110 protein-coding genes, 5 tRNA genes and 1 other RNA gene (1 of these 116 only partly in view) are annotated in these 112,353 nt (G+C 70.9%); 45 read left to right on the top strand and 71 right to left on the bottom strand.

The features are described 5' to 3' along the window. Positions 1-172: 172 nt before the first annotated feature. The 6 genes from AB1K56_RS14400 to leuC form a co-directional block, all read right to left on the bottom strand. Positions 173-1,258: a D-alanine--D-alanine ligase family protein gene (locus tag AB1K56_RS14400; protein ID WP_371206202.1), complete on the bottom strand. Its 1,086-nt coding sequence runs from the start codon at positions 1,256-1,258 to the stop codon at positions 173-175. After that, on the bottom strand, positions 1,158-2,300 hold the full coding sequence (locus AB1K56_RS14405) for an NAD(P)H-dependent glycerol-3-phosphate dehydrogenase (protein WP_371206203.1): 1,143 nt from the start codon (positions 2,298-2,300) through the stop codon (positions 1,158-1,160). Before AB1K56_RS14405 ends, AB1K56_RS14400 begins: the two co-directional genes overlap by 101 nt. Beyond that, a complete protein-coding gene (locus tag AB1K56_RS14410) occupies positions 2,290-3,036 on the bottom strand; it encodes a lysophospholipid acyltransferase family protein (protein WP_371206204.1) in 747 nt (248 codons plus the stop codon). Before AB1K56_RS14410 ends, AB1K56_RS14405 begins: the two co-directional genes overlap by 11 nt. A gap of 4 nt (positions 3,037-3,040) precedes the next feature. Continuing rightward, on the bottom strand, positions 3,041-4,414 hold the full coding sequence (murA, locus tag AB1K56_RS14415) for a UDP-N-acetylglucosamine 1-carboxyvinyltransferase (protein ID WP_136585426.1): 1,374 nt from the start codon (positions 4,412-4,414) through the stop codon (positions 3,041-3,043). A gap of 63 nt (positions 4,415-4,477) precedes the next feature. Beyond that, positions 4,478-5,074 (bottom strand): 3-isopropylmalate dehydratase small subunit, encoded by a 597-nt coding sequence (gene leuD / locus AB1K56_RS14420; RefSeq protein WP_371206205.1) that lies wholly within the window; start codon positions 5,072-5,074, stop codon positions 4,478-4,480. Position 5,075: 1 nt separating this feature from the next. Continuing rightward, positions 5,076-6,569, bottom strand: coding sequence for a 3-isopropylmalate dehydratase large subunit (leuC, locus tag AB1K56_RS14425; RefSeq protein ID WP_371206206.1), 1,494 nt, complete (start codon positions 6,567-6,569; stop codon positions 5,076-5,078). Positions 6,570-6,836: 267 nt separating this feature from the next. On the opposite strand from leuC, the gene AB1K56_RS14430 reads away from it, so the two are divergent. Continuing rightward, positions 6,837-8,147, top strand: a complete 1,311-nt coding sequence (locus AB1K56_RS14430) for an O-acetylhomoserine aminocarboxypropyltransferase/cysteine synthase family protein (protein ID WP_371206207.1) — start codon at positions 6,837-6,839, stop codon at positions 8,145-8,147. After that, positions 8,144-9,457, top strand: coding sequence for an LLM class flavin-dependent oxidoreductase (locus tag AB1K56_RS14435; protein ID WP_371206208.1), 1,314 nt, complete (start codon positions 8,144-8,146; stop codon positions 9,455-9,457). Before AB1K56_RS14430 ends, AB1K56_RS14435 begins: the two co-directional genes overlap by 4 nt. Before the next feature lie 297 nt (positions 9,458-9,754). On the opposite strand, the gene AB1K56_RS14440 is transcribed toward AB1K56_RS14435, so the two are convergent. Then, on the bottom strand, positions 9,755-10,813 hold the full coding sequence (locus AB1K56_RS14440; RefSeq protein WP_371206385.1) for a TerC family protein: 1,059 nt from the start codon (positions 10,811-10,813) through the stop codon (positions 9,755-9,757). A 176-nt stretch (positions 10,814-10,989) separates the two neighbouring features. Between AB1K56_RS14440 and AB1K56_RS14445 the strand changes: the two genes are divergently transcribed. Further along, a complete protein-coding gene (locus AB1K56_RS14445; RefSeq protein WP_371206209.1) occupies positions 10,990-11,544 on the top strand; it encodes an RNA polymerase sigma factor in 555 nt (184 codons plus the stop codon). Further along, on the top strand, positions 11,541-12,614 hold the full coding sequence (locus AB1K56_RS14450) for a DUF4349 domain-containing protein (RefSeq protein ID WP_371206210.1): 1,074 nt from the start codon (positions 11,541-11,543) through the stop codon (positions 12,612-12,614). Before AB1K56_RS14445 ends, AB1K56_RS14450 begins: the two co-directional genes overlap by 4 nt. Positions 12,615-12,950: 336 nt before the next feature. Here AB1K56_RS14450 and AB1K56_RS14455 read toward each other — a convergent pair. Next, positions 12,951-13,026, bottom strand: a tRNA-Glu gene (locus AB1K56_RS14455). A gap of 186 nt (positions 13,027-13,212) precedes the next feature. Here AB1K56_RS14455 and AB1K56_RS14460 point away from each other — a divergent pair. Further along, positions 13,213-13,851, top strand: coding sequence for an MBL fold metallo-hydrolase (locus AB1K56_RS14460; RefSeq protein WP_371206211.1), 639 nt, complete (start codon positions 13,213-13,215; stop codon positions 13,849-13,851). 60 nt (positions 13,852-13,911) lie between these two features. Continuing rightward, positions 13,912-14,850 carry a hypothetical protein gene (locus AB1K56_RS14465; RefSeq protein WP_371206212.1) on the top strand — a complete coding sequence of 313 codons (939 nt, stop codon included), beginning with the start codon at positions 13,912-13,914 and terminating at the stop codon, positions 14,848-14,850. 78 nt (positions 14,851-14,928) lie between these two features. Here AB1K56_RS14465 and AB1K56_RS14470 read toward each other — a convergent pair whose 3' ends face one another. The 10 genes from AB1K56_RS14470 to AB1K56_RS14515 form a co-directional block, all read right to left on the bottom strand. Continuing rightward, positions 14,929-15,198 carry an HPr family phosphocarrier protein gene (locus AB1K56_RS14470; protein ID WP_058623374.1) on the bottom strand — a complete coding sequence of 90 codons (270 nt, stop codon included), beginning with the start codon at positions 15,196-15,198 and terminating at the stop codon, positions 14,929-14,931. Between the two features lie 29 nt (positions 15,199-15,227). Continuing rightward, entirely contained in the window at positions 15,228-17,294 is a 2,067-nt protein-coding gene (locus AB1K56_RS14475) for a fructose-specific PTS transporter subunit EIIC (protein ID WP_371206213.1), read from the bottom strand. Between the two features lie 19 nt (positions 17,295-17,313). Further along, complete coding sequence (locus AB1K56_RS14480) at positions 17,314-18,279, bottom strand: 1-phosphofructokinase family hexose kinase (RefSeq protein WP_371206214.1); 966 nt, start codon at positions 18,277-18,279, stop codon at positions 17,314-17,316. Beyond that, positions 18,276-19,061 carry a DeoR/GlpR family DNA-binding transcription regulator gene (locus tag AB1K56_RS14485; RefSeq protein WP_264630993.1) on the bottom strand — a complete coding sequence of 262 codons (786 nt, stop codon included), beginning with the start codon at positions 19,059-19,061 and terminating at the stop codon, positions 18,276-18,278. The genes AB1K56_RS14480 and AB1K56_RS14485 overlap by 4 nt, the downstream gene beginning before the upstream one ends. Before the next feature lie 129 nt (positions 19,062-19,190). Beyond that, a complete protein-coding gene (locus tag AB1K56_RS14490; protein ID WP_371206215.1) occupies positions 19,191-19,610 on the bottom strand; it encodes a hypothetical protein in 420 nt (139 codons plus the stop codon). 65 nt (positions 19,611-19,675) lie between these two features. Beyond that, complete coding sequence (locus tag AB1K56_RS14495; RefSeq protein WP_371206216.1) at positions 19,676-19,885, bottom strand: hypothetical protein; 210 nt, start codon at positions 19,883-19,885, stop codon at positions 19,676-19,678. Between the two features lie 76 nt (positions 19,886-19,961). Further along, the gene (locus AB1K56_RS14500) at positions 19,962-20,960 is read right to left on the bottom strand and encodes a PHB depolymerase family esterase (RefSeq protein ID WP_371206217.1); all 999 of its coding nucleotides are present in this window, start codon (positions 20,958-20,960) and stop codon (positions 19,962-19,964) included. Between the two features lie 207 nt (positions 20,961-21,167). Beyond that, positions 21,168-21,239, bottom strand: a tRNA-Gln gene (locus AB1K56_RS14505). 216 nt (positions 21,240-21,455) lie between these two features. Beyond that, the gene (gene gltX, locus AB1K56_RS14510) at positions 21,456-22,964 is read right to left on the bottom strand and encodes a glutamate--tRNA ligase (RefSeq protein ID WP_371206218.1); all 1,509 of its coding nucleotides are present in this window, start codon (positions 22,962-22,964) and stop codon (positions 21,456-21,458) included. Between the two features lie 10 nt (positions 22,965-22,974). Beyond that, positions 22,975-23,925, bottom strand: coding sequence for a LysR family transcriptional regulator (locus tag AB1K56_RS14515; protein WP_371206219.1), 951 nt, complete (start codon positions 23,923-23,925; stop codon positions 22,975-22,977). Between the two features lie 80 nt (positions 23,926-24,005). On the opposite strand from AB1K56_RS14515, the gene AB1K56_RS14520 reads away from it, so the two are divergent. Beyond that, positions 24,006-25,094, top strand: a complete 1,089-nt coding sequence (locus AB1K56_RS14520; protein ID WP_371206220.1) for an aminotransferase class V-fold PLP-dependent enzyme — start codon at positions 24,006-24,008, stop codon at positions 25,092-25,094. Between the two features lie 109 nt (positions 25,095-25,203). Here AB1K56_RS14520 and AB1K56_RS14525 read toward each other — a convergent pair whose 3' ends face one another. From AB1K56_RS14525 to AB1K56_RS14545, 5 genes are all read right to left on the bottom strand, one after another. Beyond that, the gene (locus tag AB1K56_RS14525) at positions 25,204-26,460 is read right to left on the bottom strand and encodes an MFS transporter (protein ID WP_371206221.1); all 1,257 of its coding nucleotides are present in this window, start codon (positions 26,458-26,460) and stop codon (positions 25,204-25,206) included. Continuing rightward, the gene (locus AB1K56_RS14530) at positions 26,453-27,220 is read right to left on the bottom strand and encodes a fumarylacetoacetate hydrolase family protein (RefSeq protein ID WP_371206222.1); all 768 of its coding nucleotides are present in this window, start codon (positions 27,218-27,220) and stop codon (positions 26,453-26,455) included. The genes AB1K56_RS14525 and AB1K56_RS14530 overlap by 8 nt, the downstream gene beginning before the upstream one ends. Positions 27,221-27,448: 228 nt before the next feature. Next, complete coding sequence (locus tag AB1K56_RS14535) at positions 27,449-28,555, bottom strand: branched-chain amino acid aminotransferase (RefSeq protein WP_371206223.1); 1,107 nt, start codon at positions 28,553-28,555, stop codon at positions 27,449-27,451. Positions 28,556-28,609: 54 nt separating this feature from the next. Continuing rightward, positions 28,610-29,659, bottom strand: a complete 1,050-nt coding sequence (locus tag AB1K56_RS14540; RefSeq protein WP_136585407.1) for a 3-isopropylmalate dehydrogenase — start codon at positions 29,657-29,659, stop codon at positions 28,610-28,612. Positions 29,660-29,684: 25 nt separating this feature from the next. Beyond that, positions 29,685-31,208: an MFS transporter gene (locus AB1K56_RS14545; protein ID WP_371206224.1), complete on the bottom strand. Its 1,524-nt coding sequence runs from the start codon at positions 31,206-31,208 to the stop codon at positions 29,685-29,687. 95 nt (positions 31,209-31,303) lie between these two features. On the opposite strand from AB1K56_RS14545, the gene AB1K56_RS14550 reads away from it, so the two are divergent. After that, positions 31,304-31,846, top strand: coding sequence for a TetR/AcrR family transcriptional regulator (locus AB1K56_RS14550; RefSeq protein WP_136585405.1), 543 nt, complete (start codon positions 31,304-31,306; stop codon positions 31,844-31,846). Here AB1K56_RS14550 and AB1K56_RS14555 read toward each other — a convergent pair. The 10 genes from AB1K56_RS14555 to otsA all read right to left on the bottom strand — a co-directional run bounded on the left by AB1K56_RS14555 (position 31,815) and on the right by otsA (position 42,887). After that, on the bottom strand, positions 31,815-32,018 hold the full coding sequence (locus AB1K56_RS14555; protein ID WP_371206225.1) for a hypothetical protein: 204 nt from the start codon (positions 32,016-32,018) through the stop codon (positions 31,815-31,817). The two genes, AB1K56_RS14550 and AB1K56_RS14555, sit on opposite strands and share 32 nt — an antisense overlap. Before the next feature lie 169 nt (positions 32,019-32,187). Next, entirely contained in the window at positions 32,188-33,792 is a 1,605-nt protein-coding gene (gene serA / locus AB1K56_RS14560; protein WP_371206226.1) for a phosphoglycerate dehydrogenase, read from the bottom strand. 322 nt (positions 33,793-34,114) lie between these two features. Next, positions 34,115-34,453 (bottom strand): bacitracin resistance protein, encoded by a 339-nt coding sequence (locus AB1K56_RS14565; protein WP_371206227.1) that lies wholly within the window; start codon positions 34,451-34,453, stop codon positions 34,115-34,117. After that, on the bottom strand, positions 34,450-35,022 hold the full coding sequence (locus AB1K56_RS14570; RefSeq protein ID WP_371206228.1) for a DNA polymerase III subunit gamma/tau: 573 nt from the start codon (positions 35,020-35,022) through the stop codon (positions 34,450-34,452). The genes AB1K56_RS14565 and AB1K56_RS14570 overlap by 4 nt, the downstream gene beginning before the upstream one ends. Positions 35,023-35,170: 148 nt before the next feature. Further along, positions 35,171-36,196: a ketol-acid reductoisomerase gene (gene ilvC / locus AB1K56_RS14575; protein ID WP_371206229.1), complete on the bottom strand. Its 1,026-nt coding sequence runs from the start codon at positions 36,194-36,196 to the stop codon at positions 35,171-35,173. A gap of 112 nt (positions 36,197-36,308) precedes the next feature. Next, positions 36,309-36,818 (bottom strand): acetolactate synthase small subunit, encoded by a 510-nt coding sequence (gene ilvN / locus AB1K56_RS14580; RefSeq protein ID WP_371206230.1) that lies wholly within the window; start codon positions 36,816-36,818, stop codon positions 36,309-36,311. Position 36,819: 1 nt separating this feature from the next. Next, entirely contained in the window at positions 36,820-38,628 is a 1,809-nt protein-coding gene (locus AB1K56_RS14585; RefSeq protein ID WP_371206231.1) for an acetolactate synthase large subunit, read from the bottom strand. Positions 38,629-38,672: 44 nt separating this feature from the next. Further along, entirely contained in the window at positions 38,673-40,391 is a 1,719-nt protein-coding gene (ilvD, locus tag AB1K56_RS14590) for a dihydroxy-acid dehydratase (protein WP_136585398.1), read from the bottom strand. A gap of 180 nt (positions 40,392-40,571) precedes the next feature. Continuing rightward, complete coding sequence (otsB, locus tag AB1K56_RS14595) at positions 40,572-41,351, bottom strand: trehalose-phosphatase (protein WP_371206232.1); 780 nt, start codon at positions 41,349-41,351, stop codon at positions 40,572-40,574. 48 nt (positions 41,352-41,399) lie between these two features. Continuing rightward, the gene (gene otsA, locus AB1K56_RS14600; protein WP_371206233.1) at positions 41,400-42,887 is read right to left on the bottom strand and encodes an alpha,alpha-trehalose-phosphate synthase (UDP-forming); all 1,488 of its coding nucleotides are present in this window, start codon (positions 42,885-42,887) and stop codon (positions 41,400-41,402) included. A 212-nt stretch (positions 42,888-43,099) separates the two neighbouring features. On the opposite strand from otsA, the gene AB1K56_RS14605 reads away from it, so the two are divergent. Continuing rightward, positions 43,100-43,354, top strand: a complete 255-nt coding sequence (locus tag AB1K56_RS14605; protein WP_136585396.1) for a protein BatD — start codon at positions 43,100-43,102, stop codon at positions 43,352-43,354. A gap of 335 nt (positions 43,355-43,689) precedes the next feature. Here the strand turns inward: AB1K56_RS14605 and AB1K56_RS14610 are convergent, their stop codons facing one another. From AB1K56_RS14610 to AB1K56_RS14620, 3 genes are read right to left on the bottom strand one after another with little or no spacing between them, the layout of a single operon-like run. After that, entirely contained in the window at positions 43,690-44,877 is a 1,188-nt protein-coding gene (locus AB1K56_RS14610) for an acetyl-CoA C-acetyltransferase (RefSeq protein WP_371206234.1), read from the bottom strand. Beyond that, on the bottom strand, positions 44,874-45,527 hold the full coding sequence (locus tag AB1K56_RS14615) for a CoA transferase subunit B (RefSeq protein WP_371206235.1): 654 nt from the start codon (positions 45,525-45,527) through the stop codon (positions 44,874-44,876). Before AB1K56_RS14615 ends, AB1K56_RS14610 begins: the two co-directional genes overlap by 4 nt. Before the next feature lies 1 nt (position 45,528). Then, entirely contained in the window at positions 45,529-46,362 is an 834-nt protein-coding gene (locus AB1K56_RS14620; protein WP_371206236.1) for a CoA transferase subunit A, read from the bottom strand. 100 nt (positions 46,363-46,462) lie between these two features. Here AB1K56_RS14620 and AB1K56_RS14625 point away from each other — a divergent pair, with 100 nt between their 5' ends. The 3 genes from AB1K56_RS14625 (at position 46,463) to AB1K56_RS14635 (ending at position 49,234) form a co-directional block, all read left to right on the top strand. After that, positions 46,463-47,296, top strand: a complete 834-nt coding sequence (locus tag AB1K56_RS14625; RefSeq protein ID WP_371206237.1) for an IclR family transcriptional regulator — start codon at positions 46,463-46,465, stop codon at positions 47,294-47,296. 142 nt (positions 47,297-47,438) lie between these two features. Continuing rightward, the gene (locus AB1K56_RS14630; RefSeq protein ID WP_371206238.1) at positions 47,439-48,005 is read left to right on the top strand and encodes a MarR family winged helix-turn-helix transcriptional regulator; all 567 of its coding nucleotides are present in this window, start codon (positions 47,439-47,441) and stop codon (positions 48,003-48,005) included. Continuing rightward, positions 48,002-49,234, top strand: a complete 1,233-nt coding sequence (locus AB1K56_RS14635; protein ID WP_371206239.1) for an MFS transporter — start codon at positions 48,002-48,004, stop codon at positions 49,232-49,234. Before AB1K56_RS14630 ends, AB1K56_RS14635 begins: the two co-directional genes overlap by 4 nt. A 59-nt stretch (positions 49,235-49,293) precedes the next feature. Here the strand turns inward: AB1K56_RS14635 and AB1K56_RS14640 are convergent, their stop codons facing one another. Next, positions 49,294-50,337, bottom strand: a complete 1,044-nt coding sequence (locus AB1K56_RS14640; protein ID WP_371206240.1) for an alpha/beta fold hydrolase — start codon at positions 50,335-50,337, stop codon at positions 49,294-49,296. A 193-nt stretch (positions 50,338-50,530) separates the two neighbouring features. Between AB1K56_RS14640 and AB1K56_RS14645 the strand changes: the two genes are divergently transcribed. Then, a complete protein-coding gene (locus tag AB1K56_RS14645) occupies positions 50,531-52,120 on the top strand; it encodes a DUF222 domain-containing protein (protein ID WP_371206241.1) in 1,590 nt (529 codons plus the stop codon). Positions 52,121-52,288: 168 nt separating this feature from the next. On the opposite strand, the gene AB1K56_RS14650 is transcribed toward AB1K56_RS14645, so the two are convergent. From AB1K56_RS14650 to AB1K56_RS14660, 3 genes are all read right to left on the bottom strand, one after another. Further along, positions 52,289-52,822, bottom strand: coding sequence for an NUDIX domain-containing protein (locus tag AB1K56_RS14650; protein WP_371206242.1), 534 nt, complete (start codon positions 52,820-52,822; stop codon positions 52,289-52,291). 125 nt (positions 52,823-52,947) lie between these two features. Next, positions 52,948-53,112 (bottom strand): hypothetical protein, encoded by a 165-nt coding sequence (locus AB1K56_RS14655; protein WP_371206243.1) that lies wholly within the window; start codon positions 53,110-53,112, stop codon positions 52,948-52,950. A 79-nt stretch (positions 53,113-53,191) separates the two neighbouring features. Continuing rightward, complete coding sequence (locus tag AB1K56_RS14660) at positions 53,192-53,446, bottom strand: hypothetical protein (protein ID WP_371206244.1); 255 nt, start codon at positions 53,444-53,446, stop codon at positions 53,192-53,194. 316 nt (positions 53,447-53,762) lie between these two features. Here AB1K56_RS14660 and AB1K56_RS14665 point away from each other — a divergent pair, with 316 nt between their 5' ends. Further along, positions 53,763-54,107 (top strand): HIT family protein, encoded by a 345-nt coding sequence (locus AB1K56_RS14665; RefSeq protein WP_371206245.1) that lies wholly within the window; start codon positions 53,763-53,765, stop codon positions 54,105-54,107. Here the strand turns inward: AB1K56_RS14665 and AB1K56_RS14670 are convergent. The 3 genes from AB1K56_RS14670 to AB1K56_RS14680 form a co-directional block, all read right to left on the bottom strand. Next, the gene (locus AB1K56_RS14670; RefSeq protein WP_371206246.1) at positions 54,077-54,589 is read right to left on the bottom strand and encodes a hypothetical protein; all 513 of its coding nucleotides are present in this window, start codon (positions 54,587-54,589) and stop codon (positions 54,077-54,079) included. The genes AB1K56_RS14665 and AB1K56_RS14670 overlap by 31 nt on opposite strands. An 87-nt stretch (positions 54,590-54,676) precedes the next feature. Continuing rightward, a complete protein-coding gene (locus AB1K56_RS14675) occupies positions 54,677-55,594 on the bottom strand; it encodes a DUF5067 domain-containing protein (protein WP_371206247.1) in 918 nt (305 codons plus the stop codon). Positions 55,595-55,697: 103 nt separating this feature from the next. After that, complete coding sequence (locus tag AB1K56_RS14680; protein ID WP_371206248.1) at positions 55,698-56,375, bottom strand: hypothetical protein; 678 nt, start codon at positions 56,373-56,375, stop codon at positions 55,698-55,700. Positions 56,376-56,884: 509 nt separating this feature from the next. Here AB1K56_RS14680 and AB1K56_RS14685 point away from each other — a divergent pair. Both AB1K56_RS14685 and AB1K56_RS14690 read left to right on the top strand, forming a co-directional pair. Beyond that, entirely contained in the window at positions 56,885-57,163 is a 279-nt protein-coding gene (locus AB1K56_RS14685) for a hypothetical protein (RefSeq protein WP_371206249.1), read from the top strand. A 54-nt stretch (positions 57,164-57,217) separates the two neighbouring features. Further along, complete coding sequence (locus AB1K56_RS14690) at positions 57,218-57,448, top strand: hypothetical protein (RefSeq protein ID WP_371206250.1); 231 nt, start codon at positions 57,218-57,220, stop codon at positions 57,446-57,448. Between the two features lie 782 nt (positions 57,449-58,230). Here AB1K56_RS14690 and AB1K56_RS14695 read toward each other — a convergent pair. From AB1K56_RS14695 to AB1K56_RS14705, 3 genes are all read right to left on the bottom strand, one after another. Further along, positions 58,231-58,644: a hypothetical protein gene (locus AB1K56_RS14695; RefSeq protein ID WP_371206251.1), complete on the bottom strand. Its 414-nt coding sequence runs from the start codon at positions 58,642-58,644 to the stop codon at positions 58,231-58,233. A 441-nt stretch (positions 58,645-59,085) separates the two neighbouring features. Next, positions 59,086-59,289: a helix-turn-helix transcriptional regulator gene (locus AB1K56_RS14700; protein WP_371206252.1), complete on the bottom strand. Its 204-nt coding sequence runs from the start codon at positions 59,287-59,289 to the stop codon at positions 59,086-59,088. A gap of 185 nt (positions 59,290-59,474) precedes the next feature. Next, a tRNA-Lys gene (locus tag AB1K56_RS14705) sits at positions 59,475-59,547 on the bottom strand. Between the two features lie 103 nt (positions 59,548-59,650). On the opposite strand from AB1K56_RS14705, the gene AB1K56_RS14710 reads away from it, so the two are divergent. Together AB1K56_RS14710 and AB1K56_RS14715 are read left to right on the top strand one after the other, a co-directional pair. After that, positions 59,651-60,475 (top strand): inositol monophosphatase family protein, encoded by an 825-nt coding sequence (locus AB1K56_RS14710; protein WP_295779103.1) that lies wholly within the window; start codon positions 59,651-59,653, stop codon positions 60,473-60,475. After that, positions 60,472-61,077, top strand: a complete 606-nt coding sequence (locus AB1K56_RS14715; RefSeq protein ID WP_371206253.1) for a hypothetical protein — start codon at positions 60,472-60,474, stop codon at positions 61,075-61,077. The genes AB1K56_RS14710 and AB1K56_RS14715 overlap by 4 nt, the downstream gene beginning before the upstream one ends. Before the next feature lie 99 nt (positions 61,078-61,176). Here AB1K56_RS14715 and AB1K56_RS14720 read toward each other — a convergent pair whose 3' ends face one another. Then, complete coding sequence (locus AB1K56_RS14720; protein ID WP_371206254.1) at positions 61,177-61,590, bottom strand: hypothetical protein; 414 nt, start codon at positions 61,588-61,590, stop codon at positions 61,177-61,179. A gap of 139 nt (positions 61,591-61,729) precedes the next feature. On the opposite strand from AB1K56_RS14720, the gene AB1K56_RS14725 reads away from it, so the two are divergent. Continuing rightward, entirely contained in the window at positions 61,730-62,269 is a 540-nt protein-coding gene (locus AB1K56_RS14725) for a YaeQ family protein (protein ID WP_371206255.1), read from the top strand. 228 nt (positions 62,270-62,497) lie between these two features. Here AB1K56_RS14725 and ssrA read toward each other — a convergent pair. After that, positions 62,498-62,867, bottom strand: a transfer-messenger RNA (tmRNA) gene (ssrA, locus tag AB1K56_RS14730). 336 nt (positions 62,868-63,203) lie between these two features. Between ssrA and AB1K56_RS14735 the strand changes: the two genes are divergently transcribed. Further along, the gene (locus AB1K56_RS14735; protein WP_371206256.1) at positions 63,204-63,863 is read left to right on the top strand and encodes an SIMPL domain-containing protein; all 660 of its coding nucleotides are present in this window, start codon (positions 63,204-63,206) and stop codon (positions 63,861-63,863) included. 204 nt (positions 63,864-64,067) lie between these two features. Here AB1K56_RS14735 and smpB read toward each other — a convergent pair whose 3' ends face one another. The 4 genes from smpB to prfB form a co-directional block, all read right to left on the bottom strand. Beyond that, positions 64,068-64,544, bottom strand: a complete 477-nt coding sequence (gene smpB / locus AB1K56_RS14740) for an SsrA-binding protein SmpB (protein ID WP_076676126.1) — start codon at positions 64,542-64,544, stop codon at positions 64,068-64,070. A 76-nt stretch (positions 64,545-64,620) separates the two neighbouring features. Further along, positions 64,621-65,538 carry a permease-like cell division protein FtsX gene (ftsX, locus tag AB1K56_RS14745; protein ID WP_371206257.1) on the bottom strand — a complete coding sequence of 306 codons (918 nt, stop codon included), beginning with the start codon at positions 65,536-65,538 and terminating at the stop codon, positions 64,621-64,623. Continuing rightward, positions 65,535-66,560: a cell division ATP-binding protein FtsE gene (gene ftsE, locus AB1K56_RS14750; protein WP_371206258.1), complete on the bottom strand. Its 1,026-nt coding sequence runs from the start codon at positions 66,558-66,560 to the stop codon at positions 65,535-65,537. The genes ftsX and ftsE overlap by 4 nt, the downstream gene beginning before the upstream one ends. 182 nt (positions 66,561-66,742) lie before the next feature. Then, on the bottom strand, positions 66,743-67,855 hold the full coding sequence (prfB, locus tag AB1K56_RS14755; protein WP_136585382.1) for a peptide chain release factor 2: 1,113 nt from the start codon (positions 67,853-67,855) through the stop codon (positions 66,743-66,745). A 71-nt stretch (positions 67,856-67,926) separates the two neighbouring features. Here prfB and AB1K56_RS14760 point away from each other — a divergent pair, with 71 nt between their 5' ends. Next, positions 67,927-69,159: an MFS transporter gene (locus AB1K56_RS14760; protein WP_371206386.1), complete on the top strand. Its 1,233-nt coding sequence runs from the start codon at positions 67,927-67,929 to the stop codon at positions 69,157-69,159. 210 nt (positions 69,160-69,369) lie between these two features. After that, positions 69,370-71,169 (top strand): M20/M25/M40 family metallo-hydrolase, encoded by a 1,800-nt coding sequence (locus AB1K56_RS14765; RefSeq protein ID WP_371206259.1) that lies wholly within the window; start codon positions 69,370-69,372, stop codon positions 71,167-71,169. 74 nt (positions 71,170-71,243) lie between these two features. Here the strand turns inward: AB1K56_RS14765 and AB1K56_RS14770 are convergent, their stop codons facing one another. After that, entirely contained in the window at positions 71,244-72,269 is a 1,026-nt protein-coding gene (locus tag AB1K56_RS14770; RefSeq protein ID WP_371206260.1) for an NADPH:quinone reductase, read from the bottom strand. A 137-nt stretch (positions 72,270-72,406) separates the two neighbouring features. Between AB1K56_RS14770 and AB1K56_RS14775 the strand changes: the two genes are divergently transcribed. Continuing rightward, a tRNA-Leu gene (locus AB1K56_RS14775) sits at positions 72,407-72,488 on the top strand. 48 nt (positions 72,489-72,536) lie between these two features. Then, positions 72,537-73,286 carry a DedA family protein gene (locus tag AB1K56_RS14780; RefSeq protein WP_371206261.1) on the top strand — a complete coding sequence of 250 codons (750 nt, stop codon included), beginning with the start codon at positions 72,537-72,539 and terminating at the stop codon, positions 73,284-73,286. A gap of 33 nt (positions 73,287-73,319) precedes the next feature. Here AB1K56_RS14780 and AB1K56_RS14785 read toward each other — a convergent pair whose 3' ends face one another. Continuing rightward, complete coding sequence (locus tag AB1K56_RS14785; protein WP_371206262.1) at positions 73,320-74,171, bottom strand: Ku protein; 852 nt, start codon at positions 74,169-74,171, stop codon at positions 73,320-73,322. A 322-nt stretch (positions 74,172-74,493) separates the two neighbouring features. Between AB1K56_RS14785 and AB1K56_RS14790 the strand changes: the two genes are divergently transcribed. Further along, complete coding sequence (locus AB1K56_RS14790; protein ID WP_371206263.1) at positions 74,494-76,923, top strand: ATP-dependent DNA ligase; 2,430 nt, start codon at positions 74,494-74,496, stop codon at positions 76,921-76,923. A 143-nt stretch (positions 76,924-77,066) separates the two neighbouring features. Here the strand turns inward: AB1K56_RS14790 and AB1K56_RS14795 are convergent, their stop codons facing one another. The 4 genes from AB1K56_RS14795 to murI all read right to left on the bottom strand — a co-directional run bounded on the left by AB1K56_RS14795 (position 77,067) and on the right by murI (position 80,247). Then, entirely contained in the window at positions 77,067-77,984 is a 918-nt protein-coding gene (locus AB1K56_RS14795; RefSeq protein ID WP_371206264.1) for a cation diffusion facilitator family transporter, read from the bottom strand. A gap of 82 nt (positions 77,985-78,066) precedes the next feature. Next, positions 78,067-78,663, bottom strand: a complete 597-nt coding sequence (gene rdgB / locus AB1K56_RS14800; RefSeq protein WP_371206265.1) for an RdgB/HAM1 family non-canonical purine NTP pyrophosphatase — start codon at positions 78,661-78,663, stop codon at positions 78,067-78,069. Positions 78,664-78,665: 2 nt separating this feature from the next. Next, a complete protein-coding gene (rph, locus tag AB1K56_RS14805) occupies positions 78,666-79,391 on the bottom strand; it encodes a ribonuclease PH (protein WP_136585373.1) in 726 nt (241 codons plus the stop codon). 37 nt (positions 79,392-79,428) lie between these two features. Beyond that, positions 79,429-80,247, bottom strand: a complete 819-nt coding sequence (gene murI, locus AB1K56_RS14810) for a glutamate racemase (protein ID WP_136585372.1) — start codon at positions 80,245-80,247, stop codon at positions 79,429-79,431. 234 nt (positions 80,248-80,481) lie between these two features. Between murI and AB1K56_RS14815 the strand changes: the two genes are divergently transcribed. Then, positions 80,482-81,807, top strand: a complete 1,326-nt coding sequence (locus tag AB1K56_RS14815; RefSeq protein ID WP_371206266.1) for a nicotinate phosphoribosyltransferase — start codon at positions 80,482-80,484, stop codon at positions 81,805-81,807. 125 nt (positions 81,808-81,932) lie between these two features. Here AB1K56_RS14815 and AB1K56_RS14820 read toward each other — a convergent pair whose 3' ends face one another. From AB1K56_RS14820 to AB1K56_RS14830, 3 genes are read right to left on the bottom strand one after another with little or no spacing between them, the layout of a single operon-like run. Then, positions 81,933-82,199 carry a DUF3039 domain-containing protein gene (locus AB1K56_RS14820; RefSeq protein WP_136585370.1) on the bottom strand — a complete coding sequence of 89 codons (267 nt, stop codon included), beginning with the start codon at positions 82,197-82,199 and terminating at the stop codon, positions 81,933-81,935. A 51-nt stretch (positions 82,200-82,250) separates the two neighbouring features. Continuing rightward, the gene (locus AB1K56_RS14825) at positions 82,251-83,777 is read right to left on the bottom strand and encodes a hypothetical protein (RefSeq protein WP_371206267.1); all 1,527 of its coding nucleotides are present in this window, start codon (positions 83,775-83,777) and stop codon (positions 82,251-82,253) included. An 11-nt stretch (positions 83,778-83,788) separates the two neighbouring features. Continuing rightward, positions 83,789-86,149 (bottom strand): ATP-binding cassette domain-containing protein, encoded by a 2,361-nt coding sequence (locus tag AB1K56_RS14830; RefSeq protein WP_371206268.1) that lies wholly within the window; start codon positions 86,147-86,149, stop codon positions 83,789-83,791. Between the two features lie 197 nt (positions 86,150-86,346). Here AB1K56_RS14830 and AB1K56_RS14835 point away from each other — a divergent pair, with 197 nt between their 5' ends. From AB1K56_RS14835 to AB1K56_RS14845, 3 genes are all read left to right on the top strand, one after another. Further along, the gene (locus tag AB1K56_RS14835) at positions 86,347-87,039 is read left to right on the top strand and encodes an NTP transferase domain-containing protein (protein WP_371206269.1); all 693 of its coding nucleotides are present in this window, start codon (positions 86,347-86,349) and stop codon (positions 87,037-87,039) included. Positions 87,040-87,264: 225 nt separating this feature from the next. Further along, a complete protein-coding gene (locus AB1K56_RS14840; protein ID WP_371206270.1) occupies positions 87,265-88,128 on the top strand; it encodes a hypothetical protein in 864 nt (287 codons plus the stop codon). 76 nt (positions 88,129-88,204) lie between these two features. Further along, positions 88,205-89,548, top strand: coding sequence for an aminoglycoside phosphotransferase (locus tag AB1K56_RS14845; protein ID WP_371206271.1), 1,344 nt, complete (start codon positions 88,205-88,207; stop codon positions 89,546-89,548). Between the two features lie 49 nt (positions 89,549-89,597). On the opposite strand, the gene AB1K56_RS14850 is transcribed toward AB1K56_RS14845, so the two are convergent. Further along, on the bottom strand, positions 89,598-90,848 hold the full coding sequence (locus AB1K56_RS14850) for a CDP-glycerol glycerophosphotransferase family protein (protein ID WP_371206272.1): 1,251 nt from the start codon (positions 90,846-90,848) through the stop codon (positions 89,598-89,600). A 42-nt stretch (positions 90,849-90,890) separates the two neighbouring features. Here AB1K56_RS14850 and AB1K56_RS14855 point away from each other — a divergent pair, with 42 nt between their 5' ends. Further along, positions 90,891-91,973 carry a glycosyltransferase family 2 protein gene (locus AB1K56_RS14855; RefSeq protein WP_371206273.1) on the top strand — a complete coding sequence of 361 codons (1,083 nt, stop codon included), beginning with the start codon at positions 90,891-90,893 and terminating at the stop codon, positions 91,971-91,973. 19 nt (positions 91,974-91,992) lie between these two features. Here AB1K56_RS14855 and AB1K56_RS14860 read toward each other — a convergent pair whose 3' ends face one another. Next, a complete protein-coding gene (locus AB1K56_RS14860) occupies positions 91,993-92,475 on the bottom strand; it encodes a MarR family winged helix-turn-helix transcriptional regulator (protein ID WP_371206274.1) in 483 nt (160 codons plus the stop codon). Positions 92,476-92,651: 176 nt separating this feature from the next. On the opposite strand from AB1K56_RS14860, the gene AB1K56_RS14865 reads away from it, so the two are divergent. Beyond that, entirely contained in the window at positions 92,652-92,816 is a 165-nt protein-coding gene (locus AB1K56_RS14865) for a hypothetical protein (RefSeq protein WP_371206275.1), read from the top strand. 31 nt (positions 92,817-92,847) lie between these two features. After that, on the top strand, positions 92,848-93,189 hold the full coding sequence (locus AB1K56_RS14870) for a hypothetical protein (RefSeq protein ID WP_371206276.1): 342 nt from the start codon (positions 92,848-92,850) through the stop codon (positions 93,187-93,189). Between the two features lie 43 nt (positions 93,190-93,232). Here the strand turns inward: AB1K56_RS14870 and AB1K56_RS14875 are convergent, their stop codons facing one another. Genes AB1K56_RS14875 through AB1K56_RS14885 form a run of 3 tightly spaced genes read right to left on the bottom strand, consistent with a single transcriptional unit; the run spans position 93,233 to position 97,557 of the window. Continuing rightward, positions 93,233-94,693 carry a CDP-glycerol glycerophosphotransferase family protein gene (locus tag AB1K56_RS14875; RefSeq protein ID WP_371206277.1) on the bottom strand — a complete coding sequence of 487 codons (1,461 nt, stop codon included), beginning with the start codon at positions 94,691-94,693 and terminating at the stop codon, positions 93,233-93,235. Then, positions 94,690-95,943: a CDP-glycerol glycerophosphotransferase family protein gene (locus AB1K56_RS14880; protein WP_371206278.1), complete on the bottom strand. Its 1,254-nt coding sequence runs from the start codon at positions 95,941-95,943 to the stop codon at positions 94,690-94,692. The genes AB1K56_RS14875 and AB1K56_RS14880 overlap by 4 nt, the downstream gene beginning before the upstream one ends. A 39-nt stretch (positions 95,944-95,982) precedes the next feature. Then, complete coding sequence (locus tag AB1K56_RS14885) at positions 95,983-97,557, bottom strand: trypsin-like peptidase domain-containing protein (RefSeq protein ID WP_371206279.1); 1,575 nt, start codon at positions 97,555-97,557, stop codon at positions 95,983-95,985. A 201-nt stretch (positions 97,558-97,758) separates the two neighbouring features. On the opposite strand from AB1K56_RS14885, the gene AB1K56_RS14890 reads away from it, so the two are divergent. After that, positions 97,759-98,964, top strand: coding sequence for an aminotransferase class I/II-fold pyridoxal phosphate-dependent enzyme (locus AB1K56_RS14890; RefSeq protein ID WP_371206280.1), 1,206 nt, complete (start codon positions 97,759-97,761; stop codon positions 98,962-98,964). Positions 98,965-98,968: 4 nt separating this feature from the next. On the opposite strand, the gene AB1K56_RS14895 is transcribed toward AB1K56_RS14890, so the two are convergent. From AB1K56_RS14895 to AB1K56_RS14905, 3 genes are all read right to left on the bottom strand, one after another. Beyond that, on the bottom strand, positions 98,969-99,391 hold the full coding sequence (locus AB1K56_RS14895; protein WP_371206281.1) for a nuclear transport factor 2 family protein: 423 nt from the start codon (positions 99,389-99,391) through the stop codon (positions 98,969-98,971). Positions 99,392-99,462: 71 nt separating this feature from the next. Then, on the bottom strand, positions 99,463-100,269 hold the full coding sequence (locus tag AB1K56_RS14900) for a carbon-nitrogen hydrolase family protein (RefSeq protein ID WP_371206282.1): 807 nt from the start codon (positions 100,267-100,269) through the stop codon (positions 99,463-99,465). Further along, complete coding sequence (locus AB1K56_RS14905; protein WP_371206283.1) at positions 100,266-100,763, bottom strand: DUF6328 family protein; 498 nt, start codon at positions 100,761-100,763, stop codon at positions 100,266-100,268. The genes AB1K56_RS14900 and AB1K56_RS14905 overlap by 4 nt, the downstream gene beginning before the upstream one ends. An 83-nt stretch (positions 100,764-100,846) precedes the next feature. On the opposite strand from AB1K56_RS14905, the gene AB1K56_RS14910 reads away from it, so the two are divergent. From AB1K56_RS14910 to AB1K56_RS14930, 5 genes are all read left to right on the top strand, one after another. Next, positions 100,847-100,920 (top strand) — tRNA-Met (locus AB1K56_RS14910). 219 nt (positions 100,921-101,139) lie between these two features. Beyond that, the gene (locus AB1K56_RS14915; protein ID WP_371206284.1) at positions 101,140-101,481 is read left to right on the top strand and encodes a hypothetical protein; all 342 of its coding nucleotides are present in this window, start codon (positions 101,140-101,142) and stop codon (positions 101,479-101,481) included. Positions 101,482-101,545: 64 nt separating this feature from the next. Then, positions 101,546-102,034, top strand: coding sequence for a hypothetical protein (locus AB1K56_RS14920; RefSeq protein WP_371206285.1), 489 nt, complete (start codon positions 101,546-101,548; stop codon positions 102,032-102,034). A 49-nt stretch (positions 102,035-102,083) separates the two neighbouring features. Beyond that, on the top strand, positions 102,084-103,004 hold the full coding sequence (locus AB1K56_RS14925; protein ID WP_371206286.1) for an SMP-30/gluconolactonase/LRE family protein: 921 nt from the start codon (positions 102,084-102,086) through the stop codon (positions 103,002-103,004). Continuing rightward, positions 103,001-103,642, top strand: coding sequence for a formylglycine-generating enzyme family protein (locus AB1K56_RS14930; protein WP_371206287.1), 642 nt, complete (start codon positions 103,001-103,003; stop codon positions 103,640-103,642). Before AB1K56_RS14925 ends, AB1K56_RS14930 begins: the two co-directional genes overlap by 4 nt. A 17-nt stretch (positions 103,643-103,659) precedes the next feature. Here AB1K56_RS14930 and AB1K56_RS14935 read toward each other — a convergent pair whose 3' ends face one another. Further along, complete coding sequence (locus AB1K56_RS14935) at positions 103,660-104,139, bottom strand: MarR family winged helix-turn-helix transcriptional regulator (protein ID WP_371206288.1); 480 nt, start codon at positions 104,137-104,139, stop codon at positions 103,660-103,662. A 63-nt stretch (positions 104,140-104,202) separates the two neighbouring features. Between AB1K56_RS14935 and idi the strand changes: the two genes are divergently transcribed. From idi to AB1K56_RS14970, 7 genes are read left to right on the top strand one after another with little or no spacing between them, the layout of a single operon-like run. Next, positions 104,203-104,754 (top strand): isopentenyl-diphosphate Delta-isomerase, encoded by a 552-nt coding sequence (gene idi, locus AB1K56_RS14940; RefSeq protein WP_371206289.1) that lies wholly within the window; start codon positions 104,203-104,205, stop codon positions 104,752-104,754. Continuing rightward, complete coding sequence (locus AB1K56_RS14945; RefSeq protein WP_371206290.1) at positions 104,751-105,818, top strand: polyprenyl synthetase family protein; 1,068 nt, start codon at positions 104,751-104,753, stop codon at positions 105,816-105,818. The genes idi and AB1K56_RS14945 overlap by 4 nt, the downstream gene beginning before the upstream one ends. After that, positions 105,815-106,684 carry a phytoene/squalene synthase family protein gene (locus AB1K56_RS14950; protein ID WP_371206291.1) on the top strand — a complete coding sequence of 290 codons (870 nt, stop codon included), beginning with the start codon at positions 105,815-105,817 and terminating at the stop codon, positions 106,682-106,684. Before AB1K56_RS14945 ends, AB1K56_RS14950 begins: the two co-directional genes overlap by 4 nt. Continuing rightward, positions 106,681-108,237, top strand: a complete 1,557-nt coding sequence (gene crtI, locus AB1K56_RS14955) for a phytoene desaturase family protein (RefSeq protein ID WP_264631058.1) — start codon at positions 106,681-106,683, stop codon at positions 108,235-108,237. Before AB1K56_RS14950 ends, crtI begins: the two co-directional genes overlap by 4 nt. Position 108,238: 1 nt before the next feature. Then, the gene (locus AB1K56_RS14960) at positions 108,239-108,574 is read left to right on the top strand and encodes a lycopene cyclase domain-containing protein (RefSeq protein WP_264631059.1); all 336 of its coding nucleotides are present in this window, start codon (positions 108,239-108,241) and stop codon (positions 108,572-108,574) included. Next, on the top strand, positions 108,571-108,942 hold the full coding sequence (locus AB1K56_RS14965) for a lycopene cyclase domain-containing protein (RefSeq protein ID WP_371206292.1): 372 nt from the start codon (positions 108,571-108,573) through the stop codon (positions 108,940-108,942). Before AB1K56_RS14960 ends, AB1K56_RS14965 begins: the two co-directional genes overlap by 4 nt. Then, positions 108,939-109,829 (top strand): prenyltransferase, encoded by an 891-nt coding sequence (locus AB1K56_RS14970; RefSeq protein ID WP_371206293.1) that lies wholly within the window; start codon positions 108,939-108,941, stop codon positions 109,827-109,829. Before AB1K56_RS14965 ends, AB1K56_RS14970 begins: the two co-directional genes overlap by 4 nt. A 359-nt stretch (positions 109,830-110,188) precedes the next feature. Here the strand turns inward: AB1K56_RS14970 and AB1K56_RS14975 are convergent, their stop codons facing one another. Beyond that, on the bottom strand, positions 110,189-112,353 hold the 3' portion of the coding sequence (locus AB1K56_RS14975) for a UPF0182 family protein (protein WP_136585325.1). It continues 787 nt past the right edge of the window; the window shows 2,165 of its 2,952 coding nt (coding positions 788-2,952); its start codon lies beyond the right edge, outside the window; its stop codon occupies positions 110,189-110,191.

Consider the following 112,353-nt stretch of genomic DNA (forward strand, 5'->3'; position numbering starts at 1 on the left):
ATGAGGGCCTCCTGGTTCGTGAAGCGGTTGAACTCAACAGCTCCACTTCACAACCGGAGGCCCTCGCTTTTTAGCTCCTCATAGCCGTGTCGCCGAAACAACGTCCCTGGACATCACACCTAGACGGGCCAGGGACTCATCGCACGGAGTAGGCGGGCGGCGCCCCGCCGGCTCAGGCCTTCTCGAGCGCGGCGTCCAGCAGATCGCTGATCAGGTCGGGGTACGACAGCCCCGAGGCGATCCAGCAGGTCGGGAACATCGAGATCGGCGTGAACCCGGGCATGGTGTTGACCTCGTTCACATAGAACTCGGTCCCCGTGTAGAAGAAGTCGACGCGCGCGAGGCCCTGTCCGCCGATCGCCTCGAACGCCTGCGCGGCGATCCTCTGCATCTCGGCGAGCTCGCCGTCGGCGAGGTCGGCGGGGCACACCAGCTCGACGCCGGGCGCATCGAGGTACTTCGCCTCGAAGTCGTAGAACTCGCGACCGGTGACGACGATCTCTCCCGCGACGCTCACGCGCACGGGCCCGCCGTCGCGGCCGGGCAGCACGCCGCACTCCACCTCGCGGCCGACGATGGCCTTCTCGACCAGCACGAGGCCGTCCTCGGCGAAGGCGATGTCGAGCGCGGCATCCAGATCCTCCCAGCGCGACACCTTGGTGACGCCGACGCTGGAACCCGCCTCGTTCGGCTTGACGAACACCGGCAGGTCGAGCGCACGCATGCGGCGCTCCCAGAGACCGCGGTCGCGGGCGAGGTCGGCGCGCGTGACGGCCACCCAGGGCACCACCGGCACGTTCGCGGCGCGGAGCACCTGCTTCGTCACGTGCTTGTTCATGCCGATCGCCGACATCAGCACGCCCCCACCGGCGTACGGGATGCCGAGCAGCTCGAGCAGACCCTGCACCGTGCCGTCCTCGCCGAAGCGGCCGTGCAGGATCGGCAGCACGACGTCGACCTCGCCGAGCGAGCGCGTGCCCTCGGCATCCGTCACCGTCCACTCGCGCGAGAGCGTCGAGTCGGGCAACCGCACGCGGGTGCCGTTGTCGCGCACCTCGGGCAGGGCGGCGGGGATCAGCGCGAACTTGTCGGGGTCGTCGTCCTCGAGGATGAAGGCGCCGTCGCGGGTGATGCCGACGGGGATGACCCGGAAACGGTCACGGTCGATCGCCCGCAGCACCCCTCCCGCCGTGGCGGAACTGATCGAATGCTCGCTGGAGCGCCCGCCGAAGAGCACCACCACCACCGGTCTGGTCATTCTGCGTCCTCTCGCCCTGCGGCTGGTCGTCGTCTGTCGTCAGGTGCGGCGCGATGTCACGGGGATCCATCGTCCCGTCGAGCACCATCTTCACCTGCTGCACGATGGGCATGTCGACACCGACCTGCTTCGCGAGCTGGAGCACGGGGGCAACGGATGCCAGCCCCTCGGCGGTCTGCTGCATCTGGGTGACGACCTCTTTGTAGCCGTACCCCTGCCCGAGCAGTCGCCCCGCCGTGTTGTTGCGGCTGAGCGGCGACTGGCACGTCGCGATGAGGTCTCCCAGTCCCGCGAGGCCCTGCAGCGTCTCGGGCTGCGCGCCCTGCGCCACGGCGAAGTCGGTCATCTCGACGAGGCCGCGCGTGATGATCGACGCCTTGGTGTTCTCGCCGTACCCGACCCCGTCGACGATCCCGATCGCCACGGCGATGAGGTTCTTCAGCACGCCGCCGAACTCGGTGCCGATGACGTCGGTGTTCACGAAGGAGCGGAAATACCGGTTGCGCGCCCGCCGGGCGACGGCCTCCGCCGTCTCGGGGCTGAGCGAGCTGATGACGGCGGCCGTCGGCTGTTCGCGCGCGATCTCGAGGGCGAGGTTGGGACCGGATGCCACCGCGATGCGCGCCGGATCGCACTCCAGCACCTGCTCGATGACCTGGCTCATGCGCAGGCCCGACGACTTCTCGACGCCCTTCATGAGCGACACCAGCGGCACGTCGGTGTTTTCGACGAAGGGCCGGATCGCGGCGAGGTTCTCGCGCAGCGACTGGCTCGGCACCGACAGGTAGATCTGCTCGGCCCCGCGCAGCGCCTCGACGAGGTCGGTCGTCGCCGTCATCGTCCGCGGGAGGTTGATCCCCGGGAGGTAGCGGCTGTTGCGCTTGGACTCGGTGATCTCGGCGGCCAGCTCGGGTCGCCGCGCCCACATGACCACGGACGCTCCGCCGTCGGCGAGGATCTTGCCGAACGTCGTTCCCCAGCTGCCCGCTCCGACGACGGCGACCTTCGGCCCCGCGATCGGCGTCTGACTCTTACGCGTCAAGGCGGCCCGTTTCGTTCTGTCCGTGCTGCGACGGGTTCCAGCGTTCGGTGGGCGCGGGCAGTCCGCGGATGCCCGAGAGCATCTCGGTGATGCGGTTCATCATCGCGTCGGTCGCGCGGGTCAACGTCGCGGGCTGGGTGGGCGCGGCGGCGTACTCCGACATGTCCATCGCCGGCCCGAACTCGACGATCACTCGCGATCGGCGCGGGAAGCGCAGCTTGCCGTAGCGCGGCAGGATCTGCTGCACGCCCCACTGCGCCATCGGGATCAGCGGCAGATCGCCGGCGAGGGCCAGGCGCACGGCGCCGGTCTTGCCGCGCATCGGCCACAGGTCGGGGTCGCGGGTGAGAGTGCCCTCGGCGTAGACGATGACCCCGCGGCCGTCGCGGGCGATCTGCTCGGCCGCCTTCATCGACTGGTTGGCGCTCGTGGAGGTGCGCGGGACGGGCACCATGCCCGTCGCCTTCAGCGCCGCACCCAGCACGGGCACCCGGAACAGGCTCTCCTTCGCCATGAATCGCGGCGCCCGGCCGAGGCGCCACACGGCGACCGCGACGATCACCGGGTCGAACTCCGAGTTGTGGTTCGGGGCGAGCACGTACGCCCCGTCTTTCGGGAGGTTCTCGGCACCGCGGATCTCGATGCGCGCGAACAGTCCGGTCACGGGCACGATGATCGCGGCGAGCGGCCAGAAGGCGCTCGGGCGGCTCTTCTCAGGCGAGGAGGAGGTCGCCACGGTGTCAGCCCACGACGTCGAAGTCGGCGTGCAGGGCCGTGAGCTTCTCGAGGAACTTCTCGTAGCCGCGCCGGATGATGCCGATGTTGCGGACGGTCGACTCGCCCTCGGCCGCGAGGGCCGCGATGACGTAGCTGTACCCGCCGCGCAGGTCGGGAACCTCGACGTCGGCGGCGTGCAGGGGGGTCGGGCCGTTGATGACGGCGGCCTGCTCGAGGTCGCGACGCGGGACGCGGCGATCGGGGCTGTCGATGCCCTTCGGGTGCACGACGATGTCGGCGCCCATCTTGTTCAGTGCCGCGGTGAACCCGAGCCGGTTCTCGTAGACCGTCTCGTGCACGGTCGAGGTGCCGGTGGCCTGCGTGAGCGCGACGATGAGCGGCTGCTGCCAGTCGGTCATGAAGCCGGGGTGCACGTCGGTCTCGACCATCACGGGCTTCAGGGCCTCGCCGCGACGGAACAGGATGCCGTCCTCGCGCACGTCGAACCAGCCGCCGGCCTTGCGGAAGACGTTGAGGAACGTGAGCATGTCCTGCTGACGCGCGCCCTTGGCGAAGATCTCGCCGTCGGTCGCGAGCGCCGCGCAGGCCCAGGAGGCGGCCTCGTTGCGGTCGAAGATCGCGCGGTGGTCGTAGCCGACGAGGCTGTCGACGCCCTCGATGAAGATCACGCGGTTGGGCTCGTAGGAGATGATCGCGCCCATCTTCTGCAGCACGGCGATCAGGTCCATGATCTCGGGCTCGATCGCCGCGTTGCGCAGCTCCGTGACGCCCTTGGCGCGCACAGCGGTCAGCAGCACCTGCTCGGTGGCGCCCACGCTGGGGTACGGCAGCGTGATGTTCGCCCCGTGCAGGCCGTTGGGGGCCGTGATGCGGATGCCCTCGTAGCTCTTGTCGACGACCGCACCGAAGGCGCGCAGCGCGTCCATGTGGAAGTTGATGGGGCGGTCGCCGATGCGGCATCCGCCCAGGTCGGGGATGAGCGCCTCGCCGAGCAGGTGCAGCAGGGGGCCGCAGAACAGGATCGGGATGCGGGACGCCCCGGCGTGCGCGTCGATCTCCTCGAAGTGCGCGGCGACGGCGCCCGAGGGGTCGAGGTGCAGGGTGCCCTCTTCCTCGCCCTCGGTGACCGTGACGCCGTGCACCTCGAGGAGCGAACGGACGACCTTGACGTCGCTGATCATCGGGACGTCGCGCAGGGTGCTCGTGGTCTCGCCCAGGAGGGCCGCCACCATCGCCTTGGTCACGAGGTTCTTCGCGCCCTTGACCTCGACCGTTCCGCGCAGCGGACGACCGCCGCGGATGGCCAGGGTCTCGGCCGATTCCCAGTCCGGCTGTCCGGGGGTGCGGTCTCCGGAATCGGTGACGAGTGTGCTCATAGGGGGGTGGACCTCACTTCGTGGACGAGGGGCGGCAGATCGACCCGATCGGGTCGATCGGGCTCAGCGGACCGGAAGGGTCCGCGGCCGCCATGCCTCGCGGCGCGCCTCGAACTGCGTGATCTTGTCTTCGTCACGCAGCGTGAGCCCGATGTCGTCGAGCCCTTCGAGAAGCCGCCACCTAGTGTAATCGTCGATGTCGAACGAGACCTGGAGGTCGCCGACCGTGGCGGTCTTCGCGGTGAGGTCGACCATCATCCCGATCCCCGGCTGCGCCTCGATCACGGCCCAGATGCGCTCGAGGTCGTCCTCCGAGATCACGCCCGTGACCAGGCCCTGCTTGCCGGCGTTGCCGCGGAAGATGTCGGCGAACTTCGGGCTCAGCACGACGCGGAAACCGTAGTCGCGCAGGGCCCACACGGCGTGTTCGCGGCTGGATCCGGTGCCGAAGTCGGGACCGGCGACGAGGACGGATGCCGAGCGGTAGGCGTCCTGATTGAGCACGAACCCGGGGTCCTGCCGCCAGTTCGAGAAGAGCGCGTCCTCGAATCCGGTCTTGGTGACGCGCTTGAGGAACACCGCGGGGATGATCTGGTCGGTGTCGACCGCGGAACGCTTCAGCGGGGCGGCGACACCGGTGTGCGTGGTGAACTTCTCCATGTCAGGCCTCCGCCCCGGTCGAAACGGTCGCGGGCGCGTTCTGCCCGGGCAGGGGGTCGAGGTCGGCGGGGCTCGACAGCGTCCCGCGCACGGCCGTGGCCGCGGCGACGAGCGGCGACACGAGGTGCGTGCGGCCCCCCTTGCCCTGACGGCCCTCGAAGTTGCGATTCGACGTCGACGCGCACCGCTCCCCCGGAGCCAGTTGGTCGGGGTTCATGCCCAGGCACATCGAGCATCCGGCGAAACGCCATTCGGCGCCGAAGTCGGTGAAGACCTTGTCGAGCCCCTCGGCCTCCGCCTCGAGACGCACGCGGGCCGATCCCGGCACGACCATGACGCGGACGTTCTCGGCCTTCGTGCGGCCCTCGATGACGGAGGCGAAGGCGCGGAGGTCTTCGATGCGACTGTTGGTGCACGAGCCCATGAACACGGCATCCACCGGGATGTCCTTCATGGGCGTGCCGGCCTCGAGGTCCATGTACTCCAGCGCCCGCTCGGCGGCTGCGCGCTCGTTCGGGTCGGCGATGTCGGCCGGGGTCGGCACGACGTCGCTCAGCGACACGCCCTGGCCGGGGTTCGTGCCCCAGGTGACGAAGGGCTCGAGCTCGTTCGCGTCGAGGAAGACCTCCGCGTCGTAGACGGCGCCCTCGTCGCTCGGCAGGGTGCGCCAGTACGCGACCGCGTCGTCCCAATCCGTGCCCTGCGGGGCGTGCGGCTTGTCTTTGACGTAGGCGAAGGTCGTCTCGTCGGGGGCGATCATGCCGGCGCGGGCACCCGCCTCGATCGACATGTTGCACATGGTCATGCGCCCCTCCATCGAGAGGGAGCGGATGGCGCTGCCGCGGAACTCGAGCACGTAGCCCTGACCGCCGTTCGCGCCGATCTTGGCGATGATCGCGAGGATGATGTCTTTCGCCGTCACGCCGGGCTTCAGCTCGCCCTCCACCGTGATGGCCATGGTCTTGAACGGCTTGAGCGGCAGCGTCTGCGTGGCCAGCACGTGCTCGACCTCGCTCGTGCCGATCCCGAACGCCATCGCGCCGAAGGCGCCGTGCGTCGAGGTGTGCGAGTCGCCGCACACGACGGTGATGCCGGGCATGGTCAGACCGAGCTGCGGCCCGACGACGTGCACGATGCCCTGCTCCTTGTCGCCGAGCGAGTGGATGCGCACCCCGAACTCGTCGGCGTTGCGACGGAGGGTGTCGATCTGCGTGCGGCTCGTGAGGTCGGCGATCGGCTTGTCGATGTCGAGGGTCGGGGTGTTGTGGTCCTCGGTCGCGATCGTCAGGTCGAGACGACGCACGGGACGACCCTCGGCGCGCAGGCCGTCGAAGGCCTGGGGGCTGGTGACCTCGTGCACGAGGTGCAGGTCGATGTAGATGAGGTCGGGCTGTCCGTCCTCGCCCTTGACCACGAGGTGGTCGTCCCAGACCTTCTCGGCCAGGGTGCGGGGGCGGTCCGGAACGTGGATGCCGTCGATCGATGTGCTGCTCATGGTGGCGTTTCTCCTCGGAAGGGGTGTGAGGCCCGCGACGAACTCCGCGACGAGAGAGGCCTAGGACAAGGTCTCGTCGCGGCCGCTAAGGAGGAGGCGAGCGATCCGCACCCGGTCACGATACCACCGGCCGACACACCGCCTCCCGCGTAACACGGCGCCGCACGGTTGGCCCCTGCCCCGCCGCGCGTGCGAGCCTGGCCCGATCCCGAACACCTCGGGCGCGTCCCTCGGGGCGGCGCCCGGCCCGCAGGAAGGAGAGCGCCCATGGCCGCAGGCGCCGACACCGGATTCTCGACCCGACAGGTTCACGCGGGTTCCGCGACCGCTCCGGCCACGCCGCGCGCGACGCCGATCTACCTGACCGCGGGCTTCACCTTCAACGATCTCGACGAATCGGCCGCCCACTTCGGCACCGGGGCGGGTTTCGGGTACAGCCGCACCGGCAACCCGACCGTGCAGGCCGTCGAGGAGCGGCTCGCCGCACTCGAGGGCGGCGACCAGGCGGTCCTCGTCTCGAGCGGTCAGGCCGCCGTCACGGTGGCTCTTCTCGCCCTGGCCGGTGCGGGCGACCACGTCGTCGCCTCCGAGCACATCTACGAGGGGACGCGCGGGCTTCTTCTCGACAACCTCGCGCGCCTGGGGATCGACACGACGTTCGTCGACGTCTCCGACCTGGATGCCGTCCGCGCCGCCGTGACCCCGCGGACGAAGGCCCTCTTCGCCGAGACGCTCTCCAATGCGCGCAACGACGTCCTCGACGTCGCGGCCGTCGCCGCCGTGGGCGCCGAGTCCGGCATCCCGCTCGTGGTCGACAGCACCTTCACCACGCCCTACCTGCTGCGCCCGATCGAGCACGGGGCCGCGATCGTCGTGCACTCGGCGAGCAAGTTCCTGGCCGGTCACGGGGCGGTCCTCGGCGGCGTCATCGTCGACGACGGTCGCTTCGACGCCGCGGCATCCGGTCACCTCTTCCCCCACCTCGTGCAGACCGACCGTCTGGGCGGGGCGAGCTACGCCGAGAAGCACGGCCCCCGCGCGCGCGGTCAGTACATCCGCGAGAGCGTCGCGCCGCGGTTCGGGCCCTCGCCCTCGCCGCTCAACGCCTTCCTGATCGGTCAGGGGATCGAGACGCTGAGCCTGCGCGTGGAGCGGCAGTCCGCCAACGCCCTCGCCGTGGCGCAGTGGCTCGCGTCGCGCCCCGAGGTCGACCGCGTCGACTACGTCGGACTCGAGTCCCACCCGCACCACGCGCTCGGCAGGCGCTACCTGCGACGCGGCTCCGGCTCGGTCTTCACCGTGACGCTGAGCGGCGGGCTCGAGGCGGCCCGCCATCTCGTGCAGTCCGTGCGACTGATCACGCACATGACCCACCTGGGCGACGTGCGTTCGCTGATCCTTCACCCGCAGAGCACCTCGCACTCGGCCCGCACCGTCGAGGAGCGCGAGCGGGCGGGGGTGTTCCCCGGGACCGTCCGCCTGTCGATCGGCATCGAGGACGTCGACGACATCCTCGCCGACCTCGAGCAGGCGCTCGTCGGCGTGCCGGTGGCCGAGCGGGAGACGGTGGTCCTGTGAGCCGGCTCCAGCACTTCGGCTGGTTCCTCGCGCGTGGTTTCGGCCCGCACGGGTGGGGTCACCCGTATCTGCGGTGGAATCACCGCTGGACCGAGCCCGGCCTCTACCAGGACTCCGCGCGCACGCTCGAGCAGGCCGGCTTCGACCTGCTCATCATCGAGGACGCCCCCTCCCTCGGCAGTGCCGAGACCATCGACCTGCGCGTGCGCCACGCGTTCGGCGGCCCCAAGCACGACCCGCTGCTGCTCGCCCCTTACCTGTTCGCGGCGACGCAGCACCTCGGGGTCGTGCCCACGGTGAACCCCGCGGCGTACCTGCCCTACACCGCCGCCCGCCAGTTCGCGACGCTGCAGCACCTCAGCGGGCACCGCCTGGGGCTGAACGTCGTCACCGACACCGGCAGCGCGCGGCACTTCTCCACCGCTCCTCAGCTCGGACACGACGCGGCCTACGACCGCGCCGAGGACTGGCTCGACGGCATCCGTCGCCTGTGGCGGAGCTGGGGCCAGGGCGCCCTGGTCGTCGACGAGGAGTCGGGCGTGTACGCCGACGGATCGAAGCTGGATGCCGTCCGCCACCGCGGCGAGCATTTCGGCTTCGACGGTCCCCTGAACGCCGTGCCGTTCACCGACGGCGAGCCGGCGATCGTCTCCCCGGGCGGCTCGGGGCGCGGACTGTCGTTCGCCGGGCACAACTCCGACGTGCAGCTCGCGCTGGCACCCCTCGACGAGCAGAGCATCCGCGCGTACCGCGGACGCATCCACGCCGCAGCCGAAGCCGCGGGACGCACCGCGGCCGACATCAAGATCCTCTTCGCCATCCAGCCGGTGCTCGTGTCGTCGCCGGAGGAGGCCGACCGTCTGGTCGCGGCATCCGCGGATCCGTCCGACGAGGCCCTCGTCGCGATCGCGCGCAAGCAGTCGAGCGATCTCGAGACCGACCTGACCGGGCTCGACCTCGACGAGCCGCTCGACCGCTCGATCTTCGGCGAGCACGTGTCGGAGGGCAGCATCAAGCGGCTCGTCGGAAAGCACGACGACGATGCTCCCCTGCGCACGCTGCTGGCCGCGCACGCGCGCCTCGGACGACTGAACGACGGCTCGGGCTTCGTGGGCACGGCCGACGAGTTCGCCGACCGCATCGAGGAGCTCGGCACCTGGGGCAACGACGGCGTGCTGCTGTGGGGAGACCTGCATCCGGTCACCGTGCACCGCGTGCTCGACGACCTGGTGCCGATCCTGCGCCGGCGCGGCATCCTGCGCGAGGAGTACGTCGGCGGCGGCCTCCAGGCCAACCTCCGCGCGTTCTAGATTCCGGGGCGGCGGGAACCCCTCGTCCCACTTGTGGCCGGTGAGCGCGCGCTCGACCGGCCATAAGTGGGACACGCATTCCTAAAACTGGGACGAGAGGCCGGCACCGCCTCGTCCCCTCCCCGGCGGTCCCGCAGGCATTCTCGACGGCGGATGCCGCCCGCCCGGCCGAGCCCTCTCGTCCCCCCTATGGCCGGTCAGCGGGCGCACGACCGGCCATAAGTGGGACACGCACCGCCAGAAGTGGGACGAGCGGGCGACGCGGGCCGCGCACGACGCCGACGCCCCGCGCGCGGGTCAGTCGCGCTCGGGGCGCTCCACCGTCGAGGGGGTGCCCTTCTCGTCGGCGACGTCGGCGGCGGCATCCTGACGCCCCGCCGCCGGCTCGCGACGCGCGGCGATCAGGCTCGCGACGGTGGCCACGGCCATCGACACGATGATCACCGCGAGCGACACCCAGGTCGAGATCTCGGGCGCCCACTCGATCGGCTCCCCGCCGTTGAGGAACGGCAGCTCGTTGACGTGCATCGCGTGCAGGATGAGCTTGACGCCGATGAACGCGAGGATGAACGCAATGCCGTAGTGCAGGTACTTCAAGCGGTCGAGCAGGTCGCCGAGCAGGAAGTACAGCTGACGGAGCCCCATGAGGGCGAAGAGGTTCGCCGTGAAGACGATGAACGGGCTCTGCGTGATGCCGAAGATCGCGGGGATCGAGTCGATCGCGAAGAGCAGATCGGTCACGCCGATCGCCACGAACACGATGATCATCGGGGTGAACAGCTTCTTGCCGTTGACGCGGGTGATGACCTTCTTGCCGTCGTAGGAATCGCTCATCGGCAGCACGCGACGGAGCGTGCGCACGATGAGGTTCTCTTTCTGGGCGTCGTCCTCGTCGTCTCCGGGGAACGCCTGACGGATCGCGGTGTAGACGAGGAACAGACCGAAGAGGTAGAAGATCGGGCTGAAGTTCTCGATGATCGTCGCACCGACGAGGATGAACGCGCCGCGCAGGATCAGCGCGATGATGATGCCCACCATCAGCACCTCCTGCTGGTACCGGCGCGGCACCGCGAACTGGCCCATGATCAGCACGAAGACGAAGAGATTGTCGATCGAGAGGCTGTATTCGGTGAGCCAGCCGGCCACGAACTGCCCCGCGACCTCTCCCCCGGCGACGATCCAGAGCACGCCGGCGAAGATGAGGGCGAGAGTGACGTAGAAGACGACCCAGAGCGTCGACTCCTTGGGCGCGGGGATGTGCGGACGCTTGAGGATGATCAGCAGATCGGCGATCAGGATGACGACCAGCACCACCAACGTAATGGTCTGGAAGAGCGGGTCGAGCTGCAGCTCCATCACGGGGCCTTTCGTCCGGGGAAACGCTCGAGTCTATCGAGCGATCGCGGGAGAACCGGGGCTTGTGCGCGTACTGCGCATTGCGCGCGTACCCGGTTGAGACGATCCGCCCCGCGCGGACACCTCTCAGTGAGAGAGTGCTCGCAGAGCCTCGCCCGGACGAGAGATGGATGCCGATGACCGACGACGTGATCGACGACAGGGCGCTGGTCGCGCGCGCCGCCGCCGGATCCGATGAGGCGTTCCGCACCCTCTACCGTTCGTACGTGCGGCCGGTCTACTGGGTCGCGTTCGGACTGGTCGGGAATGCCGCCGACGCGGAGGATGTGACGCAGGAGACCTTCGTCACCGCGTGGCGGAAGATCCCCTCCCTGCGCCTCGAGGGGGTGTCGCTCCTCCCCTGGCTCGCGACAATCTGCCGCCTGCAGGCGCAGAACCGCTTGCGCGCGCGCCGCCGCCACGGGTCGCACGCGCAGCTGGATGCCGAGATCCCCTCCCTCGTCGACGTCGAGGCGCAGGTCGTCGAGGCCGAGACGGTCGCCGCGATCCTCGCCGCCGTCGACCGGTTGAGCGAGCTCGACCGGGAGATCTTCCGGCTGTGCGCGGCGGAGGGCTACGGCTACGAGGCCGCCGCGGCCTCGCTGGGCGTCACGCACGGCACGGTTCGCAACCGCCTCTCCCGCATCCGGTCCCGGATGCGCGCCACCGCGATGGAGACCGAGACCTCATGAACACCCCCGCCCTTCCCACCCTTCCCGCCGACCGAGCGGATGCCATCGAGACCGCCGTCTTCGCTCGGATCGCCGACGAGCGCGACCGCCGTCGTCGTCGCCGACACGGCGTCTGGACGGGCGTCGGCGCCGCCGCCGCCGTCGTCGTGGTGGCGGCGATCGTCGGACCCGCGCTGAGCACCACCTCCGGAGTCAGCGGGTCGTCGACCGTCGCCGGCGCAGCGGACAGTGCGCCGGAGGGCGCGACGACCGATCAGTCCGCGCAGGGCTTCGCCGGCTCGGAGGCGGGTTCCGTACCCGCGGCCCCCGACCAGAGCGGGGCAGGAGCCCGGTCCGATGCGTCCTCCTCGACCGCCGCCGCAGGGCGGGAGATCGTCGCCACGGGATCCAGCACGGTCGCCGTCGACGACATCGGCGATGCGGTGCGGGCGATCGGCGACGCCGCCACCGCGGCCGGCGGATACGTCGAGTCGTCGCAGCTCGGCGACGGCGGGGTCGCGATGCCCCTCGACGCGGCGACGAGCGGCGCGACGCCCTCCTCCGGTTGGATCACCGTCCGCGTCCCCGCGGATGCACTCGCCAGCGCGATGGACGGCCTCGGCGCCGTGGGCGAGGTCACTGCGACCAGCGTGACCCGGTCCGACGTCACCGATCAGGCGATCGACCTCCGCGCGCGGGTGGCCGCCGGCGAAGCCTCGGTCGCCCGCCTGACCGAACTGATGGCGCAGGCCGGTTCGGTCTCCGACCTCATCGCCGCTGAGTCGGCCCTCGCAGAGCGCCAGGCGCAGCTCGACAGTGATCGGCAGATCCTCCAGTCGCTGTCATCGCAGGTGGCGATGTCGACGCTGACGGTGCAGCTGACCGCGCGCGCGGCATCCGTCGCCGCCGACCCCGCGGGCTTCGGCGACGGCCTCGCGGCCGGATGGAACGGGCTCGTGGCGACGCTCAACGGGGTGGTCGTCGGGCTCGGGTTCCTGCTGCCCTGGATCGTCGTGGCGGGCATCGTGGCCGCTGTGGTGTGGGGCGTGCGTCGCGTCGTCCGTCGTCGCCGCGCGGCCCGCGCGGACTGACCACCCGGGCGCGCGGCGCCCTCCCTCCGCCCTCCACGCGTCGTTGCAGGACGCACGGCGCCTCGCCCCCGGGCGGTGGGGCCCAACCCGCACACGCGGCATCTCGTCCAGCCAGAGTCGCCGACAACGAGAAAGAGCCCCGACCATTCGGTCGAGGCTCTTTCTCGTGTTGGTGACCCCAGCGGGATTCTCCCTCCGCCCCCTCCACGCGTCGTTGCACGACGCGCGGAGCCTCCGGGCGGTGGGGCCCAACCCGCACACGCGGCATCTCGTCCGGCTAGAGTCGCCGACAACGAGAAAGAGCCCCGACCATTCGGTCGAGGCTCTTTCTCGTGTTGGTGACCCCAGCGGGATTCGAACCCGCGTTACCGCCGTGAGAGGGCGGCGTACTAGGCCGCTATACGATGGGGCCGCGTCGCAACGTGTTCAAGTATGCACCACGAATGACGCGCACGCAAAATCGAGGCCGAGCCACCGATATCCCGGGCGTGTCCGGCAACGGTACCGCGAACGCGCGGCCCTGGGAAGACCCGTTAGGCGATGTTCACCCCGGGCGCCAGCACTTGCCGCTCTCCCCGGCCGGGAGTTGACTCGGAGCATGCGCCTCACGAAGCACGAACACGCGTCCCTCGTCGTCGTCGAAGGCGGGCACACGCTCGTCATCGATCCGGGCAGCTTCACCTCGCCCCTCGAAGACCTCACCGGGCTGGTGGGGGTGGTCATCACTCACGAGCACGCCGACCACTGGACCCCCGAGCACCTCACGCGCCTGCAGAAGGCGCATCCCGACGTGCCGATCTACGGTCCGGAGGGCGTGCGCAACGCCGCCGCGGGATTCGACGTCACCGTGGTGCACCCGGGTGACAGCCTCGACCTCGGTCCGTTCCACCTCGAATTCTTCGGCGGCCGCCACGAGGTGATCCACGAGTCGATCCCCGTGGTCGACAACGTCGGCCTCCTCGTCAACGACGCCCTCTACTACCCCGGCGATTCCTACGCCGTGCCGAAGCACAAGAAGGTGGCCCTGCTCGCCGCCCCCGTCGGAGCGCCGTGGCTCAAGATCGGCGACGCGATCGACTACGTCCTCGCGGTGAAGCCCGAGCGCGTGTTCGCGACGCACGACATGACCCTGTCGGTGGCGGGCAAGCAGATGGGCGACGCCCGCCTGACGTGGGCCGTCGAGCAGAACGGCGGCTCCTTCGTCGACCTGAAGCCGGGCGACTCGGTCGAGGTCTGATCGGGTCGATACCGTGCCTCTTCACGTTGCCGGCGCCTGGCCGACGATCGCCGCGCTGTCATGAGCAACGCCGGTAGACGGATTGCGCCGCTGCTCCTCGTCGGCGTCGCCGTGCTCGGAGGGTGCGCGGCGCCTGCCGCGGAGAGCGGCGCCGACGGCGGGGCTCGCACCACCGTCGACACGTTCTTGCGTGCCGTCGCCGATGGGCGGTTCTCGGAAGCCCTCCCGCTGACGACGCTCGGCGCCGACGGATTGATCTGTCCCGCTCTCGCCCAGGATTCGAGCACCTCGAAGGCGATCGCCGCGCCGGAGGTGACGGAGCTTCAGGTAAACGGAGCCACGGCGACGGCGACAGTCGACTATCAAGCTCCCTCGGCGACGACGATCACCCTCGCGCTCACGCGCGAGTCGGACGCCTGGCGCATCGCCTTCCCCGACGAGTGGCTGCTCGCGGTCGGCTTCGACGGCCCGACGGTCGCCCGGGTGTCGATCGACGACGCCTGCGACCTCCCCGTGACGGACGGCCGCGTCGACGGCCCCGCCTGGCCGGGTCGGTATCAGGTGACGGTCTCCGACCCCACCGGAGTGCTCGAGCGGTCCGAATCGTTCCTCTACGACGTGCCGGACGGATCGACGACGGGCCTCGACGTCGACCCGCTCTCGCTCCCCGCGGTTCCCGAGGACGAGCTCGCCCTCGTGCAGTCGGAGGCCGCTCCCCTGCTCCGGGCGGCGTTCGAGAAATGCGCGGACGCCGCGTTCTCCGGATCCTCGTGCCCCCCGGCGCTCGAGGGCGTCACCGCCGCGGGGACGGACGCCCCGAGTGACGGGTACCTCGCCATCGACCGCCTCTTCACCGATGACGGGGAGTCCTGGCGGTTCGACTCGGGAACGGGCTCGCTCGCTGTGACGAAGGACGGAACCCCGACGACGATCGAGTTCCGCTACACCGGGACCGTTTCGCGCGGCGCGGACGGCGCCCTCTCGCTCGCGTTCGACTGACCGGTCACGTCTTCACCGAGAACACCGGATGCCACGAGCCCTGGGGCCCGTGGCATCCGGTGTTCTGAGAATCAGTGCTTACTGCGCGTCGAGGTCGGTCTCGAGCAGAGCGACGAGCTCGTCGAGCGCCTGCTCGGCACCCTCACCCTCGGCCTTGAGCGTCACGACGGTGCCGTGACCGGCACCGAGGCCCATGAGCGAGAGGATGCTGCCGGCGTTGAGGTCGGGGCCGCCCTGGGCCGCGATCGTGACGGGGACCTTCTTCTCCTGCACGGCCTGCACGAAGAGCTTCGCGGGGCGGGCGTGGAGGCCCGAGGCGCTGGCGATGGTGGCCTGACGTTCTGCCATGGTGAATCCTTCCGATTCGACGGGGGTGTTTACGCGGCGACCGTGGCCACGGGAGCGGCCTCGGTGACGGCGGCGTCCTTGGTGCTCCGGCCGATGCCCTTGAGGGCGACGACGATCAGCGCCGTCACGACCGTACCCACAATGATCGCGAGGGGGAAACCCCACACGGGGTTGATCGCGAACAGCACGAAGATGCCGCCGTGCGGAGCGTATGACTGCACGCCGATCAGCATGCTGAGTCCACCGGTGATCGCGCCGCCCACCATCGAGGCGGGGATGACGCGCAGCGGGTCGGCCGCGGCGAACGGGATCGCACCCTCGGAGATGAAGGAGGCGCCCAGCAGCCACGCGGCGGCACCGTTCTCGCGCTCGACCGGGGTGAACTTGCCGCGGGCGAGGATCGTCGAGGCGAGGGCCATCGCGAGCGGCGGGACCATACCGGCGGCCATGACCGCAGCCATGATCAGGTACGGAGCGGTGTTCGTCTGGCTCGCCGCGGCGAGGCCCGTCGTCGCGAAGACGTAGGCGACCTTGTTGACCGGGCCGCCGAGGTCGAAGCACATCATGAGACCGAGGATGACGCCGAGGACGATCGCGCCGGCACCGCTGGAGGCGAGGCCCGTGAGGCCGTCGGTGAGCGCCGCCATGAGCGCGGCGATCGGGCGACCGAGGAACAGGATCATCAACCCCGACGCGAAGATCGAGCCCAGGAAGGGAACGATGACGACGGGCATCAGTCCGCGCAGCCAGCGGGGGGCGTCGAAGCGACCGAGCCACCAGGCGATGAAACCGGCGAGCAGACCGCCGATGATGCCGCCGATGAAGCCGGCGTTCATGAGCACCGCGACGGCGCCGGCGACGAAGCCGGGCGCGATGCCGGGGCGGTCGGCGATCGCGTACGCGATGAAGCCCGCGAGCACGGCGACGATGAAGCCCATCGACGTCGCACCGATCATGAAGGCGACCGAGCCGAGGTACTGGCCGATCGGGCCGAGCGGCGAGGTCAGGTTCTCGGTGGGGAGGTCCCACAGCGAGTTCTGGATGATGATGTTCGCGGCATCCTTGGTGACCTGGTAGCCGCCGAGCAGGAAGCCGAGCGCGATCAGGAGACCGCCACCGGCGACGAACGGGATCATGTAGCTCACACCGGTGAGCAGCCAGCGCTGGATGCGACGGCCGACCGACTGCTGCACCACGGGGGCGTCCGACGCGGATGCCGCCGCGGCACCGCCCTGCACACGGGCGGCGTTCGGGTTCTCGCTGGCGGCGAGTGCCTCGGCGATGAGCTGCTTCGGCTGCTCGATGCCGCGCTTGACGCCCGCGCGGACGACGGGCTTGCCCGCGAAGCGCTGCGGCTCGCGCACGTCGACGTCGACCGCGAAGATCACGGCATCGGCGTCGTCGATCACGCTCTGCGGGAGGGCCTTGTAGCCGCTCGAGCCCTGCGGCTCGACGATGAGGTCGACGCCCTCGGTCTCGGCCCCGGCGGCGGTGAGCGCGTCGGCGGCCATGAAGGTGTGGGCGATGCCGGTCGCGCACGCGGTGACGGCGACGATCTTCTTCGTCTTCGTGGCGGTGGCGGTGCGCGCCTCGGCGCGGGTGGCGGCCGGGGCCTCGGCAGCGGCGGCAGGAGCGGGCTCGGGCGCCGGGGTGACGGCATCCGTGATGATGCGGACCGCCTCGGCGGGGGTCGAGGCCGCGCGCAGGCCCGACATGAACTGATCGTTCATCAGGCTACGGGCCAGCTGCGACAGCACCGCGAGATGGGCCTCGTCGGCACCCGCGGGGGCGGCGATGAGGAACACGATGTCGGCGGGACCGTCGGGAGCGCCGAAGTCGACGCCCGGGGTGAGGCGGGCGAAGGCGAGGGTCGGCTCGGTCACCGACGCGCTGCGCGCGTGCGGGATGCCGATGCCGCCGGGCAGGCCGGTCTCGTCCTTCTGTTCGCGGGCCCACGCGTCGTCGAAGAGTTCCTGGGCGCTCGTCGCGCGGCCCTGCGCGACGACGCGCTCGGCGAGGGCGCGGATCACCGACTGCTTGTCGGTGCCCAGGGGCGCGTCGAGGGTGACGAGCTCCGGAGTGATGATGTCGGACATTGTCAGTGACCTTTCGTGGTCAGGATGTTGCGAGTGGGGTGGCGAAGGCGGAAACGGCGATCGGACCCGGGGGCAGATCGGCCGGAGTGGGGGCTTGCGTCCCCGGCAGGGTCGCGGCGGCGGCGCCGTAGGCGATGCTGCGCGCGAGGCGGTCGGGGGCCGAGGCCCCGTCGAGATCGGCCAGCAGGTAGCCGGCGAGCGAGCTGTCGCCCGCCCCGACCGTGCTGGCGACCTGGATCTTGGGGGCGCGTCCGCGCCAGGCGCCCTCGGCCGTGAAGAGCAGCGCTCCGTCGGCACCAAGGGTCACGAGAGCGGATGCCACGCGCCCGGGCACGAGGGCCGTGGCTCGTCGCGTCGCCTCGGCGAGCACGTCCGCGTCGCCCGCGGCATCCTCGCCGACGAGCTCGGCGAGCTCTTCGTGGTTGGGCTTGATGAGGTCGGGACGCGCGGTCTCGACGACCGCCGCGAGGGCCTCGCCCGAGGCGTCGACCGCGACGAGCGGGGCCTTCGAGCCCCAGCGATCGCGGACGGCGTCGATGAGGTCGGCGTAGAACGTCGCCGGGACGCCGGGCGGGAGCGATCCGGCCAGGACCAGCCAGGTCGCGCCCTCGGCGGCCGCGACGACGCCCGCGGTGAGGGCGGCCGACTCGGCGGCGGCGAGCGTGGCGCCGGGGAGGTTGAGCTTTGTCGTCTCGCCGCTCGGGTCGGTGATGGTGAGGTTGGCGCGGGCGCGGCCCGCCACCTCGACGAGGTCGAGGGCGATTCCAGTGTCTTCCAGCAGCAGCCGGTACGGATCGTGGGCGTTCACGGGAACGACGGCGCGGGCGGGGGCCCCGGCCGCCGAGACGACGCGGGCGACGTTGACGCCCTTGCCTCCGGCGTCTTCTCGCGACGACAGCGCGCGCTGCACCTCGCCGGGCTGCAGGGCCTCGGAGAGCACCACCGCGCGATCGGCGGAGGGATTGGCGGTGAGGGTGACGATCATGCGACACGCACCTCGACATCGGCGTCGGCGAGGGCCTCGGCCAGGTCGGCGGGCGGAGCCGCATCGGTCACGAGAACATCGATCTCGTCGAGCTGGGCGAAGCGCACGAGCAGTTCCTCTCCGAACTTGGCCGCGTCCGCGACGAGGACGACGCGTCGGGCCGATTGGATGATGGCGGCCTTGACGGCTGCTTCGTCGGGATCGGGCGTGCTGAGGCCGAAACCGGCGCTGAGGCCGTTGGTGCCGACGAAGGCGAGGTCGGGACGCAGCTGACCGATGGTGCGCACGGTGTGCGCGCCGACGGCGGCGGCGGTGACGCCGCGGACGCGTCCGCCGATGGTGGTGAGCGACAGGCGATCGTCGGCGGAGAGCACGTGGGCGGCCTCGAGCGAGTGGGTGACGACCTCGACCCCGCCGATGCCCGCGCCCAGCGCCTCGGGCAGCAGGGCGGCCACCGCCGCCGGCGTCGTCCCCGCGTCGAGGAAGACCGATCCGCGGAAGTCGGGGCCGAGCAGGTCCACCGCGGCGGCGGCGATCGCGCGCTTCGCGTCGCCGTGTCGTTCGCGACGCTCCGTGAGGGGGGATTCCGCGGTGCTGGCGCGGCCGATGTCGACGGCGCCGCCGTGCACGCGGCGGAGGGAGCCCAGGCTCTCGAGGCGATCGAGGTCGCGACGAACCGTCTCGGTCGTCACGTCGAAGCGACGGGCGAGATCGACGACGCTGACACGTCCGACATCGCGCAGTTCGCGCTCGATGAGCTTCTGGCGCTCCATTGCGTACACGGGATCTCCTTCGAAGATTCCCACACAGTACAACATGAAGCCACATAGAGCAACAGAATGTGGGCACACGGCAAAAGACGGGGCCGCCGCGCCTCGCGCGCCGCGACCCCGCCTCCCGTCAGCGCTCCCCTAGGGCGCGACCACCGAGATCGTGAAGGCGACGTGCGTCCCGTCGGGGCCCGTCACCGTGGCCCCCGTCGTGCCGACGGCGCGCACCTGGAACCCGGGCCGGAACACGGCCCCCTCGGACGGGCCACCCGCCGAGAACTCGGCGATCGAGAGGTCGGACGTCGAGCCCGTCCACTCCGCCTCGGTCCCGTCGGGGACGTCGAGCACGAGTGCTCCCCCGATCGCGACGGTCACCTCGGTTCCGGCGAGGGTCGCGGGCGAGACGACGTCGGGGGCGAGCACCTGCTGGTCCGGGGTGCGGGACGGCGCCGCGGTGACGGGTGCCGGCAGCACGGGAGCGGGATCGGATGCCGCCGGCGCGCAGCCCGCGAGAGCGAGGGGCAGCGCGACCGCGGCGACGACGAGGGCGGAACGCTTCACGGTGACCTTCTTCACGCAAATGGGAACGGAGCGAGCGGGGCATCCGCCCCGCACGCGTCCGACGGTCAGTCGGACTCGGCGGTCGCGCTCGGCGAGGGGATCGGCACCTCGATCGAGGCGACGGAGCCGTCGACGAGTCCGAGCAGCGCGGAGGGCGAGGCGTCGGGCTGGTCGTCGTCGGGCAGCATCTCGGCCGCCGTGCGCGCGCGCACGGGTTCGCCGGGCAGGCCCGCCCACTCGCTCGGTTCCTCGGGTCGCTGAACGAAGAGTCCCATGGGCCCAGTGTCGCGTCCGCGCTTCGGCGTGGGCTGTGAAACCGTCGGACCTGGCTCCCCCGGCTCCCCGCCGCCTTCACGACAGGGGGTGCGCCGCGAAGAAGTCCTCGATGATCCGGGTGGCCGAGATCGTCTGCGTCGTGGCGCCCGGTCCGCTCGTCGCCGTGGCGCCCGGCCAGGTGTGCCCACCACCCTCGATGCGGTAGTGCATCAGAGCGCCGCGTCCCTGGCATCCGCACCACTGCTGTTGCGTGACGTCGGATCCGATCGCGGTCCGCGTCGGGGACGAGGCGCAGCCGCTTCGCTGCGCCTGCTCATCGAGCCACTGCGTGACGGGTTCGAGGGCGGCCGCGTGACTGGTGCCGCCGTCGTACGGGATGACGGGGTCGGCGGTGCCGTGGAATTCGACCACCGGCACGGCGGGGACGGTCGGGCAGGCGGGGTCGTCCGCGGGGTAGATCGCCCCCGACACGACCGCGAACGCCGCGATGCGCGCGGGCAGCCGGCACGACAGGAGCGAGACGAAACCGCCGCCGTTGGAGATTCCCGCGGCGAACACCCGGGCGGTGTCGACGCAGAGGTGGGCCTCGAGGTCGTCCAGTAACGCGCCGACGAAAGCGACGTCGTCCTGTCCCGACGCGTAGGGGGCGCCCTCCCACCCGTTCTGCGGGTCGCTCCCGGCGGGTTGCGGGTAGAGCACGAGCGCGTCGCCGTCGTCGAGCCCGCTGAAGCCCTCGAGCTTCTGCGTCGACATGCCGTGACCGACGAAGGCCAGGATGACGGGCGTCGGGGTCGAGCCGTCGTATCCGTTCGGCACGTGCAACTGCGCCGTGCGCGTGCCGCCCGCGACGCTCACCGACCGCGTCGAGCTCGACCCGGCGGGGGTGGCATCCGCTCCGCAGCCCGAGGTGCCCGTAGCGCCCGATGTGCCCGCCGTGCCCGACGCGCCCGCGGATCCCCCGTCGCGGGCGGCGGTCACGAGACCCCCGGCGCCGTCGGCGGAGGCGACCGGTCCGGCGCAACCCGAGAGGGCGAGGGAGACGACGAGAACGAGGAGGAGCGAACGGGCACGCACGCGCGAGACAGTACGCCGCCTACCCCAGACGACGCGCGCGAGGTCACCCTCGCCCTCGCCCGCTGCCCCCGCGGTCACCGCGGCAGGTCATCGAAACCGTCGAGCTCGCGCGCGGTCGTGCGTCACCGCCCCGCGCCGGCGCCGCCGCCGAGGCAAAGAAGAAGCCCCGGCTCTCGCGAATTCGCGATGACCGGGGCTTTCTTCGTGCTGGGGTACCTGGACTCGAACCAAGAACAACGGAACCAGAAACCGCCGTGTTGCCAATTACACCATACCCCAAGGCGGTGAGCCGTAACTCGTGCCGAGGATCAAGCTTACGTGACGAGCGCTCCAGTGCCAAACCGGCGCCCGTCGACGCGCGTCCCGGGCGTTTCTCCGAGCCTCCCGCTCTCCCGTGGAGGCAGGCCGTCCCGGTTCCGCGCAGATACGCGCGATCCTCGCCTCCTCCGACGGGGAGTGTGCGAGGATCGCGACGTTCGGCGAGGGACGGAGGGCTCAGCCCAGGTGCTGCACGAGCGCGTCCAGGCGGCGCAGCGTCTCGGTCTTGCCGAGCAGCTCCATCGACTCGAACAGCGGCGGAGACACGCGCCGCCCGGTCAGCGCGACACGCGGGGGACCGTAGGCCACGCGGGGCTTCAGGCCCAGCTCGTCGACCAGGGCGGTCGACAGCGCCTGCTGCACGCCCGCGGCGGTGAAGTCGTCGACGCCCTCGAGCGCCCGCGTCGACGCCGTGAGCACCTCGGCCGCGTTGGCGGGGAGCCCCTTGAGCGCGTCCTCGGCGTAGGTCACGTCGGAGACGAACAGGAAGCCCAGCATCCCCGGAACCTCGCCGAGCAGCTGCACGCGCTCCTGGACGAGCGGCGCGGCCTCGGCGATGATCGCGCGGTGCTCCGCCCTCGGCTCCTCGTCGATGAGCCCTGCACCGGCGAGGTACGGCACGATGCGCGCGGCGAAGTCATCGGCATCCAGCATCCGGATGTGGTCGCCGTTGATCGCCTCGGCCTTCTTCTGGTCGAAGCGCGCGGGGTTCGGGTTGACGTCGGCGATGTCGAACGCGGCGATCATCTCCTCGAGAGAGAAGACGTCGCGGTCGCTCGCGAGCGACCAGCCGAGGAGGGAGAGGTAGTTGAGCAGACCCTCGTGGATGAAGCCCTTCTCGCGCTGCAGGAAGAGGTCGGCCTGCGGGTCGCGCTTCGACAGCTTCTTGTTACCGGTCTCGCCCAGTACCAGCGGCATGTGACCGAAGCGCGGGATGAACGTCGTGACCCCGGCATCCACCAGCGCGGAGTACAGCGCGAGCTGGCGCGCCGTCGACGGCATGAGGTCCTCACCGCGGATGACGTGGGTGATGCCCATGAGGGCGTCGTCGACCGGGTTCACGAAGGGGTAGAGGGGCACTCCCCCGGCACGAACGAGCACGAAGTCGGGGAACGACCCGGCCGGGAAGGTGACCTCGCCGCGGATGAGGTCGACGTAGCTCAGATCGTGGTCGGGCACGCGCAGGCGCCATGCGGGCTGACGGCCCTCGGCGCGGAAGGCGGCCTTCTGCTCCTCGGTGAGGTCCCGGTCGAAGTTGTCGTAGCCGAGCTGCTTGGCGCGGCCGTTGGCCTCGTTGCGGGCGTCGATCTCTTCGGCGGTCGAGTAGCTCTCGTACACGGCGCCCGCGGCGACGAGCTTGTCGAGCACCTCGCGGTAGATCTCGTGCCGCTGCGACTGGCGGTAGGGAGCGTGCGGGCCGCCGACCTCGACACCCTCGTCCCAGTCGATGTTCATCCACCGCAGCGCGTCGAGGAGCTGCTGGTAGCTCTCCTCGCTGTCGCGCGCGGCGTCGGTGTCTTCGATGCGGAAGACGAGCTTTCCGCCGTTGTGCCGGGCGTAGGCCCAGTTGAACAGGACGGTGCGGATGAGACCCACGTGCGGCAGACCCGTCGGAGACGGGCAGAAGCGGACGCGAACGTCGGCGCCGGAGGCGGTCGTAGTGCGGGGATCGGGCGTGGCAGACATCCCCTCGATCCTACCGGCGGGCGCTGCCGGGCCGATGGTCGCCCACCACCTCCGCCACGACCTCGAGCGCCGCGCCGACAGCGGGGACGCTCTCCGCGCCGCGGGCTGTGACGACGTGCAGGGTACGCGCTTCGGCGGGCGGGAGGCGCGGCACGGCGATGCCGGCCGGGAGGGGCAGGGATGCCACGGCCATGCGCGGCAGGATCGCCATGCCCACGCCGAGCGCGACGAGGTTCTCGACCGCGATGTAGTTGTCGGTCTCGAAGGCGATGTCGGGGACGAAACCGGCGCGCCCGCACGCCTCGAGCAGGTGGCCGCGGCACTGCGGGCAGCCGGCGATCCACCGCTCCCCCGCGAGTTGGGACAGGTCGATCGGATCGTCGGATGCCGCCGGGTGCTCGGCCGGGACGACCACGACGGTGTCGTCGTCGGCGAGGTGCCGCACCGACAGACCGGCGGCCGCCGAGGTGAGCTGTTCGCGCCGGTCGCCCGGGTAGCTGTAGATGAGGGCGATGTCGGCGCGGTCCTCGCGCACGGCGGCGATCGCCTCGGGAGGTTCAGCCTCGACGAAGCTGATCGAGACACCGGGACGGCGCGCGGTGACGGCGGCGATGACGCGCGGGACCACGGTCGACGACGCCGAGGGGAACGCGGCGATGCGGACGCGTCCCGCGCGCAGTCCCCGCAGTTCGGCGAGGTCGCCCGCGGCGGCGTCGAGGGCGGTGGTCACGGTCGCCGCGTGACGGGCGAGCACCCGGCCCGCCTCGGTCAGGCGGATGCCGCGCCCGACGCGCTCGACGATCGGCAGTCCCGCGCGCTGCTCGAGGCGGCGCACCTGCTGACTGACGGCGGGCTGACTGTACCCGAGGGCGCGGGCCGCACCCGTGATCGACCCGGTGTCGGCGATGGCCTTGACCACGCGCAGTCCGTGGGCGTCGAGGCCGTCTTCTCCCTCGCTCATGCGGATACATAACCAGAGCGGATGCATTCCATGCAACACCTGCTCTAGTGCAATGAGCAACCTCGCGGGAGCCTGGATCCATGAGCAGCCTCGCTTCGCACTTCGCCGGCGGCCGTGACTACCTCGCCGCCTGCACCCTCGGTCTGCCGTCGCGCGACACGGTGCGCGCCGTCCGCGCCGACCTGGACGCCGCGGCATCCGGTCGTCCCGATGTCGTCGCGGCGTCGCAGGCCGTCGAGAAGGCCCGCGCCGCGTACGCGCGGCTAGTCAGCTCCCCGGTCGGCGACGTCGCGATCGGGTCGCAGACCTCGGTGCAGGTCGCGCTCATCGCCGCCTCGGTCCCCGACGGCGCGGAGGTGCTGTGCGCCGAGAGCGACTTCTCCTCCCTCGTCGCGCCCTTCGCGCGCGCGGGTCGCGGCATCCGCCTGCGTACCGCGCCCCTCGACGACCTCGCCGCCGCGATCACGCCCGGCACGTGGCTCGTCGCGTTCTCGCTCGTGCAGTCCGCGACCGGGGAGGTGGCGGATGCCGCGCGCATCGCCGCCGCCGCGGCGCGCGCGGGCACCCGCACGCTGTGCGACCTGACCCAGGCGGCGGGGTGGCTGCCGGTGGACGCGACGATGTTCGACGCGACCGTGTGCCACGCCTACAAGTGGCTGTGCTGCCCGCGCGGGGTGTCCTTCCTGACCCTCACCCCCGACTTCGCCGACGAGATCCGCCCCGTGCAGGCCGGCTGGTACAGCGGCGACGACCCGTGGTCATCGTGCTACGGCACCGGCGGCGACCTCGCCCCCGACGCGCGCCGCTTCGACGTCTCGCCCGCGTGGCAGGCCTTCGTCGGGGCGGCGCCCGCTCTCGAGATGTTCGCGCGGGCCGACATCACCTCGACCTACGTGCACGCGACGAGCCTCGCCGCGCGGTTCCGCGACGGACTCGGACTGCCCCATCCGTCTCGCCCCTCGGCGATCGTCACGTGGCCGGATGCCACGGGCGAAGCGCTCGCCCAGCTCACCGCGCACGGCATCACGGCGTCCGGGCGCGCGGGTCGGGCGCGCGTGGCGTTCCACGTCTTCAACGACGAACTCGACGTCGACCGGGCGCTGCACGCGCTCGGCGTGCGCGGGGGCGACGACCTGTCGGCCTTCGACGGACTGGTCTACGCGATCTGACTTTCCCGACTCCGCGTGAGAGCCGCTAGTCGCTGACGCCTGCCGTCTGCGCCCGCGCTCAGGGAGGCGATACGGCCCGCCGCGCGTGCGAGCGGGACCCTGCCGATCGCTACGGGAGAGCGGGAGCAACGGAGAAGCGCCGGGCGATGATCGCGGCCCCGCACACGGCGGCGACGGACACCAATGCCCACAGCGCCAGACCCGCATAGCCCGACATCCCGAGGATGATCCCGGCCAGCACCGACCCGACCGCCGCGCACGCGGTCATCAGGGTGTCGCTGCGTCCCTGCCGGCGCGGGCGCAGCGCGAGGGGTGTCGCCTCGGTGAGCAGGGCCGACCCGGCGACGGTCGCCGCGCTCCACCCGAGACCGAGCAGCACGAGCGCCACGAGGACGCCGATCTGCGCGTCGGCGAACACGGCGGCCGTGACGAGGGAGGCCGCCAGCAGCGCCTGGCCCAGCAGGATGACGGGGATGCGCCCCCAGCGATCGGCGAGCACGCCGAACAGCGGCGACAGCCCGTACATCCCGAACACGTGCAGCGCGATCGTGACCCCGACGGCCAGGGTCACGGCATCCGGAGCGACGATGTGCGACAGGTGCACCGGGGTCATCGCCATGACCGACGCCATGGTCACGTGGGAGGCGGCCACCGCGAGCATCGCGAATCGCGCGAGCGCGGGACGGTCGGGCTGCGGCGCGACGGGGGCGGATGCCGCGCTCTCGCGGTCGAGACGCTGGGCCAGCAGCAGCGGGTCGGGTCGCAGGACGAGCGCATAGAGCGCGAACGCCACGGCTTGAGCCGCGAAGGAGAACAGGTAGGCACCGGTCAGCCGCGGCATGCCGATGCTCGCTCCGAGCAGTTCTCCGGGGGCGAGCAGCAGGGGCCCGACCACCCCGCCGACCGTGGTCGCCCACACGACGGTCGCGAGGTCGCGTCCGCGCCGTGTCGCGTGGGCGAGGTCGGTCGCGGCGAAACGGGATTGAAGGGTTCCCGCGTTGCCGGCGCCGATGAGGGCGATCCCCACGAGTAGGAGCGGGAACGCGCGCGTCGCCGCGGCCGTGATGACGACCGCGATGCCGGCGAGGGCGGCGAGGTTGCCCGTCGTGAGGGCGAATCGCCGACCGCGGCGGCCGGCCAGTCGCGCGAGAGGGATCGCTGTCAGCGCCGCTCCGAGCGTGACCGACGCGGTGGCGAAGCCCGACAGCGCCTCCTGCCCCGAGAGGTCGGCCGCCAGCAGGGCGCCGAGCGACAGCGTCGCCCCGAACGCGACGCCGGAGAGCACCTGCCCCGCGGCGAGCACGCGCACGGTGCGCCGCTGCGTCGCGACGAGATCGACGCTCGCCGGCGCGGCGATCTCAGGCATCGCGCGCGGTGTTGCGCAGCACCCCGATGCCGTCGATCTCGACCTCGACCACATCGCCCGCGGAGAACGAGCCGATGCCCGCCGGCGTGCCGGTGAGGATCAGATCGCCGGGCAGCAGCGTGAAGACCGCGCTGGCGTAGGCGACGAGCGTGGGGATGTCGTGGATCATGTCCGACACCGGACCGTCCTGCCGGACCTCGCCGTTGACGCGGGTCACGATGCGGGCGGATGCCACGTCGAGGTCGGTCTCGATCACCGGCCCGACGGGGCAGAACGTGTCGAACCCCTTGGCGCGCGACCACTGTCCGTCGGTGCGCTGGAGGTCGCGCGCGGTGACGTCGTTCGCGACGGTGTACCCGAAGATGTATTCCCCCGCGCGCTCGGCGGGGACGTTCTTCGCGATGCGCCCGATCACCACGGCGAGCTCGCCCTCGTAGTCGGTCTGCGAGCTCAGACGCGTGGGGCGGACGATGACGTCGTTCGGACCGATGACCGAGGTGTTGGGCTTGAGGAACATCAGCGGCTCCTCGGGAGCCTCGCCGCCCATCTCGGCCGCGTGGTCGTGGTAGTTCTTGCCGATGCAGACGACCTTGGAGCGCGGGATGACCGGCGCGAGAAGGGCCGCGTCGGCGAGGGGGATGCGCTCACCGGTCGTGTCGAACCCGGCGAACATGGGGTCGCCCTCGAGAACGACGAGGTGGTCGTCGTCGACGATGCCGTAACGAAGGGCGTCCTGGTGGCTGAATCGAGCGATCTTCACCGGGCCAGCCTATCCGCGGGGTGCGACGCAGCGACGGCACCGCCCAGACCCCCGCCGATAAACGCCGTCCATGGTGAGAAACGCGGTCTCACGGCGTTTCTCACCCGGGACAGCGTTTATCGCCCCCTGCTGGCGGCACGCGCGGGAGGCGACCGTCGCCGCCACGACGCACCCGCGAACCACGAAGGGGCCCCCGGCATCCGGGAGCCCCTCCTGTCGCGACGCGGGTCAGGCGTCGAGGCGGTACAGCCAACCGTGCTTGTCTTCGGCGCGACCGTACTGGATGTTCGTGAGCTCCTCGCGCAGTTCGAGCGCGAGGGTGCCCGAGGGCTGCTCGTCGATGAAGTCGCGCCCCTTGAGCGTGCCGATCGGGGTGACGACGGCCGCCGTGCCGCACGCGAAGACCTCGACGATGTCTCCGGATGCCACTCCCTCGCGCCACTCGGTCAGCGAGACGTTGCGCCCCTCGACGTGGTGGCCGCGGTCACGGGCGAGCTGCAGCAGGGAGTCGCGCGTGATGCCCTCGAGGATGGAGTCGGACTGCGGGGTGACGATGGTGCCGTCCTTGTAGACGAACACGACGTTCATGCCGCCGAGTTCCTCGACGTTGCGGTCCTGGTCGAGGAACACGACCTGGTCGCACTCGTTCTCGTACGCCTCGGACTGGGGCAGCAGGCTTGCGGCGTAGTTGCCGCCGGTCTTCGCCGCACCCGTGCCGCCCTTGCCGGCGCGCGAGTAGTCCTCGCTGAGCCAGATCGAGACCGGCTGCACGCCGCCCTTGAAGTAGGCGCCGGCGGGGCTGGCGATGAGGTAGTAGGCGACCTTGTGGGCCGGGCGGACCCCGAGGAAGGCCTCTTTCGCGAACATGAAGGGACGCAGGTAGAGGCTCTGGTCTTCGCCCGAGGGCACCCAGGCGCCGTCGACGGCGATGAGTTCTTTCAGCGACTGCAGGAAGTAGGGAACCGGCAGTTCGGGCAGCGCGAGACGGCGGGCGGAGCGCTGCAGACGGCGGCCGTTCTGGTCGGGTCGGAAGGTGTGCACCGAACCGTCGGCGTGGCGGTAGGCCTTGATGCCCTCGAAGATCTCCTGCCCGTAGTGCAGGACGGCCGCGGCCGGGTCGAGCGAGATCGGGCCGTACGGCGAGACACGCGGACGGTGCCAGCCGCCGCGGACCGACCAGCAGATGTCGACCATGTGGTCGGTGAAGCTCTGCCCGAAGCCGGGGCTGGCGAGGACGGCGTCGCGCTCGGCGGCGCTCTTGGCCGCGAGGTTGCGGGTGACGGCGAACTCGAGTGGGTCGAGTCCGGTGTCGGGGTCGGTGTCGATCGTGGTCATCTGTGATCCAAAACTCTTCGTGTGCCGGGGGCGGTACGGGCCGATCGGTCCAGGTTACGCCTGGACCCGTGCGGCGATCGCGTCGCCGATCTGAGCGGTCGTGCGCGAGCCCTCACGCGTCGCGATGTCGTCTTCGACCGCGCGGGTGACGCGGGCGGATTCGTCGGCGAGCCCGAGGTGGTCGAGCAGGAGGGCGACGGAGAGGATCGCGGCCGTGGGGTCGGCCTTCTGGCTTCCCGCGATGTCGGGCGCCGAACCGTGCACGGGCTCGAACATCGAGGGGAACGCGCCGTCGGGGTTGATGTTGCCCGAAGCGGCGAGGCCGATGCCACCGGTGACGGCGCCGGCCAGGTCGGTCAGGATGTCGCCGAAGAGGTTGTCGGTGACGATCACGTCGAAGCGACCCGGGTTCGTGACCAGGAAGATGGTTGCCGCGTCGACGTGCAGATAGTCTACGGCGACGCCGGGGAACTCCCCCGCCACCGCGTCGACGATGCGCTTCCACATGCCGCCGGCGTGCACGAGCACGTTGGTCTTGTGCACGAGCGTGAGCTTCTGGCGGCGCCGCGCGGCCAGGGCGAAGGCGTAGCGCACGACGCGCTCGACGCCGTAGGCCGTGTTGACCGAGGTCTCGTTGGCGACCTCGTGCGCGGTGCCGCGGCGGATCGAGCCGCCGTTGCCGACGTAGGGGCCTTCGGTACCCTCGCGTACCACGACGAAGTCGATCTCGCCGGGGTCGGCCAGCGGTCCGGTCGATCCCGGGTACAGCTTCGACGGGCGCAGGTTGACGTAGTGGTCGAGCTCGAAGCGGAGCTTCAGGAGCAGCCCGCGCTCGATGTTCGCGTTCGCGAGCCGCGGGTCGCCGGGCACTCCCCCGACCGCTCCGAGCAGGATCGCGTCGTGGGAGGCGATCGCCGAGAGATCGTCGTCGGTGAGGGTGTCTCCGGTCTCGAGGTAGCGTCCCGCACCGAGTGAGAAGGGCGTCTTCTCGAACGTGACATCCGACGCGGCGGTGACGGCGTCGAGCACCTTCACGGCCTCGGTGACGACCTCGGGACCGATGCCGTCACCGGGGATGACGGCCAACTTCACGACACGCGACATCGCTCTCCTCAGAGCTCGGGGCGCGTCACTGCTTCGACGCGCCGCGGGATCCTCCCAGGGTAGTGGCAGCGATCACCGCGGCCACGACGATCAGGCCGGCACCGATGAGCGCCGTGATGACGACACCCGAGTCGAAGGCGTGCGCCGCGGCCGTGCGCAGCGCCTCGGCCAGCGCGGGATCGTCGAGCGTCTGCGACACCGCGACGGCGCCGGCGAGGGTTTCGCGCGCCCCCTGCGCCGCGGCATCCGGAAGTCCGGCCGGCAGCACCAGCTGCGCACGGTAGAACGCGGCCAGGATGCCACCCAGCACGGCCGTTCCGAGCACGGCTCCGACCTCGTACGCGGTCTCGGACACAGCGCTCGCGGCCCCCGCCTTGGCCGAGGGAGCGCTCGAGAGGATCAGCTCGTTCGACACCGTCTCGGCCGCGCCGATGCCGATGCCGAGCAGACCGAAGGCGACGATGAGCTGGACGAGGTCGGCGGTCGAGAACGCGACCATGACGTAGGCGACGACCGAGAACGTGAGGGCGATGGGCACGACGACGCGGGGAGCGAGGCGCTTCGCGACCGGAACGACCGCGAGTCCCGAGACGATCATGAGCACGAGCCCCGGCAGCAGGGCGAAGCCGGCCACCATCGGCGACAGACCCACCACGAGCTGGAGGTGCTGCGCGACGAAGTAGAGGAAGCCGACGAGTCCGACCACGCTGAGGAGGTTGACCAGGATCGCGCCCGAGAAGGTGCCCCTGCGGAACAGCGACATGTCGAGCATGGGGGTCGGCAGCGCCCGCTGCCGGCGGACGAAGAGCCAGCCGAAGACCACGCCGACGACGAACAGGACCGGCGCGAGCGACAGCGGGCCGTCGACGGCGAGCTTCTTGATGCCGTAGACGATCGGCACCATCGTCGCGAGCGACAGCAGCACGCTCACCGGGTCGAACCGGCCCGGGTGCGGGTCGCGACTCTCGGGGACGAAGAACGGCGCGAGGATCAGCAGGGGGACGAGCACGGGCACGGCCATGAGGAAGACGGAGCCCCACGTGAAGTGCTCGAGCAGGAAGCCCCCGACGATCGGACCGAGAGCGGCGCCAGCGGAGAAGCCCGACGCCCAGATGGCGATGGCGAATCGACGCTGGTCGCGGTCGCGGAAGATGCTGCGCAGCAGCGACAGCGTCGAGGGCATGAGCATCGCCCCGAACACACCCATGAGCGCGCGGCCCGCGATGAGCAGCGCCGCCGTGGGCGCGAACGCGGACAGCGCGGAGACGGCCGCGAAGCCGGTCGCGCCGATCAGCAGGAGGCGACGCCGACCGAAGCGGTCTCCCAGGGTGCCCATGGTCACCAGCAGACCCGCCAGGACGAGCGGGTAGACGTCGATGATCCAGAGCTGCTCGATGCTCGACGGCTGCAGGGACAGCGCGATCTCGGGCAGAGCGAAGCTCAGCACGGTGTTGTCGACCGAGACCAGCAGCACCGGCAGCATGAGCACCGCCAGCGCGAACCATCCGCGCCATCCGGCGCGGGTCACGGTGATCTCCGAGGTGGGCATCGACGAGGTGAGCATTCTTCTGAATCCGTTTCTAAACCGTCCAGCCGGTATAGTAACAGAGGTCGATCACCGCCCGCCAGTACGATCGAGGAGACATGAGCCGCCCGCCACTCGCCCGAGAAGCCGTCCTCGACGCGTTCACCCGCATCCTCGTCGACGAGGGGGAACGCGCCGCGACGATGGACGCGACGGCCCGCGGCGCCGGCGTGTCGAAGGGTGGCCTGCTCTATCACTTCAACTCGAAGAGCGCGCTCGAGGCCGCCCTCGTCGAGCGACTCGAACGCCTCGCGCAAGAAGACGTCGACGAGATCGAGAAATCCGCCGAGGGCGTCGTCGCGGCGCACCTGCGCTCGTCGCAGAACACCGGTTCACCCCTCGACGTGACCATCCTGGCGGTCTCCCGGCTCGCCCAGAACGGCAACGACGCGGCATCCGCGTCCCTCCGCCGCGTGCGGGAACTGTGGGAGGAGAGCCTGCGCGCGCACACGCGCGACGAGACGGCCCTGCAGATGGTGCTGCTCGTCAGCGACGGGCTCTACTTCAACGCCGTGCTCGATCTCAACGCGGTTCCGGGTCCCGCCATCGAGGGTCCCGCGCTCGACCGGCTCATCGACGCGGTCGTCGCCGCCACCACCTGAGGTCGCCGCGCGCCCCGCGGGCGCGGCGCGCGGACGACCTCGTCCCGGCCACCATCAGGGAGCCGCCCACGAGCTCGGCCGCACCCCATCCGTGGCCGCCGATCAGGTCGGCGAGACCGAGGACGGCGAAGCCCACGCCGAGCACGGCCAGGAAGACGTCGAGACGGCTCATTCCGCCAGGATCGTCCCGGCACGCACGTCCGGCCACGGTCCACCGCCGCGTCTCACCCCGGCACCGGGAACCTCTCACCCCCGCCGGCGATGCCTGCACCGGGCCCGCGGCGACGTGACGACGAAGGGGGCCGCCGCAGCGACCCCCTCCCCCGTGACGCGTCCGGGACTCAGCCCTCGACGATCTCGATCTGCCGGAACAGGTCGGCGCCGACGGCCTCGCGCATCGCGCCGAGGATCTCGTCGGGAACCGGCGAGTCGACCGTGAGCACCGAGAGGGCGCGGCCCGTGGCATCCTGGGCCGCCACCTGAAGACCGGCGATGTTGATGCCGGCCTCGCCGAGCTTCTGGCCGTAGATCGCGACGATGCCGGGGCGGTCGGCGTAGCGCATGACGATGTGGTGCTGCTCGATCGGCACCTCGATGTCGTACCCGTTGATCGCGACGACCTTGGGAACCATGCGGGTTCCGGCGAGCGTGCCCGCGACCGTCAGGGTGGAGCCGTCGGCGAGCGTTCCGCGCAGGATCGTGATGTTGCGGTACAGCGGGCTCTCGGCCTCGACGACGAGGCGCGCCTCGACCCCGCGCTGCTCGGCGAAGAGCGGGGCGTTGACGTACGAGACGCTCTCGCTGACGATGCGGCTGAAGTACCCCTTGAGCGCGGCGAGGCGGTAGACGCTCACGTCGTACTGCGCGAGCTCTCCGCGCACCTCGATGTCGAGGCTGGTGAGGGCGCTGTCGGCGAGACCGCTGAAGAACTGGCCGAGCATCTCGACGAGGGCGATACCGGGGCGCACGAACGGGTCGATCGCGCCGCCCGCGACGTTCACGGCATCCGGGACGAGGTCGCCCTCGAGAGCGAGCTTGACGCTGCGCGCGACCGAGACGCCGGCCTTCTCCTGCGCCTCTTCGGTGCTGGCCCCGAGGTGCGGGGTGACGACGACGTTCGGGAGGTCGAGGAGCTTGCGCGCGGGGCCGCCCTCGGCGGGCGGCTCGGTCGAGAACACGTCGAGACCGGCTCCGGCGATCTCGCCGGTCGTGAGGGCCTCGAAGAGCGCCTCCTCGTCGATGAGCCCACCGCGGGCCACGTTGACGACGTACGCGCTTTTCTTCATGCGGCGCAGCTGCTCGGCGCCGATCATGCCGGTCGTCTCGGGCGTCTTCGGCATGTGGATCGTGACGAAGTCGCTCTGCTCCAGCAGTTCGTCGAGCGAGACGAGCTGCACGCCGAGCTGCTGGGCGCGCGCGGCCGTGACGTAGGGGTCGTACGCGATGACGCGCATGTCGAAGCCCTGCAGGCGGGCGGCGATGAGTGCGCCGATGCGGCCGAGGCCGATGATGCCGATCGTCTTCTCGAACAGTTCGGTGCCGGTGAACGAGCTGCGCTTCCACAGGCCCTGCGCGAGCGAGGCGTGGGCGGCCGGGATGCGGCGCGCCAGGCTGAGCACGTGACCGACGGTGAGCTCGGCGGCCGAGATGATGTTGGAGGTCGGGGCGTTGACCACCATCACTCCGGCCGCGGTGGCCGACTTGATGTCGACGTTGTCGAGACCGACGCCCGCGCGGGCGACGACCTTCAGCGACGGGGCCGCGGCGAGGGCCTCGGCGTCGATCTGGGTGGCCGAGCGCACGAGCACCGCGTGCGCGTCGGCCAGGGCCGAGAGCAGCGCGGGGCGGTCGGTCCCGTCGACGTTGCGCACGTCGAAATCGGGGCCGAGCGCGTCGATCGTGGCGGGAGAGAGTTCTTCGGCGATGAGCACGACGGGCTTCGTCACGGATGCGTCCTTCGAAACGGTGCTGGGGACCGGCGCGCACCGCCGCGCACCGCCGGCGCGAACCGGGCGCGCGACCCGTGCGGGCCGTCTGCCAGCCTAGCGCGGCCCCGAATGCCCGCCCGACCGTGTGACGCACGGCGTTCCCCCTCGCCCGGCATGTCTCGTCGCCACGCGTCGCGAGACGGCATCCGCTCGACGACTCGGCAGCAGCGCGCAGCCGAGATGTCAGCCCGATGCAGTCTCGCGGCGACTCCCCCGCCCGCGGACGCCCGACGCCTCCCGGAACGACCCAATCCGGAGCGGGATGCCGAACCTCGAGCGTTCAGCCCCCGTACAGGCCGTACGAGGTCGTGCCGTAGCCGACGATCGCGAGCCAGAACGCGGCCGAGAGCGTGAGTCCCGCGAGCAGCACGATCGCGAGCTCCCCCACGCGGCGGCGCTGGCCGATCGCGAAGGCGATGCCGAAAGCGATGAGGGGGAACACGATCGGCAGGATGTACACGAACCATCCGAGCCCGTTGAGCCCCAGAGGGCCGCCGATCTGTTGGATGAGCAGCGCGACCGCGCTCCACACGACGTACGCGTAGAACAGGCCGAACAGGCCCGAGATCGTGACGAGGAGCCACGTGGGAAGGTGACGGGTACGGGCGGGAGTGCTCATGCGAAGGCTCCCAGTGAGAGGAACGGCCAGGGGACGAGCAGCACGATGCCCACGATGAGCAGCAGGAAACGCTGCCAGGTGCGCCAGCTGCGGGTCAGGGCGAGCACCGCCACGAACCAGACGAGGGGTGCCAGCGCCGCGCCGATCGTCAGGGCGATCACCGTGACCGACGGGATGGGCAGGCCCAGTCCGTTCAGGCGCAGCCCGGCGAGCAGCCACCCGATCGCGAAGAGCAGGAAGGTCGCCGCGACCATGCCGATCCCCACCAGGCCGACGTTGCCGAGGGGCGCCGCGGCCGCGGCATCCGCTTCCGCGTCGTCGACCGGTGCGTCGACGGTCGTTCCATCGACGGCCTTCGCATCGACGACCGGTTCAGCGACCGGGGTCTCCGGATGCCGCGTCACCGGCGCCGCCGCGGAGGGTTCCGGCTGCAGGGGCTCGAGGGGTTCGTCCTCGGCCGGCGTCTCGACACGCCCCGTGCGCCGCGGGGCGTGTGTGTCGCCGACATCGAGCGTGGGATCGTCGTCACCGTCCCAGGACAGGGCGTCGTCATCGCGCGGAGTGCTCACGGGTCCACGGTAGCGGCGCTCCCCCGCGGCCGGGTCGCGCCCCGCCGGTGCGGGGAGGTCATGCGCGTCAGGCCCGCGGCATCCGGATCATCCGCCCCGGAACGGCGAACGCCCCATGGCCGGAACCACGGGGCGTTCGCGGGAGAACTCAGCGCGCGGCCGAGCCCTCGACGTAGTCGCTGTCCTGCTGCTTCCAGGCGAAGAGACCGCGGAGCTCCTTGCCGGTCGCCTCGATGGGGTGACCCTGCTCCTTCTCGCGGAGCTCGAGGAACTCGGGGGCGCCCTTGTCCTGGTCGGCGATGAAGCGCTCGGCGAACGCGCCCGACTGGATGTCGGCGAGAACGGCCTTCATGTTCTCCTTGACGTCGGGCGAGATCACGCGGGGTCCGGAGACGTAGTCGCCGTACTCGGCGGTGTCGGAGATCGACCAGCGCTGCTTGGCGATGCCGCCCTCCCACATGAGGTCGACGATGAGCTTGAGCTCGTGCAGCACCTCGAAGTAAGCGATCTGCGGCTGGTAGCCCGCCTCGGTCAGCGTCTCGAAGCCGTACTGGACGAGGTGGCTCATGCCACCGCAGAGCACGGCCTGCTCGCCGAAGAGGTCGGTCTCGGTCTCTTCGGTGAAGGTCGTCTTGATGACGCCGGCGCGGGTGCCGCCGATGGCCTTGGCGTACGACAGGGCGGTGTCCCAGGCCGAGCCCGAGGCGTCGCGCTCGACGGCGATGATGTCGGGGATGCCGCGGCCGGCGACGTATTCGCGACGCACGGTGTGGCCGGGGGCCTTGGGGGCGACGAGGATGACATCGACGCCCTCGGGGGCGTCGATGTAGCCGAAGCGGATGTTGAAGCCGTGCGCGAAGGCGAGGGTCTTGCCCGCGGTGAGCTTGTCCTTGATCGAGTCGGCGAAGATCGAGCGCTGGTGCTGGTCGGGCGCCAGGATCATGATGACGTCGGCCCATTCAGCCGCGTCGGCGACGTTCTTGACCTCGAAGCCGTCCTCCTGGGCCTTCGCGGTCGACTTCGAGCCGTCCTTGAGGGCGATGACGACCTCGACACCCGAGTCGCGCAGGTTCTGCGCGTGGGCGTGACCCTGCGAGCCGTAGCCGACGATCGCGACCTTCTTGCCCTGGATGATCGAGAGGTCGGCGTCGTCGTCGTAGAAGATCTCTGCCATGAGGATGTTTCTCCTTGTGTGAGGTCCCTGAGCTTGTCGAAGGGACCGGGGGTTGTGGGACGTGTGAAGCGGGGGTGTCGGACCCTTCGACAGGCTCAGGGACCGACGGGTCTCAGCCGCGCAGGACGCGCTCGGTGATGCTCTTCCCACCGCGACCGACCGCGAGAAGGCCCGACTGCGCGAGCTCCTTCACGCCGAACGGCTCGATGGCCTTGAGGAACGCGCCGACCTTGCCGGAGTCGCCCGTGATCTCGATCACGATCGCGTCGGGGGCGTAGTCGACGACCGAGGCGCGGAAGAGGTTCACGACCTCGAGCACGTTGGAGCGGGTGGAGTTGTCGGCGCGCACCTTCACGAGGACGTGCTCGCGCTGGACGGATGCCGCGGGGTCGAGCTCGACGATCTTGATCACGTTGATCAGCTTGTTCAGCTGCTTCGTGACCTGCTCGAGCGGGAGGCCCTCGACGTCGACGACGACCGTGATGCGCGACAGACCCGGCACCTCGGTCACACCGACCGCGAGGGATTCGATGTTGAACCCGCGACGGGCGAAGAGACCGGCGACACGGGTCAGCAGACCCGGCTTGTCCTCGACGAGGAGGCTCAGAACGTGACGAGACATCTCAGTCCTCCTGCTCGGCGAAGGCGGGCGAGTGATCGCGCGCGTACTGGACGTAGCTGTTGCTGACGCCCTGCGGGACCATCGGCCACACCATGGCGTCGGCGCTCACGACGAAGTCGATCACGACGGGACGGTCGTTGGTGTCGAGCGCGAGCTGGATCGCGGCGTCGATCTCGTCTTCCTTCTCGACGCGGATCGCGAGGCATCCGTAGGCCTCGGCGAGCTTGACGAAGTCGGGGATGCGACGCGTGCCGTGTCCCGTGTTCAGGTCGGTGTTGGAATGGCGGCCGTCGAAGAACAGCGTCTGCCACTGGCGCACCATGCCCAGCGAGGAGTTGTTGATGATCGCGACCTTGATCGGGATGTCGTTGATGACGCAGGTCGCGAGCTCCTGGTTGGTCATCTGGAAGCAGCCGTCGCCGTCGATCGCCCACACCGCGCGCTCGGGCTGGGCGACCTTGGCGCCCATCGCCGCGGGCACGGCGTAGCCCATCGTGCCGGCGCCGCCGGAGTTGAGCCACGCGTTGGGGCGCTCGTACTTGATGAACTGCGCGGCCCACATCTGGTGCTGGCCGACGCCGGAGGCGTACACGCCCTCGGGACCGGTCAACTCGCCGATGCGCTGGATGACGTACTGGGGCGAGAGCAGACCGTCCGAGGTCGGGGTGTAGCCGAGCGGGAACTCCTCGCGGAGGCCGTTCAGGTACGTCCACCACTCGGCGTAGTCGTGCGGGTGCTCGGCATCGGCGGCGCGGAACGCGGCATCCAGGTCGACGAGGACCTCTTTCAGGTCGCCCACGATCGGCACGTCGGCCGTGCGGATCTTGGAGATCTCGGCGGGGTCGATGTCGACGTGCACCACCTGCGCGTTCGGGGCGAACAGCGAGGCCTTGCCCGTGACGCGGTCGTCGAAGCGCGCACCGAGAGAGACGATCAGGTCGCTCTCCTGCAGCGCGAGCACGGCGGGGACGGTGCCGTGCATGCCGGGCATGCCGAGGTGCTGCTCGTGCGAGTCGGGGAACGCGCCGCGCGCCATCAGCGTGGTCACCACGGGGGCGCCGGTCGCCTCGGCGAGCACCTTCAGCTCGGCCGACGCGTTGGCGCGGATCGCTCCGCCGCCCACGTACAGCACCGGCTTCTGCGCGGTGGCGAGCAGCTGGGCCGCGGCCTGGATCTGCTTGCCGTGCGCCTTGGTCACCGGGCGGTAGCCGGGGAGGTCGATCTTGGGGGGCCAGACGAAGGGCGCCTCGGCCTGCTGCGCGTCCTTCGTGATGTCGACCAGAACGGGACCCGGGCGACCGGTCGAGGCGATCTCGAAGGCCGCGGCGATCGCGCCGGGGATCTCCTCGGCCGTCTTGACCAGGAACGAGTGCTTGGTGATCGGCATCGTGATGCCGACGATGTCGGCCTCCTGGAAGGCGTCCGTGCCCATGAGGGTCGAGAACACCTGACCGGTGATGCACACCAGGGGCACCGAGTCCATGTAGGCGTCGGCGATCGCGGTGACGAGGTTGGTCGCTCCGGGACCCGAGGTCGCGATCGCGACGCCGACCTTGCCGGAGGCGGCCGCGTAGCCCTCGGCGGCGTGGCCGGCGCCCTGCTCGTGACGCACGAGGATGTGGCGGACGTGCTCGTCGTCCATGAGCGGGTCGTAGACGGGCATGATCGCCCCGCCCGGAAGACCGAACACGTCGGTGACGCCGAGCAGGTCGAGCGAGCGGACGACCGCCTGCGCCCCCGACATCACGGGCGCCGGAGCGGTGCGGGCAGGCGGCCGGGGCACGGCCGCCGTAGGGGAATCGATGGACATGGGAGTACCTCGAGAACCGGGAGAAGGTGAGAAGGGGATGGCCGTCAGCCCGTGACCGCGCCCTCCGCGGCGGAGTGCACGAGCTTGGAGTACTTGGCCAGAACGCCACGGGTATAGCGCGGGGGAAGCGGTTCCCAACCGTCACGGCGGGAACTCAGCTCGGCCTCATCGACGATCAAGTCGAGAGTGCGAGCGGCGATATCGACCCGTATCAGATCACCATCGCGCACGAAGGCGATGGGACCTGCGTCCACCGCTTCGGGAGCTATGTGGCCGATGCACAGGCCGGTTGTGCCGCCTGAGAATCGTCCGTCCGTCAACAGTAGTACATCTTTTCCGAGCCCCGCGCCCTTGATGGCCGCGGTGATCGCGAGCATCTCGCGCATGCCGGGGCCGCCCTTCGGGCCCTCGTAGCGGATGACGACGACGTCGCCGGCGGCGATTTCGCCCGCCTCGAGGGCGTCCATCGCGCCGCGCTCGCGCTCGAACACGCGGGCGGGACCCTCGAACACGTTGCCGTCGAAGCCGGCCGACTTCACGACGGCACCCTCGGGCGCCATCGAGCCGTGCAGGATCGTGATGCCGCCGGTCGCGTGGATCGGGTCGTCGAACGAGTGGATGACCTTACCGTCGACGGGGTCGGGGTTCAGGTCGGCCAGGTTCTCGGCGAGGGTCTTGCCCGTGACGGTCAGCGCGTCGCCGTGCAGGAGCCCCTCGTCGAGCATCGCCTTCATGATGACCGGGATGCCGCCGTGGCGGTCGACGTCGTTCATGACGTACTGCCCGAAAGGCTTCATGTCGGCCACGTGCGGCGTGCGGTCGCCGATGCGGTTGAAATCGTGCAGGTTCAGCTCGACCTCCGCTTCGTTCGCGATCGCGAGCAGGTGGAGCACGACGTTGGTCGAGCCGCCGAGCGCCATGGCGAGGGCGATGGCGTTCTCGAACGCCTCCTTGGTGAGGATGTCGCGCGTGGTGATGCCCTGACGCAGCAGGTTGACGACGGCCTCACCCGAACGGTGCGCGAAGTAGTCGCGGCGGCGGTCGGCGGACGGCGGGGCGGCGGAGCCGGGGAGGCTGAGCCCGAGGGCCTCGGCGACCGACGCCATCGTGTTGGCGGTGTACATGCCGCCGCACGCGCCCTCACCGGGTGCGATCGCGCACTCGATGCGCTTGAGGTCGGCCTCGCTCATCTTGCCCGCGAGGCACGCACCCACGGCCTCGAACGAGTCGATGATCGTGACGTCTTTCTCGGTGCCGTCGCTGAGCTTGACCCAGCCCGGGGCGATCGAGCCCGCGTACAAGAAGACGCTCGACAGGTCGAGACGAGCGGATGCCATGAGCATGCCCGGGATCGACTTGTCGCAGCCGGCGAGCAGCACGGAGCCATCGAGGCGCTCGGCCATCATGACCGTCTCGACGCTGTCGGCGATGACCTCGCGCGAGACGAGCGAGAAATGCATGCCCTCATGGCCCATCGAGATGCCGTCGGAGACGGAGATGGTGCCGAACTGCAGCGGGTATCCGCCGCCGGCGTGAACGCCCTCTTTCGCGCCCTGCGCGAGACGGTCGAGGCTGAGGTTGCAGGGGGTGATCTCGTTCCAGCTCGACGCGATGCCGATCTGGGGCTTGTCCCAGTCCTCGTCACCCATGCCGACCGCGCGGAGCATTCCGCGCGACGTGGTGGCTTCGATGCCATCGGTGACGACCCGACTGCGGGGCTTGATGTCGAATTCGCCGGTGTTCGGATTCTGCGGTGCGGGCATTCTCGAAGTCTATTGCGAGCCGCACGCGAGCGATGCCGAACGGGCGGCGAACGGAGGATTCATAGACGCACCGGACGGCCGTGTCCCCGCGCCCCGGCTACGCGCGCCGGCTACGCCCGCCGGACGGACCCCGCGCCCGCCGGACGAACCCACCCCGCGTGCGGGCGGCGCGACCTCGGCTCAGCGCGTGTGAGCGCGACGCAGCCGCGCGATCTGCTCCAACACCGCCACGAACGCGTCGATGTCGTCGACGCGCAGCGTCGCGGCCGTGTCGCCGCCGCCGACGCGCACGCCGAGATCGCCCGGCCGCAGCGACCGCAGGGCGTCCTCGTCGGTCACGTCGTCGCCGGCGAAGAGCACCGCGCTCGCCCCGAGACGCTCCCGCAGGTGCGCGACGGCGGAGTCCTTGCCCTCGTGACGGAACGAGAACTCGAGGATGTCGTGTCCGGTACGGCGTCGCCACGAGGGAGCCTCGGCGGCGAGGATCTCGTCGGTTGCCGCCCGCGCGGCGCGCGCGGTCTCGGCATCCGCCGTGCGCGTGTGCAGGCCGAGGCCGAACTGCTTCGGTTCGACGCGGACGCCCGGCAGGGCGGCGACGGCGTAGCGGATCTCGTTCGTCAAGCGATCGCGCAGGGCACGGTCGTCGGCGTCGTCGTCGGACTCCGCGGCGCCGGAACCCGGCTCCCACGACTCCGCGCCGTGCGAACCCATGAGCCACCACGGCGAGGCGTCGTCGTGCTCGGCGATGACGCGCAGGTCGGCGAGCGTGCGTCCCGACACCAGAGCGACCGTCGTCGCGGGGAAGGCAGCGAGCTCGTCGAGCGCGGCGCGCGCGCCGGGGGTCATGCGTGCCGACATCGGCTCGTCGACGAGCGGCGAGAGCGTGCCGTCGAAATCGAGCGCGATCAGCAGCGCCGCGGTGGTGGCGACGGCCTCGACGGCGGCGTCAGCGGCGGTCATGCGGCATCCTTCGTTCTGCGCCGGCGAGAACCGTCGCGAGGGCGTGGCTCATCCGGCATCCGTCTCGTCGATCGGCTCGCGCTCGGGGGTGGAGCCGTCGTCGTCGCGGGTCACCTCGGCGGCGGCCGCCGCGGTGGAGGCCTTCTCGTGGAACACCGACAGGGCCTCGAGGAAGTCCGCCGACCAGTCCTCGACGTCGTGGTCGCGCACGCGCTTGCGCAGCGCCCGCATGCGGCGACCCTGCTCGGCGGCGGGCATCTCGAGGGCGCGGACGATGGCATCCTTCATGCCGTCGATGTCGTGCGGGTTGATCAGCAGCGCACTGCCCATCTCGTCGGCGGCGCCGGCGAACTCGCTCAGCAGCAGCACTCCCCTGTTGTCGACGCGGCTGGCCACGTACTCCTTCGCGACGAGGTTCATCCCGTCGCGGAGCGCCGTGACGAGCATGATGTCGGCGGCGAGGAAGAGGGCCACCATCTCTTCGCGCGGGTACGACTGGTGCAGGTAGCGGATCGCGGTGTGGGTCGTGGTGTCGTGGTCGCCGTTGATGCGGCCGACGGTCATCTCGATCTCGTCGCGCAGCTGCACGTACGCCTCCACGCGTTCGCGGCTGGGGCTCGCGACCTGCACGAGGGTGGCGTCCTCGACCGTGGCACGGCCGTCTTCGAGCAGCTCACCCCAGGCCTTGAGGCGGTGACGGATGCCCTTGGTGTAGTCGAGCCGGTCGACGCCGAGCAGGATCTTGCGCGGATTGCCGAGGCCCTCGCGGATTTCTTTCGCGCGCTGCTGGATCTCGGGCTTCTGCGCGAGCTCGATGTAGGACTCCGCGTCGATCGAGATCGGGAACGCCTTGGCGAGGGCCACGCGCGTCGTCTCGCCCTCGGGGACCAGGATGCCGCTGGCTTTGGTCTCGTAGCGCAGCTGTCGGCGCACGGCGCGCGCGAAGTTGCCGGCGTCGGCGACGCGCTGGAACCCGATGACGTCGGCGCCGAGGAGTCCCTCGAGCACCTGCTTGCGCCACGGGAGCTGCGCGTAGAGCCCGTATGCGGGGAACGGGATGTGGTGGAAGTACCCGATCGTGAGGTCGGGGCGCAGCTCGCGCAGCATCTTCGGCACGAGCTGCAGCTGATAGTCCTGCACCCACACGATGCCGCCGTCGCCGGCGACCTCGGCCGCGGCCTCGGCGAAGCGCCGGTTGACCTTGACGTACGCGTCCCACCAGGCGCGCTTGTACGTCGGCGCGGCGATCACGTCGTGGTAGAGCGGCCAGATGGTGTCGTTCGAGAAGCCCTCGTAGTAGAGCTCCACGTCGGAGGCCGACAGCGTGACCGGGACGAGGTACGTGCCGTCGAACTCGAAGGGCTCGACGGTGGTGTCGGCCTGGCCGGCCCAGCCCACCCACGCACCCTCGGCGCGTCGCATCACGGGTTCGAGGGCGGTGACGAGACCGCCGGGCGAGCGTCGCCAGCCCTCACCGTCGGGGGTGCGGTCGACGGGCAGGCGGTTGGCGACGACGACGAAATCGGCCTGGGTCACAGGTCCTCCTCGGGGATCGTCCTCAGGCTAACAGCGGGCGATCCACCCGCACGGGGGATAGACGTCCCGCGCAGATCCACCCCTCGAGAAACGCCGCGCGTGCCGAGACACGGCGGCTCGCCGCGTGTCTCGGTCCGAACACCGTTTATCGGCGGGGTGAGCCGCGCTGTCAAGCAGCGGCATCCGCCCCCGCTCCTCGGTAGGTTGGGCGCATGCGGCAGTACATCTTCGGAACCGGTCTCCTCAGCGCCATCACCGGTGGCGTCACGCTCCTGCGCGGCCTCAAGAACGACGAGCCGTTCACGTGGCGCACGGCGCTCGCGTGGCTGAGCTGGGGCATCACGCTCGCTCTCGCTATCGGCGCCGTCGTCGACACCCGCCGCGCGCGCCGCGGCCGCGTCATCGCGGGCGACTCCCCCATCTCGAAGAAGCAGGAGAAGCTGTTCAAGAAGCGCCTCGCGCGCTGACCTGAAGATCTTGACGGATGCCACGGCCGGACGGTCGTGGCATCCGTCGTCTTCGCCGGGGGTGCCGGCACGTGTCGGCGAGTCGGGCTGTGCGGGGCGGGGCCGGCGCGCGTCGTCGGGTGCGGTGGTCGGGTGGGGGCCGGCGCGCGGCGTGCACAACTCAGGAACAACCGGCAGCACGACCTCGCCCAACCCCGGAGTTCCGCGGAAGCCGGGACGCGGCGAGACCGAATCTCCGGAGTTGTGCACCCCACCCCGCCCGCACCGGCCCGCTGCGCACCGGCATACCGACGCGCCGGCCAGCACGGGCCCGCCACCGCACCCGCCGGCGAGCGTCAGCGCGTGAGGATGAGCGCGTCGCCCTGACCGCCGCCGCCGCAGAGGGCGACCGCCGCCGTCCCGCCGCCGCGGCGGACGAGTTCGTGGACGGCGTGCACGACGAGGCGGTTGCCCGAGGCGCCGATGGGGTGTCCGATCGCGATGCCCCCGCCGTGCGGGTTGACGACCTCGTCGGAGAGGCCGAGTTCGGCCTGCGACCGGGCCACGACCGCTCCGAACGCCTCGTTGATCTCGACGAGATCGAGATCGGATGCCGCGATCCCCTGCTTCTGCAGGGCTTTCTCGATCGCCCGCGCGGGCTGCGCGTGCAGGGAGTTGTCGGGGCCGGCGACCTGGCCGGACGCCCCGACGACGGCGAGCACGTCCCAGCCGTTCTCGTCGGCGACCGAACGGGTCGTCACGACGACCGCGGAGGCTCCGTCGGAGATCTGCGAGGCGTTGCCCGCGGTGATCGACCCGCCCTCCGCGAAGGCGGGGCGCAGCTTTGCGAGGGTCTCGACCGTCGTGTCGGCGCGGATCCCCTCGTCGGCGCGGACGACGACGGGGTCGCCCTTGCGCTGCGGGATGGCAACCGGCACGATCTCGGCGTCGAACACCCCGGCGGCCTGCGCGGCGGCGGCGCGCTGGTGGGAGCGGGCCGAGACGGCATCCTGATCCTGGCGCGTGACCTCGTACCGGGCGTTCGCGCGTTCGGTCGAGGCACCCATGCTCTCGCGGTCGTACGCGTCGGTCAGGCCGTCGTAGGCCATGTGGTCGAGCACCTCGACCGAGCCGTAGGCGTAGCCCTCGCGCGAGTTCATCAGCAGGTGCGGGGCGCGGGTCATCGACTCCATGCCGGCCGCGACGACGACGGTGGCGTCGCCGGCGCGCAGCATGCGCGACGCGTCGATCACAGCGGTGAGCCCCGACAGGCACACCTTGTTGATGGTCGCGGCGTGCACGTCCCAGCCGATGCCGGCCTCGATCGCGGCCTGACGGGCGGCGTTCTGACCGACACCCGCCTGCAGCACCTGGCCGACGAGCACCGCGTCGACCCGGTCGGCGGGGATGCCGCCGCGCTCGAGCGCCCCGCGGATGGCCGCGGCGCCCAGCTGCACGGCGGTGAGCGGAGCGAGCTGCCCCTTGAGCCGGCCCTGCGGCGTGCGCGCGGCGGCGACGATGACGATGTCGTTCTCGGTGGTCATGCGTTCTGCTCCTCGGTGAGTCGGACCGTCAGCGGGGGCTCGGTGGCCTCTCGCACCTCGTCGACGCTCACCCCGGGGGCGGTCTCGACGAGCACCAGTCCATCCTCCGTCACATCGATGACGGCGAGGTCGGTGATGATGCGGTCGACGACCCCCTTCCCGGTGAGGGGGAGGGAGCAGGCGTCGACGATCTTCGGCGAGCCGTCCTTGGCGACGTGCTCCATGAGCACGATCACCCGCGCGGCTCCGTGCACGAGGTCCATCGCACCGCCGGGACCCTTGACCATCTTCCCGGGGATCATCCAGTTGGCCAGATCTCCGGATGCCGACACCTGCATGGCCCCGAGGATGGCCGCGTCGATCTTGCCGCTGCGGATCATGCCGAAGCTCAGGGCGGAGTCGAAGAACGCCGCCCCCGGCAGGGTCGTCACGGTCTCTTTGCCCGCGTTGATGAGGTCGGGGTCCACGGCGTCGTCGGTGGGGTAGGGACCGACGCCCAGGATGCCGTTCTCGGACTGCAGCACGACGGTGACGCCCTCGGGGACGTGGTTCGGCACGAGCGTGGGGAGGCCGATGCCGAGGTTCACGTAGGCGCCGTCGGTGAGTTCCTCAGCGGCGCGCGCCGCCATCTCGGTACGGGAGCGGGCCATGTCAGTTCTCCTTCACGGTCACGGCGGAGGTTCCTGAGCCTGTCGAAGGGACCGGCCCCGCGTCCGCGACAGACTCACGGACGGTGCGCTTCTCGATGCGCTTGGTGATGTCGGGGCCCACCTCGACGATGCGGTGGACGTACACGCCCGGGAGGTGAACGGCATCCGGGTCGATCTCCCCCGGCTCGACGAGGTGCTCGACCTGCACGATGCAGGTGCGACCGGCCATCGCGGCGAGCGGGTTGAAGCTGCGCGCCGCCTTGCGGAAGACGAGGTTGCCGTGCCGATCGCCCTTCCACGCGTGAACGAGCGAGAAGTCGGTGGTGATGGCCTCTTCGAGCACGAACTCGCGCGGCTGCCCGTGCACGTCGAAGGTGCGCACGTCCTTCACCGGAGAGGCCACGGCCACTCCCCCCGCGCCGTCGTACCGGCGGGGAAGTCCGCCCTCGGCGACCTGGGTGCCGACGCCCGTCTGCGTGTAGAAGGCGGCGATCCCCGATCCTCCGGCGCGGAGCTTCTCGGCGAGGGTCCCCTGCGGGGTGAGTTCCAGCTCGAGCTCGCCGGAGAGGAACTGCCGCTCGAACTCCTTGTTCTCGCCGACGTACGACGAGGTCATCTTGCGGATGCGGTGGGCTCCCAGCAGGATGCCGAGACCCCAGTCGTCGACTCCGCAGTTGTTCGAGACCACGGAGAGCTCGCTCGTCCCCTGCGCGAGCAGCGCCTCGATGAGGGCGATGGGGTTGCCGGAGAGGCCGAACCCGCCGACGGCGAGCGAGGCTCCGTCGGGGATGTCGGCGACGGCCTCGGCGGGCGAGGGCCAGGTCTTGTCGATCACGCGGACTCCTTCGTAACAGCGTCCTCCCACCGTGCGTCCCGGGTGCGTCCGGGCGCGAGCCGCGTCTTGTCATGTGGATGCCACCGGGCGTAGCGTCCACATGGTGGACACGCGCACGCCCCCTCCCGCCGCCTCCGACCCGCGACAGCCCTCAAACGCGGCATCCGGCGGCGTTCCGGGAGCGCAGGCCATCGCCCGCGCGGCACACCTGCTCCGCCTGGTCACCGCCGCGGGAGACGGGGGCGCCGCCGTCGGCGACCTCGCGCTCGACGCCCGCCTCACGCGCCCGACCGCGCACCGCCTGCTCAGCGCCCTGCGCGCCGAGGGGCTCGTCGACCGCGACGAAGCGACAGGACACTGGCTGCCGGGACCGGAGCTGTATCTGATGGGGAGCGTCGCGGCATCCCGATTCGACATCACCGCCACGGCGCGCGACATCGTGCGCTCGCTCGCCGTGCGGACGGAGGAGAGCGCGTTCCTCTCCGTGCGGCGCGGCGACGAGACGGTGTGCCTCGTGCGCGAGGACGGGAGCTTCCCGATCCGCTCGTTCGTGCTGTCGGAGGGCGTGCGCTTCCCGCTCGGGGTGGCCTCGGCGGGGCTCGCGATCCTCGCCTTCCTGCCGCCCCAGGATGTGGACGCCTATCTCGAGCGGCATCCGGAGCTCGTCGAGAAGTGGGGGTCGTCGCACTCCCCCGCGCGTCTGCGCGCGCGCATCGCCGACACCCAGGGTCGCGGGTACGCGGTCAATCCGGGGCTGATCGTCGAGGGCAGCTGGGGCGTAGGGGCCGCGGTGTTCACCCGCGCGGGCGACCCCCAGTGGGCGTTGAGTCTGACGGGCGTCGAGTTCCGCTTCGGCGGCGAGCGCCTCGCGGAGCTCGGACGCATCCTGCTCGCGCATGCGCACCAGCTGTCGACGCGGATCGCGGCGCGGTAGGGCATCCCGGTCCCACCGGGAGCGCCTCGCGGAGCTCGGGAGTCTCGCGGATCGCGGCGCGGTAGAGCATCCCGATCGCTCAACAGAGCACTTCCCCGCCCGATAGATACCCTATATATATAACAGGGGTATACTTATCCTCATGACCCGTGACGACGACCTGCAGAGACTCCTGCTCGCGGTGCACGCCCTGACGCGCATCGCGGCGATCGACACGCAGAACGACGCTCCCGCCGCGCAGTGGCGCACCCTGACGCTGCTGCGCGATCACGGCCCCCAGCGCCTGGGCGATCTCGCGACGCTGAGTCGCGTCAGCCAGCCCGGTATGACGCGACTGGTCCACCAGATGGATGCCGCCGGCCTCGTCGCACGCGCCGCTCATCCCGGCGACTCGCGCGTGAGCGTCGTCGCCGCGACCGATCAGGGCCTCGAGGCGCTGGAGCGGTGGTATGAGCAGTTCCGCGCCGCGCTCTCTCCGCACGTCGCCGACCTGTCGGACGACGAGTGGCAGGCGGTCGGCGTCGCCGCGGCGGCCCTGTCGTCGCGCGTCGGCATGGCGCCCCTGCGCCCGGGAGCGTCCACCGCGCCGGGCACGCCCGAGGCGGCGCATGCACCGAGGGCAGCGGTTGAGGCCGTGTCCACGGCATCCGGATCCGCATCCGCACCCCGCAGAACTTCCCCGAACAAGCAGAAGGAGGCCGTCCGGTGAGCACCGGTACCGCATCAGCACCCAGTGTCTGGAAACAGCCCGCTCAAGTGTGGGCCGTCGCGTTCGCGTGCGTCGTGGCATTCATGGGGATCGGTCTGGTCGACCCGATCCTCCCCGCCATCGCCGAGTCGCTGAAGGCGACGCCGGTCGAGACCGAGCTGCTGTTCACGAGCTACCTCGTGGTGACGGGCCTCGCGATGCTCGTCACGAGCTGGATCTCGAGCCGCATCGGCGCCAAAGCGACGCTGCTGGTGGGCCTCGGCCTCATCGTGGTGTTCTCGTTCCTGTGCGCGATCAGCGACAGCGTCGATGCCGTGATCGGCTTCCGCGCCGGGTGGGGGCTGGGCAACGCCCTCTTCATCTCCACGGCCCTGGCCACCATCGTCGGCGCGGCCTCGGGCGGAAGCTCCGCGGCCATCATCCTGTACGAGGCGGCCCTGGGCCTCGGCATCGCCGTGGGACCGCTGCTCGGCGGCATCCTGGGCGAGGTGAGCTGGCGCGGGCCGTTCTTCGGCGTCGTGGCGCTCATGGCGATCGCGTTCGTCGCGGTGCTCGTGCTGCTGCGCGGACCCGCCCCCGCGCGCAACCCGCTCCCCTTCAGCGCGCCCTTCAAGGCCCTCGGCCGCCCGGCGCTCGCGATCCTCGCGGCGACCGCGCTGTTCTACAACATCGGCTTCTTCACGCTGTTGGCGTTCTCGCCCTTCCCCCTCGGGTTCGGAGCGATGGGGATTGGCCTGACGTTCTTCGGCTGGGGCGTCGGGCTCGCCATCACGAGCGTGTGGGTCGCTCCGATCCTGCTTCGCCGTCTGCGCCTGACGACCGTGCTGTTGATCGCCCTGCCCCTGCTGGCGCTCGACCTTCTGGTTGCGGCGTTCATCGTGTCCTCGGCCGCAGCGCTCGTCGTGTGCATCATCGTGGGCGGCCTGGTGCTGGGCGTCGTGAACACCGCCCTGACCGAGGCGGTCATGGAGGCCACCGACCTGCCGCGCTCGGTCGCGTCGTCGGCCTACTCGGCGGTGCGCTTCCTCGGTGGTGCCGTCGCTCCCCCGCTCGCGGCGCTGCTCTGGCACGCCTACGGCGCCGGCGTGCCGTACGTGATGGCCGCGGTGTCGGTCGCGATCTCGGCCGTGTGCATCCTGGCCGGTCGTCGCCTGCTCGCACACGTCGACCACAGCCACGCGGATGCCGCGGACGAAGGCGCCGCCGTGCTCGTGGGCGACGCCGCCTGAGGCTCCTCTTCGAGAAAGGCCGCTCCCGCCTCGGCGGGGGCGGCCTTTCTCGTGTCGGGCTATCGTCCGTCGCTGCGCCGTACCTCTCGCACGACCGCACGCGCCCCCTCGGGGGACATGACGATCGAGTAGTGGTCCGCTCCCGCGACGCGCGTCGCCGAGCGCAGGCGCGCATACGCGCTCTCGATCGCCGCGAGATCGGGATACAGCGGCGGCACCTCCCCGCGCAGACCCCGTTCGGCCGCCAGGAGCCGGGTGGGTCGTGGCATCCGTTCGAGAGCGGTCGCGATCGCCGCGCCCGTGTTCTGGTCGATCGAGTCGGCTTCGACGGTGGAGAAGAGCGTCGCGGGACGCAGCTCCGGCTCCTCACCGACCAGGTCGTAGGCGAAATACGCGTCGAGCAGGGGGTCTTCGCGGCCGACGAACGCCGGGTGCGCGCGCCAGAAGTCGCGGTACGCCGTGGTGCTGCCGAAGCGCCTGTCGAGCCGAGCGGCCGTCGGGCCCAGCACGTGCCGCACCGCGTCGCGCGGATCCATCCCCTCGGGCAGATCGAGCGGCAGTCCGCCGTCGACGAGCACGACCCGCTCGACACGATCCGGATGCCGATCGGCCAGCACGGCAGTGATGAACGCCCCCATCGAATGTCCGACGGCGATCGCGCGGTCGACCCCCGCCGCGTCGAGGACCGCGACCAGGTCGTCGGCGTGCTGCGCCAGACCGGTGCGCCGTCCGGGCGCCGTGCTGCGGCCCCGGCCCCGCAGGTCGGGGGCGATGAGCCGCGCCTCCGTCTCGCGGGCGACCCACGACCACGCGAGGTGCGACGCGGTGACCCCGTGCACGAGCAGCCACGGCGTGCCCTCGGCATCCGGATGCCACTCCCCGACGTGCAGAGTCCCCTCCGGCACGGCGACGCGGTGGGTGCGGTCGGTGAGGGGCGCGGACTCGTCTCGCTCGGGCGCGGTGGTCGCCTCGTGGGCTCCCCTTCTTGCGGAGGAGGCGCTTGTCACGCCCGCAGCGGCGGTCGGTGTGTGCTCGACCGCCGGTTGGGGAACAACCTCTCCTTGTGCGTGCGGCTCGCTGTTCACGGCATCGGCGGGGGTCATGACGTCATCCTCGCGGTCGCGGGGTGGGAGCGCGAGGGGTGGAGGGGTGAGCGCCGCGGGGTCGTCGCCGGGGTCGGATGCGGGCGCGAGAGGTGCGGGTGATCACCCTGGCCTGATCGCCGTCGCTATGCCGTGGATCCAGCGCCTCGCGGGCGCCGGAGGCAATGTCGGAGGTCGGCGATACCGTCGCGACATGAACCTCTCGCCGCGCGGCAATGACCGGGTCGCCCCCGCCCCGCGCCCCCTCGCGTGCATGAAGGAAGATGACGACCTGAGCGAACTGTCCGCGGCGATCTGGAGCGACACTCCGCCGATGACGGACGACGAACTCCGCATCGCCGCCGACATCGCCTGGGCGGCCGAGCTCGGTCTGGACGACCCGGAGTGGCCTGTCGAAGCCGACGACGACGGACCGCCGGACACCGACACCGTCCCGCAGACCGTCGCTGACTGCCCTTCCCCCGGGGATGCCGCCGATGTCGCCCTGCGCTCCCTCGAGGCCGTCTCCCGCGAACGCCGTCGCGCCGCCGCGGAAGAATCGCGGCTGATCGCGCTCATCCTCGACGAGGCCACGGCGCACCCCGAGCCGTGGGTCGGTCCCGACCCGACCCTCGATCTCGACGCCGAAGACACGCGCCGTCGGAGTGCGGCGGCGATTCGGCGCGATCGGCTCGACATGGCGGAGCGAGCGGCCGTCGCCGAGATCGCCGTGCGTCTGCGGATCTCCGAGCAGACCGTGCGGATCCGCGCGGACCAGGCGCGGACGCTCCAGGCGCGCTGTCCGTCGACGTGGGCGACGTACGTCGCGGGAGACACGTCCGAGCGGCAGGCGTCCGAGACCGCTCGGCTCGCCGCGTCCCTCCCCGACGACGACGCCGCGGCGTGGCAGGCCTTCGACGCGGGCGCGGCTGACCGTGCCCGCCGCCTCACCCCCGCGCGCTTCGCGGTCTCGGCCCGTGCCCTCCGCGAGCGCGTGCACGGCGAATCACTCGAGGAGCGCCACCGTCGTGCGGCCCGTGATCGCGGCGTCTGGCTCACCGCCGAACTCGACGGCATGGCGACCCTCACCGCCCTCCTGCCCGCGGACCGCGCTCATGTGGCGATGTCGCGGATCGATCGCGCAGCGCGTCACCTCGCGAGCGTCCCCGACGAGGATCGCACCCTGGCCCAGCTCCGGGCCGACGCCTTCGCGCAGATGCTGACAGCGGATGCCGTCGCGATGGGCGAGACGCAGACGGTCCCTCCCCCCGAGACTTCTCGTGATGCTCACCGCGGCAACGGCGATCAGCCCGGCGTCGCCCCTCGACGCGCCGCGGCGTCCATCGTCGTCACAGTGCCCGCGCTCACCCTGCTCGGCGAGAGCGACGATCCGGCGGTCCTCGACGGTTACGGTCCCATCGACCTCGACACCGCCCGCCGCCTGGCCGGTGAGGCGACGTCGTGGGTGCGCCTTCTCACGCACCCGATGACCGGAGCCCCTCTCGCCCTCGACCGCACGACGTACCGCGTCACCGCGGCCCTGCGCCGCTGGCTCGGCGTCGCCTCTCCCACCTGCATCTTCCCCGGCTGCGGACGCTCCGCACGCGCCTGCGACATCGACCACCTCACGGCGTGGGCCGACGGCGGTCGCACGGACGTCGACAACCTCGAGCCGGAATGCCGACATCACCATCGACTCCGTCATGAAACCGCCTGGACGCCGACGCGCGACGCGCAGACAGGCGTCGTCACATGGCGGTCGCCGCGAGGGAACGAGACTGAGTCCGATTCACCGCCATTCTGACGAACGCGCGCCGCGCGGAACGAGACCGAGCCCGATCCGCCCCCGTTCCGACGAACGCGCGCCGCGCGGGAACAAGACCGAGCCCGATCCGCCGCCGCTGACGAACGCGCGCCGCGTCAGCTTTCCGCGTTGCCTTCGTTCCGCGCCGCGTCAGCGTTCCGCGCCGCGTCAGCCTTGCGCGCCGCGCACCTCCGCGACCCGCGTGATCAGCACATCCCACAACTGAGCGAAGCGCGCGTTCCACGGCGTCGCGAACGCCCCGTCCTCCCACCGCCTCCGCACGTCGTCGAGCGTCGCCCATTCGGCATCCAGAACTTCTTCGGGATCGATCCACGGAGTGGGCTCGCCCTCGACGGCGGCCGCCCACAGATCGAAGAGGGCACGCTCCTCCACGACGCGGCCGACGAGCACGAGATCGTCCGGTGCGAGGACGAGCCCCACCTCTTCGTCGACCTCGCGAACCGCCCCGCGACGGCTGGACTCGCCGCGCAGCGCGCTCCCCGCCGGGAACTCCCAGGCGAGCGGGTAGTCCTTCTGCGCGGCTCGCCTGCTCATCAAGACGCGCCCGGTCGACGAGACCACGCAGACGGATGCCACGATGTGGAACGACCCGGCCGGCACCGGGCCATCGCCACGACGATGGAGGGTTCCGGTGGGCGTGCCCTGGATGTCGGTCACGTCCCAGATCTCGTCATCGGCCATGAAACCACTCCCCTCCTATCGGAACACCTCGCCGCAAGACGTCTCTCCCCCGCGGCGCGTCTCGCGTCCTTCGAGGAGACTAGCGATCGCGCACGGTCCGAGTCCGGGGAAGACGCTGAGGAGCGTCAGGGCACGTACTCCTGCGAGGAGTAGTCGAGAGAGAGCCCGACCTCGATGGCGGAGTACGACTCCGACTCGATGGGCGTGTCCCGCAGCCGGCGGGCCTCCTCCAGCAGATCCTCCTCGGTGGCAGCACCCGCGTCGGTGTGGGCTCTGAAGGAGCGGCGCACGACGAGGACACGGCCGGCACCCTTGTCCGAGGACTCTTTCGCGCGAACGCGCGGCGGGGCCGAGAACTTCGCCCACGAGTCATTCGGTCGGCGTCGCTGCAATCCGCCGCAGCAGCGTCAGCAGGTCGGTCTGGGAGATCTCGACACTGTCGCGATCCGTCGAGGTGCGCACGACGATTCCCTCAGGCACGAGGGCGTGAATCTCATCGGCGAGGTTCTGGCGCGCGTCCCGCCGGTCCGCGTCGGAACGAAGCTGCGTGGCACGAGCCGCCTCCCGCTTCCGGTCTGCGACGACGGATTCGTCCCGCGTCATGACGATGGCCCGGGATGTCACAGCTGCGATCTCGACGCGCCCCTAGGTCAGCTTGTCCGGGACATTGGCGCGAACGCGGCGGGCCTCCTCCAGCAGCTCTTCCGGCTGGACGGGCTCTTCACCGAGTTGGCGGTACCCGGCACGGACCACCAGGACCAGTGTGGCTCCCCCGTCCCGGGCGCTTTTCGTGCGGATGCGGTGCGTGTGCCATCCGGACGGCTCCACGACAACCGGGTCGACGTGGACGGGGACCAGGAGGCGGCCTCGGCGGCCCATGTGCCCCGCTGATGTCCCCTCCTGCCGGTTCTGCATGGTCGCCACATCCGACGATGCCCGCGTGTTCGGCTCCGTCGCGGTGTTCCTCGACGGGTATCCGGTGACTGCCGGTCACGCACTCATCGTTCCTCTGGCGCACCGGCGCGACTACTTCGACCTCACCCTCGAGGAGCTGCTCGACACGGACCGCGCACTCACGACGCTCCGCGACGAGTTCGTGCGCACGGGGGTCACGGATTTCAACATCGGCTGGAACTCCGGCGCCGCGGCCGGGCAGACGATCTCGCACGCGCACTGCCACCTCATTCCACGACGTCCCGGCGACATGGAAGATCCCACCGGCGGTGTGCGCGGGGTCATCCCGGAGAAGCGTCTCTACGCGGCGGGCTCGTCGATGCGGGCGTAGGCCGCGGCCAGCAGCGGTGTGACGTCGACGCCGGCGGCCTGGCGGACGGAGATGGAGCTGCCGTTGATGTGCTCGATGCGCCGACCGAGCGCTTGAGCGTCGGCCACCGCGACTTCTCGCGCCCAGCGCAGGTCGTAGCTGCGCGAGTCGAAGACGAGGAACACCGCCGCGTCGAAGCCCCAGGTGCGAAACGGGCTGAATGCGTGCGAGCGCTTGTCGTCGGAGTCCACCAGGCGCGCTTTGACCTGGATGCGCCGGCCGTCGGCTGCGAGCAGGTCGAAGCTCTTCTCGCTGTTGGGAGCGAGCGTTCCCCCGTACGCGCGGACTGCAATGGTCTCGGCGAGGTCGCCGAGGGGTGAGTTTCGGGTGCGGATGAACCCGCGGGTGGTGAGCTCGTCGAGGACGCTGACGTAGGCGGCCAGCAACTCGCGGACGGTCAAGGCTCGTGGGTCGAAGGGCTGCGGTGTCCCCGGAATGCTCACGGGGTGAGCCTAGGCCCGACCGGTCTCGCCTGGGCGGCTCGCGGGCTGCGAGCCCCGACAGGGGGCCGGGGCTCGCAGCGGGTGAGGCTAGTTGAGGGTGAAGGTGCCGCGCCCGATCTCTTTCTGGCCGAAGTCGGTGGTCGCGATCAGATCGACGGGGGTCGTGGTGTCGCTGAGGGTGTAGGCGATGGCGTTGGAGGCCGTGCCGCCCTCCTTGATCTTGGCCATCTGCGATTCGAGGTACTGCTCGTCCGGCAGCATCGCCACCTGCAGCGGGTTCAGCACGTTCGGGTCGTTGTCCTGGAACGCGTTGAAGTAGAACATGAAGTCCATCGGGGTGACGTCGCGCTCGGACTGGTTGTTGGTGATGTCGTACCAGAACGCGATGACGGGGGCGGAGCCGTATTCGTTGCCGGTCTCGCCGACCTGGATGGTCTTCACGTCGGTGATCGTGATGGTGACGTCCTGCGCACGCAGGACACCGTCCAGGAACGACGCCTCGGCGGGGGCTTCCTGGATCGTGGAGCTGTCCACCGCGGTCGTCTGCGCGGGAGCCGGCGCTGCCGGCGCCGCGGTGGCGCCACCGGAGCAGCCGGTCAAGGTCAGGACGGCGATGCCGGCGGTGGCGATGAGCGTGGTGAGCGTCGAGGTGCGGCGCATGTGATCCCCCAGAGGTAGTGAATGGTGCCTCCTCAGAATCTCACAGGCCGCGCACAGGTTCTGACCAACGTACGCGTGTGCGGTCGGGGCAGGGCGCGCGGCGGCGGCGAGGTCCAGGAACTCCCGCTCGGCGTGCGCCATCGCCCGGAAGGTCGGCAGCCCCAGCCCGAGAGCATGAAGCCGCAGACCACCGTGACGACCGACGTACGGGGGGGGGTTCCTCACGGCGTGCTTCGCGGCGATGTGCGCCCGAACGCTCTCGCGCCAGCGCTGCCAGGCGAGGGAGAGCGTCATACCCGCGCTCTTGCGCTCGAGGACGGCGGCGATATGAGTGTCGACGGTCATGGCCATAGCCCAGCCATGCGCGGTGACCGGCGTCGGGTCCTCCAGCGCCGCGCTTGGCCGCGTGGCCCTGCCTGAACGACAGTCCGGTCGCAACAGCAGAGGGTTACGAGGAAAGCTCCTGGGCGACGATGGCGCCGTCGCGGTCGGTCACGGTGAAGCTGTTGTGGGTGCCCTCGACCACGTACGGGACCTCGTTCCCGCGGACAGCGAAGGTCACGCAGGTCTCCGGGGAGTCGGCGGACAGCTGAGCGTGGTCTGCCGCGATGTAGGTGGCCTTCACGGCGTAGCAGCTTTCGACGAAGATCCCCGCCGCGGCGCCGTCGATGACCCGAGTCAGGGTGGGAGCGATGTCGACGGTCGTTACTCGAGGGCGACTGTCAGCCTGCAGCGCGACGGGGATGGGCATGAACAGTCCCCCAGCCGAACCGGCATCCCACGCCTGCTGATACGCCTCCCGCCAGCTGTCACCGATCAGCGGCGAGGTCTTGAGCCACTCGCTGTGCGCATCGGCCGACTGGCCGAGGGAAGGACCGTCGAGGTACTCCTCGACGACCCACTTCGCCGCCTGCTGCTGGCCGGATTCGACAAGCGTGGGGTCGAGGGTCACGCTGTCCGCTGACGCCTCGATGTCCCCAGAGGTGCTGGACAGTTTCGCCGATTCCACCTCGCTGTATGGGGTGAGTGAGACGGCGCCGAGGTCCACAGTCAGGTGGCAGTAGGTACCTGCGTCGCCGGTCACCAGTCCGGACGCAGTGGCGGCACCGAGGTCCACCCCGGACACGTCGCACCCCTCCGTCGGTGAGCTCGCCGGCGCGGCTTCGCCAGAGGGCGCGGTGCACCCCGACAACAGCGATACCGCCAGAACCGGCGCGAGCAGAAGCGTGGCTCGATGTGACGTCATGGATCCCCCGATGGTCAGACTTCCTCGCAGAGTATCGGAGGGAAGCGGCCGCATAGGACAGGGCGCCCGCCCGCGCATGCGAATTGCGCCCCGCCCTTTTCCCCTCAGCGCGAGAAGTCGTCGGCTCGACATGACAGCCAGGTCCGGAGGGCGTTCTTGATAGCGATTAAGGTCTTCGATGTAGGCGCGAGGACGGTGGCGAGCGGGTGTCGACGGTCGTGGCCATAGCCCAGCCATGCGCAGTCCTCGTCTGAGGGGACACTCACCCGGAGCGCTACATTGAGCGAGTCATCGGGTGGACATCCGGTGGCACGATGCGGCGGGATCGAGGGGACGTGGCAGCGAGTCGAGTCTTCAGGCGCCAGGCGCGCTTGATGCTCCTGTGCGTCGTGCTGGGCTTCCTGATCGGGGCGCTCCCCGGAGTGCTGTACGTCCTGCTCGGGTGGTTCCCCGAAGCTGTCGCCCTGCACACTGAGAACCCCCACTTCACGGACCCGTCGACGACGGTGTGCACGTGGATCAGGGTGTACGGGGGCATTTTCGGCACCATGGGGGCGGCCGTCGGACTGGTCGTCGGGCTCGTTCCCATCGGAGGCTCCCGCGCAACGCGGGCAAAGATGACAGCCGCGGCCCGCCGTCCTGAGTGTCAGACGCTACCGCGCTCGTGACACTGAGGAGCCTCGCGACTCGAATGACCCACCGACGGTGAGTAGATTGTGGCCGTGCGCGACATCACCAAACCGATGACTCCTCAGCACCACCGGCGTGCATTGTGGGTGCTGGCATGGGTGCAGGCTGCGGCGGTGGTGGTTCTGGCGGTGGCATTCGGTCTCACCGTCCTCACGGCTGCCGTGGGGCCGGTCCTTCCGGTCGTCTGCAGCGTGCTGCTTGCCCTGCTGGGCGGGCAGCTCGCTTGGACGCTTCACCGGCTGACGCGTATTCCTCGCGCCTGAACGTCTCCGCCAGGGGTTCTAGCGCGTGAGCAGGTAGCCCGCGTACGTCAGCGCGCCCACCCCAGCACACCCGAGAGCAACGATGATCTGCCAACCTCCAGCGCGGAGGTTCGCGCCGAGCAAGCTGACCAGGCCTGCCAGCCACGGTACCGACGCGCGGGCCCGACGCGCACGCAGATGACGCCGCGACCGGGCACGACGGCTGACCGGTTGATCCATGTCGCGATCATGACACGACTACCGTGGGGCGCGCGTGACGAAGCCCCCGAGTGGTGGATTCGGGCGCGGCCGTACGCCTCCCCTCGAGCATGTCGAGGGCGGCGCCGAGCAGTTCGAGGGCGAGGTCGAAGAGCGCTCTCACCCTCGCGCACGCCCGTCCGGCACGCCGGAAGGAATGAACGTCGATACGCCCTGGACCCGGGTGCTCGGCACCGTGGGGACGAGGCGGTCTTGGTCACCGGGTAAGGGGGTCAGGTGAGCGGCAGGGAGAAGGAAGCCCCCGACGATCAGCAGGACTCCGCAGATGGCGGCGAACAGGGCGCGGCGAACGAGAGGAGGTGGCGCGGGGGTCATGGCGGGCTATGCGCCCTCACGCTCACTCGGCCCGGGGTGGGGACGAAGGGTGCGCAAGAGCTCGCGCGCGATGAGTACCGCCAGGACCGCGGTGATGATTCCAGCAGGCGAGGCGGAGGTCAGGCATGCGGCGGTCGCAGGGACGAGGACCACGAGCGCGAGGATGCACAGCAGGACCGTCAGGTTGCGGCTGGCCTGGTTCGGTGTCGTCATCGCGCGCGGGTCGGCATCGGTGTGCCGGTCTCATCGTCGATGAGGTGGAGGGCGTTTCCGTCGGAGGTGAGCGTGAGAGTGCGCTCGCGCCTAGCGACGTCGACGGTCACGCTCCCGTAGGTGTCGGGCGACCCGGGTTTGGTGTCGGGATATCGCAGCGCGCGAAACTGCTCCGCGGTGAGGGACACCCCGTAGGTGTCGCAGATCTGCGCGGCCCGCCGGTCGTTCGCCGGCAGGTACAACGCGCCTCCGACGAAGACCCACACCGTCACCGTGGCCAGGGTGGCTATCGACGCGGTGACAGCCAGACCTCGCGCTCGGCGCAGGTGCGCGATGAGGGCGCCGAGGACACCGACCGCGACGAGGAGTGCAAGCAGCGCGGTGAGCAGCCAGATGACGGCGGAGGACACTTCGGGCAGGTAAGGGGGGGGCCGACAGTCTCCGGCGCCGCTGCCTCGACGAGTTGGTCAAGGAACGGGAAGAGCAGAGCGGGGCCAGCTTCGCGCAGGCGCACAGCACCAATTCGCCTGACGACCTCTTTCGCGTGATGGGCGTACTGCGCGTAGCTCTGAGCCATAAGAGCTCCGGCAGCCACGGCGGCGCGCCGATTGGCAAGCCAGCGCGCAACAGCGTCGCCGATGGTGCTGTCCTCATGGAGTCCGTCGCTGGCGTGCATGGTCACCGCACGGAGCTTGCGGTCGAGTGCTGCTTCCACCTCGGCTTCTGTGGCGCCGGATGCCGTCAGCGAAACGAGCTCGCCGCCTAGGGTGCGCGCCTTCGAGCGGCCCTGGACGGTGCCGTTGCGCTGACGAAACGACGTCTTTCCTCGCGTGCCCGGCGGGAGCTGCGGCCTAGCCACGACGAGCCGCCTGAATAAAAGAGTGAACATCGTCAGCGGTATAGCGGACGGTGCGGTGCCCCAGCTTCACGAAAGCGGGTCCAGTCTTCGTGAGGCGCCAGTCCTCGAGGGTGCGGTGGCTGACGCCGAGGAGCCCGACGACCTCCCGCTGGGTAAGAAGGGCGGGCGGAGGGGACATGTTGACGGATGCGTTCATGGAGTGTCTATGCGCAGCGCCGGTGCGGAGCGGTGACACGTCGTAGATCAGCGAGCTTTCCAGGGGCCCGGTTTTGCGGACATTTCGCGGCCAGAACGCCTCTTTCGGCGACGGTGCACAGATCGTGGGAGCGCGCAAAAAAGCCCCCTTCCGCGTGATCGGGCGGAAGGGGGCTTTTTTAGCTGTGCACCCCCTGGGACTCGAACCCAGAACCCACTGATTAAGAGTCAGTTGCTCTGCCGATTGAGCTAGAGGTGCGTTCCGTTCGGCGTGAAAATCGCTCTCCGCGCCGAGGAATTACGTTACCAGGCGTGACGCGAGCACACCAAATCGAGCCAGGAACGCCGGTTATCCTGGTGCCGTGTCCCGCATCGAAGAGCCCGCCGCGACCCCCGCGGACCCGACCGACGATCTCGCACTCGCCCTCCGTATCGCCGACGCGGCCGACGCGGTCGCCATGGCACGGTTCGACGCCGCAGATCTGCGCATCGACACCAAGCCCGACCGCACGCACGTCACCGAGGCCGACCTCGAGACCGAGCGGGCGATCCGTCGGATCTTGGATGCCGAACGCCCGGACGACGCGATCCTGGGTGAGGAATTCGGCGCTTCGGGTGAAACCTCTCGACGCTGGGTGATCGATCCCATCGACGGGACGCACAACTACATGCGCGGTATCCCCGTGTGGGCCACCCTCATCGCCTTGACCGTCGACGGCATCCCGACCGTCGGAGTGGTCAGTCAGCCCGCGATCGGCCGACGGTGGTGGGCGGCCACCGGACACGGCGCGTGGACGACCACCGCCACCGGCGAGACGCGTCGCATCCGCGTGTCGGGGATCGACGACGTCGCCGCCTCCAGCATCAGCTTCCAGAGCATCGAGCAGTGGGACGACGTCGACCTCGTCCCCACCCTCGAACGCCTCACCCGCGCGGTGTGGCGTGACCGCGCCTACGGCGACGCCCTCCCGTACATGTGGCTCGCCGAGGGGCGACTCGAGCTCGTCGCCGAGTTCGGGGTGAAGGAGTACGACATCGCCGCGATCGCCCCGATCGTGCGCGAGGCCGGAGGTCGCTTCACCGCGTTCGACGGAACCGACCGACTCGACGCCGAGTCGTCGCTCGCGACGAACGGCGTGCTGCACGACGCGTTCTTCTCGCTGCTGCACGAGGGAGAGGGCTCGTGATGCGCCGCACTCGCACCCGTCCCACCCGTTCACGCGCCGCCGTCCTGGCGACGACCGGCGCTCTCGCGATGCTCGCGCTGGCGGGGTGCTCCTCCCCCGCCCCGCAAGAGGCCGCGCCGTCTCCGGCCGCCCCCTCGCAGGGCGCGGACAGCGACACGAACACCCCCGAGCCCTCGGCCTCGACGACCGACGCGCCCTCCACGGCGGACCCGACGTGCGAGAACATCATTCCCCAGGCCACGGCGGACGACTTCACGAGCCTCGGATGGACCTACCAGAAGGAGGACTTCCGCGTCGGAGCGACTGCTCTCGAGGGTGGCATCCAGTGCAAGTGGGGCGACACGAAGATCGCCTCGGATCGCGTGCAGATCTTCGGATGGGCCCCCATCGACGACGACGAGGCGCGCACCGCGCAGAAGGACCTCGTGGCGGCCGGGTGGAAGGTCGAGAAGGATGCCACGGGCACCTACGTGACCGAGAACCCCGATTGGCTCAACGGCCGGGGCGCCGAGGGCTACGGACTGACGTACTTCTTCGGCGACGGCTACGTGAAGCTGGCCGACACGCGTCAGAGCCTGATCCTCGTCGAGGGCCCGCGCTGACCGACCGGCGCCGTCGCCGCGAGGAGGCGCGCGGGCCGAAGCCCGAACCTCGACGAGGGCCCGCGCCGACCCGGACCTTCGCCTGACCCGTCCGCAGCATCACCGGTAGGGATTCCGCGCGTCGGCCTCGCGCGCCGCCGAGAAGCCCTCGTCCCACGCGTCGCCTCGCGCCTCGACGTCGCGCCACAGGGCATCGGCCTGCAGCACCCGCTGGGCGAACGCCACCCAGTCGGTCCAGGCTGCGGTGATGCGCGCGGCATCCGTCCCGCCCGCAGCGGCACCGCTCGGAGCGGCACTGCTGGGAGCGGCGCTGCTCGGAGCACGACGGCCCAGCGCGTCCGGGCGCGGAGCCGCACTGCTCGGAGCACCACAGCCCAGAGCGTCCGGGCCCGGAGCCCCAAGGCCCGGATGAGCACGTCCCGGGTCCTGCTCCGCGGTCCACGTCGACGCGTCGGGAGTGGGAGCGAGGTGGAACGGACCGACGTCGATGCGGAGGGCGCGGGGGTCTGGCATCCTCCGACGCTAGGCGGCGCGGGGTCGGTGGGGCAATGGCCGGGTGCGTGACCGGGCGGACGGCAGGAAACGTCGGCGGCAGCACCTGACCGGGTCCGCCGGCGGCGATACGACGGGCTCTCCCGTACGCTGGACCCTCGTGGCTATCGGCGCGACCATTCACACGTTCACCGTGCAGCTCTCCGACGTCGATCGCGGCGTCTACGACGAACTGCAACTGCGGGTCGCGCGGCATCCGTCCGAAACCGCTCCGTACATGCTGACCCGGGTGCTGGCCTACTGCCTCGAATACGAGGAGGGCATCGCCTTCAGCGAGGGCGTCGCCGCGACCGACGAACCCGCGGTCATGGTGCGCGATCTCACGGGCGCCCTCGTCGCGTGGGTCGAGGTGGGGGCTCCGGATGCCGCCCGCCTGCACACCGGGAGCATGAAGGCCGAGCGGGTCGCGGTCTACACGCACCGCGATCCCGACAAGGTGGCCGCGGCGTGGGCGGGGAAGCGCATCCACCGCGGCGACGAGGTGCTGCTGCACAGTTTCGAGCCCGGCTTCGTCGAGAACCTCGCGAAGGCCATCGAACGCCGCAACACCGCCACCCTCACGCGCACCGAGGGACGGGTCTGGCTCGAGCTGAACGGCGCGGCGGGCGAGAGCGACGTCCACACGCGCGCAGCGGCCTGACCGGAGCGCGTAAGAGCACCGCGGCCCGACGGGAGGGCACGCGCACGACGGCCTGAGCGACGTCCACACGCGCGCGGCGGCCCGACGGGCAAGCACACGCGCACCGCGCCTGACCGGCGCACACGCGCGCACCCGCCGCCTCACGGCGACTCCGCACACGAAAAGCCCCCGCCCCCGCCGAAACGGGCGGGGACAGGGGCTTCTCGCGAACTCGACCGTGACAACGGCTCGTGGAGCTGGGGGGAATCGAACCCCCGTCCAACGCTGGGTCTCCGCGTTTTCTCCGGGCGCAGTCTGTGCAGACGTTCTGCTCGGCTCCGACCTTTGTCACAGACACCTAAGTCGACGAGCCCAGCCTGGGAAAAGTCCCGCGTGACGTCCAGACGCCGTCACGCAGCAAGACCCCTAAATGACGCCAGGATCCGTGGCGGGGTCACACACGGTCTGACGGACTATCGGGCTCGCTTACGCAGCGAGGGCGAAGTCAGTGCGCTTAGCATTGGCACTTATTGTTTTGCAGGGAGCGTTTACGAGATAACCCCACATCCTCGGCCCGCTTCTCGCGGGTTCGCAGGCGCTGTCGAAACCGATCAGCCCCCAAGAACTCCGGAATGGAGCGGCCGTTGTCACGCTGTTGAGTTGCCACGCCGGGGCCATCGGCACCCGAGCCTCACAGTCTACAACGCTTCGAGCACCCCGGAATTCCCCCGCCCCTGCCGACCGCGCCGCTCCTGCACAACGCAGGAGAATCCGTCCCGCAGGCCCGACGAACGGCATCCTCACGCGGCCGTCCGGCGCAACGGTCGCGAGCGTCCTGCGTTCTGCACGCGGGGTGCGGAACAGGCGCGCGCGCCGCGGAGGCGACTCCGCGATGGACCCCCGAGCCCAGCGGCGCTCCCCGGCGACACCGCCTCCCCTCCCGTAAGCTCACCGCATGAGCGACGTCGTCATCACGGTCCGGGGCGAAAGCAGCGCCCGTGTCCGCGCCGAAGAAGCCGCGGTGCGTGTCACCGTCTCGGTCGACGGCCCCTCACGGGGCCCCGTCGTCGAGCAGGCGCAGGAGCGAGCCTCATCCGTGCAGGACGGCCTCGTCGCGCACCTGCGCTCCGGCGAGGTCTCGGAATGGTCGAGCGCGCGCGTCTCGGTCTGGTCCGACCGCCCGTGGAACGCCGACGGCGCGCAGCTCCCCCTCATCCACCACGCCAGCGTCGAGCTGTCGGCCACCTTCACCGACGCCGGCGCCCTCTCGTGGTGGCTCGGAGACGTCGCCGAGTCCGACGACGTGCAGGTCACGGCCGTCGACTGGCGCCTCTCCCCCGAGACGCGCGCCCGCACCGAGCGCGAGGTCGCCGCCGAAGCCGTGCACGTCGCCGTCGAACGCGCCACCGCGTACGCGGACGCCCTCGGCCTGGCATCCGTCGCCGCCGTCGAGATCGCGGATGCCGGACTCCTCGCGACGCGCCCGGAGTCACCCTCTCCGCTGGGGGCGCGTCTGATGGCCGCGTCCGTCTCGCCGGGTGGATCGTCGTTCAGCCTGCAGCCGCCCGAGATCGTCGTCACCTCGGTCGTGGAGGGGCGCTTCCGCGCGGAGTGAGGGGACTTCGCGCCCGAGCGGTTCTCGCGCAGGTCGCCTTGAAGCAACGCCTCCGCCGCGGCGACCGGGCCTACTCCCCCAGACCGTTCTTCGCACGGGTCATCCTGACGAGACGCTCCCGCAAGAAACGACGACGCCTACTCCCCCAGACCGTTCTTCGCACGGGTCATCCTGACGGGACGCTCCCGCAAGAAACGACGACGCCTACTCGCCCAGGCGGTTCTTCGTGCGCATCGCGCGCTCGGCCTCGCGCTTGTCTTCGCGTTCGCGGATCGTCTGGCGCTTCTCGAACTCGCGCTTACCCTTCGCGACGGCGATCTCGACCTTGGCGCGACCGTCGAGGAAGTACAGGCGCAGCGGAACGAGGGTGTACCCGCCGGCGGCGACCGCGTGCGAGAGCTTCACGATCTCCTCCTTGTGCAGCAGCAGCTTGCGCGTGCGCTTGGCGGAGTGGTTGGTCCAGTGACCCTGCGAGTACTCGGGGATGTGCACGGCGTCGAGGAACGCCTGCCCCCCGTCGATGTACGCGTAGCCGTCGGTCAGGTTCGCCCGCCCCTGGCGCAGCGACTTCACCTCGGTGCCGGTCAGCACGAGACCGGCCTCGTAGGTCTTCTCGATGGCGTAGTCGTGACGCGCCTTCTTGTTCGACGCGATGAGCTTCTCACCCTGCTCACGAGGCATGGTGCCACCTCCTCATGATCATGGGCACACAGAGCCCCTCAGCCTACAGGATGCCGCAGCTCGCGGCTGCGGGCGCTCACGCGCGCAACCACCGCCGAATCGCGAAACTGGCACTCAGGGCCGCGAGGATCACACCGATCACGACGATCACCGGGATGACGAACGCCACGTCGCCGAGTCCCACCCACGAGGTGATGAACCCGATGCGGTCGCGCAGGTACTGATTGACGCCGACGCCCACGATCGCCCACACCGCCACGCTCGCCAGTGCCGAGCCGATGAGCGCGGCGAGCACACCCTCCACGATGAACGGCGTCTGGATGAAGCGGTTCGACGCCCCCACGAGACGCATGATGCCCAGCTCGCGACGCCGCGCGAAGGCCGAGAGCCGGATCGTGGTCGCGATCAGCAGCACCGCCGCGATCAGCATGAGACCGGCGATGCCGACCGCGACGTACGTCGCCACCGTCAACGCCTGGAACAACGGCTCGAGGTACTGCATCTGATTCGTGACCTCTTCGACGCCCGCTTGGCCGCTGAAGGCCTCGATGATGACGTCGGACTGGTTCTGATCGACCAGGTTGATGCTGAACGTGGCGTTGAACTGATCGGCGGTGACCACACCGATGATGTCGTCGGGCAGGAGCCCCTTCGCGTTCTCGAACACCTGCTCGCTCGTGGAGTAGGTGTAGTCGCGGATCAGGGGCGCGAGGGCGTCGCCGTCGAGCTTGGCCTTGACCGCGTCGATCTGCTCCTGCGTCGCGGCCTGCCCCACGGTGCACGTGTCGACGTCGGAAACGGTCGCGCACATCGACACCGCCACCTGGGCGCGGTCGGCCCAGTACGACTGCATCTTGCCGATCTGCATCTGCATGAGCATCGCGGCGCCGACGAAGGTGAGCGACACGAAGGTCACGAGGATCACCGAGATGACCATCGAGGCATTGCGGCGCAGGCCGGAGAAAGCCTCCGAGAGGATGAGCCCGAACCTCATGACGTGGGTCCCACTTCGTCGTTGCGGTCTTTCTTCGAGCCGAGGCCGAGGCGATCGGCGACGCCCAGCGCCTCGACGTCGGGGGTCGTGACCGGGATGGAACGGGTGTTCGTTCCGGGCTCGCGCGTCGGCTCGGCGGCGGGCGTGGTGACCGCGGGCGTCGAGGCGGCGGCATCCGGATCCGACGAGGCGGCCGGACGTGCGGCGGAAGTCGACGGCAGCGGCTCGACCGGGCCCGTCACGCTCGTGACCTCACGCTGCACCTCGAGCACGGCGGTGAGGGCGGCCACCGCGGCCGCGCCCTTCTCGATCTCCGGGGCGAGGCGCGGGAGGCTCGCCGTGTCGCCGTAGCCACCGTGACGCTCGTCGCGCACCATCTCTCCGCCGCGCAACTCGATCACGCGACGCTGCATCTGGTCGACGAAGCCGGCCTCGTGCGTGGCCATGACCACCGTCGTGCCACCCGCGTTGATGCGGGCGAGCAGGCGCATGATGTCGATCGAGGTGCCGGGGTCGAGGTTTCCGGTCGGCTCGTCGGCCAGCAGCACCTGGGGGCGGTTGACGAGGGCGCGCGCGATCGCGACGCGCTGCTGCTCACCACCCGACAGTTCGTGCGGAAGACGCTTCTCTTTGCCGTCGAGACCGACCAGCGCCAGCACCTCGGGAACGGCCTGCTGGATGAAGCCGCGCGACGCTCCCGTGACCTGCAGCGTGAACGCCACGTTCTGGTGGACGGTCTTGTTCGGCAGCAGGCGGAAATCCTGGAAGACCGAGCCGATGTGACGGCGGAAGTAGGGGACCTTGCGGTTCGACAGCGTCCGCAGGTCGCGCCCGAGCACCACCACGCGCCCCTCGCTGGGGGTCTCCGCCCGCAGGATGAGCTGCAGGCACGACGACTTTCCCGAGCCGGAAGCGCCGACGAGGAAGACGAACTCCCCGCGCTGCACTTCGAAGTCGACGGCGTTGAGGGCGGGCTTCGCGGTGCCGCGATACCTCTTGGTGACGTTCTCGAACCGGATCATGGCTCGACGAGCCTAAGCGCGGGTGCGGAGCAGCCTGTCAGGACGCGCCGTGTCGCGAAACCGAAAGAGTCCTATGGATGCCGGGTGGTGGCATCCACAGGACTCTTGTCACGGGGAAGACGATGAGTCGTCGTGGATGCCGCGTTCTCGGACCCGCAGGACTCTCGTCGCCTGAGAGACGATCAGTCGTCGTCGTCCTTGCGCTTTCGCCAACGGATACCGGCCGCGATGAGGCCGTCGAGATCGCCGTCGAACACGACGGCGGGGTTGCCGACCTCGTAGCCGGTGCGGAGGTCTTTCACGAGCTGCTGGCCGTAGAGGAAGTAGGAGCGCATCTGGTCGCCCCAGCTCGCGGTGATCGTGCCGGCGAGCTCCTTCTTCTTGGCGGCCTCTTCTTCGCGCTTGAGCAGGAGCAGGCGCGTCTGGAGCACGCGCATGGCGGCGGCGCGGTTCTGGATCTGCGATTTCTCGTTCTGCATCGACACCACCAGGCCGGTGGGGATGTGGGTGATGCGCACCGCGGAGTCGGTCGTGTTGACGGACTGACCACCGGGGCCCGACGATCGGAAGACGTCGACGCGGATGTCGCCCTCGGGGACCTCGACCTCGACGGCCTCCTCCATCACGGGGATGACCTCGACGGCGGCGAAGCTGGTCTGACGCTTGTCGGCGCCACCGAAGGGGCTGATGCGCGCGAGGCGGTGCGTGCCGGCCTCGACCGAGAGCGTGCCGTAGGCGTAGGGGACGTCGATCTCGAACGTCGCCGACTTGATGCCGGCGCCCTCGGCGTACGAGGTGTCCATGACCTTGACGGGGTACTTGTGACGCTCGGCCCAGCGCAGGTACATGCGCAGCAGCATCTCGGCGAAGTCGGTCGCGTCGTCGCCGCCGGCTCCCGAGCGGATCGTGACGACCGCGGAACGCGCGTCGTACTCCCCGTCGAGGAGGGTCTGCACCTCGAGCTGGCCGATCACGTCGCGCAGCGAGGCGAGCTCTTTGCGCGCCTCTTCGGCGGACTCCTCGTCTTCCATCTCGTTGGCGAGCTCGACGAGCACCTCGAGATCGTCGAGGCGCTGCTCGATCTCGGTGATGCGCTTGAGCTCGGCCTGCCGGTGGCTGAGGCGGCTGGTGACCTTCTGGGCGTTGTCCACGTCGTCCCACAGGTCGGGGGCACCCGCCTCTTCGCTGAGGCGTTCGATGTCGGCGGTGAGTGCGTCGACGTCGACCACGGCCTGGATATCGGCGAAGGTCGAGCGCAGCGCCTGGATGTCGGCGGTCAAATCGAGTTCGAGCATTTGGCATCCAGCCTATCGTGGAGACGGTGACAGCCGACTCTCCCCGGAACGTGCTGGTGCGCTTCGCACCGATGATCTACGGCCCCACGCTGCTCTTCGCCCTCGGCGAGGGGGCGGTCATCCCCCTCATCCCCGTGATCGCCAACCGTCTCGGCGCCGACGTCGCGGTGGCCGCTCTCGTGGCCGCGGCGCTCGTGGTGGGGCAGCTGTGCGGCAACATCCCCGCCGGGTGGGCCGTCGCACGATTCGGTGAGCGCCTGACGATGGGCACGGCCGGGATCGTGATCCTCGGCGGACTCACCGCCGTGGTGTTCGCGCAGTCGCTCGCCTTCTTCGCCGCCGCCGTGTTCCTGATCGGCTTCTGCGCGGCATCCTTCGCCCTCGCTCGTCACTCGTTCATGACGACGCGGGTTCCGCTGCACTTCCGGGCGCGCGCCCTGTCGCTGCTGGGCGGCACGTTCCGACTGGGCATGTTCGTGGGCCCGTTCATCTCGGCGGCGCTGCTGGCCGTCTTCGGCGACGAGACGGCATCCATCGTCTTCTTCGCCGTGTGCCAGATCGCGACCATCCTGCTGGTGTTCTTCGGCCCCGACCCCGAGAAGGCGGTTCCGGTCGGCGGGGCGGCGGGACGCGGTGACGGCGACTCCCGCGAGGCCGAAGACACCGGGGAGCCCGTGACGGGTGCGATCCCCACCGTGGAGCGGGTCGGGGTGTTCCGCACGATGTGGCGCTTCCGCGGCGTGCTGGCGCGGCTCGGCCTCGCCGCCGCGTCGCTGTCGGCGGTGCGCTCGGCGCGGCAGGTCGTGCTGCCCCTGTGGGGCGTGTCGCTGGGGCTCGACGCCGGAACCATCGCGGTGGTCGTGGGGGTCTCGGGGGCGATCGACTTCGCCCTTTTCTACGCGAGCGGTCAGGTGATGGACCGGTTCGGGCGCCTGTGGGCCGCCCTCCCCGCCATGATCCTGATGGGCGCGGGCTTCCTCGCCCTCTCGTTCACCCACGATCTCGGCTCGGCGGCCATGTGGTACGCGATGTTCGCCGCGGTGCTCGGGGTCGGCAACGGCCTGTCCAGCGGCATCCTGCTCACCCTCGGCGCCGACATCGCTCCGGCGAACGAGCCCGCGGCGTTCCTCGGGTCGTGGCGCACGTTGACGGATGCCGGGGGCGCGGTCGCCCCGCTGATCGTGTCGGCCCTCACGGCGGTGGCCTCGCTGTCGATCGGGGTCGGCGCGATGGGTGTCGTCGCGGTGCTGGGGGCGGTGGGATTCGTCCGGTGGGTTCCGCGGTACGTTCCGCGGGCGCGCTGAGCACGGGACGGATCGGGACGGCGTTCCGCGGGACATGGAACGCGGTTTCACGGACGTTCCGGAATGTTTCCGGACCGTAAAGATTCCGGTCACTGTTGCCTTTTTTACGAATCCGCTATGAGAATCGTCTCGCGATCGCCTTCTCTGGGCGACGCGTCATTCCCCCCTGGATGATGCGGGCATCGTCGCCCGCGGAGAGGCGCATTCATCGTGCACCGACACACCCTGCATTCCCCTCCCTCACGCGTTCGACGCGCATCGGCGCTCCTCGCGACCGGCGCGTTGATCGGCGGCGGCCTGCTGGTCGCCCCCGCCGCGTTCGCCGCTCCCGCGCCCGACGCCGCGCCCGGCGACCTCGGCCTGACCGGAGCCGACGTCATGACGCACCTGACCGAGCTCTCCGACATCAGCGAATCGTTCGCGGCCGACGGCTACCGGGTCTGGAACGGCCCGGGCTACGAAGCCGCCGCCGCCTACGCCGAGCAGGTGCTCGAGGGCACCGGCGCGTTCACCGTGTCGCGGCAGAGCTTCGAGGTGCCCACGACCGAGTTCGGCGAAGCCTCGCTCACGGTGGCTGGGACCACGTACACGGGGTCGCACTTCGACCTCAGCGAGGGCATCGACGGCGACTACACCGCCCCGCTCGCCCTGCCCACCGACGCCGACGGCGCCCACCTCGGCTGCGAGGCCGGCGACTTCGCGACCGTCCCCGCCAGGTCGATCGTGCTCGTCCAGCGCGGCATCTGCACCTTCGAGGCCAAGATCGACAACGCCACCGCCGCCGGAGCCGGAGCCGTGTTCGTCTACAACAACGAGCGTCCGCCCGAGGAGGGCACCACGCCCGACGACCAGCTCACCAACGTGGCATCCGGCCCCCGCGACGAGAACGACTCCCCCGCCGCCACCCTGCCCCAGGCCAGCGGCGACGCCGTCGCGGCCCTGATCGTCGCGGCACCCGCCGACGCGCCCGTCGAGGGGACCGCCGTGATCGAGAAGCAGTTCCTCGTGACCGAGTCCTTCAACGTCATCGCCGACAGCGTCGCGGGCGACCCCGACGACACCATCGTCATCGGCGCGCACCTCGACGGCGTGGCCGAGGGACCGGGCGTCAACGACAACGGCTCGGGCTCCGCGGCCGTCCTCGCGCTCGCCGAGAGGATCGCGGCATCCGAGACCCCCAACGACAAGCGGATCCGCCTCGCCCTGTGGAGCGCCGAAGAGGTCGGCCTGCTCGGCTCGACCGCCTACGTCGACGACGTGCTCGCGAACGACCCCGACGAGCTGAACCGCATCTCGGCCTACCTCAACTACGACATGATCGGCTCGGAGAACTTCACCGTGGGCGTCTACGACGCCGACGAGTCGACCTTCGAGGCGCCCGTCGAGATCCCCGAGGGATCGGTCGAGATCGAGAAGGTCTACACCGACTACTTCGACGCGATCGAGCAGCCCTGGATCGACACCGAGTACTCGGGCCGCAGCGACTATCAGGCGTTCATCGACAACGGCATCCCCGCGGGCGGCCTCTTCCCGGGCGCCGACGACATCAAGACCGAGGAGCAGGCGCGCCTGTTCGGCGGCACGGCGGGGGTCTTCATGGACCGCAACTACCACACGGTGAATGACACCCTCGCGAACGTCAACCGCGACGCGATCAACATCTTCGCGCCCGCGATCGGGCACGCGGCCTTCGCCCTCGCGTGGGATGCCGCGGTCGAGCCCTCGCCCGAGCCCACGCCGGGCGAGCCCTCGCCCGAGCCGACGACCGAGCCCACCACGGAGCCGACCGTCGCCCCGACGGCCGAGCCCACGGCGGAACCGACCGCGGCCCCGAGCCCGTCTCCGAGCGTCACCGGCGGACCCGCGGGCGGCCCGCGCGGCGGGGGCCTCGCGAACACCGGAAGCGACGTCGAGGGCTCCCCGCTCCCGGCGATCGGCCTCGGGATGCTCGCGCTCGGCCTGATCGTGGCAGCGGGCACCGTGATCGCCCGCCGTCGCACCCAGCAGTAAAGATCGGACGACGAACCGCCGGGGCCCGGGAGGGTCCCGGCGGTTCGTCGTCGGTGGCGGGTGGGTGGTCGGGGTTACTCCCCGTCCGCCACCCGGATGAGCACCTTGCCCGTCGCGCCCTGCTCGACGGCGTCGTGCGCGGCCGCGGTGTCGGCGAGGTCGAACCACGTCAGCGGAAGCCCCGCCGCCTCGCCGACCGGCAGAACGCCGTCGGCCACGGCGGCGGCCACGTCTTCGGCCGCCGCGGCGAGCGCGCGCTCTCCCACCGTGTAGAGGAGCAGACCCTGCCACCGGACGTTCTTGGCGAAGCTCACCCGCACGGGCGCGGTGAACGCGTCACCCCCGTTGTCGGCGTAGTAGCCGATCGTGCCGTGGTTCGCGATGACCTCGACGTCGAGCTCGGCGTTGTCGGCCAGAGCGACCTCGACGATGTGCTCGACCCCGTCGGGGGCGATCTCGCGGATGCCGTCCGCCAACGACGCGCTCGGGTACTGCAGCACGTGGTGGGCGCCGGCCGCGCGGGCCAGCTTCGCCTTCGCGTCGCTGCTGACCGTGGCGATGACCTTCGCTCCGGCCCACGCCGCGAGCTGGATGGCGGCGTGACCGACCGCCCCCGCCCCGCCCTGGACGAGGACCGTGCGTCCGGCGAGCGCACCGGGAGCGAGCCGCGAGGGTCCGTCCTCGTGCACGGTCAGCGCGCGGTGCGCCGTCATCGCCGGCACCCCGAGGCTCGCGCCGAGCTCGAACGGGGCGCCGTCGGCGAGGGGGATCGCCCGCGCGGCCGGCAGCACCGAGTACTGCGCGGCGGTGCCCGTCGGACGCTGATGGGCGGCGAGGTAGACCCACACACGCTGACCCACTGCGAGTCCGTCGACGTCGGGGCCCACGGCATCCACGATCCCCGCGCCGTCCTGGTTCGGGGTGACCTCGTCGAACGGGAGGGGGCGGCCCGTGGTCGCGCGCGCCTTCCAGTCGGTGGGGTTCACGCCCGACACGACGATGCGCACGCGCACTTCGCCGGGACCGGGTTCGGGCAGCGGACGCTCCGCGAGGGAGAGGACGGAGGAGTCACCGGGCTGGGTGTACGTGATCGCCTTCATACGGGGGTCAATCGCGTTCGGTCGTCGGGAATTCCCGTCGGCGCGTCGCGCGCGACACGCACCGGGTGAGGTTGCGGACGTTTGACGGCCCGTTCACATCGAGAGCGCCGATCCGCGCGTTTAGACTGATCCCACTCGCGGGAGTGGTGAAATCGGCAGACACGCAGGATTTAGGTTCCTGTGCCTTCGGGCGTGGGGGTTCAAGTCCCCCCTTCCGCACGTTCTCCGCATGTCCAGCACCGCCTCTCCGACCCGAACGGGACCGTCGTGATCCACACCACCGCCGCACTGCTCCCGTGGCTCGACCCCGCGACCATCATCACCAACTCGCAGCCCTGGGCTCTGCTGGTCGTCTGCTTCATCATCTTCGCGGAGACGGGTCTGCTGGTCGGCTTCCTCCTCCCGGGCGACACGTTGCTGATCATGGCGGGGCTGCTGTCGCATTCGACGCCCGCCGCCCCCAACGGCGTGTTCGGCATCAATGCCTGGTGGGTGGCCCTCGCGATCGGCGTCGCCGCGTTCGTCGGTGGCGAGGTCGGGTACTTCATCGGACACAAAGCAGGCCCCTCGATCTTCGAGCGGAAGGATTCGGGGATCTTCAGCAGGAAGAACGTAGAGCGCACGAACGCGTTCTTCGAGCGTTTCGGCGGCCTGACCGTGATCCTCGCCCGCTTCGTCCCGGTCGTGCGCACCTTCGCCCCCATCGCGGCGGGCGTGGGCCACATGCCGTGGCGGAAGTACACCCTGTACAACTTCATCGGCGCGGTCCTGTGGGGAATCGGCCTGACGATGCTGGGCTATGCCGTGGGCTACATCCCCTTCATCCGCGACATCGTGACCGAGTACATCGACGTCATCCTGCTGGCCGCCGTCGCCGGCACGGCGTTGTTCGTCGCGGTCCACTTCTTCCGGGAGCGCGCCGCTGCCAAACGAGAGGGTGCCATCGCTCCCGGCGAGGCGCGCGAGCTCGCGCTCGACCCGAAGACGCTCGAAGAGGGCGACCAGCCCGCACGCTGATCCCGCCGACCGCCGCTCGGGCGGGTCGGCGCGTCACGACGCCTTCGACGTCTTCTTCTTCGCCGGCGCCTTCTTCTTCGGCTCGTCCTTCTCGGCCCGCGCCGCCCGCGAACGCTCGACGCTCGCGCGCAGCGCTTCCATGAGGTCGATCACCTCGCCGCCGTCCTCCTCCTCGGCCCGGCCGAAGGTGGCATCCGTGTCGAGAGCATCGCCCTGCTCGAGCTTCGCGTCGATGAGGGTGCGCAATTCCTGCTGGTACTCGTCGGTGAACTCCTCGGGGTCGAAGTCCTTCGAGAAGCTGTCGACGAGGGATGCCGACATCTCGAGCTCCTTCGCCGAGATGCGCACGCTCTCGTCCAGCGCCGGGAACGCGGCCTCGCGCACCTCGTCGGCCCACAGCAGCGTCTGGAGCACGAGCACGTCGCCGCGCACACGCAGGGCGGCGAGCCGCGTCTTCTGCCGCAGCGAGAACCTCACGATCGCGGTGCGGTCCGTCTGCTCGAGGGTCTTCCGCAGCAGCACGTACGCCTTCGGCGACGAGGAGTCGGGCTCGAGGTAGTAGGCCTTGTCGAGGGTCAGCAGGTCCACCTGCTCGCTCGGCACGAACTCGACCACCTCGATCTCGCGGCTGCGTTCGCTCGGCAGCGACGACAGGTCGTCCTTCGTGAGCACGACGGTCTGCTCGCCGTCGTCGTAGGCCTTGTCGATGTCCTGATACGGCACGACCTCGCCGTCGATCTCGCAGATGCGCTGGTAGCGGATGCGCCCGCCGTCCTTGTTGTGCACCTGATGCAGCGACACGTCGTGGTCCTCGGTCGCCGAGTACACCTTCACCGGCACGTTGACGAGGCCGAAGGTCAGGGCACCTTTCCAGATCGATCGCATGTGCCCAGTGAACACCGTCGGAGGGGCGGATGCCGAGACCCTTGCGCGCGAAGAGCGCATAACTCCTGCAGCACAGCACAACCGGCGGCCCACCGGCAGGATCTCGGGCACTCTGCAGGAGTTGTGCGCGCCCCTGCCCGGCGTCACCCGCCGGGCGCCCCACCGGCGCGACCCCGCGCGACACGACGCAGGAGATCCGTCAGGCTCCCGCGCCGGCGGGCCGTCCCGCGAGCCCCGAATCCCGGAATACTCCTGCGTTGTGTTCGATCGCCGGCCGCAAGCCCCTCCGCATCCGGCCCTCCCTCGGTCCTACGCTGGGGCGATGACGGAGCAGACGGTGCGCATCGGCGGGCGCCGTCTGCGGCTGTCGAACCTCGACAAGGTGCTGTACCCCGAGACGGGCACGACCAAGGGCGAGGTGATCGACTACTACTCGCGCATCGCCCCGCTACTGCTCCCCCACATCGCCGATCGTCCGCTCACCCGCAAGCGCTGGCCCGACGGGGTCGGCACGACGACGGCCCCGGGCGAACCGTTCTTCGCCAAAGCCCTCGAGCCCGGAGCCCCCGCGTGGGTGCGGCGCTTCCCGATCGATCATTCCTCCGGGGCCAAGGACTATCCGGTCGTCGACGACCTCCCCAGCCTCGTGTACCTGGCCCAGGTGGCGAGCCTGGAACTGCACGTGCCGCAGTGGCGCTTCTCGAGCGAGGGCGCGCGGCACAACCCCGACCGCCTGGTGCTCGATCTCGATCCCGGCCCGGGCGTGGGTCTCGCGGAGTGCGCCGAGGTCGCCCGGTGGGCGCGGGTCATCCTGCGCGACATGGGCCTCGATCCCCTGCCGGTCACCAGCGGCAGCAAGGGCATCCACCTCTACGCGCGCCTCGACGGACGCTCGTCGAGCGAAGCCGCGAGCGCCGTGGCGAAAGAACTCGCGCGGGCGATCGAGGCCGATCACCCCGACCTCGTGGTCAGCCAGATGGCCAAGGCCGCCCGCCCGGGCAAGGTCTTCATCGACTGGAGCCAGAACAACGGGTCGAAGACCACCATCGCGCCGTATTCGTTGCGCGGTCGCCCGCAGCCCTTCGTCGCGGCCCCGCGCACGTGGGCCGAGCTCGACGATCCGGGGCTGCGCCACCTGCTCTTCACCGAGGTGCTCGCGCGCCCTGACGACCCCCTGGCCTCCGTCGACGAGGTGCACGGCCCCCTGCGTGCGTACATCGCGAAGCGCTCCGCCGGCCGCACGCCCGAGCCGGTGCCCGACTCGCCCCACGGCGACCCTGGCACAGGCGACCTCTCCCGCTTCGTCATCCAGGAGCACCACGCCTCGCGCCTGCACTGGGATCTGCGTCTCGAACGCGATGGCGTCCTCGTGAGTTGGGCGGTACCCAAGGGCGTGCCCCCGACGACCGCGAAGAACAGCCTCGCGGTCATGACCGAGGACCATCCGCTGCCGTACCTCGATTTCGCCGGCGAGATCCCCCGCGGGGAGTACGGCGCCGGCACCATGACGGTCTGGGACTCCGGCACGTACGAGCTCGAGAAGTGGCGCGACGACGAGGTGATCGCGACCCTGTCCGGCCGCGAGGGCGGGCCCCTCGGCCGGGTGCGGATCGCCCTCATCCGCACCGAGGGGCGGGGCGAGAAGTCGCAGTGGCTGCTGCACCGGATGAAGACGGATGCCGACGGCCGGCCCCAGACCGACGGTGAGCCCGTGGTAGCCCAGGATCACGGCCAGCCCGCTTCGGCGACGTCATCCGCTCCACCTCTCGCGCCGACGCCCGCGGAGCTCCGGCCGATGCTCGCCACCGCCGCGACGCCGGGCATCGCGCGCGCCGCAGCCGCCCGCTGGGGCGGAACACCCTGGGTGGAGATGAAGTGGGACGGCATCCGGGGTCTGGGGATCTGGGACGGCCGCCGCCTGCGACTCCGGTCTCGCAACGGCAACGACCTCACCGCCGCCTATCCCGACCTCACCGCGGTCGCCCTGGGGCTCGGATCCGAACCCGCCGTCTTCGACGGCGAGATCGTGGCTCTCGACGACACCGGCCGGCCGAGCTTCCCGCTCCTGCAGAAGCGCATGAACCTCGCGCAGCCGCGCGAGATCGAACGGGAGGCGGCGCGCACGCCCGTGCACCTCTACCTCTTCGATGTGCTGTGGGTGGGAGGGCGCGACGTGGCATCCCTCCCCCTCGCCGAGCGTCGACGGGTGCTCGAAGACCTCACCGCCGCGTGCGAACCGCCCGTGGTGGTTCCACCCGTCTTCGACGACGTGGATGCCGCGGTCTCCACGAGCGGGCGTTTCGGGCTCGAGGGGGTCGTGGTCAAGGACCCGTCGTCGACGTATCGCCGCGGGGTGCGGTCGGAATCGTGGCTCAAGGTGAAGCACTCGCGCATGCAGGAGGTCGTGATCGGCGGCATCCGGCCCGGCAAGGGCAACCGCGCGGGCACGATCGGGTCGCTGCTGGTCGGCGTCCCGTCCGCCGACGGGCTGCGGTACGCGGGACGCGTGGGTTCGGGCTTCGGCGAGAAGACGCTCGCGCGGCTCGGCGAGCTGCTCGAGCCGCTGCGCGCGGACAGCGATCCGTTCGTCGGCGTCCCCGCCGCCGATGCGCGCGACGCGCTGTGGGTGCGACCGGAACTCGTGGGAGAGGTGGAGTTCGCGGAGTTCACGCCCGGCGGCATCCTGCGTCAGGCGCGCTGGCGGGGGCTGCGGCCGGACAAGGATCCGGGCGAGGTCATGCGGGAGGACTGAGGTCCCGGCGAGGTCGTGCGGGAGGACTGAGGTCCCGTCGGCAGGGAGCCGTTCCGTTCCCGGCGACCCGCCTCCGCGCGGCGCGTGTCGTGCCCGCCGAGAGCCCGGCCCTCCCGGGCCCCATCCCGTTCCCGGCGACCCGCCTACGCGTGGCGCGTGTCGTGCTCCACGTGTCCGGCCGGCTCGAGCTGGAACGTCGAGTGCTCGACGTCGAAGTGGTCGGCCAGGCACGTCTGCAACGACGCGAGGATCGCCGCGGCGCGGCCGTCGCTCAGCGCGGCATCCTCCACGATCACGTGCGCGCTGAAGACGGGGGCGCCGCGGGTGAGCTGCCACACGTGCACGTCGTGCACGTCGACGACGCCGTCCGCCTCGCGCAGGTGATCGCGGATCTCGGCGACCTGCACACCCACCGGGGCGGATTCGGTCAACACGACGACCACCTCGCGCAGCAGCCCCAGGGCCCGCGGCACGATGAGGATCGCGATGAGGAGGGAGGCGATGGCATCCGCCTGCGAGAAGCCGGTCGTGACGATCACGATCGCGGCGATGATCACCGCGATCGATCCGACGAGGTCGCCCAGCACCTCGAGGTACGCGCTGCGCACGTTGATGCTGCGCTTCTGCGCGCGGCTGAGCAGCCACATCGACACGGCGTTCGCGATCATGCCCGCGACGGCGACGATCAGCATGAGTCCGCCCTGCACCTCCGCCTCGGCGGGGGCGAGGAGTCGCTGCACGGCCTCGATCCCCACCCAGACGCACAGGGCGATCAGGATGACGCCGTTCGCCAGCGCCCCGAGCACCTCGGCGCGCTGGTATCCGTAGGTGCGGCGATCATCGGCCGGGCGCGCGGCGATCGCCGTGGCGACGAGGGCCACGACGAGAGCCGCCGCGTCGGTGAACATGTGCGCCGCGTCGGCCAGCAGAGCGAGCGAACCCGACAGGATCGCCCCGACGATCTGCACGACCATCACCGCGCTCGTCAGCGCGAGGGCGGTGGCGAGCAGGCGCCGATGGCCGGCATCGCGGATGCCGCCGGACGGAGCGTGATCGTGCATGCTTCCAGGCTAGGGCGGACCGTCGTCGAGCCGCGTCTTTCCGCGGAACTCGGGAATGAGAACCGGTGTCAGCCCAGCCGGGTCACAGCTGCGCGAGCAGCGGGGCGAGCTCGACGAACGCGCGTGCGCGGTGCGACTGGGCGTTCTTCTCCTCGGCCGTCCACTCCCCCACGGTGCGCTCGGCCCCCTGGGGCTGACCGTCGGGGACGAAGATCGGGTCGTAGCCGAAGCCGCCCGGTCCGGCGGGAGCCGTCGCGAGTCGCCCGGGCCAGCGGCCCTCGACGACGTCCTCGGTCCCGTCGGGACGCACCAGGGCGATGACCGACACGAACTGCGCGGTGCGGTGCGGATCGGCGACGTCGGACAACTGGTCGAGCAGCAGCTCGAGGTTGGCGGCGGCATCCTTCCTGTGTCCGGCCCAGTACGCCGAGAACACGCCGGGCGAACCACCCAGCACGTCCACCGCGACGCCCGAATCGTCGGCCAGCGCGGGCAGTCCCGTGTGCCGGGCCGCCGCTCGCGCCTTGATGAGCGCGTTGGCCGCGAACGTCACCCCGTCTTCGACCGGCTCGGGGCCGTCGTACCCGACGACCTCGAGGTCGGGGCGCACCGCGGCGACGATCGCCTGGAACTCCTCGACCTTGTGCGGGTTGTGGGTGGCGAGGACGACGCGCGCCATGCTCAGGCCTCGAGAGCGGTCGACTGGATGCCGCGCAGGTCGGCGCAACCGTTCACCGCGAGGTCGAGAAGGCGGTCGAGTTCGGCCTTGTCGAACGGCGCGCCCTCGGCGGTGCCCTGCACCTCGACGAACAGCCCCCGGCCCGTGACGACGACGTTCATGTCGGTCTCGGCGCGCACGTCCTCGACGTAGGCGAGGTCGAGCATCGGCTCACCGTCGATGATGCCGACCGACACCGCCGACACCGAGTCGATGAGCACCTCGGAGCGCTGCGCGATGAACTTCTTCTCCCGGCCCCAGGCGATGGCATCCGCCAGGGCGACGTACGCCCCCGTGATCGCGGCGGTGCGCGTACCGCCGTCGGCCTGCAGCACGTCGCAGTCGATCACGATGGTGTTCTCGCCGAGCGCCTTGGTGTCGACCACGGCGCGCAGGGCGCGGCCGATCAGGCGCGAGATCTCGTGCGTGCGCCCGCCGACCTTGCCCTTGATGCTCTCGCGGTCGTTGCGGCTGTTCGTCGCGCGCGGGAGCATCGCGTACTCCGCGGTGACCCAGCCCTTGCCCTTGCCGGTGAGCCAGCGCGGCACGCCGTTGGTGAACGAGGCCGTGCACAGCACCTTGGTGCCCCCGAAGGTGATGAGCGCCGAGCCCTCGGCGTGCGCCGACCACCCGCGCTCGATGGTCACGGGGCGGAGCTGATCGTTGGTGCGGCCGTCTTTGCGTGTCATGAGTCCTCCAGGGAAAGGAACGGGTGGATGCCGCGCCTCAGCGCGGCAGGTCGATGGCGCCGGTCTGCACGAGCTGCACCTCGCGCACCTCGCGGCCCATGAGGCGGTGCGCCAGGCGCAGGAAGTCGTCGGCCGACGAGCCGGTCGCCTCGTAGCGGTGCGTCGGCACGGCGTCGGGACTCGCGAGCAGGTCGCGCGAGACGAGCTGGCGGAAGACGTCTTTCGCGGTCTCGCTGTCGCTCGAGACGAGGCTCACGTCGGGACCCATCACGTAGCTGATGGCTCCCTCGAGGAACGGGTAGTGCGTGCACCCGAGCACGAGCGTGTCGACCCCGGCGCGGCGGAGCGGCGCCAGGTACTGCTCCGCGGTGGCCAGCACCTCGGGCGAGTCGGTGACACCGGCCTCGACGAACTCGACGAAGCGCGGGCAGGCCTCGGCGAACACGGTGAGACGTTCGTTGACCTCGAGCATGTCCTGGTAGGCGCGCGAGCCGATCGTGCCGACCGTGCCGATGACGCCGATGCGACCGTTGCGCGTCGTCGACATCGCGGTGCGCACGGCGGGCCCGATGACCTCGACGACGGGGACGTCGTAACGCTCGCGCGCATCGCGGAGCATCGCCGCGGATGCCGTGTTGCACGCGATCACGAGCATCTTCACGCCCTGCTCGACCAGGGTGTCGAGCACCTCGAGCGAGTACTTGCGCACGTCGGCGATGGGCTTGGGCCCGTACGGCGAGCGGGCGGTGTCGCCGATGTAGAGGATGGACTCGCGCGGAAGCTGCTGCGACACGGCCCGGGCGACGGTGAGACCGCCGACTCCCGAGTCGAAGATCCCGATCGGCGCGTCATCCATAGGGGTCCAGCCTACCGGGCGGGTTCCGGGTGCGCCGGGCGGGCGCGGGGTGGGTCGGGTGCTCGGCCGGCGCGGGGCGGGCATGACGCAGGAGATGTACCGTACCGCCGGACGTCCCCCGCGGGTCGGCGCGGTGTGCCGGCCGAATGTCCTGCGTTGTGTCGCGGCACCGGAGCACGTCAAGGGGCAGCAGGCGACCCGGCACCCGGGAACCGGCCGCAATAGGCTGGCGCGATGACGCGCAGTACCGCCCTGCACACCGACCGCTACGAACTCACGATGCTCGACGCCGCCCTGCGCGACGGTACCGCGCAGCGCCGCTGCGTGTTCGAGGTCTTCGGTCGCCGCCTGTCCGGCGGACGCCGGTTCGGCGTCGTCGCGGGAACGGGCCGTCTTCTCGAGGCGATCCGCGACTTCCGCTTCGGCGACGACGAGCTCCGCTACCTGCGCGACGAGAAAGTGGTGGATGCCACGACGATCGACTTCCTCGCGGACTACCGCTTCTCGGGGTCGGTGACGGGCTACCGCGAGGGCGAGATCTACTTCCCCGGGTCCCCGCTGCTGACGATCGAGGGCTCCTTCGCCGAGGCGGTGCTGCTCGAGACGCTCGCTCTCAGCATCCTGAACTACGACTCGGCCGTGGCCACCGCCGCGGCGCGCATGAGCGTCGCCGCCGGAGACCGCCCGCTCGCGGAGATGGGATCCCGTCGCGCGAGCGAAGAGGCCGCCGTGGCCGCCGCGCGGGCCGCGTACATCGCCGGCTTCTCGGCCACGAGCAACCTCGAGGCCGGGCGGCGCTGGGGAGTGCCGACGATGGGCACGGCGGCGCACGCCTGGACCCTGCTGCACGACAGCGAAGAAGACGCGTTCCGTTCGCAGATCGCGGCCCTCGGCACCGGCACGACGCTGCTCATCGACACGTACGACATCGCCGAAGGGGTGCGCACGGCCGTGCGCGTCGCGGGGACGGAGCTCGGCGCGGTGCGCATCGACTCGGGCGACCTGCCGATCGTCGCCGGGGAGGTGCGCGCACAGCTCGACGAGCTCGGGGCGACGAGCACCCGCATCACGGTGACGAGCGATCTCGACGAGTACGCGCTCGCCGCCCTCGCTGCCTCCCCCGTCGACTCCTACGGCGTCGGAACCTCCGTGGCGACGGGCTCGGGCGTGCCGACGGCGGGACTCGTGTTCAAGCTCGTCGCGCGCGAAGCGGCGGACGGGTCGTGGGTGGCCGTGGCGAAGGCATCCGCCGAGAAGGCCTCGCACGGCGGACGCAAGGCCGCCTTCCGCACGCTCGTCGACGGCACCGCCACGTCGGAGCTCATCGTCGTCAGCGACGGCTTCGAGGAGTTGTCGACGGCGTCGGAGCACCCCGACGCCCGCGCCCTGCAGACGACGCTCATGGAGGGCGGAGAGGCGGATGCCGCATCCGTGGGCCGCGATGGCGTGCAGGCCGCGCGAGCCCACCACGCCCGCGTGCGCGAGGAACTGCCGATCCGCGCGCTCGCGCTCAGCAAGGCGGACCCCGCCCTGCCGACGGAGTATCGCGACGCGGACTGACCCGCGCTCTCGCAGGGCGCGGAGCGATCAGTCCGCCCGCTCCGCAGGGGCCGAGGCCGCGAGGCGCCCGCGGCGGAAAGCGAGGGCCCCTCGCGCGTCGGGACGCGGAGGGGCCGGCGGGTCGGTCAGTTGACGAGGGACTCGTAGATCTCTTTGCACTGCGGGCAGACCGGGAACTTCTCGGGGTCGCGACCCGGGGTCCACTTCTTTCCGCACAGGGCCCGCACGGGCTTGCCGGTGATCGCGGACTCGAGGATCTTGTCCTTCTTCACGTAGTGCGAGAAACGCTCGTGGTCGCCGGGCTCGATGTTCTCTTCGCGGATGAGCTCTTCGAGCTCGCGATCGAGGGTCGCGAGACCCCCGCTGTCCGGACTGTCGAGAGGCGTGCTCATGGTGAGCCAGTGTAGCCGCGACCTCGACGCACGGCTCGGTCGGCTTCGCGCTCAGGTCGCCTCGGCGAACTCCATCAGGCGGGTGGCGCGTCCCTCGAACAGCACCGAACCGACGCTGACGCCGATGATCAGCACCACCGCCCCGCCGCCGATTCCCACCCACATCGCGAGCATCGCGTCGATCGTGTCGCCGCCGACGGCCCCCCAGGTCAGCAGGATCGCGGGCAGAGCCGTGGCGATGGCCCCGGCCATGACCAGGCCCTGGGCGACGACTCCGCCCGAACCGGTGCGCTGGGGCTGCTGGAAGGGACTGTCACCCGGACGCGACACCGCATAGGGGGCGAGGACCGACGACACGCTCGACAGACCGAGACCGGCCAGGAAGAGCGCCGCGCAGACGCCGATCATGGCGGGCAGGATGGCCCACCGGCCGTGGGCGACGATCGCGAGAGGGAGGCTGACCGCCAGCACCGGGATGCCGATGAGCAGGACGGGCACGAGACGGCCGATGCGGTCGGGGGCTCCGCGCATGCCGCTGGCGATGTGCATCCACAGGGCGGTGGAGTCGTACGCGAGGTCGTTGTGCGGGAGCCAGCCGAAGAAGAGGGCCATGATCGGCACGGGCAGCAGCACGGCGATCTCGAAAGGGACGCCGGCGACGAGCAGCGGGACCGTCGAGACGACGGCGGCGATCGGGACGACGATCACGTTGACGATGTAGCGGCGGTCGCGCAGCCAGTACGACAGGCTGCGGGCGGCGACGGCTCCCCCGGGCGTTCCCGGCAGAATGGCGAACCAGCCGAGCCCGCCGCGCTCCCGCGCGGCCGCGGGTCGGCGCGTCGTGGTGAGCAGGGCGGTCACGAGCGCGAACCAGGCCAGCACGAGCACGGCGATCGTGACCAGCGCGACGACGAGGCTGCCGACGGCGGCACTGACGCTCGGGGCCACGGCGATGCCCCACGCGGCGCCGATCGGCGTCCACGCGAGGATCTCGGCGGCGGATGCCAGCTGCGAGGGGACAGCACCGCGCCACTCGAGCGAGCCGAGGAAGACGCCCACCGGCACGACGACCACCAGCACGGCGACGAGGTAGACGCCGACGAGTTCGCGCGACTGCCGGGGGCGCTGCACGAGCGCGCCGAGGGCCATGCTGACGCGCGCGAGCAGGACGCACGTGGTCAGCCCGAGCACGACCGACACGATGCTCGCGAGAGCCGGAGCGCCGTGGCCTCCCCACGCGATGGCGAGACCGATGCCGAGCACCAGGACGACGAACACCGGCACGCTGAGGAACCCGGCCAACAGCAGGGCACCGGCGAGCGGGCGCGGTTCGGGCCCGACCACGGCGAAGCGTCGAGGGTCGAGCGGGTCGACGGACGCGGTCACCGGCGGTCCCACCGCGAAGCCGAGGGTCACGGCCGAACCGGCGAGCACGGTGACGACGGCCGTGGTGAGGCTGTCGGTGTCGCCGAGACCGGCCGCGCTGACGGCGGCCACGATGGTTCCGGCGATGAGCAGCACGACGCCGATGGCACGGCGGACGACCTCGCGCGGGTCGCCGCGGAGGGCGCCCACCATCATCGCGAGTCTCAGGCGGAGAACGTGTGCAACCACTCCAGGCCCTCCACGTCGCCCAGGCCACCGGCCAACTCGAGGAAGCGCTGTTCGAGCGTCGCCTCTCCGCGCACCTCGTCGACGGTGCCCTCGGCGAGCACCTGACCCGACACGATCACCGCGACGCGCGAGCAGACGCGCTCGACGAGCTCCATGCCGTGGCTGGAGAGGATCACCGTGCCGCCGTGGTCGACGTACGAGCCGAGGATGTCGAGGATGACGCCGCTCGACACGGGGTCCACGGCCTCGAACGGCTCGTCCAGCACCAGCAGGCGCGGCGAATGGATCATGGCGCCCGCCAGCATGACCTTCTTGGTCATCCCGGCCGAGTAGTCGGAGACGGGGCGGGCCAGCGCGTCGACGAGGTCGAAAGCGCGGGCGAGGTCTGCCGTGCGGCTCTCGACGAGCGGGGCGGGCAGGCCGCGCAGAGCGCCGTAGTACGACAGCAGCTGCCGACCGGTCAGGCGGTCGAAGGTGCGCAGGCGGTCGGGCAGGACGCCGATGAGCTTCTTCGCCTCGCGCGAACGCTTCGTGGCGTCGACGCCGTTGATCGTCACGGATCCGCTGTCGGCGCGGAGCAGGCCCGCGATGATCGACAGGGTGGTGGTCTTGCCTGCGCCGTTGGGGCCGACCAGGCCGTAGAACGAACCGGCCGGAACGGTGAGATCGATCGCATCGACGGCGCGCAGCTCGCCGAACGACTTCGACACGTTCCGCAGGCTCAGGACCGGGACCGCCGCCGCGTCGTCGTCCGCGGAGCGCTGCTCGACGGTCGCCGCGACCTCCGCAGCGGGAGTGACCTCGTCGGTCTCGTCGTCGGACGCGGCGGGGACGGATGCCGCAGCCTCGATCGTCGACGCCTCCGGCGCGGAGGGACCGATGGTGTCGTCGTGGTCCGCGGCCGGTGCGTCCTGGTCGGTGAGGTCGTCGAGCGACGCGGGCTCGTCGGACACGGGCTCGTCGGACACGGGCTCCCCCGATACCGGGACATCCGCCGCGTCGCCATCGCCTCCCACCGGCGAACCGTCGCCGGTCAGCTCCTCGACGCGCACGTCGGGAGGCGTGGGGTCCTCGTCGTCACCCGTCGGGCCGGTGGGCACATCGGGGACATCGAGCACGAGCGTCCGGTCGTCCGAGCCTTCGGACGCGGCGTCCGCGGCGCGCTCGGAAGGAACGCCGTCGTCGTCGAGCGCCGGGCCGTCGGTGTCCGCGCCGTTCGCGAGAGCGGGCTCCTCGGCGACGGGCTCCTCGGCGACGGCCTGTCCAGCGACGGGGTCGGCCGCGACGGGCTCCTCGAGATCGGTTTCCCCGAGAGCGGCCTTCTCGAGAGCGGGCTTCCCGAGAGCGGCCTCCTCGAGAGCGGGCTCCTCGAGAGCAGGCTCCTCGAGAGCAGGCTCCCCGACAGCGTGCGCGTCGACAGCGGTTTCCTCGACAACAGGCTCCTCGACGATCGGCTCCTCGACCGCCACATCCGCGGGCGTCGGGTCCGCGGCCGTGGAGTCCGCCGACACGAGGTCCTGTCCATCCGCCGCATCGACGCGGGGGTCCTGCCCCGCCGAGTCCGCGGCATCCGTCACCTCCGCGTCATCCGCCGGCACCGGCGCGACGGCGGCGACAGCGGCGGCCGCGGAGCCGTCCGGAGCACCGGGGAGCGGAGGCCGGGGAGGAACGACGATGCCGTCGGGCAGCACGACGGGCGAGACCGACTCCGGCGTCGCCGGGGTCGTGGGCGTCGCCGGCGACGAGGTCTGATCGTCGGTCGACGGCGCCGGCCCGGAGCCGGTCGGCTCCTCGATCGTCTCGGCGGACCCACCCGGGGCAGCCGCTGCGGCGGTGCGGGGCGTGGCGGGCTTCTTCGCCGCGGGGCGCTTCGCGGCGGGCGTCGCCGTGCCGGCCTTCGCGCCCGCCGTCCGGGCGGTAGTGGTCTTCGAGGCGGCGGCCTTCGACGCTGTTGTCTTCGAGGCGGTGGTCTTCGCCGCGGTGGTCTTGGCGCCGGTGGATTTCGCCGCCGTGGGCTTCTTCGCCGCCGGGGTGCGCGGCGTCGCGGCCGTGGTTCCGGCCGCGCGCGGAGCGCGGGGAGCCCGCGGCTTCGGGGCGGCAGCCGTGGACGCGTCGCCGTCGTCGGTCGCATCGGCGGGCGTAGCCGCCGCCGCCCCCGGAGCGCGCCGAGGGGTGCGCGGCGTCGTCGTGCGCGGCGCGGGGGTGCGCGGCGTCGAGGTGCGAGGGGCACGGGGCGTCCGCGGCTTCGCCGGCGTGGCCGCCGGTTCGACGCTCTCCGAACCACCCTCGGAGGAAGACGAGGACGTTTCGGGGGAATCCGGCAGCGAAGCTGTCATCGCACCAAACTATCAACGACCTCCGACACCGCCCGCAGGCTGGTCGCGCGGCGCAATGATCCGTCGTCATCACGAAACCACAACGACCGGGGCGGATCATGCCACCTCGCAGGGGGCTCTCGCTACAGTTGATCGAACACGAAGGCGTGACATTCCGGTGAACCGGACATGACGACTCATCCCCCCAGGAGCCAGCCTTGACAGTTCAGATCGTGATCCTCGCCGCGGGCATGGGCTCGCGCCTCGGCCGCAGCCTGCCGAAACCGCTCACGCCCCTCGCCGACGGGCGCAGCATCATGCAGCAGCAGCACGACAACATCCGCTCCGCTTTCGGCGCGCGTGCCCGCATCACGACAGTGGTCGGCTACCGCGCCGAGACCATCGTCGATGCTTTCCCGCGCGTCGACTACGTCTACAACGACCGCTACGACCAGACCAACACCTCGAAGAGCCTGCTTCGGGCGCTCTCGAAGACGGGCCGCGGCGGCGTGCTGTGGATGAACGGCGACGTGGTCTTCGACCCGCACGTGCTCGCTCGCGCGGCGCACCTCGTCGACGACGACCGCTCGTTCGTCACCGTCGACACCGCGAAGGTCAGCGACGAAGAGGTGAAGTACACGGTGGATGCCGAGGGCTTCATCCACGAGCTCTCGAAGGTCGTCGTGGGCGGCGTGGGAGAAGCCGTAGGCATCAACTACGTCTCGTCGCGCGACAAGAAGACGCTCCAGCGCCACCTGCAGCGGGTCGACGACCAGGACTACTTCGAGCGCGGCCTCGAACTCGCCATCGCCGAGGACGGGATGCGCGTGGAGCCCCTCGACATCTCCGACCTGTACGCGGTCGAGGTCGACTTCGCCGAGGACCTCGAGCGGGCGAACCTCTTCGTCTGACGCGCGCTCGCCTGACGCGAGCTCCCCTGACGCGTGCTCGTCATACGCGCGCTAGCCTGACGCGCGCTCGCCCGACACGCGCTCCCCGCGGCCCCGGCCGCCGGAGCGTCGCGCCTCACCCCCGGCGTTCAGCCGCCCAGGAGAGGATGCCTGCATGGCAGAGAAGGTGCACCGCATCCATTCCCTCCCGAAGGACGCGCCCTGGGCGGGCGGACTCCCCCCCCGGTGGGGTCGGAGGAGCACCCGCGCGCGATCCGCATGCTCGACCGCGTGCTCTCGGTGCAGCGACCTGTGGTGCTCGCGCACCTGCGCAGCATCCGGTTGCGGCATCCGCGTGCCTCGGTCGACGAGATCCTCGCCATCCTCGAGCGTCGATACCTCGCCGCGGTCACCACGGGCGGCGCGGCGGTCGGCGCCACCGCGGTCGTGCCGGGGATCGGCACGGGGGTGACGCTGGCGCTGAGCGGCGTCGAGACGCTCGGCTTCCTCGAGGCGACCGCGCTGTACGCCCAGTCGGTCGCCGAGGTGCACGGCGTCGCCGTCGACGACCCGGATCGGGCCCGGGCGCTCGTGCTCGCCCTCATCCTCGGCAAAGAGGGCGTCGACCTGGTGTCGCAGCTGTCCGCGCAGGCGGCCGGGCGCGGAGCGGGTCGCCCCGCCTCGTGGGGCGAGATGGTCACCTCGACGCTTCCCCGCGCGGCCATCGGCCCGCTCGTCGACCGACTCAAGACGATGTTCGTGCGGCAGTTCGCGGCCCGCGGCAGTGCCTCGTGGATCGGCAAGGCCCTCCCCTTCGGCGTCGGCGCCGTCGTGGGCGGAGCCGGCAACAACATCCTCGGCCGGCGCGTGCTCGTGCACTCCCGCCGCGCGTTCGGCACGGCGCCGCACGAACTGCCCGCCGACCTCGAGCCGCGCCCCGGCGCCGAGCGGCTCGAGAACGCCGCCGCGGGCGGCGCGCGTCGGGCGGGCGAGGCGATCGCCGCCGCGGTGGGCAGGGCCGGGCGTGCGACCGAGTCGGCGGCGCGGCGTGCACTCCCCCGCCGCCGCGGCACCGAGCGCACGACGGGCCACGACGACGCCACCCGCTAGCGGCATCCCCTCTCATCGATCGAGACCCGCGCGCAAGACCCGCGTGTCACGCGGCCGGGCGCGTTAGCCTCGCCGCATGGGCGACCTCCTCGATCTCCTCGCGGTCTGGATGCCGCGGCAACGCTGGTACGGCACGAAGGGACGCGATCCCCGGCTCACCGTGGTCGCGGATTGGCAGCTGGCCGACGACGCGCGGCTCCTGCTCGTCCGCGACGAGGCGGTGCAGCCGGCGATCGTGTACCAGGTGCCGGTGGTGCGGCGTGCCGAGGGTTCGGTCCCCCCGGGCAGCCTCATCGGTCCCGCCTCCGAGGGGCGGGTGTGGGCGGATGCCACGACCGACCCCGCCTTCACCGATCAGCTCTACGCCTGGGTCACCGTCGGCGGTGAGGTCGGCGTCGCCGAGAACGGTTTTCTCGGCATCGCTCTCGCGCCGTCCGGCGATCGTCCCGTCGCTCCGCGCGCGACGGCGAAGGTGCTCAGCGGCGAGCAGTCCAACACCTCGCTGATCTTCCGTCCCGCAGATGATCAGGATGCCGGCATCCCGATCATCTGCAAGCTCTTCCGCCAGGTGAACCCCGGCATCAACCCCGACGTCGAACTGCAGTCGGCGCTCGCCGCCGGCGGGGCCGCCTTCGTGCCCGCGGCGATCGGCGAGGTGCGCGGGTCATGGGTGACGCCCGAGGGCGTGCCCGTGAACGGGTCGCTCGCGTTCGCGCAGGAGTTCTTCGAGGGCGTCGAGGACGCCTGGCGCGTTGCTCTCGACGCCGCGGCCGCCGACGAGGATTTCGCCGCCCGCGCCCATGCGCTCGGCGCGAGCGTCGCCGGGATGCACGTCGCGCTCGCGGCGCAGTTCCCGACGCGCGAACCCGAGGGCGTCGACCGGGCGGCCGTCGTCGGCGCCTGGGAGCGGCGACTGTCGATCGCGCTCGCCGAGGTCCCCGCTCTCGCGCCGTACGCCGACCGGATCCGCGAGGTCTACGCCGCGGCCGCCGTGGCGCCGTGGCCGGCGCTGCAGCGGGTGCACGGAGACCTTCACCTCGGGCAGGTGCTGGACACCCCCGCCAACGGCTGGGTGCTGCTCGACTTCGAGGGCGAACCGCTGCGGCCGATCTCGGAGCGCCTGCAGCCCGACGTCGCGGTGCGCGATGTCGCGGGCATGCTGCGTTCGTTCGATTACGTCTCGGGCGCCGTCGCCGACGACGACGGGGCGGCCGTGCGGGCGTGGGTGATCGCCGCGCAGCAGGCGTTCCTCGAGGGGTACGCCGAGACGGCCGGCCCCGACCGCGCGGTCGACGACGCGCTGCTCGCCGCGTTCGAGCTCGACAAGGCGGTCTACGAGGCGATCTACGAGACCCGCAACCGGCCCGACTGGGTCGGCATCCCCCTCGCCGCGATCGGGCGACTGGCCCCGCTGGGCTGAGTCGCCGCAATGCCCGGCGAGAACGCGGGCCCCGTTCGACGGTGGGGCGTCAGGCCCCGGTGACGTCCTCGGCTGCTGCCGAGCGATCGTGCCACTGCTGCCACCGCTGCATGAGCTCGCCGATCGCGGCCTCGAAGCGCGCCGTCGCGGCGCCCGGGCTGGTGTCGCCGAAGTAGTGGCGCACCCAGTTCTCGAGTCGTCCCACCGCGTCGGGGTCGCCGAGCACGCGGTCGGCCTCGGCGACGATCGACCCGGATGCCGCGGCATCCAGCCACTCGCAGGCGGAGAGGTATCCGCTGTCGTCGACGAGGGCCTCCGGATCAACCGGCCGCGTGATCATCAGCGGCTTTCCCACCGCGAGACGGTCGTAGACCATCGCTGAGATGTCGACGACGGCGAGATCGGCGGCCGCGATCTGCCAGCCGAGGTCGGGACCGGTGTCGTGCACGTGGTGGGCGCCCGGGTCGGAGGCGTTGGCCGCCGCAAGGGCCGCGACGATCCTCTTGTCGGCCGCGCCGTAGGCGGCATCCACGACCCCCGACCGGGGGTGCGGGCGATAGATCACCCGGTGACGCCCGGTGGCGATCAGGGCCTTCACGAGGGCTTCTCCGTGCGTCGCGATCGAGCCGTAGTGGGCGGAGGGGCGATCGCCCTCCCACGTGGGCGCGTACAGCACGACCGTGCGCTCGTCGGGCTCGTACGGCAGCACGCCCGAGTAGTGGTCGGCCTGCGGCCGGCCGATCGAGAAGGTGCGCCGATCGAGGTCGTAGTCCCACAGCACGCGCGACAGGCGCTCGCGGGCGGCGTCGCCGGCCACCAGGGCGTAGTCGTACGCCTTGAACTGGTTCGTCGACATGTACATCTTGTCGCTCTCGCCGTGGTTGATGAACACGTGCCACCGCCGGCCGTACCGGAACATCTGGAAGTTGCGGGTGTTCTGGTTGACGTAGAGCACCACGCGGATGTCCTGCTCGGCGAGCACCTGCTCGACCGCGCCGACGGTCGGGGCGAAGGCGACGGGCAGGGCGTCGTCCTTCAGGAGCGCGTCCGCGCCGCGGATCGCCCGGCTGATGACCAGCACCGGCCAGGTCTTCGAGAGCTCGCGCAGCGGCGCGTACCACTGCCGCATCTGGTACATGTTGACGGCGCCGTCGGCGAAGTACACCGCGACCTGGAAGCGACCGGTGGGCAGCGGCCCCCGCTCGTCGAGGGCGCGGCGCAGGTCGCGGCGGGCGTTGCGGGTGGCGAGGGCTTTGCGCAGCAGCCCCACGGCCAGCTGGGCGTCGCGGGCGAGGGGCATCGTTCCAGGGTAGCGGCCAGGCTCGTCTGAGAGGATCGAGGGATGCCCCTCCCGACCCCCGGCGGAAGAGACGCGCCCGTTCCCCCCGACGATGCCGGCGTGAGCTTCGTCATGCCCGTGCTGAACGAGCAGCGGTATCTGCGTCGGGCCGTGGCATCCACTCTCTCTCAAGACGTCCCCGGACCGGTGGAGCTCGTCCTGGCCCTCGGCCCCTCGAGTGACGGCACCGACGCGATCGCGCGGGAGTTGGCGGATGCCGACGACCGCATCGTCCTGATCGAGAACCCCGCCGCCGACATCCCGGTCGGACTCAACCGCGCGATCCGCGCGAGCCGGTACCCGACGATCGTGCGGGTCGACGCGCACTCGGAGCTGTCGCCCGGCTACACCCGCCGCGCCCTCGCGACGCTCCGGCGGGTGCGCGCCGCCAACGTCGGCGGGGTGATGCGCGCCGACGGGCGGTCGCCGTTCCAGCGGGCGGTCGCGCGCGCGTACAACTCCCGCGTGGGACTCGGCGGAGGCGCTTATCACGGAGGGTCGAGCGAGGGTCCGGCCGAGTCGGCCTACCTCGGGGTGATGCGACGGAGCGTCCTCGAGGAGGTCGGCTTCTTCGACGAGAGCATCCGCCGCGGCGAGGACTGGGAACTGAACCTGCGCATCCGCCGCGCGGGCTACCGCGTGTGGTTCGATCCGGCCCTGTCGGTCGTCTACTGGCCGCGAGAGAGCTGGACGCGGCTCGTGCGGCAGTTCCGGGCGACCGGTGCGTGGCGCGGCGAGCTCGTGCGGCGGTATCCGCGGGGCACTCCGCTGCGGTTCTTCGCTCCGCCGGCGCTGCTGGTCGCGGCGGCGGTGTCACTGATCGTGGGCGTCACGCAGGCGGCTCGCGGTCGCTGGGGCACGCGCGGGCTGCTGCACCTGCCGGTGGCGGCGTACGCGGCGCTGGTCGCCGTCGGGGCGCTCGGACGCGGCGGGGGACGCGGGTGGCGCGACAAGGCGTGGACGGCCGCCGTGCTGCCGTCGATGCACGTCTCGTGGGGAGCGGGTTTCCTCTGGGCGCTGCTGCGCGGTGCGCGCGACACCGTCGACACCTCGCGCCTCGACGGCCGCAACACGCCCCTGCCCTGACGGGCGGGAACGACCCGGGTCAGGCCGCGGCGGAGGCCTCGTCGACCAGAGCGTCGACGCGCGCGACCTGCTCGGTCGCGGCCATCGTCGTCTTGCTGAGGAAGTCGGCGAGGTCGGCCTCGATCTGCGGGTCGAGGCTGCCGATGATGCGGCGGCAGGCGTCGTCGAACGCCGCGAGCTGCGACCACGGCTCGTTCTCGAGGTCGATCGCGAGATGGATGTGGTTGACCCGGCGATCGCTCGCGTCGAGCTCACGACGGAGGATGCCGCGGCGGACGAGCCTCTCGACCATCGTGGTGATGCCGGCCGAGGTCACCCCGAGGGTCGCGGCGAGCTCGGAGGGCCGCATGCCCGGATTCGCCCCCACGAAGGCGAGCGCCTTGGCATCCAATTCGTTGACGCCGAGCTGCTTGCGGGCCTTCGCGGCCGCCGCTTCGCGCTCCCGCGAGTAGTGCGTCAGAGCCTCCATGAGCGGGGAGGAGACCTCGTGTTCTCGACTCATCGACCCGCTCTCCTGGTTCCGGCGCATCCGAACAGCATAGCCGGACGCGGAAGATTGCTCGACTGACTGTCAGTCTTCCTGAATGTTCGGAGACATGATGATTAACGAGCTTAATTAGGTGCTAGGCTATCTATCAGCGAGGAACCCCTCGCTCCGACGAAGAAGGGAACGTCCCGATGACCAGCACCGCCCTCACCACGAACACCCCGCTGCGGCACCGTTCCACCTTCGTCCCCTCGGCCTCCGCGGTTTCCACCGCACGCCTGACGACCGTCGTCGTGTGGGCGAGCATCGCGACCTGCGGCCTCAGCGCCGCCGTCGTGCTCCCCCTGTTCTTCTGACCCGCTTCTGCACAGGAACCACTTCTCCCTCATGGGCATGCTCTTCTACAGCGCCGACACGCAGCCTCTCCAGATCGACGACCGCCTCCTGCAGTACCTGCAGGTGGTCCTGTCCACGAAGCTCCGACGCGGCGAGTCCTTCACGATCACCTGGACCGACAGGGCCGAGGGTCATGCGCGCACCACGCTGTGGGTGCAGCCGTCGATCTCCATGCGGTTCCAGTACTCCTCCGCCGAGTCCGCGCGCCTGTCGGGCGGATACCTGCGTCAGCTCGCCGACCAAGCGTCGATGTCATCCGGACTGCTGCTGAACGCGGAGACCTGGCAGCAGCACGAGGACGCGCACCGCGAGCAGCTCCTCGCGGCCGCCTGACGCGCGGAGGCTCCTTCTCCGAAGAAGCGGTGAGCGGTCCGATTCAGCCGTGCTCCACGAGCCCCTGATCGAGGATGCGCGCCACGACGCGTTCTGCGGCGCGGCCGTCGTCCCGAGGGGCGAACAGCTGCCGCCACCGCGCGTGGCGCTCCGCGAAGATCGACGGGTCCACCTCGGAGAGCGCCCGCTCGAGTTCGTCCTGCGAGCGCACGACCGGGCCCGGAGCGAGATCCAGCAGGTCGAAGTAGAAGCCGCGCATCTCCCCGCGGTAGCGCTCGAGATCGGGCACGAGGAAATACATCGGCTTGCCCGTGATCGCGAAGTCGAACATCACCGAGGAGTAGTCGGTGATCAGTGCATCCGCGGCGGCGAGCAGCCGGGAGGTGTCGGGGTAGCCCGTCACGTCGATCACCCGCGGGCCGTCGAGGTCGGCCCCCGGCTGCAGCGTGCGCGTGTGACCGCGGACGAGCACCACGGCGTCGGTCGCGCGGGCGAGGGCCGACGGGTCGACGAAGTCGACGATCCGCTCGCGATCGTCGCGCCAGGTCGGCGCGTAGAGCAGCACCCGCTCGTCGGAACGGATGCCGAGGCGCCGACGCGTCTCGAGACCGTCGTCGTTCTGCAGGGCGTCGTCGCGGGGGTACCCCTCGACCCAGATCGGTCGACGCAGGAACGCGTACGCCTTGCTCAGCACGCGCGCGGCGTACGGACTCTGCGCGAGCAGGATGTTCCACCGCCGGCTCTCGCGCACCACCGCGAGTGCGCGTCGCGGGTCGAATCCGGGGCGGTGCAGGGCGAGACGCCTGAGCGGCGTGCCGTGCCAGGTCTGCAGCACCCGCTGTCCGCGGCGGCGCACGAAGCGTCGGCGCAGCCAGTCGTTCACGACGAGCAGCCGCGAGACGCCGCGCGCCCGCCACCACTCGGGGGTCCCCTCGACGACCGCGATCGCGCCCTCGGGCACCTCGACCGACAGGTCGACGACGCTCCAGTAGCGGGTCACCCCCGGGGCCACACGGGCGAGCTCGCGGTCGATCGCGAGGGGATTGCATCCCGCGGTGCGCCCGTAGAAGCTCTCGAAGAACACGGCGTTCTCGAGCGGCTCGCGGCCGCCCATCGCGTACCGGCGCTCGATCGCGGCGCGCCCCTCCCCCGCCAGGTAGACCGGATCGACGGGCGGGGCGACGGTCACGACCCCGTCCGAGAGCGCGGCGCGCAGACCCGGCAGCGCGGTCTCGACGAGCGTCGGAGCCGAGGCGTCGGCATCCGTCGCCTCCCCGGCCTCGATGCGCAGTCGATAGCGACCCGAGGGCAGCGGGAGGTCTGCGCCGCCCCAGCGCGCCGCGTGCAGGGGCACCACGGCGCGCCAGGTGCGCCCGCGGCCGTGCAGGCGCCCATAGGTGCGCGCCCGCGCCCCCTCGAGCTCGACGGATGCCGGCCGGGGGCCCTCTCCGCTGATCTCGAGGGCGGGCATCCCGGCGTCGTCGAACAGGCGCGCGTCGGTCATGGGCGGTCGTCCTTCCGGGTGGGGGTGGCGCCGATCCGCGCCCGCACGACCCGGTACACGCGCTCCGCGTTGCGCCCGTCGCGGTGGGCGTGCACGCGCGCGCTGCGTTCGCGCGAGGCGGCGAGGGTCGCGCGCGGGTCGGCCAGGACGGCGCGGATCTGCGCGAGAGCGTCGTCCCACGAGCGCGCGGGCCTGTCGCCGGCGACGTCGGAGTACCGGCCGTAGAGCCCTCGACGGGCCGTGTAGGCCTCGAGGTCGGGGGCGAAGAACACCACCGGCAGCGGCACGAGGGCGGCGTCGAACGCGAGCGAGGAGTAGTCGGTGACGAGGGCGTCGAGACCGGGCAGGAGCGGGGTGACGTCGGCCACGAGGTCGCTGCCGAGGGCGGCGACGCGGTCCGCCGCACCCCGCGGCGGGCGGTAGTCCCCCTCGCCGAGGGGGTGCGAGCGCACCAGGAGAAGGGCGCCGGCGTCGTCGAGCACGCGGGTGATCCGCCCCCACTCCCCCGCGTCGGGAACGGCGGGGTCGGGCGCTCCGTCGCGCCACGTCGGCGCGTAGAGCACGACGCGGCGGTCGCCGAGCGGCATCCCGAGCACCTCGGTGAGCCTCTCGCGCGCCGCGGTGCGTCGCGAGTCGGCGGTGCCGGTGGAGAGCACGTCGACGCGGGGCTCGCCCGTCACGGGCACGCGGTCGTCGGTGAGGCCGAACGCGCTCTCGAGGCGTCCGCGCACGAGGTGCGAGGCGGCCGGCAGCACCGCGATCCGTCTCGTCGTGCGCCGGTACAGCACCCGCAGCACGGGCGAGAGCACGCTCGGCAGCACCGGGCTGCGCGTGGTCTCGGCCGAGTCGAGTCCGATGCGTTTGAGCGGGATCCCGTGCCACAGCTGCACGATCACCGCCCCCGTCGTGGCGTAGCGCTGCACGTCGCCGAACCCGTGCGTCACGACGATCACGCGGGCTCGGGCCGTGCGCCAGAACCCCGCGAGACTGTCGCGCCGCACCGATCGGATGCCGAGGCGATCGGCATCCTGCTGCTGTTCGGCGTCGGCGACGAGCCAGGTCGTGCGCTCGCCGTGGGCGGTCGCGACGGTGTGCAGGGCGAGGGCGCCGTCGGCGAGACCGACCGCGCAGCCGAACACCCACTCGTCGCGCGATCTCGGGACGATCGCGGTGAGCAGGCGACCGGCGAGATACAGGGGGATGCGGCGGAGTTTCCGGGCGTTTCCCGCACCGAACGAGAAAGACGCCACCCCGCGAGCCTATCGCGGGGTGGCGTCCGACCGTGGGGCTCAGCCCTGGGTCATGGTGCCGAGCGTGACCTCGGCGGTCTTCTCCTGGCCGTTGCGCAGGTAGGTGATCTCGGCCGTGGAGCCCGCGGCCAGCGCGCGCACCTGGGCGGTGAGGTCGATGGAGTTGGTCACGGGGATGCCGTCGACCTTGATGATGATGTCGCCCTTGGCCAGGCCGGCGGCCTGAGCCGCGCCGCCCGAGACGGCCTCGGCGACGTACGCGCCCGTCGTGGTCGCACCCTGGATGCCGCTGGCATCCTGGACCGACGCGCCCAGCAGACCGTGCGTGGCGGAGCCGTTGTCGATGATCTCCTGCGAGATGCGCTTGGCGATGTCGGAGGGGATCGAGAAGCCGACGCCGATGTTGCCCGACTGCGAGCCCGACGACGACGATCCGCCCGCGCTCGCGATCGCGACGTTGATGCCGATGAGCTTGCCCTCGTCATCGACCAGCGCACCACCGGAGTTGCCGGGGTTGATGGCCGCGTCGGTCTGGATGACGGCGATCTTGATCGTCGCGCTCGCCGACGGCGACTGCTGGCCCTGGCCGAAGTCGAAGCGGAACGGGCTCTCCTGACCGGGCTCGGTCTGCTGCGAGTCGGACCCGTCGGAGGGCGCGGCCGACGAGGCGACCTGGATCGAGCGGTTCAGCGCGCTGACGATGCCGGTGGTCACCGTGTTGGGCAGGCCCAGCGGAGCGCCGATCGCGGTGGTCGCGTCTCCCACGTTGAGCTTCGACGAGTCGCCCCACTCGATGGGGGTCAGGCCCGACGCGTTCGTGAGCTTGATCACGGCGAGGTCATACGTGGGGTCGGTGCCGACCACCGTGGCCGCGTAGACGCGCCCGTCGGAGGTGGTGACCGACAGCTTGGCGTCTCCGGTCTGCCCGTCGAGGGTGACGACGTGGGTGTTGGTGAGCACGTAGCCGTCGGCGCTGAGGATGACGCCCGAGCCGGTGCCGCCGGCCGACGTGCCGGTGGCGCTGATCGTGACGACGCTCGGCACGACCTTCGAGGCGACCGCGGCGGTGTCGTTGACGTTGCTGGGGTCGTTGACCGTGATGGCGGTGGGACCCGCGACCGTGGAGGCGTTCGAGCCGCCCCACAGGTTGACGCCGGCGTACGCGCCGCCGAGGCCGGCACCGCCGCCGACGAGGGCCGCCGCGACGAGCAGGGCCGCGACGCGGGGGGCCGCGCTCTTCTTGCGGGGCGCGGCGGCCGCCGTGTCGCCGAGCGTGAGCGTGGGGTGGGCGTCGGTGGCGGCGGGGCCGAAGGCCTGTCCGGTCGGGGTGGTGGCGCCCGAGGGGGCCGAGGCGTAGCCGCCGTGGGCGGAGGGGCCGGAGGGGGCGTGGGCGCCGGGCTGGGCGCTGCCGGCGGCCGGCGGGGGCCAGGAGGCAGCGGCCGCGGCGGGCGAGCGCGTCGGCACGGGGGGAACGCCCGGGGCCGGGGATGCCGGGGTCTGCGCGGCGGCGTCGCTGCCGGCGGGGGTCGGGGTGTGGTGCTGCGACGACGTGGGCGCCTCAGCGTTGTGGCTGTTGTCGTTACCCTCGGGACGGTTGTCCGTGGTGTCGCTCATGGGATGCTCCTTCTTCCAGGCGCTTCTACGATGACCGTGGATCCTGTGGGCCACCTATGACGAGCGTGAGTCGCCTCTATGGGTCTCGCAGCAGGTCGCCGCGAGGTTCCGGGGGCGCGTCACGGCCCCTCTCGAGGTGTAGCACGTCGCCCCGTGACGGCATTCCCGCTTGCGCTCCGCGAGGTGCGGCATCCTGGGTGCATGCAGCAGATTCCCGGCGCCTGGCAGCGCACGGCCCGCGGCGCGGGACTCCTCGCCGCCGACGGCGCACCCGTCCCCACGATCTTCGCCGAGATGAGCGCGCTCGCGGCCTCGACCGGGGCGCTCAACCTCGGCCAGGGCTTCCCCGACGAGGACGGTCCCGAGGCCGTTCTCGACGCCGCCCGTCGCGCGATCGCCGACGGGGTGAACCAGTACGCCCCCGGGCGCGGCTTCCCCGATCTGCTCGACGCCGTCGCCGAGCACCAGCGCCGCTTCTACGGCGTCGAGCTCGATCCCGCGCGCGAGGTGCTCGTGACCGTGGGGGCCACCGAGGCGCTCGCCGCGACGCTGCTCGCCCTCGTCGACGGACCCGACGACGAGGTCGTGGTGTTCGAGCCCTACTACGACTCCTACGCCGCGTGCGTCGCCCTCTCGGGCGCGACGCTCGTACCGGTGCCGCTGCGGTGGCCCGACTTCCAGCCCGACCTCGAGCAGTTGGCATCCGCCGTCTCCGACCGCACGCGCGTGATCCTCGTCAACGATCCGCACAATCCCACCGGCACCGTCTTCACGCGAGAGGTGCTCGACGAGGTGGTGCGGCTCGCGCACCGGCACGACGCGATCATCGTCACCGACGAGGTCTACGAGCACCTCGTCTTCGACGGACCCCACGTTCCCGTCGCGACGCTCCCCGGTGCCGCCGAGCGCACGGTGTCGATCTCATCGGCGGGCAAGACGTTCTCGCTCACCGGCTGGAAGACCGGCTGGGTCACGGGCCCCGCCGACCTGGTGTCGGCGGTGCTCGCGGTCAAGCAGTTCCTGACCTACGTCGGGGGTTCGCCGTTCCAGCCGGCGATCGCGGTCGGTCTGCGCCTGCCCGACGCGTTCTTCGCCTCGGTCGCGTCCGAGATGGCCGCCAAGGCCGCTCTGCTCGGCACGGGTCTGCGCGCCGCCGGCTTCGACGTGTCGACCCCGGGCGGGTCGTACTTCACGGTGGTGGATGCCGCCCCGCTCGGCGCCACCGACGCCGATGCGTTCTGCCGCGAGCTGCCCGCCCGCGCCGGGGTCGTCGGCATCCCCCTCACCGCCTTCGCGTCGCCCGCGCACCGGGACCGGTATGCGACGCTCGTGCGGTTCGCCGCGTGCAAGAAGGTCGAGGTGCTCGCCGACGCGGCGGAACGTCTCGCGGGGATGACGCGGGGCTGAGCCGTCAGACCCGTGCGGCCGGGCGGCCCGCGCCCTCTTCGTCGTGCGAGGTCGCCCGCAGGGTCGAGATGCGTCCGTCGACGACCTCGTACACCGCGACGCTCGAGGAGTGCACGCGTTCTTCGCCGAAGCCGCGCATCGACCACGCGGTGCGGACGACGAGAGATTCACCCTCGACGTGGTCCGCGATGCGGTGCACCGAGACGTCGCGGGCGATGATCGCCTCCAGCCACCGGGTGACGTCGGGGAGGCCGATCGCGACGATCGCACCCCCGCACACGCGCCCCTCGGCGTATTGCACTCTGACCACGCGCGCGTCGGCGACGAACGTGTCGGCGGCCGCCTCGAGGTCGCCCGCGGTGATCGCCGCCAGCATCCGGTCGACACAGTCCCGCGCGCTCTCGTGCGCTTCTCGGCCATGAATCATGCGCAAAGGATAGGAAACCGCGCCGCGCTCCCCCGGGCGGTCCCGCAGCGCGAGGGAGAGGTGAGGGCACGTCAGCGCGGAGTGACGCGGTAGCGCCGCAGCGCCAGCGCGGGATTGACGCGACGCACGCGCGAGATGGCCTCGGGATCGAGGTGCGCCACCGCCACGTCGGTGGCCGTGCCGATCTGCGCCATCGTCACGCCCTGCGGGTCGACGATCATCGAGTGCCCGACCCCGAGCGGCGGGGAGTGATCGGCGGCGGCGACGAAGAAGGTGTTCTCGATCGCGCGCGCCTGCACGAGCGTGCGCCAGTGGTGCTCTTTGAGCGGACCGCGCACCCACTCCGCCGGAACCAGTGCGACGTCGACCGCGGCGTCGGCGAGCGTGCGCGCGACCTCGGGGAAGCGCAGGTCGTAGCAAGTCATCAACCCGAACCGCAGCCCCGCCGCCTCGAAGGTCTGCGGCGGCGCGATCTCGCCGGGCTCGACCCAGTCGGACTCCCGCTGACCGAAGGCGTCGTACAGGTGGAGCTTGCGGTACACGGCCCGGATGCCGTCACCCGCCACCGCCACGACCGTGTTGCGCACGCGCCGGCCGTCGTCGGCCCGCTCGAGCAGCCCCGCGACCACGACGAGGTCCAGCTCGGCCGCCAGACGCGTAAGGGCCTGCACGAAGGGGCCGTCGAGGTCTTCGGCGTTCTCGGCGAGGGAGGAGTCGAAGGGATCGATGAAGTAGCTGGAGTACTCGGGGAACACCACCACGCGGGCTCCGCGCGCGGCGGCCGTGCGGGTGGCATCCGCGATGTCGGCGAGGTTCGCCTCTCCCGAGGCCGCGGGGGCGAACTGGGCCACCGCGACGCCGACGGTGTGCTGGCTCATCGTGCTGCCCCTCTCCCCCGGCGCCGGACGAACACCGGCACCACGACCCACAGTACGAGGATGACGAGCCCCAGCACGACTCCGGCGGTCACCGCGGCCGCGAGCGACACGACGACGTCGAACACGAAGACGACCACGCCGACGAGCAGCAGCGAGACGAGGGCCAGGGCCCCGCGCAGGGCGTTGTGGCCGACCCGCACGAGCGAGGGTTTCACCTGCAGGTGAAACACCGCGCGGTGCAGGGCGACCGGCGCGAGCGCCACGACGGCGCTCAGCGCCGCCAGGCAGATCAACACGAGGTAGAACGTGCGCTGCGCGGGCGACAGCTCGGCGAACGAACTCTGGAACGCGAGGGCCAGCAGAAAGCCGGTGAGGATCTGCGTGCCCGTCTGCAGCACCCGGAGTTCTTGCAGAATCTCGTTCCAGTTGCGATCCGCGCGCTGCGCGGGGCTCTCGGGGCGCCCGTCGGCGAAATCGTCGAAAGTGTTGCTCACCGGCCCATTCTCTCGCGACACTCCCGGGCGCTGTGCCCCGATTTGCCATGTCGTTCATCTCGGCGTAATGTTTTCTCTTGTGCCGCGGGGTGGAGCAGCTCGGTAGCTCGCTGGGCTCATAACCCAGAGGTCGCAGGTTCAAATCCTGTCCCCGCAACAAGAAGAAGGCCCCGGATCGCGAGATCCGGGGCCTTCTGTCTTTCCCGCGCGGCATGCACCACGAGAGCTCTCGGGGCGGCACGGCCGTCCGCGTCGTTGTGCGCACGGCTCTCCCGGGGGATACTGGATGAATTCCTTGCTGTTACTCAACGATGTGTGATGGCCGATCTCCTTTGCGTCGCCTTCCGGGGCGCAGCATCATCGGAAGCAGGCACCCGTGAGTCGGATTCCCCCGAGCCGAACCGCCCCCCGCCGCATCGCATCCGTCGGTCTCGCCAGCCTGCTTCTGCTGGGAGGCGCGCCGGCGATCTCCGCCGCCGCAGCGACCGAGGCATCGGCACTCGACGCCCGCACCGTGGCGACGACGGCCGATGCTCCCGCCCTCGAGGCGGGAGATCCCTCGGCACCGAGCGCCCACGCCCTGCGGTCGTCCGGCCTCGACGCCGGGACCCTGCTCGGGTTCTGGGTCGGCGGCGGGGCTCTCGCGCTCGCGACGGCGGGCGTGCTCGTCAGCGTCACCAAACGGCGTGTGCGCCGCGAGACCGATCCGTCGGACTAGCACGCCCGTCCCCCGCGGCGTCAAGCGAGGGCGCGCGGAACCCTCGCCGGGTTGACTCGGGAGCATGCACACCACCACGACAGCCCCGCTCGACAACGACGGCCGCGACGCCGACACTCCCCCGGCACTGCCGTTCGTGCACATGTGGACCGACCTCGACGGCAGGAGCCGGCTCGACGAGTCGACACTCCGCGGCTTCGGCCTGCAGAGCGTCGGCGGCGGAGCCGACCCGCAATGGATGCGCCCGTTCCCCGGAGAGGTCACGGCCGTGCTGTTCGCCGCACTCCCGGTCGGATGGGTGGGGCAGTGGCATCCGTCTCCCCATCCGCAGTGGGTGATCCCACTGCGTGGCCGGTGGTTCCTCGAGACGCAGGATGGATCGCGCGTCGAGATGGGCCCCGGCGACATCCACTTCGGGCACGACACCGACACCGCTGAGATCGACGGCAAGAGCGGTCATCTGTCCGGAACGATCGGCGATGAACCGTGCCTGCAGGCGCTCATCCAGTTCGCCACCTCACCCGCGGCGCCGACAGCCCACCCCTTCGGCTGAGCCCGTCAACCCGGGTCGGCCCAGCGCGCCGACAGGCTTGACTGGACGCATGCCCCAGATCCCCATCGACGGTCGCGTCCTCCAGCCGCCGCGCGAGCCCCGTTCGGTCGACGTCGCTCCCCCGCGCGTGTGGGACGAACGCCTGTCGGCCGTGCTGCCGGCATCCGCTCGCCTGCTCTCGCTCTACGACGACGCCACGTGGGCCGAGGGGCCGGTGTGGTGGCCCGCCGAGAACGCCCTCGTCTTCAGCGACGTCATCGGCCGCCGCACCCTCGCGCGCTACGACGACGGCCGCATCGTCACGGTGCGCGACCGCAGCGACTTCGCCAACGGCAACGCGATGGATGCCGCAGGCCGACTCGTGCAGGCGGAGCACGGCCGCCGCGGCGTCAGCCGCACCGACGAGGACGGCACGCGCCTACTCGTCGACGCCTTCGAAGGGAAGCCCCTGAACTCCCCGAACGACCTCGTCGTGGCATCCGACGGGGCGATCTGGTTCACCGACCCGACCTACGGCATCTCGGATCCGCGCGAGGGCTACCCCGCCGAACCCACCCTGTCGCACCAGAGCGTGTACCGCTGGCACGACGACACCGGTCTCGCGCGCATGATCGACCTCGACCAGCCCAACGGCCTCGCCTTCAGCCGCGACGAGCGCACGCTCTACGTCGCCGAATCGAACGCCACCGCCCTGCCCCGCGTCGTCGCGTGCAGCTGGGACGGCGAGAGGCTCGGCGCCCCGCGCACTTTCGCGACGGTGGATGCCGGCATCCCCGACGGCTTCGTCGTCGACAGCCGCGACTGGCTCTGGATCTCGAGTCAGGCGGGAGTCGTGATCGTCGACGAGCACGGGCAGCGCCTCGGCGTCATCCCCACCCCGCACGTCGTGAGCAACTGCACCTTCGACGCCGACGAGAAGCGCCTGTTCATCACCGGCGACAGCGACCTGTGGATGGTGGAACTCGCGTGAGCGATGTGGAGATGGCGCGGATCCCCGCGGGACGCGTGCTGCGCGGCGACCAGCGCGGCACCGAACGCCGCGAGATCGAGGTGGCGGCGTTCGAGATCGGCGTCTACCCCATCACCGAGGAGCAGCTGGCGGAACTGCTCGGCATTCCTTCTGGGCATCCGCGTCGTCCCGCCACCCACCTCAGCTGGCTGCGCGCGATCCGCCTGTGCAACGCGCTGAGCGAGTGGGAGGGCCTCGACCCCATCTACTCCTTCGACGGCGAGGTCGTCACGGCCGACACCGACGCCGACGGCTTCCGGCTGCCCACCGAAGACGAGTGGGAGTACGCCTGCCGCGCGGGGAGCGTCAACGCCGCCTACGGCCCCGTCCGCGAGGTCGCGTGGACCTCCGCCGACGCACTCAGCGCCCCCGTCGACGTCGGAGCCCGGATGCCGAACCTGCACGGCCTCTTCGACACCCTCGGCAACGTGTGGGAATGGTGCAGCGACCTCTACGACCCCGAGGGCGAGAGCGACGCGCGAGTGTTTCGTGGCGGCGGGTGGTCGGACGCCCCGGCGCTCGTGCGCGCCGCAGCCCGACGGGGCGGTCGCCCGCGCGACGCCTTCGACGACGTCGGCGTGCGCGTGGCGCGGGGGTGATCCCCGGCCGCGCCTGCTCAGTCGTCGGTGGAGATCGCCTCGGTCAGCTGATCCATGAACGACGCGACCGTCTCGAGCTGCCGATCGTCGAACTGGGCGGCCATCTCGCGCATCGCGCCGAGGTGCGCGCCGAAGTGCTGGAAGAACTCCCGGCGCGACTTCTCGGTGAGCACCACGACCCGCGCACGACCGTCGGAGGGGTGAGGTCGGCGTTCGAGATGGCCCGAGGCGACGAGGCGGTCGATGAGCTTCGTCGTCGACGCCGTCGAGATGCGCAGATGCGTCGCGACGTCGTGCGGGCTGACCATCTCGCCCCGCGTCTCGCGGATGGTCAGCATGCGCAGCGTGGCCAGGTCGCTGGCGTTCATGCCCATGTCGCCTTTCATGCCGCTGTGCATGCGGTCGAGAGCGTCACTGAGGGTCTGCACCGCGCGCAGCGTCTGGGCGATGGCGGGTCGTGTAGCAGAAGTCGACACGGCGTTGTCCACGGTGGACACCCCCTTTCACGCTGGGTATAGTCAGGCTCACATCGCTAGCTAAACTAGCAAACGGGAGGCACGATGAGCGAGACCGAATATGTCGTCCTCCTGGACGACTTCGGAAACGAGATCGGCACGGCGCCCAAGGCGAGCGTGCACGGCACCGACACGCAACTGCACCTCGCGTTCTCGTGCCACGTGATGAACAGCCGCGGAGAAATGCTGGTCACCCGCCGCGCCCTGCACAAGAAGACGTGGCCCGGCGTGTGGACCAACTCGTTCTGCGGCCACCCCGGCCCGGCCGAGCCCGTGCTCGCCGCCGTCCACCGTCGCGCCGAGTTCGAGGTGGGCCTCACGGTCCGCGATCTCGAGCTCGCCCTCCCGCTCTTCCGCTACCGCGCGGTCGACGCCAGCGGCATCGTCGAGCACGAGATCTGCCCGGTCTACGTCGCGCACACCGACGACGAGCCGCAGCCGAACCCCGACGAGGTCGCCGAGTACCGCTGGGTCGACCCGCTCGACCTCGCCGCCTCGCTCGAGGCCACTCCGTGGGCGTTCAGCCCGTGGCTCGTCCTTCAGGCCCAGCAGCTTCACCTGTTCGAGACGCCACCCGCGGTGAGGCGCGCGTCATGATCACGCTCGACTCCACCCCCCTGGCCCGCCAGGGCATCGACGCCGCCATCGACTACGCGCTCGAGCGCCTCGACCGACGGGTGGGTCCCCTCGGCGACGGCGCCCGGGCCCTGGCATCCTCGATCCGGCGCGCCGCGAGCGGCGGAAAGCGCTTCCGCCCCCTGCTCGTCGTCTCGGCCTTCGAGACGCTGCACGGTCCCGCGATCGCCCGCCCCGCCCTTTACGAGGTCGCCGCCGCGTTCGAACTGCTGCACACCGCCTTCGTCGTGCACGACGACGTCATCGACCACGACGTCGAACGCCGCGGCGTGCCCAACGTCGGCGGGGAGTTCCGCCGCCGGGGCCTCGACAAGGGCGCGGATGCCGACGGCGCGGCGCTCCTCGGAGACGCCGCCGCGATCCTCGCCGGCGACCTGCTGCTGCACGAGGCAGGGCGCATGATCGCGGTCGCCGAGATCCCGGCATCCCTCCGCGAACAGCTGCTGCAGCTCGTCGACGACGCGGTGCTCGTCTCGGCCGCGGGCGAGCTCGCCGACGTCGAGAACGCCGTCTCGCCCGGGGAGGTCGACCCCGAGACGGTGCTGCGCACCACGCACGACAAGACCGCCGTGTATTCCTTCTCGGCCCCGCTGCAAGCGGGAGCCGTCATGGCCGGGGCGGAGCGTTCCACGCAGTGGGCTCTTGAGCGCTTCGGCGAGCGGCTGGGACTGGCCTACCAACTCGTCGACGACCTGATCGGTGCGTTCGGCACCGCCGCCGCCTCGGGCAAAGACGAGGGATGCGACCTCCGCGAGGCGAAGAAGACGCACCTCATCTCGCTCGCCCGCGAGAGCACGCACTGGCCCGAGGTGAGCGCCGCACTCGCGCAGGCCCACACCGGACCCGTCGCCGTGCGCGCCGCGCAGACGGCTCTGGCGAAGTCCGGCGCCCGCTCGCGCCTCGAGGTGCTCGTGTGCGAGACGCTCGACGAGGCGATCGCGATCGTCGAAGCCTCGACGCTGCCCACCGAGTGCCGCCTCATGCTCATCGATCTCGTCGAGGCCGTGCAGGAGCGCATTCCGTGAGCAACGCCCCCACGGGTCTCGAGCTGTATTCGCAGACGGCCGACGACGTCGCCGCCGCCGTCATCTCGCGCTATTCCACCTCGTTCGGCATCGCCGCGCGCCTGCTCGGCCCCCGGCCCCGCCCGCACGTGCGCAACATCTACGCCCTCGTGCGCGTCGCCGACGAGATCGTCGACGGACCCGCCCACGACGCGGGCCTCCCCCCGGAGCGCGAACGCGCAGTGCTCGACGCCCTCGAGGCCGAGGTGGCGGATGCCATCGCCTCCGGCTTCAGCGCCAACCTCGTCGTGCACGCCTTCGCCCGCAGCGCGCGCGAGTGCGGCATCGGCGACGACCTCATCGCCCCCTTCTTCGCCTCGATGCGCACCGACCTCGACACGGCCGCGCACGACGACGTCTCGCACGACGCGTACGTGTACGGCTCCGCCGAGGTGGTGGGCCTGATGTGCCTGCAGGTCTTCCTCAACGCCGGCATGTCGGCGCCCGCGAAACCCGCCGCCGACCTCGTCGACGGCGCGCGACGCCTCGGCGCCGCCTTCCAAGACGTCAACTTCCTGCGCGACGTCGCCGACGACGCCGACCGCCTCGGCCGCGACTACCTCGACGGCGCCGCCGACGACGAGCGGCGCACCACGGTGCTCGATCGCATCGACGCCGACCTCGCCGCCGCGGCATCCGTCATCCCCCACCTGCCGCCGGACTGCCGCGCCGCGGTCACCTGCGCGCACGACCTGTTCGCCGAGCTCTCGCGACGGCTGCGTCTCTCCCCCGCGGGCGCGCCCCGCGTCCGCGTCCCCGACGGTGTCAAAGCCACCCTCGCCGCCCGCGCCCTCCTCGGGCGTCCTCCGAAAGGTCCCCGCTCATGAGCGCCCAGCGCATCGTCGTCGTCGGTGGCGGAATCGCCGGTCTCGGCACCGCCGCCCTTCTGGCCGACCGCGGCCACGACGTCCAGCTCTTCGAGGCGCGCGACGCCCTCGGCGGTCGTGCTGGATCGTGGGAGAAAGACGGCTTCCGCTTCGACACCGGGCCGAGCTGGTACCTCATGCCCGAGGTGTTCGACCACTTCTTCCGCCTGCTCGGCACGAGCGCCGACGAGCAGCTCGACCTCGTGCGCCTCGACCCGGCGTACCGCGTGTACGGTCCTCCCGGCAAGGGCGAGCCGATCGACATCGTCTCGGGCCGTGAGGCCGTGCGCGCCCTGTTCGAGGAGCACGAACCCGGATCGGGCGACAACCTCGAGGCGTACCTCGACTCGGCGAAGGACGCCTACGAGCTGTCGACGTCGAAGTTCCTGTACGACCCCTACTCGTCGACGAAGGGCCTTCGCGACCCCGCGCTGATCAAGCGCCTGCCCACGCTCATCCCGCTGCTCACCCGCACGCTGTGGAAGCGCGTCACCGACGACTTCAAAAACACTCGCCTGCAGCAGATCCTCGCCTACCCCGCCGTGTTCCTCGGCGGCTCCCCGTTCGAGGTGCCGAGCCTGTACCACCTGATGAGCCACCTCGACCTGGGCGACGGCGTGCTGTACCCCAAAGGCGGCATGACCGAGATCATCACCGCGATCGAGAAGCTCGCCCGCGAACGCGGCGTGCGCATCGAGACCTCGTCTCCGGTGGATGCCATCATCACGGCATCCGGAGTCGCCAGGGGCGTGCGCCTCGCCGACGGACGGGTGATCGCCGCGGATGCCGTGGTCTCGGGCGCCGACCTGCACCACACCGAGAACGACCTGCTCGAAGAGAAGGACCGCCAGTACCCCGAGAAGTGGTGGGACGACAAGGTGCCCAGCCCCGGCGCCCTTCTGCTCCTGCTCGGCGTCAAAGGCGAACTGCCGCAGCTCACCCACCACACTCTGCTGTTCACCGACGACTGGCACACCAACTTCGACGCCATCTTCGGCGAGAACAAGCGCATCCCCGACCCGGCATCCATCTACATCTGCCGCCCGAGTGCATCCGACGACTCCGTCGCCCCCGAGGGGCACGAGAACCTCTTCGTGCTCGTCCCCGTGCCCGCCGACCCCGACAGCGGTCGCGGCGGCGTCTCGGGCGCGGGCGACGCGCGCATCGAGGCCGCGGCCGACCGCGTCATCGCGCAGATCGGCGAGTGGACCGGCATCCCCGACTTCGCCGAGCGCATCGTCGTGCGCAAAACGATCGCCCCCGAGGACTTCAAAGAAGACCTGCACGCCTGGCACGGCAACTCGCTCGGACTCGCGCACACGCTCAACCAGAGCGCGATCTTCCGTCCGAAGAACCGCTCGCGCAAGGTCTCGAACCTCTACTACGCGGGTACCTCGGTGCTCCCCGGCATCGGCCTTCCCATGTGCCTGATCTCGGCCGAGCTCGTGGTCAAGCGCATGACGGGCGACAAGACCCCCGGTCCCCTGGCAGAACCCGCGCGCGCGGCGGTCTGACGTGCCCGGGCTCTACCTGGGCGCGATCCTCTTCTCGTTGGTCGGCATGATGCTCATCGACCTGAAGTACTCCCTGGCGCTGCGGGTCGCGCCCGTGCGCACGACGGTGACGGTGCTGCTGGGGACGGTCTTCTTCCTCGCCTGGGACCTGGTGGGCATCGTCACCGGGGTGTTCGTCAAGGGCGAGAGTCCGCTCTTCGTCGGGGTGATGCTCGCCCCGCACCTCCCGCTCGAAGAGGTGTTCTTCCTGCTGTTCCTCAGCTACCTCGCCGTGGTGATGTTCGCCGTGTTCGAACGGCGTGCGCGAAGCCGCTCGCGCGCCCGGGGGTCGTCATGACCTACCCGCTCATCGTCGTGCCGTTCGTGCTGCTCACCGCCCTCGTCACCCTGTCGACCGCCCGGCGTCCGCGGTTCCGCGAGCGCATGGCATCCTCGGGTCTCACCGCCCTCGTGCTGCTGGGCCTCACGCTCGTGTTCGACAACCTCATGATCGCGGTCGACCTGTTCTCGTATCCTCAGGAGCACCTGAGCGGCCTGCGGCTCGGCCTCGCACCGATCGAGGACTTCGCCTACCCCCTGTGCGCGGCGTTCCTGCTGCCGGCGCTGTACACCCTGCTGACAGCCCGGACCCACCCCGCCGCCCGCTCCTCGCTCCCGCCCCGCACGCCGCCTCCGCCCCGACTGACGACGAAGGACACCGCATGACCACGCCCGCCCTCACCCCCGGTCGCGTGGCGCGCGAGCTCTTCGTCTCGTCACGGCCCGTCAGCTGGATCAACACGGCCTTCCCCTTCGCCGCCGCCTACCTGCTGACCACGCGCCAGGTCGATGCGCCCCTGATCGTCGGCATCCTGTTCTTCCTCGTGCCCTACAACCTCGCGATGTACGGCGTGAACGACGTCTTCGACTACGAATCCGACCTGCGCAACCCGCGCAAGGGCGGCACGCACGGCGCCGTGCTCGCCAAGCGCATGCACCCCATCACGCTGTGGGCCTCGGCGCTGTCGTGCCTGCCGTTCGTGGTGTACCTCGTGATCATCGGCTCGCCGCTGTCATGGCTCGTGCTCGCACTCAGCCTGTTCTTCGTCGTGTTCTACTCGGCACCCCCGCTGCGGCTCAAGGAACGTCCGTTCCTCGACTCGATGACCAGCAGCATCCACTTCTTCTCCCCCGCCGTGTACGGTCTCGTGCTCGCGGGCGCGGTCTGGACGTGGCAGCTCGTCTTCGTCTTCGTCGCGTTCGCGCTGTGGGGTATCGCCTCGCACGCCTTCGGCGCGGTGCAGGACGTCGAGGCCGACCGCGCCGCCGACATCTCGTCGATCGCGACCGCCCGCGGGGCGCGCTGGACGGTGCGCTTCGCGCTCACGGCGTACGCCCTCGCCGGCGTGGCGATGCTGTTCACGGCGTGGCCCGGCCCCCTGGCCGCCCTTCTCGTGATCCCGTACCTGGTCGTGTGCTGGCCCTACCGCAACGTGACGGATGCCGAAAGCGACCGCGCCACCGCCGGATGGAACCGCTTCCTCTGGCTGAACCAGATCGCCGGCTTCGGCACGACGATGCTGCTGATCTGGTGGTGGTTTCTGAGCGCGTGAGGCGGTGCGAGGGTGCGGCGGAGCGCCCTGCGGTGCGCCGTGCGGTGCGGGGGCGTGCGCGGCGCTGTGCGGGGGCGCTGTGCGGTGCGGGGGCGTGCGCGGCGCTGGTGCGGTGCGCTGCGCGGTGCGGGGGCGTGCGCGGCGCTGTAGGGGGCGCTGCGCGGTGAGGCAGCGCTGTGCGCTGGTGCGGCGCGGGCGCGGGATGCCGAGACTGCACGGAGCTGACGAGACGGTTGCACGATGTCGCCGAGATGTCGGCGGCGTGCCGTCTCGCGGGCTCGGGCGGGGGCCCGAGACGCCGCCGCACACGACAACGCCGGCGCCCCGCGGAAGCGGAGCGCCGGCGTCGGTGCGAGGGGTCAGCCCGCGGGCGTGGCCTCGGGGGTCGGGGTCGGCGTGGGCGACAGCGTCGCCGTTCCGCCCTGGCCCTGGCTCTCGAGGTCGAGCAGCCGCTGCACGGCCGCGGTGAGGCGCGCGTCCTGGGCCGCGAAGCCCGACAGGTCACCGCTGGTGAGCGCCGCCTGGCGCGCGTTCAGGGCGTCGCGTGCCTCCTGGAGCGCCGCCGCGTAGTCGCCGGCCGGGACCGACGGGTTCGTCGTGGTGCCTCCGCCCGCGTTCTGATCGCTGGGGGTCACGCTCGAGTCACCGGTACTCGCGCCGGAATCACCCCCGAACAGCGTGTCGAGCGCTTCGCTGAGCGTGTTCTCGAACGCGATCTCGTTGCCGAAGGCCACGAGCACGCGGCGCAGCTGCGGGAGCTTGGTGTCACCCGAGGACTGCACAAACACCGGCTGCACGTAGAGCAGACCGCCACCGACCGGGAGCGTCAGCAGGTTGCCCGGGAGCACCTGCGACTGACCCTGCTGCAGGATGTTGATCTGCGACGAGACGTTCGTATCCGAGTCGAAGGTGTTCTGCACCTGACCGGGTCCGGGGACCGTGGTCGCCGAATCGATCACGAGCATGCGCAATCGTCCGTAGTCCTCGCGTTTGGTGCCCTTCTCGGCACCCGCGTTGGAATCGACGGCGAGATACCCGGTGAGCACGTTGCGCGCCTGACCACCCTGCGATGCCGGGATGAAGCTCGTGAACATCGAGTACGTCGGGTCGTCCTGACTCGGCATCTTCATCGTCAGGTAGTACGGCGGCTGGAAGGTCGCCGGGTCCTGCGGGTCGTTCGGGGTCGTCCACCGGTTGTCCTGACGGTAGAACGAGGTCGCGTCGTCGACGTGGTAGACGCCGAGCATCGAACGCTGCACCTTCATCAGGTCGGTCGGGTAGCGCACGTGGCTCATCAGGTCGGCCGACATGTCGCTCCACGGCTTGAGCGACGAGGGGTAGATGTTCTGCCAGGCCTGCAGCAGCGGGTCCTGGTCGTCCCACGCGTAGAGCTGCACGGATCCGTCGTAGGCGTCGACCGTGGCCTTGACCGAGTTGCGGATGTAGTTGATGTCATCCAGCGCGTAGGTCGGGGCCGGGTTGTTCGAGTCGGCGATCGCGCGCGACAGCGAGACGCCCGTCGAGTAGGGGTAGTTCGAGCTGGTCGTGTACCCGTCGATGACCCACTTGATCCGACCGTCGACGACCGTCGGGTACGGGTCGCTGTCGAGCGTCAGGTACGGCGCCACCTTCTGGACGCGGTCCTTGGGGTTGCGGTCGTACAGGATCTGCGAGTCGGCGTTCACGCTGTCGGAGAAGAGGATCTGCTCGGACTGGAACTTCAGCGCGTAGATGAGGCGGTTGAAGACGTTGCCCACGCTCGGGCCGCCGTTGCCGGTGAACGTCGTACGGGTCTCGGTGCCGCCGTCGGCGCCCAGCGGGTAGTCGAGCTCGATCGGGTCGGTGCCCTCGGGCGCGCCGACGATCGAGTACGGCGGGGAGCTCTCGCCGAAGTACACGCGGGGCTCGTAGTTCAGGTCGGTGAGGAAGCCCGTCCCCGGAATGGCCTGCTCGAGGAAGACCGGGTCGCCGTCGGCGGTGCGCTCGTTACCCGCGGCGGCGACCATTCCGTAGCCGTGCGTGTAGACGAGTGTCGTGTTCTGCCACGACGCGGCGTCGCCGAGCTGACCGATGTTCAGCTCGCGCAGCGACACCACGGTGTCCTGCGTCTTGCCGTTGATCGTGTACCGGTCGACATCCAGCGGGTTGGTGAACTGGTAGTAGGCGCGGTACTGCTCGAGCTGGCGAACGGTGGGGCCGATGATCGCCGGGTCCATGATGCGCAGCTGCGCGGTGGACTCGGCGTCGTTGCGCAGCTGACCGGCCTCGGCCTCGGTGGTCGCCTGGAAGTTCTCCTTCTCGACCTTGTCGATGCCGTACGCGGCCTTCGTCCCGTCGAGGTTGCGCTGGTAGTACTGGCTCTCGAGCGTGAGCTCGTTGGGACGCACCTGGAAGGTGGTCACCGCCCACGGGATCGCCGCGCCCACCACGATCGCCGAGACGACCAGCAGCGCGGTGCCGATGAGCGGGTAGCGCCAGCGGCCGATGAAGGCCGTGACGAAGAAGGCGAGGGCGACGATGACCG

This window comes from Microbacterium sp. BWR-S6Y (genome assembly GCF_041379845.1).
GTDB lineage: Bacteria > Actinomycetota > Actinomycetes > Actinomycetales > Microbacteriaceae > Microbacterium > Microbacterium hydrothermale.

Coding starts and splice junctions, on each gene's coding strand:
- AB1K56_RS14400 (WP_371206202.1), bottom strand. CDS start 1,258: ATGACCAGACCGGTGGTGGTGGTGCTCTTCGGCGGGCGCTCCAGCGAG.
- murA (WP_136585426.1), bottom strand. CDS start 4,414: ATGAGCACACTCGTCACCGATTCCGGAGACCGCACCCCCGGACAGCCG.
- leuD (WP_371206205.1), bottom strand. CDS start 5,074: ATGGAGAAGTTCACCACGCACACCGGTGTCGCCGCCCCGCTGAAGCGT.
- leuC (WP_371206206.1), bottom strand. CDS start 6,569: ATGAGCAGCACATCGATCGACGGCATCCACGTTCCGGACCGCCCCCGC.
- AB1K56_RS14430 (WP_371206207.1), top strand. CDS start 6,837: ATGGCCGCAGGCGCCGACACCGGATTCTCGACCCGACAGGTTCACGCG.
- AB1K56_RS14440 (WP_371206385.1), bottom strand. CDS start 10,813: ATGGAGCTGCAGCTCGACCCGCTCTTCCAGACCATTACGTTGGTGGTG.
- AB1K56_RS14445 (WP_371206209.1), top strand. CDS start 10,990: ATGACCGACGACGTGATCGACGACAGGGCGCTGGTCGCGCGCGCCGCC.
- AB1K56_RS14450 (WP_371206210.1), top strand. CDS start 11,541: ATGAACACCCCCGCCCTTCCCACCCTTCCCGCCGACCGAGCGGATGCC.
- AB1K56_RS14460 (WP_371206211.1), top strand. CDS start 13,213: ATGCGCCTCACGAAGCACGAACACGCGTCCCTCGTCGTCGTCGAAGGC.
- AB1K56_RS14465 (WP_371206212.1), top strand. CDS start 13,912: ATGAGCAACGCCGGTAGACGGATTGCGCCGCTGCTCCTCGTCGGCGTC.
- AB1K56_RS14470 (WP_058623374.1), bottom strand. CDS start 15,198: ATGGCAGAACGTCAGGCCACCATCGCCAGCGCCTCGGGCCTCCACGCC.
- AB1K56_RS14475 (WP_371206213.1), bottom strand. CDS start 17,294: ATGTCCGACATCATCACTCCGGAGCTCGTCACCCTCGACGCGCCCCTG.
- AB1K56_RS14480 (WP_371206214.1), bottom strand. CDS start 18,279: ATGATCGTCACCCTCACCGCCAATCCCTCCGCCGATCGCGCGGTGGTG.
- AB1K56_RS14495 (WP_371206216.1), bottom strand. CDS start 19,885: ATGGGACTCTTCGTTCAGCGACCCGAGGAACCGAGCGAGTGGGCGGGC.
- gltX (WP_371206218.1), bottom strand. CDS start 22,964: ATGTCTGCCACGCCCGATCCCCGCACTACGACCGCCTCCGGCGCCGAC.
- AB1K56_RS14515 (WP_371206219.1), bottom strand. CDS start 23,925: ATGAGCGAGGGAGAAGACGGCCTCGACGCCCACGGACTGCGCGTGGTC.
- AB1K56_RS14520 (WP_371206220.1), top strand. CDS start 24,006: ATGAGCAGCCTCGCTTCGCACTTCGCCGGCGGCCGTGACTACCTCGCC.
- AB1K56_RS14525 (WP_371206221.1), bottom strand. CDS start 26,460: ATGCCTGAGATCGCCGCGCCGGCGAGCGTCGATCTCGTCGCGACGCAG.
- AB1K56_RS14535 (WP_371206223.1), bottom strand. CDS start 28,555: ATGACCACGATCGACACCGACCCCGACACCGGACTCGACCCACTCGAG.
- AB1K56_RS14540 (WP_136585407.1), bottom strand. CDS start 29,659: ATGTCGCGTGTCGTGAAGTTGGCCGTCATCCCCGGTGACGGCATCGGT.
- AB1K56_RS14545 (WP_371206224.1), bottom strand. CDS start 31,208: ATGCCCACCTCGGAGATCACCGTGACCCGCGCCGGATGGCGCGGATGG.
- AB1K56_RS14550 (WP_136585405.1), top strand. CDS start 31,304: ATGAGCCGCCCGCCACTCGCCCGAGAAGCCGTCCTCGACGCGTTCACC.
- AB1K56_RS14555 (WP_371206225.1), bottom strand. CDS start 32,018: ATGAGCCGTCTCGACGTCTTCCTGGCCGTGCTCGGCGTGGGCTTCGCC.
- AB1K56_RS14565 (WP_371206227.1), bottom strand. CDS start 34,453: ATGAGCACTCCCGCCCGTACCCGTCACCTTCCCACGTGGCTCCTCGTC.
- ilvC (WP_371206229.1), bottom strand. CDS start 36,196: ATGGCAGAGATCTTCTACGACGACGACGCCGACCTCTCGATCATCCAG.
- ilvN (WP_371206230.1), bottom strand. CDS start 36,818: ATGTCTCGTCACGTTCTGAGCCTCCTCGTCGAGGACAAGCCGGGTCTG.
- AB1K56_RS14585 (WP_371206231.1), bottom strand. CDS start 38,628: ATGTCCATCGATTCCCCTACGGCGGCCGTGCCCCGGCCGCCTGCCCGC.
- ilvD (WP_136585398.1), bottom strand. CDS start 40,391: ATGCCCGCACCGCAGAATCCGAACACCGGCGAATTCGACATCAAGCCC.
- otsB (WP_371206232.1), bottom strand. CDS start 41,351: ATGACCGCCGCTGACGCCGCCGTCGAGGCCGTCGCCACCACCGCGGCG.
- AB1K56_RS14605 (WP_136585396.1), top strand. CDS start 43,100: ATGCGGCAGTACATCTTCGGAACCGGTCTCCTCAGCGCCATCACCGGT.
- AB1K56_RS14610 (WP_371206234.1), bottom strand. CDS start 44,877: ATGACCACCGAGAACGACATCGTCATCGTCGCCGCCGCGCGCACGCCG.
- AB1K56_RS14615 (WP_371206235.1), bottom strand. CDS start 45,527: ATGGCCCGCTCCCGTACCGAGATGGCGGCGCGCGCCGCTGAGGAACTC.
- AB1K56_RS14625 (WP_371206237.1), top strand. CDS start 46,463: ATGGTGGACACGCGCACGCCCCCTCCCGCCGCCTCCGACCCGCGACAG.
- AB1K56_RS14630 (WP_371206238.1), top strand. CDS start 47,439: ATGACCCGTGACGACGACCTGCAGAGACTCCTGCTCGCGGTGCACGCC.
- AB1K56_RS14640 (WP_371206240.1), bottom strand. CDS start 50,337: ATGACCCCCGCCGATGCCGTGAACAGCGAGCCGCACGCACAAGGAGAG.
- AB1K56_RS14645 (WP_371206241.1), top strand. CDS start 50,531: ATGAACCTCTCGCCGCGCGGCAATGACCGGGTCGCCCCCGCCCCGCGC.
- AB1K56_RS14650 (WP_371206242.1), bottom strand. CDS start 52,822: ATGGCCGATGACGAGATCTGGGACGTGACCGACATCCAGGGCACGCCC.
- AB1K56_RS14675 (WP_371206247.1), bottom strand. CDS start 55,594: ATGACCGTCGACACTCATATCGCCGCCGTCCTCGAGCGCAAGAGCGCG.
- AB1K56_RS14700 (WP_371206252.1), bottom strand. CDS start 59,289: ATGAACGCATCCGTCAACATGTCCCCTCCGCCCGCCCTTCTTACCCAG.
- AB1K56_RS14720 (WP_371206254.1), bottom strand. CDS start 61,590: ATGCCAGACCCCCGCGCCCTCCGCATCGACGTCGGTCCGTTCCACCTC.
- AB1K56_RS14735 (WP_371206256.1), top strand. CDS start 63,204: ATGAGCGACGTCGTCATCACGGTCCGGGGCGAAAGCAGCGCCCGTGTC.
- smpB (WP_076676126.1), bottom strand. CDS start 64,544: ATGCCTCGTGAGCAGGGTGAGAAGCTCATCGCGTCGAACAAGAAGGCG.
- ftsX (WP_371206257.1), bottom strand. CDS start 65,538: ATGAGGTTCGGGCTCATCCTCTCGGAGGCTTTCTCCGGCCTGCGCCGC.
- ftsE (WP_371206258.1), bottom strand. CDS start 66,560: ATGATCCGGTTCGAGAACGTCACCAAGAGGTATCGCGGCACCGCGAAG.
- prfB (WP_136585382.1), bottom strand. CDS start 67,855: ATGCTCGAACTCGATTTGACCGCCGACATCCAGGCGCTGCGCTCGACC.
- AB1K56_RS14760 (WP_371206386.1), top strand. CDS start 67,927: ATGATCTACGGCCCCACGCTGCTCTTCGCCCTCGGCGAGGGGGCGGTC.
- AB1K56_RS14770 (WP_371206260.1), bottom strand. CDS start 72,269: ATGAAGGCGATCACGTACACCCAGCCCGGTGACTCCTCCGTCCTCTCC.
- AB1K56_RS14785 (WP_371206262.1), bottom strand. CDS start 74,171: ATGCGATCGATCTGGAAAGGTGCCCTGACCTTCGGCCTCGTCAACGTG.
- AB1K56_RS14790 (WP_371206263.1), top strand. CDS start 74,494: ATGACGGAGCAGACGGTGCGCATCGGCGGGCGCCGTCTGCGGCTGTCG.
- AB1K56_RS14795 (WP_371206264.1), bottom strand. CDS start 77,984: ATGCACGATCACGCTCCGTCCGGCGGCATCCGCGATGCCGGCCATCGG.
- rdgB (WP_371206265.1), bottom strand. CDS start 78,663: ATGGCGCGCGTCGTCCTCGCCACCCACAACCCGCACAAGGTCGAGGAG.
- rph (WP_136585373.1), bottom strand. CDS start 79,391: ATGACACGCAAAGACGGCCGCACCAACGATCAGCTCCGCCCCGTGACC.
- murI (WP_136585372.1), bottom strand. CDS start 80,247: ATGGATGACGCGCCGATCGGGATCTTCGACTCGGGAGTCGGCGGTCTC.
- AB1K56_RS14815 (WP_371206266.1), top strand. CDS start 80,482: ATGACGCGCAGTACCGCCCTGCACACCGACCGCTACGAACTCACGATG.
- AB1K56_RS14820 (WP_136585370.1), bottom strand. CDS start 82,199: ATGAGCACGCCTCTCGACAGTCCGGACAGCGGGGGTCTCGCGACCCTC.
- AB1K56_RS14825 (WP_371206267.1), bottom strand. CDS start 83,777: ATGGTGGGCGCCCTCCGCGGCGACCCGCGCGAGGTCGTCCGCCGTGCC.
- AB1K56_RS14830 (WP_371206268.1), bottom strand. CDS start 86,149: ATGACAGCTTCGCTGCCGGATTCCCCCGAAACGTCCTCGTCTTCCTCC.
- AB1K56_RS14845 (WP_371206271.1), top strand. CDS start 88,205: ATGGGCGACCTCCTCGATCTCCTCGCGGTCTGGATGCCGCGGCAACGC.
- AB1K56_RS14850 (WP_371206272.1), bottom strand. CDS start 90,848: ATGCCCCTCGCCCGCGACGCCCAGCTGGCCGTGGGGCTGCTGCGCAAA.
- AB1K56_RS14855 (WP_371206273.1), top strand. CDS start 90,891: ATGCCCCTCCCGACCCCCGGCGGAAGAGACGCGCCCGTTCCCCCCGAC.
- AB1K56_RS14860 (WP_371206274.1), bottom strand. CDS start 92,475: ATGAGTCGAGAACACGAGGTCTCCTCCCCGCTCATGGAGGCTCTGACG.
- AB1K56_RS14865 (WP_371206275.1), top strand. CDS start 92,652: ATGACCAGCACCGCCCTCACCACGAACACCCCGCTGCGGCACCGTTCC.
- AB1K56_RS14870 (WP_371206276.1), top strand. CDS start 92,848: ATGGGCATGCTCTTCTACAGCGCCGACACGCAGCCTCTCCAGATCGAC.
- AB1K56_RS14875 (WP_371206277.1), bottom strand. CDS start 94,693: ATGACCGACGCGCGCCTGTTCGACGACGCCGGGATGCCCGCCCTCGAG.
- AB1K56_RS14885 (WP_371206279.1), bottom strand. CDS start 97,557: ATGAGCGACACCACGGACAACCGTCCCGAGGGTAACGACAACAGCCAC.
- AB1K56_RS14890 (WP_371206280.1), top strand. CDS start 97,759: ATGCAGCAGATTCCCGGCGCCTGGCAGCGCACGGCCCGCGGCGCGGGA.
- AB1K56_RS14895 (WP_371206281.1), bottom strand. CDS start 99,391: ATGATTCATGGCCGAGAAGCGCACGAGAGCGCGCGGGACTGTGTCGAC.
- AB1K56_RS14900 (WP_371206282.1), bottom strand. CDS start 100,269: ATGAGCCAGCACACCGTCGGCGTCGCGGTGGCCCAGTTCGCCCCCGCG.
- AB1K56_RS14920 (WP_371206285.1), top strand. CDS start 101,546: ATGCACACCACCACGACAGCCCCGCTCGACAACGACGGCCGCGACGCC.
- AB1K56_RS14925 (WP_371206286.1), top strand. CDS start 102,084: ATGCCCCAGATCCCCATCGACGGTCGCGTCCTCCAGCCGCCGCGCGAG.
- idi (WP_371206289.1), top strand. CDS start 104,203: ATGAGCGAGACCGAATATGTCGTCCTCCTGGACGACTTCGGAAACGAG.
- AB1K56_RS14945 (WP_371206290.1), top strand. CDS start 104,751: ATGATCACGCTCGACTCCACCCCCCTGGCCCGCCAGGGCATCGACGCC.
- crtI (WP_264631058.1), top strand. CDS start 106,681: ATGAGCGCCCAGCGCATCGTCGTCGTCGGTGGCGGAATCGCCGGTCTC.
- AB1K56_RS14965 (WP_371206292.1), top strand. CDS start 108,571: ATGACCTACCCGCTCATCGTCGTGCCGTTCGTGCTGCTCACCGCCCTC.
- AB1K56_RS14970 (WP_371206293.1), top strand. CDS start 108,939: ATGACCACGCCCGCCCTCACCCCCGGTCGCGTGGCGCGCGAGCTCTTC.